The organism is Duganella sp. BJB1802 (assembly GCF_013369445.1).
Lineage (GTDB): Bacteria > Pseudomonadota > Gammaproteobacteria > Burkholderiales > Burkholderiaceae_D > Rugamonas > Rugamonas vulcania_A.
The window spans coordinates 113299-224388 of record NZ_JABWEF010000012.1; the positions used below are offsets into that span (position 1 = coordinate 113299).

Sequence of the window (111090 nt, forward strand, 5' to 3'; positions counted from 1 at the left end):
GCGGCCCACAGCTGCTGGCACGCCTGGCCGACCGCCTTCCAATAGCCGTCCGCGTCATGCTCCGCCCACCCGGGATGCTCGGAGAAGTAGGCCTCCAGATGCACCTGCGCCTTGGCGGCCAGGTTGCCGTTCAAATCGAACAGCAAGGCGCGCACGCTCTGGGTGCCGTTGTCGATGGAAAGTAGGTATTGGTCGGCCATGTCGCTCTAGTCTCGTGATGTCTGCCCGTACTTATGCGGGCAAACTGTAATGGGTATTCCATAATGCCAGATACGCGGCCTGCTCGGCATCCCAGCGTTCGTCGCTCCAGCCCAGCTCCGGCTGGCAGATGGCGCGCAGGCGGCCGAGTATCTCCACGCCGCCGCCGCGCAGCTGGATGCCGATGCGGCTGCGGCGCAGCAGCAGGTCCTCCAGCTTCTGCACCGACTCGCAGCGCGCCGCCCAGCGCAGCTGCGCCCAGATGGTTTCCGTACCCGCGATCAGCGCCAGCTCGCCCGGCTGCGCGGCGGCCACCAATTGCTGCGCCAGCGCGCCATACCGCCCTTGCAGGCGCCGCGCCTGGCCCGCAGGCAGCAGCCGCTGATAGCGCAGGACGGGCGTCGCGGCCGTGCCGAACACCGGCTGCGGTTCCAGCTTGTCGCGCCAGTCCGGCAGCAACGTGGCCGCCAGCTTGAGCGCGTCGAGCGCGATCACGCGGAAGGTGGTCAGCTTGCCGCCGGTGACGGTCAACAAGCCGTCCTCCAGCCACAGCGCATGGTCGCGGCCCTCCTTCGACGGATCGGCCTTGCCGCTGTCGATCACCGGCCGCACACCCGCATAACTGGCGATCACGTCGCGCTCCTGTAAGCCTAGCTGCGGGAACTGGTCGTGCAAAGCCGACATCAGGTAATCGACTTCGGCGCGCGTGATGGCCGCCTCGCTCGACAAATCGCCCTTGTGATCGACGTCCGTCGTGCCGACCAGCGTCACGCCCTCCCACGGGAAGGCGAACACCGGACGGCCATCCTGCGGGTGCATCAAACTGATCGCCTGCGCCAGCGGCAAGCGCCAGGCCGACAGCACCAGATGGCTGCCGCGCAAAGGCCGCAGCCGTGGCTTGGCGCCGCGCGCCGCCGCACCGCCCTGCGTACGCAGACCATCCGCCCAGGCGCCGGTGGCGCTGATCACCAGCCGCGCGCGCACCTCATGCTGCGCGCCGCTCAGGCCATCGCGCACCCGCACACCGCGCACGCCGCTGTCAGTTCGCAGCAGCGACTCCACCGCCATGTAATTGACGGCCACGCCGCCATGCTGCTGCGCCTCCTGCAGCACGCGCATGACCAGCCGCGCATCGTCCGTCTTGGCGTCGGTATAGACCATGCCGCCTTTCAGTCCATCGGTCGAAACGTTCGGCGCCAGCGCCTTGAACTCATTCAGGCCGTAGTAATGGCGAGCCTTCTGCCCCGCCATCCGGTCGTAAATCGCCAGCCCAAGCAGGAACATGCGCTTGCCGGGCTTGCGTCCCTCGAATTCGCCGAACGCAAAACTCTGCGGCTCCACCAGCCCCGCCGCCTGCTGCAGCAAGTGCTGCCGCTCATGCACCGACTCGCGCGTCAACGCGAACTGGCCTTCCTTCAGATACCGCAAGCCGCCATGCACCAGCTTGGACGACCGGCTCGACGTACCCCAGGCAAAGTCCCGCTGCTCCACCAGCAGCGCCTTCAAGCCGCGCCGCGACGCCTCCAGCAGGATGCCCGCCCCGGTGATGCCACCGCCGATCACGATCAGATCCCACTCGCACGCCAGCACCTCCTGCAAGCCGGCGCGCCCGCCGCTGCGCCACAGCGCCATCATGGCAGCAGCTTCCCGGGATTCATGATCTGCTGCGGATCGAAATGCGCAAACAGCGCCTGCATCGCCGACAGTCCCAGCTCGCCCTTCTCCGCCACCAGATACGGCGCATGGTCGCTGCCCACGCCGTGCTGATGGCTGATGGTGCCGCCATTCTCGACGATCGCCATGCTGACCGCATGCTTGAGCGTGCGCCAGCGCGCCAGGTCGTGTTCATAATTGCCGGCCAGCCGGTACACAAACGTCGTATAAACACTGGCGCCCTGCGCGTACAGGTGCGACAGGTGCGTATAGGCGTGTACCTGCTCGCCATGCTGCGCCAGCGCGTCGGCCGCAGCCGCCTCCACCGCGCCCATCATGGCGCCGACGCGCGGCCAGTCCACCGCCGTCTCCACCGTATCGATCGCATAGCCGTGCTGCCACGCCGTGTTGCGCAGGTAGACATTGCGGAAGCGGTTCTGCTTCCACTTGTCGCCCATCTTGCGGCCGATATGCACGCCGCCGTGCGGCGCGGCCAGCACGAGCGCATCGGCCAGCGCCGCCTTGGCTGCCGCCTTGCGGCCGCTCACGCCTATCATCAGCATGCACTTGCCGTCCTTGCAGCCGCGCCAGGACAGATAACGCTCCAGCGCCGAGATCAGCTTCTTGTGGCCGGCCAGCGCCAGCATGGTGGTCGTCTCCAGCGGATTGGACAAGCGCAGCATCGACAGCGACAAGCCGCCCTGCACCACCTGCCGCACCGCAGCTTCCGCCGCGTCCCAGCTCGGGAAGAACACCGCATGAAACGCCTCGTACTCCGGCAACGGCGTCACGCGCACCGTGGCCTCGGTCAGTATGCCGAGGCGCCCCTCCGAACCCAGCACCATCTCGCGCAGGTCCGTGCCTGCCGCCGACGCCGGGAAGGTCGGAATATCCAGCGTGCCGGCCGGCGTCTCCACCTTGCCGCCCCTGAACATCTGCTCGATGCGCCCGTAGCGCAGCGATTGCTGGCCGGACGACCGCGTCACCACCCAGCCGCCCAGCGTCGAATACTCGAACGACTGCGGGAAGTGGCCCAGCGTGTAGCCGCGCGCGCGCAGTTGCGCCTCCAGGTCCGGCCCGAACACGCCGGCGCCGAACGTCGCCAACTGCGATTCGGTATCCAGGAAATACAGCTGGCGCATGCGCGTCAGGTTCACCGCCAGCACCGGCTGCGCGCCGGCGGGCGCCGTCAAATGCCCGGCCACGCTGGTGCCGCCGCCCTGCGGAATCAGCGCCACGCTGAACTGCTGCGCATAATCGATCAGCGCCCGCACCTGCTCCGGACTCTCCGGATAGGCCACACCATCCGGCGCCGTCTCGATCACGCCATAGCGCAGGCGCAGCCAATCCGGCAGGCTCTGGCCCAGCGCATTGCGCAACCGGACCTCGGCCGAGGTATCGATCAGGTCATGCGGCGGCAGCCGCGATGGCGCGATCCGCGCGCAAGCCTGCTCGAACGCCGCATCCACCACCGGCGAGCCGGCGCCGATGCGCTGCGCCAGAAAGCCCAGCGCATTCTCGTTCAGCGCAAACTCTATCGTATCGTCACCCCAACCGTTCCAGCGTCTCATTGTTTTCCTGTCTGCGTAGCGGGGCGCTTGCTATACTGGCGCGCACCGAGTTTGAATGACAACAGAATAAGATAAGGAACCGACCTGGTATTGCGCTTTCATGACACACGCCTTGTTCGATCATGCCAAGCCCGCACGCTGACCTGTCGCGCCGCGTAGCCGGCTCCTATTTGCAGCCCCTGCTCGAAGCGGCGGCCGCGCGCGGCGTCACGGCCGCGGCGCTGGAACGCGCCGCCGGCATGGCCGCCGGCGCCCTGCAACCGCTGCCCGACTCCCTGCCCGCCGACGACTACGTGCGCCTGCTCGACATCGGCGCCGAACTGGCGGCCGATCCGCACTTCGGCCTGCACGTGGGCGAACGGGTCAAGCTGGGCACCTACAGTGTGTATGGCTTGATACTTCTGAGCTGCCGCGACTTCGGCCAGGCCTTCGACCAAACCATGCGCTACGAGCAGCTGGCGCACGACCTTGGCCGCTCCACGCTGACGGTGGCCGACGGCGTGGCGCACTACACCTGGCACAGCAACTACGGCCCGGCCCAGCGCCACTTGGCCGACAGCGTCTTCGCCGGCATCCGCGTGTTCGGCAACTGGCTGGCCGGCACCACGCTGCCCGCCGCGCGGCTGACGCTCATGCACGACGGCGGCGCGCCCGAGGCCCGCGACGAATATGTGCGCGTGCTGGGCGCCATGCCCGTCTTCGGTGCGCCGGCCAACGTCGCCAGCTTCGACGCCGCGCTGCTGGCCTACCCGGTGCCGAACGCCGACGTCAGCCTCTACCCGGTGCTGCAGCAGCACGCCGAACAACTGCTGCGCCAGCGCGCGCAGCACGACAACTCGATCAGCCAGCAGGTACACGCGGCCATCGTCCGCAACCTCGCGCATGGGCAGGTGCGGCTGGCCTCCATCGCCGAAGAATTGAAACTGTCGCCGCGCACGCTGCAACGCAAGTTGAGCGAGGCCGGCGCGACCTTCCAGCAGATACTGGACCAGGCCCGCTTCGCGCTGGCCAAGGACTACCTGCGCCAGCCGGAACTGAGCCTGGTGGATATCGCCTTCCTGCTGGGCTACCAGGAACAGAGCGCGTTCAATCACGCGTTCAAGGAATGGGCGGGCGTCAATCCCGGCGCCTACCGGGGTTAGATGGATTCGCCCTTGATGCGGATGAAGGGGCCGATGCACTTGTCGGTACGGCGCTCCACGCACATCAGGAACATGTCGCCGCTGGGATGGAACAGCAGATAGCTGGTGACGGCGCGCCCCACCTTCGTCACCTCGCCAAGGCAATCGCGCTTGCCGTTGTCCTTGACGATGGTATCGACCTCCTTGTAGAAGCCCTCCTTGTCCGGCCGGTCGCTGATGGCGAAGGTGGACTCGGCCACCTCCTCATTGCTGAACACCAGCGTGGTGCCGTCGGCGCGGATGCGATACGTCTCGCTGCAGGAGCCATCGGGTATGGTGATCTGCCACGTGCCGATCACAGGATGGCTTTGCCGCAGCGGCGCCTTCCCCGCAGCGCCGGCCTGCGCCATCGACGCCATCGCCAACACCGCCGCCACCCGCCTCAGACGCTTGTTCATGGCCCACCTCCGCTCACGCTATTTTTCCGCCACCGCCTTCATGTTGGCCAGGCCGGCCTCGAAGTCCTTGCCTATCATTTTGTCCATGCTGACCATCAGTCCCATCAACTTGGTGAGGAAGGCGCTTGGGCCGGACATGGTCCAGCTCACGGTGGTCAATTCACCCTTGCTCTCCAGCGCGAACTCGGTCAGGCAGTGCGACTCGAACGGCCGCAGGAAATCGAGCTTGATGTCCACCTTGGCCGGCGTCAGGCCGGTGATCTCCATGCGCCCGGCGCCCACCTTGTCGTCGCCCTCCCACGCGTAGACGGCGCCCAGGTCCTTCGGCGAGCCGCTGAAGGTGCGCTTCATGGCCGGATCCAGCTTCTCCCACGGCGACCACGCGGTCCAGTTGTGGAAATCGCTGATCAGCGGAAGTATCTTCTCCGGCGGCGCCTTGATGGCGATGGTGCGCTGCACGCGGTAGCTGTCCGGCTGCATCGCCGCCAGGCCCAGCACAATCAATACCAGAACGACGACACCGATGGCGATCTTCTTCAGCATGATTTCTCCTTGTTTTGGGATGCGCAGTCAGGCTGCGCGTCTAGCCTATCATGTTTTTTTGATCAGTCGCACCGGTAACGAACTTGGCGTCATCGTGAAGGTGAAACGCTCCTCGACCGGCGCCGCGCCCGGCACCCGCTCGATGGCGAAATTCTTGACCAGCATGGACATCGCCATCTTGATCTCGGCCATCGCCAGATATCGGCCGGGACAGAAACGCGGCCCGCCGCCAAAGGGGAACAGCTTGCGCGCGGGATCGTCGCCGCTGCCGTTGGCGCCCTCCAGCCAGCGCTCCGGCTGGAAGCTCTCCGGCTGCGCCAGCTCGCAGTCGCGCTCCGACGACTGGCGCAGCAGCAGGAAAATCACCGTACCGGCCGGCACCCACAGATCGCCGACCACCGTATCCTCGGTCGGCTGCGCCGCCATGACGGGCGCCACCGGCTTCAGGCGCATCGCCTCGCGCGTGGCGGCGTCGATGTACTTCAGGCGGTCCAGCAGATGGTAGTCGTCCAGCACGGCCTTCCCACCCAGGACCTGTTCGGTCTCCGCCGCCATGCGCTGCGCGGCCTGCGGATGGGTGGACAGGAAGTCGATCAGCCAGGCCGTGGTGTTCGACGTGGTGTCCTCGCCGGCGAACACCATGGTGATCGCGTTGCCGACCACCGCCTCGTCGGTCAGGCCGGAATCAGGCTCGTCGCGCGCCACGATCAGCGCCTCCAGCATATTGGAGGGCTTCTGCCGCAGCGCCGGATTGAGCGCGATGCGCTTGCGCACCTCGGCGATGAAGCCGAAGATGGCGGTCTGGATGCGCGCGGCGGCGGCGATGGCCTCATGGTCGTCGGCGCGCTTGAGCATCGACACGCGCCAGTAGGCGAACGGCGATGTCAGGCGCTTGGCCACCATGTGGAACAGGAACTCGATATCGCGCTGCAGCGGATGCTCCTCCAGCTCCAGCGTGTTGATATCCTGGCCCATCGCCAGGCCGATGGTCACGTCCAGCGTGTAGGCCTTCAGGTCGCGCAGCACGTCGACCGGCTTGCCGGCGGCGATGGCCGCCTCCCATCGCTTGTGCAGGCGTTCGGTCAGCGCGGTCAGCGTCGGGAAAAAGTTATGGATCACCTCCGGCGTCAGCGCCCGCATCACCAGCTTGCGCTGGCGCCGCCAGTCCTCGCCCTCCGCCGTGAACAGGCCGCGCGTGCCGACCTCGTTGAGCATGTCGGCAGTGCGGCTGGAGCGGCGCACCGCGTCGGGCCGGTCGCGCAGCAGGCTGGCGATCAGGTCGCGGTCCGACGTCGCAAGGATGGTCTTGCGCATGACGCGGAAGCGGTACATGGTGCCGAACTGACGGCTCCAGTCTTCAAGCGCCTGGTGCAGCGGCCGGCGATTGATGTCGCGGACATTCCCCATCAATGGCCGCCCTTTCGGGCCTGGCAGATCGGCGATGCTGCGCAGCTCGGGCGGCGCGACGGACGTCAGTTCCATGGTGTTCCCCCATTTGAATTCATCTCCGCGTACACTATACCCTGAAATGTTGACGATATACTCACCTATTCGGGGAAACAGATGCTATCGCATGTTTATGTGGGGATTAACGATTTCGAACCGGCGTTCGTCTTTTACAGCGCTGTGATGGCGGACCTGGGTGTGCGCCTGCGCTTCAGCGACGCTGCCAAGCCGTGGGCGGCCTGGCAGCCGGCCGAGGGTGGGCGGCCCTTGTTCATCATCGGGAAGCCGTACGACGGCGAGGCCGCCAGCTGCGGCAACGGCCAGATGATGGCCCTGATGGCGCCGACGCGCGCGGCGGTCGACTCCGCACATGCCTCCGCCATGGCGCACGGCGGCCGATGCGAAGGCCCGCCGGCGCTGCGGCCGCACTACCACGCCAACTACTACGGCGCCTACTTCCGCGACCCGGAGGGGAACAAGCTATGCGTGGTCTGTCACGATGCCGAATGAGGCTCGCTGATCACCGTCCCTTGGTGGAAGACGATTTGCCACGCTTCGTTTGTTTTGCGCCAGAGCGTCGTTCTGCGCGTGCGCCGGCCCGGCTGCTGCAGGACGTAGTTGAGCTGATAGAGGCCGCGGGCAAGCTGGCGGATCGTGAAGTCCGAGCAAACCAAATCGTCCGGCTCCGGCGATTGGTAGCGTTCCAGAAGGGTTTCGATCACAAACTCGCGATCATAAACCGCACCGCTTGCGCCAATCTCCCAGAAGTCATCCGCCGTCATGTTGAGAAGGTCTTCGCGGCTGGTGCCGAATTCCCGTCGATGGAAGATCGGCTCGCGGGCACTGAGTTCGCAGAGTATCGCATCGATCAGCATAAGTTAATCCTGCCGTCCATGTAATTTGGCTTCGACATATTGCAGCCACTTGTCGTTGAAATTGAGTTGGCCGGACGAGCTCTCGATGCGTTCGAAGCTGCGCCTGGTGATGGGCTGCCCGACGAACGCGAGGTAGCTGTGGCCGACGACAAACGTCGGGGCGATGACGCAGGCCGTGTCGTTAAATAACCGCCCACCACCACGCTGCCAAAACCGTTCGGCCTGATGGTTGTCGAAACTCCGCTCGTCCTGGTGCTGCGGAGCGTTGGGGAATTTCAAAGTGAACGAACCCCTTGCCGCTCCGAGAACGCGTTTCTGAACCAGGAACTCATACTCCATTTGTCCATCCATCGGAGTCTCCCGGACCACCGTGGCGACGGACACATCGAACGCCTTTTCCAATTGCTCATCAACGCCAATCAACTGCTCCTGCGGCGGCGCACGGCATGCCCAGCAGTGCTGGAAAGACAGCGAGAAAAAGAGCGCAAGGCCAGCCTGACATTTGAACCGATCCATTTGAGTTATCTCTTGATTATAAGTCTGTCCCGAAGAAAACGCTGCCCATCATACCTGCGCGGTGAGTCCGCGAGAACGAATTTCCGAGATCAGCCTGTCAAAAAACTCTCCCATCGCGCCCTTGAGCATTCGGCCTTTGCGCCACCGGAAGGCTGCCGACCTGACCAATCCCCTATCGTTAATATGCGCGATACTCACGCCAGACGCCGTTCTCGCAGCCAGTTCGCCAACGATGGTGGAGACAGGACCGATGGCCGCCAGGCGCAACAGCGCATCGACATCATCGACCTCGATTCGCAAATCGGGCACCACGCCATGGCTCGCCAACGAAAGATCTATCTGGCGACGCATGGCGAACTGCGAGTTGAGCAATGCAAGAGGATAGGAGGAAAGCTCCCGCAAATCCATCTCGTCGTGCGACAAGGCGGCGCTGGCTAAAACCAGTCGTTCCTCGAACAATAAACGCTGGTCTATCCCTGCGGCCGACGTCTTGGAGAATGAAATCCCGACGTCGATATCGCCCTCCAATAGCGCGCGGTCGATCTCCGCCCCGGTTAGTTCAACCGCCGTGACAAACAGCTCTGGAAAAACAGAGAGCATCTTCGCGACTGTGGGCATGACCAGCGTCCTCGAATAGCTGGCGATCGCTCCAATTCGTAGTGTGCCCCGCACCTGCTCGCCCCGCGCTTGTATCGTTTGCAAACTCAAATCCAGCTGCTCCAGCAACGGCCCGACCTCCTCAAGCAGCAGGCTTCCGGCCGAGGTCAAGATAATTCCCCTCCCGTGCTTCTCGAACAACGCGGTGCCGGTTATCTGGTTGAGCTCCCGCAGGTGCTGCGACAGGGCCGGCTGCGTCAAATTGAGCGCGGTCGCGGCTTTGGTTACCGCGCCTAGACGCGCCACCATGACAAAGCTGCGCAACAACCTCAGGTCCGCCAGCTGAGTTCTCATAAATTCTCCTTATGTATCGCGCCTCGAAATATCATTTTACGCGAGCCCAGGCATTCACGATAATTCGCACACTTTCCAGCCACCAAAGGAGCAAACCGATGCCGCACCTGGTCATCGAAGTTACCCGCGAACTTCTGCCTCAGCCAAGCGGGGCGAAAAGTCTACTGCCCGTGCTCGCGGATATTCACAATGAGTTTTCCTGTTTGGGATTTGCCAGGCTGGAGGACATGAAAAGTCGTGTCGTCGTCCAGGACGCCGCCCTGGCCGGCGACGATGAGGAAGCCCAATTTATCGTGGCGACGCTGACCATGACTCAAGACAGGCCGCACACCATGCAGCGCGCAATGGCCGACTTAATCCGGTCGCGCCTGCATCAATTTATCGAAAGCCAGCAGCTGGCCTGCTCCTGGCAATGCTGCGTTTTCTTCCGCCACGTGGGCACGGAAGGCTATATCAAATCCCAGTCACGATAAAAACAAACAATTTGGAGACGCCATGAACAACACTATCCGCGTCCCATCCACGATCCAAACTCAAATAGTGGATGAGACAGCTCAAAATACGATTTACAAGAAGGTCGCCTGGCGCATCATGCCGCTGCTGCTCGTTTGCCAACTGCTCGCCTATCTCGATCGAATCAACGTCGGCCTGGCCAAGCTACAGATGGGCCAGGATCTGGGCTTCAGCGAGTCCGCCTATGGCCTGGGAGCAGGCATATTCTTCCTCGGCTATTTCTTGTTCGAAGTACCCAGCAACATCATGCTTCACCGGATCGGCGCCCGGCGCTGGATCGCGCGGATAATGATCAGCTGGGGCCTGGTATCGGCGGCGACCATGCTGGTCACCGGCACGACCAGCTTCTACATCATGCGGTTCCTGCTCGGCGTGGCGGAAGCGGGCTTCTTCCCTGGGATTATTCTGTATCTCACCCTCTGGTTCCCATCAGCCCGGCGCGGCCGCATGACGACCTTGTTCATGACCGCGACGGCTGCTTCGGGCGTGGTCGGCGGACCGATCTCGGGATGGATCATGACCGCCTTCGGCGGCATCCACGGCTTGGCTGGCTGGCAATGGCTATTCCTGTTGGAAGGACTCCCCTCCGCCTTGATGGGCTTGGTTGTGCTGCGCTATCTGGATGACGGCATCGAAAGCGCGCAGTGGCTGCTGGCCAGCGAAAAGAAGGTGTTGCGCGAGGCGCTCAACCGGGACGAGCAGGCGCGCGCCGCCGTCACGCCGCGCTCGTCGGTCAACGTGATCGTATTATCTTCCCTGGTGTATTTCCTGCTGTTGGCAGGCCTATACGGCATCGGCTTTTGGTTGCCCACCATTATCCGAGAGTCCGGCGTGAGCTCGGCGGAAGAAATCGGCATGCTCAGCGCAATCCCGTATATCTGCGCAGGCGTCGTGATGAATGTCGTTGCCTACAGCGCCGACCGGAAGCGCGCCTGGAAATCGCACGTTGCGCTGGCCGCGTTTGCCGCCGCCGCAGGTCTGCTGGCTAGCACCTACTGGGCCGGAACACTGGCGCTGTCGTTGGCCGCGCTCTCGGTCGCGACCGTCGGCATCCTCTCCGCGCTGCCGCTGTTCTGGAACTTGCCAACGATGATGCTGCGCGGCGTCGCGGCGGCCTCCGGAATCGCGGTCATCAACTCCATGGGGAATCTGTCGGGGTTTGTCAGTCCCCTGATCGTTGGATGGCTGACGCAGCGCAGTCACTCGGCAGCGGATGGGGTGCAGTTCCTGGCGGCGTGCGTCCTGGTCTCCGGCCTGTTGACGCTGCTAATGCGCAGGTGCTCAGCCGAGAATTAGCGAGAACGACCACGCATCCCGTAAAATTCAGCGTTGCCATAACCTCGATCTCTATACCGACTGATGAAAAAACTGATTCCGCTTCTCCTGCCGTTGCTGTTTGCGGCTTGCGCTCCCATGTCTCCCAAACTCCCATCTGACAATCAGGTAGCGCCAGCGTTTCGTCATCCAGAAGCAGGCACGTTGATTTTGATGCTGCCGCCTGAAACGGAGACGGAGGACATGCAAGCCGGCGTCGGTATATTGAAGGAAGAACTTCATCGACAGCTTAGCGCCGCAGGGTATAGGGTCGCGATCCTGGACAAAGCCAGTTACGACACCATTTGGGCTCAAGAGATTGCGGAAGTTGGCGGGATTTACGATGGCGCGACGGGAGAGCTGCGGCGTCCCCAGTTCGTGCAGGCGCTCGGCCATCTGGTACAACGGGTAAGCAGCGAGACCAAGGCCACGCTGGTCATGCGGCCACATTTGGTGCTTCGGACGGCCGAATTATCCGGCGTCTCAGCGGTATGGGATGGCCAGCAACGCCGCAGCAATATCAGCGGAGCCGGCGACAGCTCGTTCCACCACGACGGCACGACATTGGGTCTGTCCGTCGGCCTGCGCATGTTCGCCAGCAGCGGCGAATTCGTCATGAGCACCCATGGCGGCGTGTCGCTGCCATACAAACTCAATCTCCACACCAACCGCAACGAAGTACGAACCGATCTTTTCACCGAGAGCCGGGAGATGGCCGACGGTGTATCGTTGGCGCTCTCCCCTCTCCTGCAAAAATGAATCAGGCCAGCGCTTCCTTCGCCGCTTCCTCTGGCGTCAGGCCGTCGTAGAACTGGTCGGTGAACCACTCGACCTGCTCTTCGATATGCTCCTGCGCCTCCTCCTGCGTGGCGCCGCCCTTCACCAGGAAGCCCTCCACTTCGATACACCAGTTGATCAGCTCCAGGGTTTCCGGGTCCAGCTCTTCTTTTTTCTTTGCCATGATAGTTCTCTACATCGTGATGAATACAAGCCGCCAGTGTAACAGGCGGCCCGCTTACTTCGCCGGATACAGCACCACCTGCACATAATTGTTCATGTCGAAGTAGCGCCGCGCGGTGTCCTTCAACTCCGCCGCCGTCAGCGCGCCCACGCGCGCTTCGTAGGTCAGCACTTCCTCCGGATCGGTCTTGTTGAAGAAGGCGTTCATCAACACCCCCAGCCAATAGCCGTTCTCGCGCATGCCCCGGCGATAGTTGGTGACCCACGAAGCCTTCACCTTGGCCAGGTCCGCATCCTCCGCGCCGTTCTCCTTGATCTTGTCGATCTCCGCGAAGGTCGCCGCCAGCACCTTGTCCACATTCTCCGGCGCGCAAGGCAGGTTGGCCGTGATCGAATAATTCTGATAAGGGATGCGCTCCATGTTGCCGCGCACGCCGCCGCTGTATATCGCGCCCATCTTCTCGCGCAGCACCTCGATCAGTTTGATGTTCAGCACCTCGATCAGCGCCTGCATACGCATGCGCTCCTGCGCCGAGTACTGCGCCTCGCCGGTGAAGGACAGCGAGATCGTGCTCTTGGGTTCAGTCCCGGCATGAACCTCCTTCTTCACCACGCCGCGCACCGGCCGCACACCTTCGTCCTTGAACGCCACAGGAATCTCACCCACCGGCAGGCTGGCCAGATACGTGGCGATCAGCGGCTTGATCTTCTCCACGTCGAAACTGCCCGTCACGAAGAAGGTAAAGTCCTTGGCGCTGGCCATGCGGCTGTTATACAGATCCACCACCCGGTCCAGCCCCAGTTGATCGAAGTCCGCCGGCTTGGGCGCACGCTGCACGCGCGGGTTGTTGTTGTACAGCGTCGCCGTGATCGTATCGTTGAAGACCGATTCCGGCCGTGCCAGATTGTTCTTCGCCAGTTCGCGCTGGCTGTCGACGTAGGCGCTGTAGATGGCGGGGTCCTTGCGCGGCTGCGTCATGTTCAGGTACACCAGCTGCAGCATGGTCTCCACGTCGCCGCTGCCCGAGCCACCGCCGACCGTCTCGTTGATCGAACTGACGCTGGCGTTGGCGCCCGCCGACTTACCGGCCAATACCTTCACCAGATCGCTCGGCGTGTAATCGCGCACGCCCATCTGGTGGACGATATTGCTGGCATAGCGCGCATTGAACAGGTCCTGGTCGGCGAACAGCGACCAGCCGCCGTACCGCAGGCCAGTCAGTATCACCTGGTCGTTGTTGAAGTCAGTCGGCTTCAACACCACCTTGACGCCGTTGCTCAACACAAGCTCCGTCAATCCCAGCTTGGCGTTGAAGGTCTCGCCGACGATGCTGCCGGCCTTGGGCGGCACCGCCATCAACTGGCTGGCGTAGACCTTCTCTTCCTGAGCCTTGACGCCGATCTTCTCGGCCGCGCTGGCGGTGGCCAGCAACTCGTCCGCCTTCGGCGCCGGCACGCCGGCCACCTCGGTGCCGGTGTAGATCACCAGCTTGTTCTGGTTGTCCGGGATGGCCGCGCGCACGGCGGCGTTCACCTCCGACAGCGCGATGCCCGGTATCAGCTCGTTGGCATAGCGGTACTCCATCGCCACGCCGGGGATCGACTCCTTGTCGAGGAAGTTGCGGATGTACTCCGCCGCATAGCCGGCCGAATCGGATTTATCGCGCTCGTTGTACATGCGCTCATAACTGCGCAACATGCCCTTCTTGGCGCGCTCCACTTCCGAAGCGGTGAAGCCGTACTGGCGCGCGCGCTGGTCTTCCTGCACCAGGGCGTTGATGGCAGGCGTCGCTCCACCCTTGCCGAGCACCGCGCCGGCGCCGAACGAGCGGTAGCCCCGCATCACAGCGTTCATGCCGCTGCCGCCTTGCAGGAACGGCGGGTTGGCTTGCTGCGTCAGCTCGTGCATGCGCTGGCTGAGAATAAAGCTGTACATGTTCTCGATCAGCTTCTGGCGATAGTCGGCGATGGTGGAACCGGGCGCCCACGCCTGGACCGGGTAGCGGATATAGACCGAGTTCGCGCCGATCTCCTTGTCCGTGAACACCACGCCTTCGGATTCCGCGCGCTCCGGAATCTTGGCGTACTCGCGCGGACGCTCGTTCCGCGGATTTTTCAGGCCGCTGAAATGCTGCGTCACCAGCTTCTCGGCTTCCGCCGGCTCGATATCGCCGACCACCACCACCGCCATCAGGTCCGGACGATACCAGTCGCGGTAGAAGCGCTTGACGGCGTCGTACTTGAAGGTCTTGAGGATGTCCTCTTTACCGATCGGCATGCGCTGCGCATAGCGCGACCCGTTCAGCACCTTGGGCAGCAGCACCTTGTTCATGCGGTCGTCCACGCCTTTGCCCATGCGCAGCTCCTCCAGCACGATACCGCGCTCGCTGTCGATGTCGGCGTCGTTGAACGACAGGCCGTGCGCCCAATCCTCCAGCACCTGGAAGCCCTGCTTCACCACCTCCGGCTTATCGGTCGGCAGCGGCAGGATGTAGACGGTCTCGTTGAAGCTGGTGTAGGCATTCAGGTCGGCGCCGAACTTCACGCCTATCGACTGCAGATAGGACACCAGCTCGTTGCGCTTGAAATGCGTGGAACCGTTGAAGGCCATATGCTCGGTGAAGTGCGCCAGGCCTTGCTGGTCCTCGTCCTCCAGTATCGAGCCGGCCTTCACCACCAGCCGCAGCTCCAGCTTCTTCTCGGGACGGGTATTTTTCTGCACATAATAGGTCAAGCCGTTGGCCAGATGGCCCACCTTGACCTGCGGCCCGACCGGTATCGGGTCGCTCAATTTCAGCGGCGGCTGATTGTCGGCTTGCGCCATGAAGGAACACGCCAGAAGAACGGCGGCGGAGGCGCTACGCATTGTCATCAGCTTCATACCCGTTGCATAAAAAAGAAGAAGAAAGCCACCATACACTGAAATTCTTAATTTGGGCTAGAATCCTTGCTCGCCTGCCAGCCGGCAGGCGATTAACGACGTCTTCGGGGCGGGGTGCGATTCCCCACCGGCGGTAAGGCCAGCGATGGCCAAGCCCGCGAGCGCTCTCGCAAGAGGGGTCAGCAGATCTGGTGCGATTCCAGAGCCGACGGTATAGTCCGGATGAAAGAAGATGTGCGGTGACGCGGCCATCCGCCCGAGCGATCGGTGCGGCCGGCCGCGCGTATTCGCTTGCCCTGTCGCGTTTTTCGCCTATTTGCGAGGAGCGTTCCACATGTTAGACCAACAATCCGCAGTATCCCCCTACTCCCTGGTTTCGGACGATCTGGAAGGCCGCATCAACGCGGCGCTGGAAGCCATGCGTGCCGGCGTGCCGGTGATCCTGCTCGACGATTTCGACCGCGAGAATGAAGCGGACCTGATCGTCGCCGCCGAAAAAATCACCGTGCAGTCGATGGCCATGATGATCCGCGAATGCAGCGGCATCGTCTGCCTCTGTCTGAGCGCCGACAAGGTGCGCGCACTGGAACTGCCGATGATGGCCGCCGATAACGGCAGCCGTTACGGTACGCCGTTCACGGTGTCGATCGAAGCGCGCGACGGCGTGACCACCGGCGTTTCGGCGGCGGACCGCGTCACCACCATCCGCACCGCCATCGCGGCCGATGCGCAGCCGCGCGACCTGGTCCACCCGGGCCACGTGTTCCCGCTGCGCGCCACGCCGGGCGGCGTGCTGGCCCGCAAAGGCCACACCGAAGGCTCGGTGGACCTGGCGACCATGGCCGGCCTTAATCCGGCCGCAGTGCTGTGCGAGTTGATGAACCCGGACGGCACCATGATGCGCGGCGCCGACATCGAGCGCTTCGCCGAACTGCACGGGATGCCCATCCTGACCATCGCCGAGATGATCGAATGGCGCACCACGCGCGGCGTTTAAGCCGGCCTGCCCAATTTGACGTAGCGCCACACCAGCACTAGCGCGCCCGCATAGGCAGCCGAGATCAGGCCGAAGGCCAGCGGCAGGCGCCACGTCCAATCGGGCACCGCATGCATCACGGTGCCCATCATCGCCACGCCGACCAGGGCGCCGATCTGACGGTTGGCGTTCAGCGCGGCGGCGGCGCTGTTGGCGTGGGCCTTGCCGGCCACCAGCATCACCGTCGCCGTCATGCCCGGAATCGCGATGCCGATGGCGACATTCATCACCACCGCGCCCAGCACCAGCAGCCAGTAAGGCGTTTGCGGCGTCAGGCCGATGAGCATCAGCACCGCCACGCCCAGCCCCACCATCAGGCCATACATCATCGGCGGCCGCGTGCCGACCCGCGCGGCGATGCGGCCCGAGGTCAGGTTGCCGATGGCGAAAGCGGCCATCATCGGTATCAGCTTCAAGCCGGTGTGCAGCGCATCCGCGCCGGACTGCTGGATGTAAAGGCTGAGCAGGAACAACTGCCCGAACACCGCGAAATTGATCAGGAAGCCGACGCCGTTGGCCGCCGCGAAAGCCGGCGTATCGAACAAGGCGCGCGGCAGCAAGGGATGCGCGCCGGTGCGTTCGCGCCGCACCAGCAGGAACGCCGCCGCCACCGTCGCCGCCAAGGCGCCGAGCACCGGCACCGAAGCCCAGCCCAGCGACGGCCCTTCGATCAGCACGAAACTCAGCGCCGCCAGCGCGATCACGCCCAGCGCATGGCTCAACATCGACAGCGCGCGCCGCGAGCGTGGCGTGGCCGGCGCCACCAACTGCGTCAGCACGATGCCGAGCAGGCCGATAGGCACGTTCACCCAGAACACGCTGCGCCAGCCGAATTCGTGGACCAGCAGTCCGCCCACCAGCGGGCCGGCCGCCGACGAGCAGCCGACGATCGCCGACCAGGTGCCCAGCATGCGTGCGCGGGTAGCCTGATCGTCGTAGGCGTGCGTCAGCAGGCTCAATGAACTGGGCATGAACAGCGCCGCGCCCGCGCCCTGCAGCAGGCGCGCGGCGATCAGCGCGTTGCCGCTGGGGGCCACGGCGCACAGCACCGAACCGAGTATGAACACGCTCAAGCCGCCCTGGTAGACGTTCTTCGGGCCGTAGCGGTCGGCCAGCGCGCCGCCGGCCATCAGCAGCGCGGCAAAGGTCAGCGTGTAGCCGTCCACCACCCAAACCAGGCCGGTGAGCGGCACGCCAAGGTTCACCGAAATATCGGACAAGGCGGTATTGACGGCGGTGACGTCGATCATCGCCATCACGAAGCCGATGGCCAGTGTCATCAACACCAGCAAGGCAGGGATTGGGCGCGGCTGGATCGCCGGCGCCACGGTGCTAGGGGTAGTCATGATGCTTCCTTACGTGAGATGCCGCCGATGTTAGCCTTCTTGCATGATGCAGTAAATACGCATAATATCGGCACTCCGATGCAAAAATGCATCACCACCGGATAAGCCGCATGGATTGGGACAACGCCAGGATCTTCCTCGCCATCTACCGCAAAGGCACGCTGCGCGCCGCAGCCGCCGCCCTCGATATCGACCAGGCCACCGTCGGCCGGCGCCTCAACGCGCTGGAGAAATCGCTGGGCGCACGGCTGTTCCTGCGCACGCCGTCCGGCTACCTGGCCACGCCCGCCGGCGAGCTGGCCGTCACCGCCGCCGAGTTGATGGAGCACGCGGCCCTGCAGTTCCAGCGCGAGATGCAGGGCATCGACAACCGCCTGTCCGGCATCGTGCGCGTGGCCACCTCGGACACCATCGCCAGCCACTCGGTGCTCGGCGCCATGCAGCGGCTGCACGTCATGCATCCCGAGATCCGCGTGGTGCTGAGCACCAGCACCGAGATCAGCAACCTGACCCGGCGCGAGGCCGACCTGGCCGTGCGCTCGCTCAAGCCCACCAGTCCCGACCTGATCTCGCGCCACCTGACCCGGCGCAGCATGGGCCTGTACGCCACGCCGGCCTACCTGGCCGAACGCGGCGTGCCGGTGCAGGGCAACGGCATGCAGGGCCACGACATCATCGTCTACCAGGGCACGGTGGCGCCGCGCCACATGGAAAAGCTGTGTCTTGAATCGATCGCCAATGCGCGGGTGGCGCTCGAGGTCAATAGCGGCATGGTCATGCTCGACGCGGCGCGGCGTGGCATGGGCGTGGCCGAACTGCCCTGCCACATGGCCGACGGCGATCCCGGGCTGACCCGCGTCTGGCCCGAGCGCGTGGACCACTACGACATCTGGCTGGTGATGCACAGCGACCTGAGTCGCAGCGCCCGCGTGCGCGCCGCCGCCGACGCCATCATCGCCACCTTCGCGGAGGAATAAGCACCGCGATGGCGGACGCCCACCGGCTCCCTCGCGGTGCTAAACTGTCAAGATGAGCATAGAAGCAGCAATCCCCTCCGCGCTGCGGCGCCTGATGCAAGCAACCGTCGCCTGGCTGAACAGCTGGTGGCGGCTGCTGCAGTTCGCCGCGCGGATGCTGTCGCTGGCGTTCGCCCCCGCCAGCTATCGCGGCGCCAACCTCAATCTGCTGGCACGCCGCATCGTGCGCGACACCGCGCCCAACCTGGCCTGGTACGGCGTGCTGTCGGCGCTGGTCAGCCTGGTGCTGATCCGCATCGTGGTCGTCACCTCGCAGAGCTACGGCCTGTCGCGCTTCGCGCTGGAGATGGTGGTGCGCGTGCTGGTGCTGGAACTGATCCCGCTGACCGCCGCCGCCTTCGTCGCCCTGCGCACCACGCTGCCCGAGGCGCTGGAATACTCGCAAAGCCGCAGCAACGCCGCCAACACCAGCGACGCCGAACTGCACCAGGAATTCTTCCCACGCGTGGCGTCCGGCGTGTTCGCGGTCTGGATGCTGGCCGCCGTCAGCTGCGTGACGACGCTGATCCTCGCCTACCTGTCGCTGTACGGCTTCACGCCGTGGGCGCTGCCGGGCTACACGCGCGTGGTCGGCCAGGTGTTCAACCCGGCGGTGGCGCTGATCCTGGTGCTGAAGATCGTCTTCTTCAGCTTTGCCGTCGGGTTGATACCGATGGCCTCCTCGTACTACTTCGGCGCCAGCTACCGCGCCAAGGTCACGCACGGCCTGTACGACATGGTGCGGCTGTTCGCGGTGATGCTGTTGATCGAAATCGCCTCGTTGATGGGCAACTACTACTAAGCGGAAGAGACAATGACCGAACAAACAAACGAAGCGGCGCCGGTGCGCAACGCGGAATTCAAGGCGCTGCTGCTGTTGGTGCTGATGGTGGTGCTGGTGGCCGGATCGGCGCTCTACCTGCTGTATGCGCGCGGCGCCTTCGAAGCGACGCAGACGCTGGTGCTGCAGACGGATAACTCGGAGGGCGTCACCGTCGGCATGGACGTCACCTTCGCCGGCTTCCCGATCGGCCGTGTACGGCGCATAGAACTGGGCAAGGACGGCAACGCACGCGTGATCGTCGACGTGCCGCGCAGCGACGCGCACTGGCTGCGCAGCACCAGCATCTTCACGCTGGAGCGCGGCCTGGTGGGCGGCGCCAAGCTGCGCGCCTTCAGCGGCATTCCGACCGATCCACCGTTGGAGGACGGCGCCACGCGCACGCTGCTGGTCGGCGACGCCGGCGCCGAGATTCCACGCCTGCTGGCCGCCGCCAAGGATCTGCTGGAAAACCTGAACGCGCTGACGGCGGAGAATTCAGCATTGGCCGCGAGCCTGGCCAATGTGCAGGGCGTGACCGGCAAGCTGAATGGCCCCGGCGGCGCCATGGGCCTGATCGCCGGCGACGACAAGAACGCCCAGCAGCTGGCGGAACGCGCCAACAAACTGCTGATCACCGTGAACGCGCTGGCCACCAAGGCCGATAGCCTGATCGGCCACGCCGACACGCAGGTCTTCGGCAAGCAAGGCGTGATGACGGACGCGCAGGCGACCATCGTGCAGCTCAACGGCCTGCTGGCCGACGCCCGCAACAGTTTGAAGAAAATGGACGCGGTGCTGGTAGAGGCGCAGGCCGTCGGCGCCAACGCCAAGGAGGCCACGGCCGATCTGGGCACGCTGCGCGGCGAGGTGGAAAGCAGCTTGCGCCGCGTCGAACAGCTGGTCAATGAAATCAACCGCAAATGGCCGTTCAAGCGCGACACGGAGATCAAACTGCCATGAAAACCAACGCCTCACTGATCGCGACGCTGTTCGCCACCGTGCTGCTGGCCGCCTGCGGCAACAATCCGCCGGTGCCGGACTGGCAAATGAACGCGCAGAGCTCCATCGAACGCTCAACCGCCGCCTACATGTCCGGCAACGCGCGCGTGGAAGCGGCCGAGTACAAGCGCGCCCGCGAGGCGCTGGCCAGCACCGGCAAGGTCGATCTGATGATACGCGCCGAATTGATACGCTGCGCCGCGCGGGTCGCCTCGCTGGTGTTCGAGGACTGCGCCGACTACGACAAACTATCGCAAGACGCCAGCCCGGCCGACCGCGCCTACGCCGCCTACCTGTCCGGCCGCGCCACCGCCGCCGACGCCGCGCTGCTGCCCGCTCAGCACCAGCCGGTGGCCTCCGCGTCCAGCGATGCGGCGGCCACCGGCGCGGCGCAAGCCATCGCCGATCCACTTTCCAAGCTGGTGGCCAGCGGCGTGCTTCTGCGCGCAGGCAAAGCCACGCCGCAAATCCTCAGCGACGCCGTGGACACCGCCTCCGCCCAGGGTTGGCGCCGGCCGCTGCTGGCATGGCTGGGCGTGCAGGCCATGCGCGCCACGCAAGCAGGCGACACCGCCGAAGCCCAGCGCATCCAGCGGCGCATCAACCTGATCACCGAAAAACCAATATGAACACCCGTCTCGTCTACTCCACCGAAACCGGCCGCATCTGCCCCGACTGCGGCAAGCCTGTCGCCGATTGCAGCTGCAAGGCCGCCGCCAAATCCAAACCCGCCGGCGACGGCGTCGTGCGCGTATCGCGCGAATCGAAGGGGCGCGGCGGCAAGACCGTCACGCTGGTCAAAGGCCTCGCGCTGGACGCCATCGCCCTGGCCCTGCTGGGCAAGCAGCTGCGCAGCGCCTGCGGTTCCGGCGGCACAGTCAAGGACGGCGTCATCGAAATCCAGGGCGACCACTGCGACCTGGTGATGGAAGCCCTGAAAAAACAGGGCCACCAGCCCAAGCGCACCGGCGGTTAGCGCGTGCGCTGGTTCGACAGGTAGATATTGTCGCGTTCCAGCTTGCGGCCATCGCGCACGGCGGCCTGCCACGCCTCTGTGCTCACGACCGCGCCGAAGTTCGAATGGAACACCGTGTTGAACACGCGATGGATCTCCTCCGCGCTGGCCTTGCCGGCGGCATTCTCATAAGGCAGCGCGCCGGTGGCATCGTCCAGCACCTCAACCTGCAAGCCGCGATGCATCGCCTCGTAGATGGTGGAGGCGTTGCAGTTGTGCGTCATGTAGCCGACGATGGTCAGCGTGTCGATGGCGTTCGCCTTCAGCCACTCCGCCAGGTCCGTCCCGGCAAACACACTGGCCATTTTCTTGTTGATGAAATGGTCGTGCGCGCGCTGCGCCACCGAGGGATGCACCTTCCAGCCGTCCGAACCCAGGCCGAAGATCGGGGAGGTTTCCGGCGCGTCGTGCTGCACCACCACCACGGGGATGCCCGCTTCGCGCGCGGCGTCCATGGCACGGCCGATATTCGGCAGCGAGGTCTCGACCGGCGGATATTCGATCTTCATCTTGCCGGTGAAGTATTCGTTTTGTACATCGATGACGATCAAGGCACGGCGTGGGGTTGCGGTCATTTTGTTCTCCTGTGGGATAAGGCGGAAGCGCCCGGTGAGTGACATTCTGCGCCACCGCGCCGTTGTCCAAAAGTGGCCCGAAGGCCACCATGCGATATAATCAGGCCATGTCAACGCGCACCCCGCCCAGCCGGAAATTCCGCATCGCCGTCATCGCCTTCGACGGCATCAACCCTTTTCACCTGTCGGTGCCCTGCCAGGTGTTCGGCGCCCAGCGCGCCGATTGCGACAGCGCCACCTTCGACGTCAAGGTCTGCGCGGAGGATCCCGGCACGCCGCTGGGCACCACCGCCGGCTTCGACATCACAGCCACCCACGGCCTGGTCACACTGGCCCGCGCCGACATCGTCATCCTGCCGTCCTGGCATTCGGACTGCCGCCCGGCGCCAGCCAGCCTGCTGCAAGCCCTGCGCCGCGCCCACCAGCGCGGCGCGCAGGTGGTGGGCCTGTGCGTAGGCTCCTTCCCGCTGGCCGAAGCGGGCCTGCTGGACGGTCGCACCGCCACCACCCACTGGGCCTGCGCGGACACGATGTCCGAGCGCTATCCCAAGGTCAGGGTCGACCGCGAAGTCCTGTATGTCGATGAAGGGAAGGTGGTGACGTCGGCCGGCGTGGCGGCGGGACTGGATTGCTGCCTGCACCTGCTGCGCCAGTTGTGCGGCGCGGAGATCGCCAACCGCGTGGCGCGGCAGCTGGTGGTGGCGCCGCACCGGCAAGGCGGACAGGCGCAGTTCATCGAACGTCCGCTGCCCGTCACCGGCAGCGACGACCGCTTCGCTCAGGTGCTGGCATGGGTGGGCGAAGACCTGACGCAGGACCACAGCATCGACGTGCTGGCCGAACGCGCGCTGATGAGCCGCCGTAACTTCACCCGCCACTTCCGCCAGGCCACCGGCACCTCGGTCAAGCAATGGCTGCTCAACCAGCGGCTGGCGCACGCCCGGCATCTGCTGGAGAGCAGCGAAGTGTCGGTCGAGATGGTGGCGCAGCAGGCGGGATTCGGATCGGCGCTGTCGCTGCGCCAGCACTTCCGGGCGACGTTGCGCACGTCGCCGTCGGAGTATCGCAAGTTGTACCGCTCCGCCGCGCCGGATTGACGGCGCCCCGCGCTTACTCCCCGGCCGCCGCCGCGGCTTCGCGCAGCTTGTCCTTCTTGCTCTTGCGCTTGCCCTTGATGCCGCCGTTGACGGTGTCCGTCACCGAGTTGGCGGGGGCCGGCGGCAGCGTCTCCACCGGCTCGAAGCCGGCGATCTGCTCGCGCGGCAGCAGGATATCCTGGCGCTTTTCGATCAGGCGGAAATGCTGCTCCGTCTCCGCGCTGACGAAGCTGATCGCCACGCCGCTCTCACCGGCGCGGCCGGTGCGGCCGATGCGGTGCGTGTAGTCCACCGCCGAGCGAGGCAGATCGTAATTGACCACGGCCGGCAGGCGGGCGATGTCGATGCCGCGCGCCGCCACATCGGTCGCCACCAGCACCTGCAGCCGGCTGGCCTTGAAGTCGCCCAGCACCTCGGTGCGCGCGCCCTGGCTGAACTCACCGTGGAAGGCGCCGGCGCGGATGCCGTTGCGGTTCAGCTTATCGGCCACGTGTTCGGCCGCGTACTTGGTCGCGACGAACACCAGCACCCTGCTCCACTTGTGCTCCTGAATCAGGTGCTTGAGCAGCATGGTCCGGCGCGGCACGTCGACCATGATCGCGCGCTGAGCGATATCGGGTTTGCTCAAGGGTTCGGACAGCACCTCGATGCGCGTGGGCTGATGCAGCATGCCGTCCGCCAGCGCTTGCACCGCCGGCGGGAAGGTCGCCGAGAAAAACAGGTTCTGGCGCTGCTTCGGCAGCAGCTCAAGGATGCGGTTCAGTTCTTCGCTGAAGCCCAGGTCCAGCAGGCGGTCCGCCTCGTCCAGCACCAGCATCGACGTGCGCGAGATCTTCAGCGCATTGTGGTCGATCAGGTCCAGCAGGCGGCCCGGCGTGGCGACGACGATATCGGCGCCGCCGCGCAAGGCCATCATCTGCGGATTGATCGACACGCCGCCGAACACGATGGCTACCTTGACCTGCATCGGCAAATGCGCCACCAGCTTGCGGATCGACTCGCCCACCTGCGCGGCCAGCTCGCGCGTCGGCACCAGGATCAGGCCATGCAGCTGGCGCGGGCCGTTGCGGTTGTCCAGCAGCGATTGCAGCAGCGGCAGCGCGAAGGCGGCGGTTTTGCCGGACCCGGTCTGCGCCGCGCCCAGCACGTCCTCGCCGCGCAGGATGGCGGGAATGGCGGCGCTCTGGATGGCGGTCGGCTCCTGGTAACCGATTTCGGTAACGGCGTTAATCAGTGAGGGAGCAAGGCCCAGCGAAGAAAAAGACATGTCGGCCTTAATAGTGTGAATTTAGCGGACAGTATACATGCTAGATGCATTTCCCCCGCAGCTTGGCGATCGGGATGAACGGCAGCGCGAGATAGCCGCCCAGGAGAAATGTCGACTGCCGCTTCAGTCCTTCCGAATGCAGGCAGTCCGGCACTTTCGCCTCGTTGAAGGCGGCGGTCATGATATCGCTGCTGGCGGAGCCGAACACCGGCGCCGCGCGTGGCAGGGACTGCGCCGGAACCTCGGCCGCCAGGGCCTCGGCGATCGCCTTGCGCATCGCGGGATCGACGCGCGCCTCCATCGCCTTAGCATCCACCGGCGCGGCCGCCGCGTCGAGATAGGCATCCTTCTTCCCATCGGCGGCCCAGGCGCCGGGCACGGCCAACAACGATATCAGCAAAACATATCCGCGCATAAGAATTTCATCCCGTGATTAGCCATATGCGCCATTATCATGCAAAAATAGCTAATCTTTTTAAGAAAAAAATTATGATCAACTGGGACGCCCACGCTTGCCTGCCGCAACACCCGCAGGCCGACTTCACGCCGGTTCAACGGCTGCACGCCGCCGGCGTCAATTATGTCTCGCTCAACGTCGGCGGCGACATGAACCCGGTCTCGCAAGTGATGTCCGTGATCGCAGGCTACCGCGCCACCATCGCTTCCGACCCCGACCGCTACGTGCTCGTCTCCAGCGTGGACGACATCATCCAGGCCGCCGCCGACGGCCGCATCGCCATCGGCTTCGACCTGGAAGGCGCCATGCCGCTGCTCGACCAGCCGGAGATGGTGGCCCTGTATGCCCAGCTGGGCGTGCGCCAGATGCACTTCGCCTACAACCGCAACAACAGCGTCGCCGACGGCTGCCACGACCAGCCGCGCGGCCTGACATCGCTCGGCTACAGCATGGTGGGCGCCGTGAACGACGCCGGCATCCTGATGGACTGTTCGCACACGGGGCGCCTGTGCAGCCTCGATATCATGTCCGCATCGTCGCAGCCGGTGATCTTCAGCCACGCCAATCCATACACGCTGGTGCAGCACGGCCGCAACGTCACCGATGAACAGATCCGCGCCTGCGCCGCCACCGGTGGCGTGGTGTGCGTGTCCGGCCTGTCGTGGTTCCTCGGTAAAGAGCATCCCGACGTCGACGACGTCGCGCGCCACGCCGCCTATGTGGCCGATCTGGTGGGCGTGACGCATGCCGGCATCGGCCTCGATATCTGCTTCCAGCAGCCCGGCCTGGACGACACGCCGCCCGGCGCTTTCGACCCAAGTCACTGGTGGCCCGCCTCCGCCGGCTACAGCGCCGGGCACCCGCCGACCTTCACGCCGCCCGAAATCTGGCGCCAGCTGGCCGCCGCGCTGCGCAAGGCCGGCATGACCGACAGCGAGACCGAGCTTGTCATGGGCCGCAACATGATGCGCGTGGCCCAGCAGGTATGGAACAAGCCACAAGCGTTGTTGAAGGCCGCCTGACTATTTGCGCAAACGCGCTTTCAGGTAGCTGACCAGCACCAGCTTGAACTCCGCCACCAGTTCCTTCCGCTCGGCGGCCGCTGCCTCGGCGTACAGGGGATTGAGTCCCTTCACGATTTGTAGCGACACAGTGGCCAGCCGCAGCGCCTCGCCCTCTTCCAATTCCGGCTGTTTCTCCCTCAGCGCGGCGCCTATCCGCGACCGCAGCCGCTGGCGCGCGACCGCGTCGCGCTGATACCCAAGTGTTGCATTGAGCAGCGTGAAGTAGGCCGGGTGCTCATCGAAAAAACCGATCATCAGATCGAAGATCCGGTCCACCAGCGCGGCGATGCTCAGTTGCGACGCATCGGCAATCAGCGTCGTCCAGCGACGCGCCATCTCCTCGCCATAATGCTCGCGCAGCGCCTTCGCCAAAGCCAGCTTGTTGGGAAAATACTGGTATAGCGCGCCAATGGACGAACCGGATTGCTCGGCGATGGCGGTCATGGTGGCGGCATCGTAGCCGGCTTGCGCGAACACGGCGGCGGCGGCATCCAGCATCGCCGCCATACGCTGCTCCCCGCGCAGTTGCTGTGGCTTGCGCCTGTTGGCTTGTTTAATATCTGAGGACATCCTCACATTATAAACGAATCCGACTTATAATTATATGAGGATACCCTCACATTAAAGGAATCAGCAATGAATCTCGAACCATCCAGCACCGCCCTGGTATTGATCGATCTACAGCACAGCAACGTGGCACGGGAGCTGGCGCCGCATACGGCCCAACAAGTGGTGGAAAATGGCGCCCGCCTGGCCGACGCCCTACGCCGCAGCGGCGGCACGGTGGTCTACGTCCGCGTACTGGTCAACGAGCTCCTGCGCCTGCCGGCGGATGTCTCGCTGGCGCGCGATCCGTCCGCGCCGCCACCACCGCCGCAGGCGTCCGAACTGGTCGAGCAGGCCGGCTGCCAGGCGGGCGACATTGTGATCGCCAAACGCCAGTGGGGGGCGTTCCATGGCACGGAGCTGGACCTGCAACTGCGCCGGCGCGGCATCCGCACGCTCATCATGGGCGGCATCGCCACCAACTTCGGCGTCGAATCCACCGCCCGCGCGGCCTTCGACCAGGGCTATGCGATGGTGTTCGCCCATGACGCGATGTCCAGCCTGAAGGCGGAGATGCACCAGTTCGCGGTGCGGAATATTTTCCCTTTCATCGGCCATGTGCGCAGCACCGATGAACTGGAAACGGCACTCCTTAAGCGCTGATCGCCTTGGTGGTGCCGGCAGCAGCGGCCGGCCCGCGTGCGCTCCGTCATCGACTTTCTGATGGAGAGCGTACCGGCAGCCACTGCGCCACGCAAAAGGCCAGCTCCGGCACAATGAACAGCCAAAGCAGCGGCGCGCCCGTGACGGACAGCGCCCAGGTTGGACGAGGATATGCAAGCCTGTCCTTTACAGTCCCGCAACTTTGAATGACCATTGATTACAAAAAATCAATATTACCAATTTGTAATGATGCACTGCGGCAAGCTATATACAATACGATACAGGGAGTTACATAACAGCAATTCTCGGCGTTTAAATATAGCTATCGTTGGACTCCATGATCAACTATCACATTTGTTATAAATTGTTTGAAATCCGTTCGTTCAGCACGAAAAACGAACGGAATAAATGGCAGGGGCGATGGGAGATTTACAGGGACATCAGCAGGATCGATTCAAGCACCGTGGTGACAGAGTTTGAAACATCGACCGAAGCCGGTCAAAACGCCCTGGCGATTTGCTGCCAGCTGATCGACGAGGGGCGCATACGCAACCCGGCACTGCTGGCCACCGGATACTAGCCACGGCCCCCCTATTTGGCAGCCTTGATTGGTTTGCAGTCGCCGGTATCGAACTCCGACTGAAACTGCAAGACCTGGCCGCCCACCTGCAACGCCTTCATGCGCGGCGCGACCAGCGTGTATTGGCCTGTCATCAGCTTCTCCATCAAGGGTTCGCATTTGCTGACGTTCATATCGAGATGGCCTGCGACTACCCACCTGCCATCGGCGCGTTCCTTGATGAGCGCAGGCTCTGAATAGCTGTCGACGTTAACCAGCAGGATTTCCGGCCTGCCGTCTCCGTCGATATCCACCATCATGGCATCGCAGTAGGAGCCGACGCTTGACAGGCATGACGGAATCGCCCGCGCGTCCTCCGGACTCCACTTCTGTGCCACAAAGCTGGCCGGCAGCTTTGCGGAGGCGGGCCACACCTTGACGTTGGCGGCCACCGATATCTGCACAACCTGGCGCTCATTGTGCCAGCGGTCCGTGTCCTTCAGCGCCTTGGCGGCCAGTTCGCGGATCAATGCCGCCTCCGGCCCCGAGGCCTGTTGCGACAAGCGCGCCAGGGCTGCCTGTCCATAACGCTCCCCCTCGAAACGCAGGTAGTGGAAATCGAATTTCGCGGCCTCGGTGCGGCCCTTCTCCAGCCGCGCCACCTGGTTGTTCACCGACAGGCGTGCCGGATCGGCGATCGGCGTGAACAACGCCAGCAGCAGCGCCAGAAAAACGAAGGCCGACGCCACATTCACGTTGGCGATGGCGCACAGCCAGGTCTCGTAGCGATGCGCCGCCCACGCGTAGCCCAACGCATAGCAACCGGCGAGAACCAGGCAGGCGGCGGCGACCACGCGGTCGGCGGTCCAGCCGTAGTCGTACACCCGCAAACCCAGCGCGTAGACGGCGATGGCCGTCAGCGGCAATATGAGCAGCGCGGCCATGCGCGCGCTCACGCGCACCACCAGCGCCGCCTTGGCGCGGCCGTTCTGGAAGGCCGCATTGATCAGGACAATCAGCGCCGCGTCCGCGGCCAGCAGCAGCGACGTCGCATGCCGCGTGGCCCACAGCACATCCAGTCCCGTGAACGGCAGCGCGCACAGGAAACCGCTGACGATCAGCGCCGCCACCGGCAGTATCCACGACAGCAGCACCAGCAGCAGGCTGCGGATGCCGCGCACGATGGCCGGACGCACGTCCGTGACGTGCATCGCGCACGACCAGGCGAAGCACACCACCGGCACCACGAACCACGACTTCTCCATCGCATGCTTGAGGAAGTTCAGCCTCACCATCGAGAACAGGCCGCTGCCCATCAGCAGCACCAGCCACAGCGTGCCGACAAAGAACACCGAGAACATCAGCTGCACCGTCAGCTTCCAGGCTAGCTCGAAATAGCTATCGTAGCTGGCGAAGAAGCGCCTGTCCGCGGCCCCCGCCATCACCATCACGTGGGCGATGTACATGAACACTCCGCCGAAGACCATCACCGGAGCGGAGTGCGGCGCCAAAACGCTCTTCCCAACCTCGCCGGCGCCGCGCCACAAGCCGGCATCCCGGCTGACCGCGTGCAGCGCCAGCACCAGCAGCACGACGGCGGCGGCCAGCATCCACTGCGCCACCTTCTTCGGCGCCATATGGCCCATAGCCGATATCAGCATCGCCGGCAGCAGCACGCCGGCCATCATCAGGGGCGTCATCACATACGGCAGCCCGCCCGGCCACCATGCGCCCTGGTCGGCCCGGTACAGCCAATACAGCAGCGCGCCCTGCATAAGGCCCGTCGCCAGCCGCAGCGCCATCACGCGCCGGCTGACCTGCGCTTCCAACGTCGTCTCGTCTTGTTCCATGCTTTGTCTCTTTGTGAACCGTGGGCCGCAGTATCTCACATGTTTATTATTTGGCATTGGTGGCGAGCCTCCAAAGCGCCACACTACGACGCCCGCGCGGAGGCGCTATAATGGCTGTCTACGCTGTTCTTTTTTCAACGTTCCGCACCCGGTCCGCCAAGTGAATCCACATCTCGACAAGCTGCAACCCTATCCGTTCGAAAAACTGCGCCAGCTGTTCGCGCAGGTGACCGCCAGTCCACAGCACAAGGCCATCAGCCTGGGCATGGGCGAACCCAAACACCCGACGCCGCGTTTCATCCAGCAGGCGCTGATCGACAATGTGGACGGCCTGGCCACCTACCCGACCACCATCGGTTCGGACGCGCTGCGCGGCGCCATCGCCGGCTGGCTGGAACGCCGCTACGGCATCCCCAAGCTCAATCCGGCCACCCAGGTGCTGCCGGTGAACGGCTCGCGCGAGGCGCTGTTCTCGCTGGCGCAGACCGTGATCGACCCGGCCGCCAAGTCGCTGGTCATCAGCCCGAATCCGTTCTACCAGATCTATGAAGGCGCGGCCTACCTGGCCGGCGCCGAGCCGTACTTCGTCAACTCCGACCCGGCCCGCAACTTCGGCTGCGACTACGACAGCATCCCCGCCTCGGTGTGGGAGCGCGTGTCGCTGCTGTTCCTGTGCTCCCCCGGCAATCCGACCGGCGCCGTGCTGACGCTGACCGACTGGGAGAACCTGTTCGCCCTGTCCGAGCGCTACAACTTCATCATCGCCGCCGACGAGTGCTACTCCGAGATCTACCACGGCGACAAGGCGCCGCTAGGCGCGCTGGAAGCGGCCCACACGCTGGGCCTGTCCACCGTCGAGAAGCCCTACGCGCGGCTGGTGGTGTTCAGCAGCCTGTCGAAGCGCTCCAACGTGCCGGGCATGCGCTCGGGCTTCGTGGCCGGCGATGCCGACGTGCTGAAAAAATTCCTGTTGTACCGCACCTATCACGGCGGAGCCATGAGCCCTTCCGTGCAAGCTGCGTCGATCGCGGCCTGGAACGACGAGACCCACGTCGAACAGAACCGCGAAAAATACCGCGCCAAATTCGCCGCCATCACCCCGCTGCTGCAGGAAGTGCTGCAGGTCGAACTGCCGGACGCCGGCTTCTACCTGTGGGCCGACGTCAGCCGGACCGGCCTGTCGGACACCGAATTCGCCCAGCGCCTGTACGCCGAATATAATGTCACGGTACTGCCGGGCAGCTACCTGGCGCGCGACGCCCACGGCGCCAATCCGGGCCGCAACCGCATCCGCATGGCGCTGGTCGCCGAGACGGAGGAAGGCCTGGAAGCGGCGCAGCGCATCGTCCAATTTTGCAAGTCCCTTAACAAATAAGATCGCACATCATGAGCCAACAACTCCAGCAAATCATCGACCAGGCATGGGAAGACCGCGCCAACATCAATCCAGCCAACGGCACCGCCGAACTGCGTGACGCGGTTTCGCACGTGATCGCGGGCCTGGACGCCGGCACCATCCGCGTGGCCGAAAAAACCACCGGCGACTGGGTGGTGAACCAGTGGGTCAAGAAAGCCGTGCTGCTGTCCTTCCGCCTGGAGAACAACGTGCAGATGCCGTCCGACGGCACCATGCAGTTCTACGACAAGGTACCGACCAAGTTCGCCAACTACACCGCCGAGGATTTCGCCAAGGGCGGCTTCCGCGTGGTGCCGCCGGCTGTTGCGCGCCGTGGCTCCTTCATCGCCAAGAACGTGGTGCTGATGCCTTCCTACGTCAACATCGGCGCCTACGTCGATGAAGGCGCGATGGTCGACACCTGGGCCACCGTCGGTTCGTGCGCGCAGATCGGCAAGAACGTCCACCTGTCCGGCGGCGTCGGCATCGGCGGCGTGCTGGAACCGATGCAGGCCAATCCGACCATCATCGAAGACAACTGCTTCATCGGCGCCCGTTCGGAAATCGTCGAAGGCGTGATCGTCGAAGAGAACTCGGTGATCTCGATGGGCGTGTACATCGGCCAGTCGACCAAGATCTACGACCGCGCCACCGGCGAGGTCACCTACGGCCGCGTGCCTGCGGGCTCGGTGGTCGTCTCGGGCAACCTGCCTTCGGACGACGGCAAGTACTCGCTGTACTGCGCGGTCATCGTCAAGCGCGTGGACGCCAAAACCCGCGCCAAGACCGGCATCAACGAACTGCTGCGCGGTATCTAAGCAGGCGACAAGAACCGGGGACTCCACGCAGTCCCCGTTTTTTTTGATACTGAGGAGAGTGCCATGGCCATGGAACGCCTGTTCCAGCTGATGAAGGAGAAGAACGCGTCGGACATGTTCTTCGCGGTGAATTCGCCGGTGCACATCAAGATCAACGGCAACCTGATCCCCATCAACCAGCAAAAGCTCGAGCCGGACAACATCCATTCGCTGCTGTCGGAGATCGCCTCCCCCGCGCAGATGGAGGAACTGGCGGCGACCAATGAGCTGAACATGGGCGTGTCGGTGCCGAACATGGGCCGCTTCCGCCTGTCCGCGTTCAAGCAGCGCGGCACCATCTCCGCCGTATTCCGCTTCGTGCCCGCCACCATACCGGTGCTGGCCGACCTCCAGCTGCCGCCGGTGCTGGCGGACCTGATCATGGAAAAGCGCGGCCTGCTGCTGCTGGTCGGCTCGACCGGCTCCGGCAAGTCCACCACCATCGCCTCGATGCTGGACCACCGCAACGAACTGCGCTCCGGCCATATCCTGACGCTGGAAGACCCGATCGAGTACCTGTTCAAGAATAAGAAATCCATCGTCAGCCAGCGCGAGATCGGCAGCGACGCCAAGGACTTCCACACCGCGCTGCGCAACTCCATGCGCCAGGCGCCGGACTGCATCCTGATCGGCGAGATCCGCGACAAAGAGACCATGGCCGCCGCGCTGGCGTACGCGCAGTCGGGCCACCTGGTGCTGGCGACCCTGCACGCCAACAACAGCTATAACGCGCTAAATCGTATTATCAGTTTCTACCCGATCGAGAACCGCGCCGCGCTGCTGCAGGACTTGTCGTCGACGGTGAAGGCCATCGTCTCGCAGCGGCTGGTCCGCTCGATCAACGGCGGCACGCGCACGGCGGCGGTGGAGGTGATGGTCAACACCCGCTACATCTCGGACCTGATCGAAAAAGGCGAGATCGGCCAGATCAAGGAGGCGATGGAGAAGAGCATGTCGCCCGGTTCGCAGTCGTTCGAACTGGCCTTGCTCAAGCTGGTGCAGGATGGCTTGATCAGCCAGGACGAGGCGCTGGCCAACGCCGATTCGGCCACCAACCTGCTGTGGCTACTGAACAATGGCCCGGACAGCAAGAACGCCCAGGCCGAGCCGGAACCCAAGTCGCCGCCGGACGAGGCCTCGTTCACCGAGTTCACGCTCAACACCTGAGGCGCCCTACTTCACCTCGCGCGCCAGCTTCAACATCTGATAGCTGATCGCCAATCCCCGCCGCCTGGCTTCCGTTTGATTGATGCGGAAGGCCAGGCCGTTCGGTTCGATCACCAGCCCGATGATGGCGCCGCTGCGGAACGACTCCGCGCTGTCGCCCACCACCAGCACCGGATCGTCCGCCAGCACTTCATGCCAGCGCCGCAGGTCGCCGCGCACACCCGCCCCCAACACCAGCAGCTGGCATTGCGGCACGCGCTGCGGCTCGTTCAGCTGCAGCGTGTGGACCGGCACGCCGCCCGGGGTGGCCTGCATCAGCAGGCGCAGGGCGTCCTGCAAGGGCGCGTCGCCCGCCACGCAGTAGGTGAACTCGCGCAGCGGCGGCGGAGGCCATTGCGTCAGCTGGGCGAAGCGGTAGATGAAGGCCGCCTTCAGTTGCAGCTGGTCCTGCCCCGCGCGCGCGGGCGCCGCCAGCGCGGCCAGCACCGGCAGCAGCAGCCAGGCAAGGCGCAAGGGCCTCATAGGCCGAACTGCCTGGTCACCGAGAAGCGCAGCACCCGCCCCTCCTGCCTGAATTGCGGATCGATGCCGGACGGCGCGTCGTAATAGCGCACATTGGCGATGTTGTACAACGAGACCGCGATATCGGTCCCCTGGCCGGGGCGCCACAGCAGGGTGCTGTTGAGCAGCGCATATCCCGGCAGGGCCACGGGTCCGATGGAGCGGCGGCTCTGGCCCAGCACCTGCCACGACAGCCGCAGGCGGTCGCCTTGCAGCGGTTGGCTGTACAGCAGCTTGGCCAGCGCGCGCGGCGAATTGTCCAGGCGACGGCCCGCCGCATCGGTGGTGCGCTGCAGGGACACCGCCGCCTGCAATTGCTGGCCGCCGGTCCAGCGCCGCTCCAGCCCCAGCTCCGCGCCGACGTTGTGTATGGCGCCGCTGTTTTCGAACACCCCGGACTCCTGGTCGATGCTGATCAGGTCACGCAGGCGCGACGCGTACACCGAGGTCCGGTACTGGAAATTGTGATTCAGCGCGTGCTCCCACGCCAGCTCCAGCGTGCGTATCCGCTCCGGCGACGGCAGCGGCGCCCCCTGCGGCGCGTTGACCTGGAACTCGAACAGGTTGGCCTCGCGGTAGGCGCTGCCGTACATCAGCTTGAGCGACGCGTCGGGCACGCCGCTCCAGATCCAGGCCAGGCGCGGATTGGTGTTGGTGCCGCCCACCATGGTGCTGTCGCGGCGCAGGCCCAGCGTCACGCGGTGGGCATCGTTCAGCCGCCAGGAGTCCTGCACGAACAGGCCGCGCCGCCGATTGCGGCCGAAGAAGGCGGCGTCGGGCTCCTCGCCCACCGGGCCGGCGAGGATAGCCTGCGTGCGATCGTACTGGTATTCGAAGCCCGCCATCAATTCGTGGTCGCGCCAGCGCTGGGTGCTGACGCGCAGGTCCAGGTTGTACCAGCGCCCCAGGCCGAGATTGTCGAATTCGAACGTCGTCGCGTCCGGGCGCACGAAGGGGTACACGCTCAGGTAATCGCTGCGCTTGGACGACACGGCGCCGTACAGGCTCCAGTCGTTCCCCAGGTCCCGCTGGTATTCGGCCGACACGAAGTTGTTGTTGTAGATGTTACGGTTCTGGACCATGTGCACCGGCGCCTCCGGCGGCAGGATGGCCGGGCTGCCAAGCTCGCGATGGCTCAGGCCCGCGCGCAGCGTCCAGCCGCCGTAGCGGGCCATCGTCAGCAGGCGCTGGCCCCGGTCCCAGTTCAGATCCTTGTAGGGCGCCTCGTCCTCCGGCTGCACGGAGAACGGCGCGGCGATGCCGTCCTGCCTGAAGGCGCTCAGCGCCAGCCATGCCTCCCAGCCCTGCTCCGAACGGTGGCCGACGCTGGCGCGCACTTCGCGCTTGCGGTCCGAGTCCACGTTGGCCCGCACCTGCAGGCCACCCAGCTTGTCGGTGCCCTTGGTGATGATGTTGACCACGCCGAAGAAGGCGTTGTTGCCATACAGCGCGGAGCCCGGCCCCGGCGCGTATTCGACGCGGTCGATCAGGTCGACGTCGACGAAGAACTCGGAACCCAGCAGGCCGGCGTCGTAGATGTTTTCGTTGACGCGCATGCCGTCGACCAGGAACAGCAGGCGCGCGTTGAAATCGCCCGGCCGCCCCAGGCCGCGCGCGCCGACGTAGCTGAAGTTGCCGTCCCCGGTCACGTACAGGCCCGGCATGCTGCGCAGGATGTCGGCCATGTCGCGCATGCCGTGGCGGGCGATGTCGGTGTCCGTGACCACGTAGGTGACGGACGGCGCCTGCGATGCGCTCTGCGCGAACCGCGACGAGGTGGATTCCTCGATGTCGCGCGTGACGTCGGTGGGCGTCTGCCGCAGCAGCTCCTCCAGGCTGGCCGGCGCCGGCTGCTGCGCCAGCGCGGCCGGGGCGGCCGATGCGCAGCAGAGCGCCGACAGCAGCATGGCGGCCCTACGCATCCGCACGCCGCGCCCTCCTGAAGGTGTTCTTGCCGGCGCGCTTGGCTTCGTACATCGCCTGGTCCGAGGCGTTGAGCAAGTCGGTGGCGTCGCTGGCGTCCACCGGCGCGAACGCCAGGCCGACGGTGGCGCCGATCGGCATCACTTCGCCGCGTATCGTCAGCGTGACGCGCACCGCGTCGATCAGGCGCTGGGCCAGTTGCTCGGCCGCCGCCTGGTCGGGCAGCGCCGGCAGGATCAGCGCGAATTCGTCGCCGCCCAGGCGGCACAGCACATCGCGCGACCGCACCACGCCGGCCATCCGGCGCGACACTTCGCACAGCACTTCGTCGCCGGCGTCGTGGCCATGCTTGTCGTTGACCGTCTTGAAGTTATCCAGGTCGATGAACATCAGCGCCATCAACTCGCCGTGCTCCACGCTCGCCGACAGGTAGCGCTGCAACTCGCCCTGGAAGAACAGGCGGTTGGGCAGGCCGGTCAGGCTGTCCTTGAGCGCCAGGCGCTGGAACTGCTGGCCGGCCTCCTGTTCCTGCTCCAGCTGAAGGTGCAGGTCGGCCTGCCACACTTCGATCCGTTTCAACATGTCGTTGAAGCGTTCGGTCAGGCGGCCCACCTCGTCGCGGCGATGGACGGTCGCGCGCTTGCCGTAATCGCGTTCGCGGGCGATATGCTCGGCCAGGCGCGACAACTCCACCAACGGCGCCAACGCGCGCCGCTGCACCAGCAGCAGGCCGCGCCACGCCACCAGGATCGCCAGCGCGATCAGCGCCGCCGCCACCGCGCTGATGGTCAGCACCGCCATCCGCAGGCCGGCCAGGCTTTCGCGCAGCACCAGCACGCCCACCACCTCCTCCTTCAGGCGGATCGGCTCCCACACTTCCAGCTCCTGCATCGTGACCCTGGTCGCATCAGCCAGCCTGTCCAGCGCGGCCGGCGGCGCGACGCGGGGCGCGGCCGCGCCGCCGGCCTGCCACTGCGCGAACACCGCGCCGGCCGGCGTTTGCACCTGCACCAGCAGCAGGTCGCTGCGGCGGGAAAAGGCTTCGAGTTCGGTCTGCGCGGCGGGACGGTCGGCAAACACCATCATCGGCGAGACGCTGTTGGCCAGCAGTTGCGCGCTCAGTTGCGCCGCATGCACCTGGCGGCCGCGCGCGACGTACCAGGTGGCCGTCGCCAGCAGCACAAAGGTCAGCAGCATGGTCACGCTGAGCAGCTGCAAATTGAGCCGGGTCAGGCGTCGCACCAGCGAATCGGACGGTGGCGCCGGCAGGACTTCGGATTCGGTCATGGGTGCGCGGGGATGCCCAAAATGATATTTCCGTGAAGAATGATATTTATGGAATTGTAATCGTAAAGGACGCGGGAGTGGGGCCGAAGCAGAGGGGGGCGTGGCGGCGCAGCCACCAAAAAAAACCGGCCGCATGAACATCATGCGGCCGGCCTTTGCGCGGCAAGCGTTGTGGGGGTCGCCGTCAGGCGGCGCCCCCGGCTTTCCGGCGGCGGCGCTGCAGGCCGGCCAGCACGCCCACGCCCGCCAGCAGCATCGTGACGCTGCCCGGCTCCGGCACCGCCGAAACATAGCTGAAGTCGTCCACGCCGATGATGTTGGAGTTATCGCCGCTGGGGCCGCCATTCGGCACAAAGTAGCGGAACGCGACACGCCCGTCGATCGGGGCGCTCAGGCCGCTCAGGGTCACCGTGTATTTGGTCCAGTCTTCCGGATAGCCACCGACGCCGACCGTTGGATTGACGGAAAGCAGCATGGTGGTGAAGCTGCCCACGCTGGTGGTGGAACTGCCGACGCCGGTGCCGCTGCCCGTGCTCATGCGGAATTCCAAGCGGTCGGGGTACTCCGAGTTCGGCGTGGTGGTGGTGTAGAAGCTGAATGTGTCGCCGTTGCGCAGACCGGTGATCAGCGGCGAGATCAGCCAGTTGTTGATGGTGCCGACACCACTGCCGACGGAGGTGTAGTTGACCACGGCCATGCCGTCGCCGGCATGAGGCGACACCACGACATCACCGAACTCATCAAGGATGCCCTCCCCCACCGACCACGGATTGCCGGTGGCATTGCGCGTGCTCAGATTTTGGGTGACCCAGCCGGCGGGCAACACGCCGGGTGTGTCGAAACCCTCGACAAACGATGCGTGGGACGAAGTGCTGATGCACAGGAAAGCTGCACTGATCGCAGCCTTGGAAGCGATAGCGGATAGTTTCATAGGTTTGGAAGTTGAAAGAGTCGTCATTTAATTCCAGGAGGAATCCAGCACCTGGGCCAGCTGGCCATGCAGGCCAGTAATACAATCCACAACGTTTCCAATGTAACACTTAAGATTGTATTAAATGACAGGAATGTGACAAAAATTTTAACTTCTTTCAAAAAGTGACCTTTCAACAACGGTCGCGCCGTCGAGCCGGCCATCCGCCTGGCGGTCGCGCCCGTGGTATTCTATTGCTCCTCCGCGCAAAGCACTTCTTCTTCATCCTATGAAAATTACCCTCTACGGCATCCCGAACTGCGATACCGTCAAAAAGGCCCGCGTCTGGCTGGCCGGCCGGCAGCAGGACTTCGTCTTCCACGATTTTAAAAAACAGGGCCTGAGCCGCGAGATCGTCGCCGGCTGGCTCCAGCACCTGCCGCGCGATGTGCTGATCAACAAAAAAGGCACGACCTGGCGCGGCCTGCCGGACGAGCGCAAGGCCGCCATCGTCGACGACGACAGCGCCATCGCGCTGATGCTCGAATTCCCCTCTGTAATCAAGCGCCCGGTGCTGGACAAGGACGGCGACTTCGCCGTCTCCTTCTCCGACGCCCAGTACAAACAAATTTTCGACCTCTGAACATGACTCCATCCAAGACCCTGGCGCTGACCGAAAAGCTGATCGCCCTCTCCTCTGTCACCCCCGACGACAAGGGCTGCCAGCAGCACCTGATCGACCTGCTGTCGCCGCTGGGCTTCGCCTGCGAGGTGATCGAATCGAACGGCGTGACCAATCTGTGGGCGCGCCGCGGCACCACCTCGCCGGTGCTGGTGTTCGCCGGCCACACCGACGTGGTGCCCACCGGCCCGGTCGAGCAATGGCGCTCGGAGCCCTTCAACCCGACCCACCGCGACGGCAAGTTGTATGGCCGTGGCGCGGCCGACATGAAGACCTCGATCGCCGCCTTCGTGGTGGCCTGCGAGGAGTTCGTCGCCGCCCACGCCGACCACAAAGGCTCGATCGCCTTCCTGATCACCAGCGACGAGGAAGGCCCGGCCATCGACGGCACCGTGGTGGTCTGCAATCTCCTCAAGGAGCGCGGCGAGACGCTGGACTACTGCATCGTCGGCGAGCCGACCTCCGACGAGACCCTGGGCGACATGATCAAGAACGGCCGCCGTGGCTCGCTGTCGGGCAAGCTGACAATCAAGGGCGTGCAGGGTCACATCGCCTACCCGCAGCTGGCGCGCAACCCGATCCACCTGGCCGCGCCCGCGCTGGCCGAGCTGGTGGCCGAACGCTGGGACGAGGGCAACGAGTACTACCTGCCGACCTCCTGGCAGATGTCCAACATTAACGCCGGCACGGGCGCCAACAACGTCATCCCCGGCGAGATGGTCATTGACTTCAACTTCCGCTTCTCCACCGCCAGCACCCACGAGGAACTCAAGCGCCGCGTGCACGCCATCCTGGACAAGCACAATCTGCACTACGACCTGAAATGGGCGCTGAGCGGCCTGCCGTTCCTGACGCCGCGCGGCGTGTTGAGCGATGCGCTGTCGGCCGCGATCAAGTCGGAAACCGGCGTCGACACCGAACTGTCGACCACCGGCGGCACCTCGGACGGACGCTTTATCGCTCAGATCTGCCCTCAGGTGATAGAATTCGGGCCTCCCAACGCAAGTATCCACAAGATCGACGAGCATATCGAGCTGCGTTTTGTCGATCCGCTGAAGAATATCTATCGCCGTACGCTGGAAAACCTGCTGGCCTGATGCCTGGCTGGCGGCGCGGCGTGCGCAAACCGATTACTGTTTTACCGAGATAGCCATGAACACGACTCCTTTCACCACGCCGCGCGACCTGTTGCGCTACGCCGTCACCCGCTTCAACACCGCCAAGCTGTTCTTCGGCCATGGCAGCGTCGAGGCCTTCGACGAAGCGGCCTACCTGATCCTGCACACGCTCAAGCTGCCGCTGGACCGCCTGGACCCGTTCCTGGACGCCAGGCTGCTGCCGGAGGAGATCGACGCGGTCATGGCCGTCATCGACCGCCGCACCAACGAGCGCGTGCCGGCCGCCTACATCACCAACGAGGCGTGGCTGGGCACCTACAACTTCTACGTGGACGAGCGCACCATCGTGCCGCGCTCCTTCATCGCGGAACTGATCCCGCAATACTTCGCGCCGTGGGTCAACGAGCCTGAGAACGTGGCCAATGTGCTGGAGCTGTGCACGGGCTCCGGCTGCCTGGCCATCATGCTGGCCGACGCCTTCCCGGACGCGCATGTGGACGCGGTCGACATCTCGGCCGACGCGCTGGAAGTGGCGAAGAAAAACGTCGCCACCTACAAGCTGGAAGACCGCCTGACGCTGATCCAGTCCGACCTGTACGCCAATGTGCCGGACAAGAAGTATGACCTGATCATCACCAACCCGCCGTATGTGAACTCGTCGTCGATGAGCAAGCTGCCGATGGAGTACCGCGCCGAGCCTGAACTGGCGCTCGACGGCGGCAAGGACGGCATGGACCTGGTGCGCAAGATCGTCGCCGGTGCAGCAGAGCGACTGACCGACGACGGCATCCTGATCGTCGAAATCGGCAACGAGCGCGAGTTCGCCGAAGCGGCCTTCGGTGAACTGGGCCTGACCTGGCTCACCACCAGCAACGGCGACGACATGGTCTTCCTGCTGACGGCAGACCAGCTGAAGTTGTAATCCCTCTTTAAGAAGAACAAGAACCAATGATTCGCTTTATTCAAGTAAGCCTGATGCGCGGTATTAAGCCGCTGCTGGAACAGGTCGATGTCACCCTCAACCCCGGCGACAAGATTGGCCTGATCGGCGCCAACGGCGCCGGCAAATCCAGCCTGTTCGCGATGATGCGCGGCGAGCTGCACCCGGACCAGGGCGAGATCGACTTCCCGGCCAAATGGCGCGTCGCTTACGTGGCGCAGGAAACCCCGCCGCTGGAACGCGCGGCGCTCGATTACGCCATCGATGGCGACGTCACCCTGCGCAAGCTGGAGGCGGAACTGGCGCGCCTGGAATCGGAGCCTGAATCGTCCGAGAACGGCATCGCCATCGGCGAGATCTACAGCGCGCTGGCCGACGCCGACGCCTACACCGTGCAGTCGCGCGGCGAACAGCTGCTGCTGGGCCTTGGCTTCTCGATCGACCAGATGCAGCAGCCGGTGGCCAGCTTCTCCGGCGGCTGGCGCATGCGCCTGAACCTGGCGCAGGCGCTGATGTGCCCTTCCGACCTGCTGCTGCTCGATGAACCGACCAACCACCTGGACCTGGACGCGATCATCTGGCTGGAGGACTGGCTCAAACGCTACACCGGCACCCTGCTGATCATCTCCCACGACCGCGACTTCCTCGATGAAGTGGTCAACGTGGTGGTGCACATCGACGAGCGCAAACTGAAGCGCTACTCGGGCAACTACTCGTCCTTCGAACGCCAGCGCGCGGCGCAGATGATCCTGGCCGCCGGCGCGCTGGAAAAGCAGCAGCGCAAGCGCGCCCACCTGGAGTCGTTCGTCAACCGCTTCAAGGCGCAGGCCTCCAAGGCCCGCCAGGCGCAGAGCCGCATGAAGGCGCTGGCCAAGATGGAGGAGCTGGCGCCGCTGCGCGCCGCCGCCGAATTCTCGTTCGAGTTCCGCGAGCCGCTCAGCGCCCCGAATCCGCTGCTGGTGATGGAGGACGTCGACGCGGGCTACAAGATCGAGAACGAGGCAACCGGCGAGATCACCCACAAGACCATCGTCAACAACATCAAGTTCTCGCTGCAGATCGGCCAGCGTATCGGCCTGCTGGGCGTGAACGGCGCCGGCAAGTCGACGCTGATCAAGACCATCGCCGGCGAGCTGTCGCCGCTGACCGGCGACGCCACCATGGGCAAGGGCCTGAACATCGGCTACTTCGCCCAGCACCAGGTGGAGATGCTGCGCCACGACGAATCGCCGCTGTGGCACCTGGCGAAGATCGCGCCGACCGTGCGCGAACAGGAGCTGCGCAACTTCCTGGGCGGCTTCAACTTCCCCGGCACCATGGTCACCAGCTCGATCGCTCCGTTCTCCGGCGGCGAGAAGGCCCGCCTGGCGCTGGCGCTGATCGTCTGGCAGCGCCCCAACCTGCTGCTGCTCGATGAACCGACCAACCACCTGGACCTGGAAACCCGCGAGGCGCTGACCGAAGCGCTGGCGCAGTTCGAAGGCACGCTGGTCGTGGTCTCGCACGATCGCCACCTGCTGCGCGCCACCACCGACCAGTTCATCATCGTCGCCGACGGCAAGCTGCAACCGTTCGACGGCGACCTGGATGACTACAAGGACTGGCTGTTGCAAACCAAGATGGGCAAGGGCACCGACGTGCTGCCCGCCGCCGGCAACGCCAACAAGACCGAGTTCCCGGTGGCCTCGCCGGTCGCGCCGCCGTCGGCCGCGCCGGTGGTCAACACCAAGGAACAGAAGCGCAAGGAGGCGGAAGACCGCCAGCGCCTGGCCACGCTGCGCAAACCGCTGGAGCAGAAGATCAAGCGCCTGGACGAGCAGATCGCCAAGCGCAGCGCGCAGAAAGCCGATGTGGATGCCGCCCTGGGCGAGTCGTCGATCTACGACGCCGCCAACAAGGCCAAGCTGAAACAGCTGCTGGCCGATCAATCCTTCTTCACCAAGGACCTCGGCCAGCTGGAAGCTGAATGGCTGGAACTGCAGGAACAGCTGGAAGCGCTGGCCTAAAAAGCCTACGCGGCCTGGCGGGCGCCCATTGGTACCTTCTGGATCGACATCAGCTTATCGATGTCGACCACGATCAGGCGGCGCCCGTCGGCCTCCCCGATGCCGACCAGGTACTCCACCGCGCTGGCGCCGGGGATGGGCTGGATCTGCCCCAGCGTCAGCTGGACGATATCGGTCACCCCGTCCACCACCATCCCCATCACGCAGGTCGAGAGCTTGAGGATGATCACGTCCGTCAGCGGATCGTGCTCCTGCGGGCGCGGGCCGAAGGCGACGCGCATGTCGACGATCGGCATGATCACGCCGCGCGACACCGCCACCCCGGCCACGATTTCCCCCTCCGATGAAAAGCGCTCCAGCGCCTTCAAGGGCCGCAGCTCCTGGACCTTGCTGAAGTCCAGCGCGTAGTCCAGTCCACCCAGCCGGAAAACCAGATACTGGCCCGGCGCGACGGCGGTATCGGCGCTGGTGGACTGCATTGTCAATGAAGGCATGATGATCCTTTCGTCCGGGACGTGCGGTTACAGGCATGTGCCATCCTACCTTCGGCCCCCGCCGTAGTCGTTGAGCGGCGTCAATATTCGCCGGGTCTGCGGTTGTTCGTTTGCTACAATGAACCCATGACGACAGAACTCCCCCTCAGCGGCATCCGCGTGCTGGACCTCACCCGCCTGCTGCCCGGCCCCGTGGCCACCATGCACCTGGCGGACATGGGCGCGGAAGTGATCAAGATCGAAGACCCCGGTCCCGGCGACTACGCGCGCGCCATGGGACCGGTGCGCAACGAGGTGTCGCAGTTCTTCGTCGCCGTCAACCGCGGCAAGCGGATGATGCGGCTGGACCTGAAGGACGCCGCCCACCGCGAGCAGCTGCTGGCGATGGTGGAGACGGCCGACGTGCTGGTCGAAAGCTTCCGCCCCGGCGTGATGGACAAGCTGGGACTGGGCTGGCAGGTGCTCCGCCAGCGCAATCCCAAGCTGGTGATGTGCGCGATCTCCGGCTACGGCCAGCACGGCCCCTTTGCGCAGCTGGCGGGACACGACATCAACTACATCGGCTACGCCGGCATGCTGGAGCAGAACGCCGGCGCCGACGGCGTGCCCGCCCTGCCCAACCTGCAGGTGGGCGACCTGCTGGGCGGCGCGCAATCGGCGCTGCAGGGCATCCTGGCGGCGCTGGTGGCGGTCAAGATGGGCGGCGCCGGGCGCTTCGTCGATGTCTCGATGACGGCCGCCGTCATGGCCCACAACATCATGCCGCTGGTGGCGGTCAACAACGGCGCGCCCGCCGCGCCGGGGCGCGATCTGCTGACCGGCGGCGTCCCCTGCTACAACGTCTACCGCACCGCCGACGGCCGCCACATGGCGGTCGGCGCGCTGGAGCTCAAGTTCTGGCAGGCCTGCTGCGACGTGCTGCAACGGCCGGACCTGAAGCCGCGCCACTGGCAGCTGGGCCAAGAGGTCGGCGGCGCGGATGCGATGGCGCTCAAGGCCGAACTGGATGCGCTGTTCGCCGCCCGCACGCTGGCGCAATGGACCGAGGCCTTCGCCGCCGCCGACTGCTGCGTCTCGCCGGTGCTGCGCACCGAGGAGGCCTTGCGGCATCCGCTGTTCCGCGACCTGGTCGGCCGCCGCACGCATCCCACCGAGGGCGAATCGTGGTCGGTGGCGCAGCCGGTGAGGTTCGCGCCGTGATCGATCCGAATGAAGTGGAGTTCACCGCCATCCGCGCCCAGGGGCCGGGCGGGCAGAATGTGAACAAGGTGTCGAGCGCGGTGCACCTGCGCTTCGACATCGCCAACTCGTCGCTGCCGGAGCACATCAAGGAGCGCCTGCTGGCCATGCGCGACCAGCGCATCACCAAGGACGGCGTGATCGTGCTGAAGGCGCAGCAGTCGCGCAGCCAGGAGGCCAACAAGGAGGAGGCCTTGCGCCGCCTGCAGGAGCTGGTCGACAGCGTGGCCGTGCTGCCCGCCGTGCGCCGCCCCACCCGGCCCACCCGCAGCTCGCAGCGCAAGCGGCTCGACGGAAAAACCAGGGACGGCGAGCGCAAACAGCTGCGCGGCAAAGTCAGCCTGTAGAAGTCAGCCCGCGGGCCAGTCGGTCTCCGGTGCCCAGGCGATCGGCCCGGCGCTGCCGGCGTAGATGGTGCCCATGCCGGCGGCCGTGGTGCGCACCTTGGCCTTGACCTCCTTGGCCGGCCGGTCGTACGCCGGCGGGCCGTCCGGCACGAAGGTCATGGTCCGCAGCAGCACGTCGCCGGTCAGCTTCTCGACCATGCAGCGCGAGCCGCTCATCACGGCGCGCTTCTGCCGCTGCACCTGGTTCACCTCTTCCTGCGCCTGTTCCTGCTGCACCTGCGCCGCCTTCATCGCCAGCGAAATCTTGGCCACCGCCCGCAGCGACGGCCCCACCGATTCCGCCATCTTGTGGAACAGCGGCTCCTGCTCGGCCGTCAGCACCAGCTCGCGCTTGCGCAGGCGGGTCGCCAGCGTCAGGTAGTTGCGCACCTCGGCCTGGCCGGTGATGGCGTCGATCTCCGCCTTGCGCAGGCTGGCCTCGTGCGCCGCGTGCTGCACCCGTGGCTGCAGCTCGGCGATCTTCTTGTCGAACTTGGAGATGTCCGGCACCAGCGTGTAGAGCAGCATCTCGTTCTGCTTGCGCGGCCCGGCGTTGGCGATCTCGATCCTGCGCGCCGCGATGGCGCAGCCCTCGGCCACCTTGATCACCACTTCGTCCGCCATGATCTCGCAGTTGCTCGCCTCGCCGATCACCACCCGCGTGCCGGAGATGATGCAGCTCTCCGCGCGCGCCAGCGTCACCTCGCCGCGCTTCGTCTGCAGCACCGCGCCGGAGGCGACGCCCTGCACCCGTATGCCGCCGTCGGCGTTGGTGACGGTGCCGCCCATCAGGTTGCGGCTCAGGACAACGTCGCCGCCGCGCGATGTGATGATGCCGAACACGTCGCCGTGGATGGTGATGTTGCCGCCTTCGACCGAGCGCTGCTCCTGCACGTCGCCGAATTCCTCGTACTCGCCGGTCAGCTGCAGGTTGCCGGTGGTGCGCGCGCTGACGCCCTCGCGGCTGATGATCTTCGGCCCGATCGACAGGCGCTTGCTGGACGGGTCCACGCTGAGGAAGCCCTGCACCGCCGACACCAGGAACTCGCCGCCGCGCAGGTTCTCGATCACCGTGCCCTCGCCGGCCACGCTGCTCAATTCGATATCGCGCGGCACCGGCGGCTCCAGCACGATGCCAGACAATTCGTAGCCCCGCACGCCCGGCGTGCGCGGCACCTTGCGCAGCAGCTTGACGTTGGGCTGGACCTGCGGGAAGCGGTTCTGGAAGGCCTGCAGATCGAGCTTGCCGTCCGACTTCTCGCGCGGCGCGTTGCTGCGGTGGAGGTCGCGCGAGACTTCCTCGATGCTGGCGTCGCGGCCCGGCGTGGGGTTGAGCCGGCGCGCGACGATGATGCGCGCCACCCGGCCGCTGGCGATGACCTCGCGCACGGCTGGCGCGTCGATGCCGAAGCGGATGCCCTTGACCCACATGTCGGAGACGAATTCGTCGAAGTTGAGCCGCGCCGGTTGCGCCGGCATGTCCGGGATCTCGAAGAACACCGGCTCGAAATAGTATTCGGCCTCGCCGTTGATGATCTTGACGGACTTGTACAGCGCCCGGCGCGGCGGATGGAACGGCTCGATGCTGTCGGCGATGCGTATCAGCGGCTTGTTGGTCACGTTGGCCGGCAGCTCCGGCCCGCAGTTGTAGAGCAGCTTGACGAACAGCGCGTAGTCGAGGTTGGCGAGGTAGGCGCTGCCGAGGAACACCTGGCTGACCGCCGCCAGGCAGGACACGGTCGTGGCGTCGCCGGCCAAATAGACGCCGTCGGCGCGCTTGACGATCGCTGCCGGCAGCTCGCTCTCCGCGTTTAAATCCAGCGCCGTTGCGTCATCGGACACGGTAATCCCCAGGAAGATGTTCGTCGAAACGCCGCCTGTCCGGACGGCGCTTCTTCACTTTTTAATGTTGAATCCAGCTTAGCATGAACCACGCGCATTGTGCACACGCCATGGCTAGGCGTCCACCGGGCGGTGCCGCGCATTGAGGTGCCAGTCCAGCGAACCGGCGCTGTCGCAGAACAGCACCTCGCCGCTGGGCGAACCGCGCAGGCGTTGCTTGATATCCTTGGCCGGCAGATGCGTCAGCGCGGCGACATCGGCCTGGAACGGCATGGTACGCACCATGGTCTCGCCGCTGACCATGCGCAGGCCGCAGCGCGCGATGCCGGCCGCCTCCACCTTCTGCTCGATCACGCGGGCCAGTTTGTCCTGCAACAGCTTCTGCTGCGTCTGACCGGCCTGCAGGTCGGTGCGCAGCTTGGCGATGGCTTGCAATTCGGTCGCCACCGCGGCGGCGATCTTGCGCAGCAGCAGACCCTGCTCGGCGTTGAGCTGCAGCTCCTGGGCGCGCAGCTTGGCCGCCAGCGCCAGGTAGCGCCGCACGTCCGGCATCGCCGCGATGCGCTCGGCCTCCTGCTGCGCCGCCACGTTGGCCGCCTCGAACCCGGCCACCCGCTGTTCCAGGTCGGCGATCTCCTGGTCGAACTGGCTCACGTCCTTGACCAGCACATACACCACCATCTCGGTGCGGCGGCGCGGCCCGGCGCTGTCGATTTCCACGTTGCGGCCCGCCACCGCGCAGCCCTCGGCCACCTCGATGCGGATCTCGTCGGCGATGATCTCGCAGTTGGAGGCCTCGCCCAAGGTCACGATGGTGCCGGAGATGACGCAGTTCTCGGCCCGGCCGACATGCACCGTGCCTTTGGCGGTATGGATCACCGAGCCGGAGGCGACGCCGGTCACGGTGATGTTCCCGGCCGCGTTGGCAATGCTGCCGCTGACCAGGTTCTGGTCCAGCACCACGGTGCCGCCGCGCGAATGGATGTTGCCGTAGACGTTGCCGTGCACCGTGATGTCGCCGCCGGTGACGTCGCGCTGCTCCTGCACGTCGCCGAACTCCTCGTAGGCGCCGGCCAGCTGCAGGTTGCCGGTGGTGCGCCCGCTGACGCCGTCCGTGCTGACGATTTTATCGGTGATGGAGATGCGGTTGGACTTGGCGTCCACGTTGAGGAAGCCTTCGCGCGTCGACACCAGGTACTCGCCGTCCTCCATCTCCCGGGCCTCGGTGCCGTCGCCGGCGAAGAAGCGCAGCGTCAGGTCCTTGGGCGCGGCGGCCGGCGTCATGCGGCCGCCCAGGTCGAAGCCGGGATGGCCCGGCACCGGCGGCAGCTTCTTGAGCAGCCGCACGTTGGCCTTGATCTGCGGGAAGCGGTTCTGGAAGCTGCCCAGGTCGACGCGGCCGTCGGCCCGAGTCTTGGGCGCGTCGCTGCGGTGCAGGTCGGACGACACCTCAACCACGGTCGCGTCCTGGCCCGGCTCGGGCTCCAGCTCGGTGGCCACGGTGATGCGGTCGGCCTTGGTGGAGGCGATCGCCGCCGCCACGGCCGCCACCTCGATGCCGAACAGGATGCCCTTGTTCCACATCTCGGCCACGAACTCGTCGACGTCCAGGCGGGTCGGGCGCTCCGGGATCACGGTGCCGTCGGGCAGCGTCATCTCGTCCAGGTACAGGGTCTCGAAATAGTATTCGGCGTAGCCGCGCCCCAGCTTGGGGTTCTTGTACAGCGCGATGCGCTCGGGCGCCAGCACGCGCAGCTCGTCGGCGATCCGCGCCCAGCCCGGCTTGCCCGGCGTGCCCACCTCGGGGCCGATGCCGTACAGCGCCTTGTTCAGCACGGGGTAGTTCAGGCCGGCGAAATAGCAGTGGGAATGGAAGACTTCGTTGATGGCGGCGGTCAGCGTCAGCGGCGACAGCGACAGGTCGATATAAATGCCGTCCGGCCGCTTGGCCAACCCGACGGGCAAGCCGGCCCCCGGAGCGTGCAGCTCCTCGCCTGGCGCGACAGGGGCAACCTCTTGAACCACCATCTTCCTCCCAACGGCACGCGGCCGGAAGGCATTGCGTGTAATTAACGAATCTTACACTCAGATCAAGGAAAAGAAAGTGATTTCAGTGGCAAGCGGACTATAACTGTGAACTTATTGCTACAGATCAATGTTAGTTCATTAACATCCGAATCAGTGGCGCGGCGGATTGGCGTAGATGTCCTGTCCGACCTCGTTGATCTGGCGGCGCAGGTCGCGCCGTTCGTCCGGCGTGAGGCGGCCGGCGCGGCGGCTCATTTCCGCGTTGCGGCCGGCATCCTGCATGGCGCGGCGCTGCTCCTCTGCGCGCGCCTCGTAGCTGCGCGGATCGATCTGGCGGGGTTCGGCCTGCTGGCGCACTTCCTGGCGCACCTGCTGGGCTTCGCGGGCCGGCAGGCCGCGCGGATCCTCGCGCCGTGGACCGTCGCGCTCGCCGGAACCGTCGTGCGCCATGGCGGCCGCGCCGCTCAGCAGCAGAACACCCAGGAGGGATCGAACGCAAAAAGTTGCGCTTGCTGCCGCGTAGTTTTTTTTGTGATCGATGCCCATTGGCGTTCCTAAAAAGCTGAATCCATGCCCAGAGTGTATGATGCTTTACCTGAGGGGGTAAGACGAATTGGGTAAAGTTTGTAACACTTTGTAATGGGTTGTCACAGACGTTTTCGCAATGCGATTATGACGTTACCATAGCAACATGAATATGACAAATTTGGCAGGCCCCATGACTAGCACAACGACTGAATCCGGCAACACCTCCGCCAACCAGCATGGCCACCAGGCCAAGATCATGGTGGTGGACGACGACGTGCGTCTGCGCGACCTGCTGCGGCGCTACCTGACCGAGCAGGGCTTCAACGTCTTCACCGCCGAGAGCGCGACCGCCATGAACAAGCTGTGGCTGCGCGAGCGCTACGACCTGCTGGTGCTGGACCTGATGCTGCCCGGCGAGGACGGCCTGTCGATCTGCCGCCGCCTGCGCGGCGCCGGCGACCAGACGCCGATCATCATGCTCACCGCGAAAGGCGAGGACGTCGACCGCATCGTCGGCCTGGAAATGGGCGCCGACGACTACCTGCCCAAGCCCTTCAACCCGCGCGAGCTGGTGGCCCGCATCGGCGCCGTGCTGCGCCGCCGCGGCCCGGACGAGATCCCCGGCGCGCCGTCGGAAACCCCGCAATCGTTCGAGTTCGGCCAGTTCATCCTGGACCTGGGCACCCGCACGCTGAAGAAAAACGGCGATACCGTGCCGCTGACCACCGGCGAATTTTCGGTACTGAAAGTATTCGCTCGCCACGCGCGCCAGCCGCTGTCGCGCGAGAAGCTGATGGAGCTGGCGCGCGGCCGCGAATACGAGGTGTTCGACCGCAGCCTGGACGTGCAGATCTCGCGCCTGCGCAAGCTGATCGAGCCCGATCCATCGAGCCCGCTGTACATCCAGACCGTCTGGGGCCTGGGCTATGTGTTCATACCGGAGGGGCAGCCGCGCTAAGGCGCGGACGCGCGCATGAAGTTGAAGTTTCCGTTCGCATTCCGCATCGCCAGCCTCAAGAGCGGCCTGTTCTGGCGCACCTTCTTCCTGCTGGGCGCGCTCACCACGACCAGCATGACGGCCTGGGTCGGCATGATCAGCGTGGTGCAGCACGAGCCGCAGGTGCAGCAGATTTCGTCGCAGGTGATCTCGGTGGTCACCATCACCCACGCCGCCCTGACCCACTCAGCGCCCGAGCTGCGGCGCGAGCTGCTGTTCGACCTGGTGTCCAACGAGGGCATCCGCGTGTTCACGCTGGAGGACGACGACAAGGTCGATCCGCCGCCCGACAACGCCCTCATGCCCGACATCCAGAAACTGGTCAAGGCCAAGCTGGGCGAGGACACCCGCTTCTCGGCGCGCGTGAACGGCGTGGCCGGCTTCTGGGTCAGCTTCAAGATCGACGACGACGCCTACTGGCTGATGCTCGAGCGCGAACGCATCCGCGGCCTGACCGGCATCCAGTGGCTGGGCTGGGCCAGCGTGGTGTCGGTGGTGTCGCTGCTGGGCGCGGCCTTCATCTCCAGCCTGATCAACCTGCCGCTGCGCCGCCTGACGCAGGCCACCCGCGCCTTCGCCCAGGGCAAGCGCCCGGACCCACTGCCGGAAAAGGGGCCGATGGAGATCATGGTGGCCAACCGCAGCTTCAACCAGATGGTCGACCAGCTGCAGCAGGTGGAGTCCGACCGCGCCGTGATCCTGGCCGGCATCTCGCACGACCTGCGCACGCCGCTGGCGCGCATGCAGCTGGAGGTGGAGATGGCCAACCTGTCGAACGAGGCGCGCGAGGGCATCCAGTCCGACATCGCGCAGATGGACGACATCATCGGCCAGTTCCTCGACTACGCCAAGCCGACCGAGGTGTCGAGCTTCATCAACGTCGACGTCAGCGAACTGCTGAGCGAGACCGCGCACGAGGCCGAGCGCCTGCCGGACGTACGCATCCACACCGACATCGCGCCCAACGCGCACGTGATGGGCAACGCCACCGACATCAAGCGCGTCATCAACAACCTGATCGAGAACGCCCGCCGCTACGGCAAGACGCCCGGCGGCGAGCTGACCGAGATCGACATCAAGTGCAGCATCAAGGGCATGCACACCTCGCGCCGCGTGCTGATCGAGGTGCAGGACCACGGCAGCGGCGTGCCGCCCGAACAGATCGAGCAACTGCTCAAGCCCTTCACCCGGCTCGACGCCGCGCGCGGCCAGGCCAACGGCGCCGGCCTGGGCCTGGCCATCGTCGACCGCGTGATGCAGCGCCACGGCGCCGAACTGCAGGTGCGCAACCGCGAAGGCGGCGGCCTGCAGATCCAGATCGTGATGAAGGCGGCTTGATGCGGGCGCTGTCGATTGCATTGCTGCTGATGGCGGCAGGCCAGGCCACGGCCGCCAAGCCGCGCGTTGCGCCGCCGCCCGCGCCGCCGCGCATCGAACAGCGCCAACCCACCGGCGAGGAGCGCGCCAGCTTCGACGACTACTACCGCCAAAAGATGCTGGCCGAATCCAAGGGCGCGCCCGTGGTGCAGCCGCTGTTCGCGCCCGAGTTCGACATCGAGCGCCAGCACGGCAAGCCGTGGCAGGTGATCGCCCGCGTCGATTCGGCGCCGCGCCATTCGGCGGTCGACCTGTGCCGGCAGATACGCTCCAGTTTCATCTACGACGCCAGGGCGCCCAGGGATGCGCGCTGGAGCGAATCGGCGCAGCCGCCCAGCTGGCATGTGTGGCTGGCGCAGCCCAAAACCGTCTGCACCGCCGCCCCGCACACGGTGCTGATGGACCAGGCGCTGCCGCCGGAGGACGTGGTGGCGCTGCTGCGCCAGTATCCCGAACTGCTAAGCCGCGCGCGCCTGCTCCTGGCCGGCAACTCGCGCTGCATCCGCCAGCGCGCCCTGCCCTTCACGCTGCGCGCGATCGAACCGGCGCCGCCGGCGGCCGGCGCGCCCGTGATGTTCAACCTGGTGTTTGAGAGCGACCGCGACACCACCGCCCGCGTCGCCGTGCGCAAGCACCGGGGCGAGTACGCGGCCTGGAACGTCAACTGCGACTAGCGCTACTGCCGCTGCCGCGGTTGATCGGGTGGTCGGCCGGCTCCAGCAGGCGGGTCAGCAACAGCTCGGTGGAGCCGTAGCCGTACAGCGAATCGGCCTCCAGCCCCTCGGTATCGTAGGGGACGGATTCCTCGCGCTCCGAACGGCTCGGGTCCGCGTCCGAATACGTGACGCGCCAGGCGCGCTTGAGCGAATCGGCGCGGCGCAAAAACTGCGGCATCGGCCACAGCGCCGGGTTCCAGTCGGCCACCTCGCCCAGCACGCGCCAGTGGCCGCTGGCCAGCGCCATGTCGCCCACCCGCAGCACCTTGACCGCGTCCTGCGGCTGCAAGGTGTTGAGCTCCTCCTGCGACGGCAGGCGCGTGAGCTTGGGGCCGAACAGATACGCCAGCATGATCTTGCTGCCCGGCGACAGGCGCGCCACCAGCCCCCAGCCGTAGCCACCGTCCAGCAACGGAATCGCAAACCAGCTCCCCTCTTGATACGACTGCCTCATCCCTACCCTTTCGCTTGCACGATGCAGCACGGTGTCGCCAAAATGCACGGACATCATGGCGCCTCCGTAAAAGCTGTGACTGCTTCGTTGGCGCCCTGCGGCGCAAACCGCCAGTGTAAAGGCGCGGCGCGGAACACGGCGCACGGCACCGCGTCCCGCGCCTGTGCTACACTACCGCCTCGCTAGGGGTCCTGGAGCTTTGCTGCCGGGTGAGAGATACCCTTCGTACCTGATCTGGATAATGCCAGCGAAGGAAAGCGCAAAGCAGTTTCCCCTCCTTTGATGGCTCTCCCCGCGGCTCCCAGCCGAGAACAAGAGAGAGCACACCATGTACAAACCAAGTTTCGCAGTGTCGGCCATCGCGCTGGCGCTGCTCCAGGCCTTCCCGGCCGCCGCCGCCGACACCTCCGCCGACGAACAGGCCCTGCCCGAAGTGGTGATCACCGGCGCCAGGGCGCAGGCCAGCCGCGCCTCCGTGGCCGGCTTCGCCAACACGCCGCTGCTGGAGACCCCGGCCTCGGTCAGCGTGATGACGTCGCTGCAGATGCTGGACCGCCAGGTCCGCTCCACCACCGACGCCGCCAAATTCGACGCCAGCCTGAGCGACGCCTACAACGCGGTCGGCTACTCGGAGCAGTTCTCCATCCGCGGCTTCAAGCTGGACAACGCCTCCAGCTACCGCAAGGACGGCATGTCCGTCTCGGCCGACGCCCAGATCCCGCTGGAGAACAAGGAGCGCCTGGAAGTGCTGAAGGGCCTGTCCGGCCTGCAGGCGGGCGTGTCGGCGCCGGGCGGCGTGGTCAACTACGTCACCAAGCGCCCGACCGAAACCGCGCTGCGCACCGTGGTGCTGGAAGAGCGCGAACGCGGCACGCTGTACGGCGCCGCCGACCTGGGCGGACGCTTTGAAGACCCGCGCTTCGGCTACCGCGTCAACGTCGCCGCCGAGCGCCTGCGCTCCTACATCAAGGGCGCCGACGGCAACCGCAAGTTCGTCTCGGCCGCCTTCGACTGGAAGATCTCGCCGCAGGCGCTGCTGCAGGTGGACGCCGACTACCAGAAGAAGTCGCAGGTGACCGCGCCCGGCTTCCAGCTGCTGAACAACGCGACGCTGCCGAGCGTCCCGGCCGACACCATGTTGAACAACCAGCCGTGGAGCCGTCCGGTGGAAACCACCAGCAGCAATCTCGGCGCGCGCTTCGAGTACCTGTTCACGCCCGACTGGAGCGCCACCGTCAGCGCCAACCAGCACCAGTTCAAGCGCGACGACTACACCGCCTTCCCTTACGGCTGCACCGCGCAGCTGCTGTACCCTGGCTTCTGCGGCAACGGCGACTACGATGTCTACGACTACATCAGCCTGGGCGAGAAGAAATCGCCGCTGACGGTGCAGGCGCTGGTGCAGGGCAAGTTCAGCACCGGCGCGATCAAGCACGACTTCACCGGCGGCGCCTCGCTGTTCCGCAACAGCGAGAAATGGGGCGACTACCTGTACGTGCAGGCCGGCGCCGACGGCACCGCGTTCAGCAACATCTACCACCCGATCATGGTGGCGCCGGCAGCCGGCACCAGCGGCCCGGTCTCCGAACGCCGCCGCGACAACGAACGCGCCCTGTTCGCGCAGGACATCCTGAGCCTCACCGAGCAGCTCAAGCTGCACGCCGGCGCGCGCTACGTGCAGGTCAAGCGCGACGAAATCAGCGACGCCACGCTGCCGGCCGCCCACACCGACGTCGGCTTCTGGCTGCCGAACGTGGCGCTGGTGTACAGCCTGCGTTCCAATGTGTCGGTGTACAGCTCCTACGCGCAGGGCCTGGAGCACGGCGGCATCGCGCCTATCCAGACCACCAACCAGGGACTGGCACTGGCGCCGGGCAAATCGAAGCAGGTCGAAGTGGGCGTCAAGGCCGACATCCATCCCGACCTGAGCGCCAGCGTCGCGCTGTTCGAGATCCGCAAGGGCCTGGAATACACCGACGCGCACAACACCTACGTGCGCAACGGCCGCGCGCAGAACCGCGGCCTGGAGATGTCCCTGAACGGCCGCGCATCGCGCGACCTGATGGTGGGCGTCTCGGCCACCGCGCTCAACACGCGCCAGCGCGACACCGGCCTGGCGGACATGGACGGCAAGCGCGTCACCGACGTCGCCGCCTTCAAGTCGACCGTGTACGCCGACTACGCCGTGCCGCAGGTGGCAGGCTTGTCGGTCAACGCCAACTGGATCTACTCGGGCAAGAAGGCGTTCGACAAGGAGAACCAGGTGTTCGTGCCGAGCTACCATGTGCTCAACCTGGGCGGCGCCTATGACACCCGCATCGGCGGCGTCCACACCACGCTGCGCGCCGGCATCGACAACGCCTTCGACAAGTTCTACTGGCGCGACGTCACGCCGGAGCTGGGCGGCTACCTGATGCCGGGCGCCACCCGCACCTTGCGCGTGTCGGCCCAGTTCGACCTTTAAAAGACCAGCTGCACGCGCATCGAAAAACTCTTCGCCGCGCGTGCCGAATTCCTGCCGATCAGGTAAGCGAATTCGTACTTGATCTCCTGCCGGCCGATATCGCGGTGTCCGAACACCGCCGGCCCGGCGCGGTGCGACTGCTGCTTGTACGGCAGCCAGTCGTTCCACTTCCCCACCTCGCCAAACGCCTGCACACCCGGTTGCAGCCACGGCTTCCAGTGATGCTTCACTTGCAGCTGGTAAGTCAGCTCCATCGGATGCTCACCGCCGCCCGGCGCCACGCGGTAGTCGCGCTGGAAGAACAGATTGGCGTTGAACTGCGTGCGGCCGACTTCCGTCTGCAGCACAGGCCCCCATTCCAGCGCGTAGCCGCCGGCGTTGTCGCGCGCCTTCTCCACCTTGGTGTGCAGCGCCAGGTCGAAGTCGTACTGGCCTTGCGTCAGCAGGTAATCGTTCTGCCACGCCGTCTCCTGCCAGTGGCCGGCGCCGCCGTTCAGCTTGACCCACTTGGCGTACACCTCGGTGTACCAGCGCGACGTGACGCAGTAGCCGATGCCGATTTCCGGCGCCGCCACGGTGCGGCCGTTGTAATGGGCGTTCCAGTATTTGTAGTCGAGGGATGCCTGGCCCTCCACATCGTAGGTGGAGACCAGGTAGTAGCCGGTGTCGGCCAGCGCCAGCGGGGACACGCACATCAGGATCGCCGCCAGCCGCTGCTTCATGATAGATGCCGCTCCACTTGGGATAATCGTTCGCCGGGATCGCCCGACACCAGCAGATAGGGTATCCCACGCGCCGCCAGCTCGTCCAGCAGCAAGCGGTTGACGATCACGCTGACCTCCTCGGACTCGCGCTGCAAGCCGTCGGCGATCCACGGAATATCCAGCGCCGTCACCAGCGTGATCGCGTAATCCCGCTGGTGGCTGGCCGCCAGCGCGGCCAGCGGGTCGTCGATGCCGCCGAAATAATGGCGGCCGTAGACCACCGTCATCAGCGGCGCCGTGTCGCAAAAAAGATACCGATTGGCGCGCGGCGCGGCCGCGTCCTCGCGGTCGCGCTGCGTTTCGGCGATGTGGAACTGGTCGGCCGCCACCGGTATCCTGGCCTCGGTGTCGACGAATTCGCGCAGGTACTCGGGCACCCACAGCGTCTGATAGCGCTCGGCCAGCGCCGCCGCCAGCGTCGATTTGCCGGACGACGCGGCGCCCAGTATCGCCACCCGCAGCGGCGCGGCCGTGTTCATTCCAGCGCCATGCGGCCGCTGGCGCCGTCGCTGCTCCAGGCGCGCAGGCCGATCACCGCCATGCCGACGAACACCGCGTACAGCACGGCCGTCAGCACCAGGTGCTTGTGCAGGTACAGCGCCACGTACAGCACGTCGACGATGATCCACACATGCCAGTTCTCGACCTTCTTACGCGACAGCAGCAGCTGCCCGACCAGGCTGCCGGCGGTCAGGAAGCCGTCGGAGTTGGGCACGTCGGTATCGGTATAGGACTTGAGGAACCACGCCAGCAGCGCGAAGCCGGCCAGCCACGCGGCGGCGGCCAGCCAGCGGGCGCGCGCGTCCAGCGTGGACACGGGCAGCCGCTCGTGGCTGTCGTCGCCGTGCAGCCACTGGTGCCAGCCGAAGAACGACACGGCGATGAACACCAGTTGCAGCGCCATGTCGCCATACAGCCGCGAACCGAAGAACACCAGCCCGTAGGTGGCCGACGAGATGATGGCGAACAGCCAGCCCCAATGGCTCTGGCGGATGTTCAGCCACACCGTCGCCACCGACAAAATGAACGACACCAGTTCCAGCGGGGACGTGGCCACGCCTGCCAGATGCCACGGCATGTTCAGGTACCCCAACAGAACCGACAGCTCGTTCATTATTTTTTCTTGGCCGGATACTTGATGGTCAGCTCCTTGAGCACGTTATCGGCGTGGTCCACTTCGGCCATCACCCACAGCATGTAGCGGATATCCATGTGGATCGCGCGGGTGATCGCAGTATCGAAGTACCAGTCCTTGGTGATGGACTCGTAGGTCGAATCGAAGTTCAAGCCGATCAACTCGCCGTTCTTGTTCATCACCGCCGAGCCGGAATTGCCGCCGGTGGTGTCGGCGCTGGTCAGGAAGTCGACCGGCACCGTGCCCAGGATCGGATCCATGAACTGGCCGTAGCGCTTGGCCTTGATCGCATCAAGCAGCTTTTGCGGCGCGTTGAACGGATCCTTGCCGGTGTTCTTCTCGACGATGCCCTCGATCGTGGTGAACGGGCCCTTGGTGATGCCGTCCTTCGGCGAGTATGGCGACACGGTGCCGTAGGTCACGCGCAGCGTCGAATTGGCGTCCGGGTAGACCGGCTTGCCCTGCGACTTCTTCCACGCGATCACGGTCTGCATGTATTGCGGGATCACGCGTTCCAGGTTGCCGTCCAGTTCCTTGCGGCGCTCCTTCAGCGACTGCGTCACGTCGTCCAGCTTGACCGCCAGTTGCAGGAAGGCGTCGTTCGACGCGGCGATGGCGGCGGCGTCCTTGTCCAGCCACGCCAGGCGCTTGGCCGTGTCGCCCAGCTCCGACTTGGTGTACAACGCCGGCACGGCGCCGACGGCCGGCAGCAGCGCGTCCATGCCGTTGACGTGCATGGACTTCGGCAGCTTGGCGTAGCGCTGCAGGGCGGCGACAAAGCGCGCCTGGTCCACGCTGCCCACATACGATTGCTCCAGGCGGTTCAGGCGGGCCTTGATGAAGGTCAGGTCGCGCTGCTGGTAGCCCGATTCACGCTCCGCGTCCGGCTTGGCGCCTTCGCGCGCCAGGCGGTACAGGGTGCCCGCGCTCTTCAGCAGGTCGCTGGTGGTGGCGACGCCGTAGCCGAACTCCTCGTCGCTCAGCGCCAGGTCGGCGGCGATCACCGCATCCAGTTCGCCCAGCAGGGTTTTCGACATGCCAGGCTGCCTGGCGTACCAGGCGCGGAACTCCGCATCCTGCACGTCCTTGATGGCCGCGATGTCCTTGCGCGCAAAGCCGTCCAGCAGGCCCTGGGTTTTCTTCATCACGTTGTTCATGCTCTTGTCGACGCTGGCGTAACGCACGGCGGCGGCGGGATTGCCCTTGGTGGCGGCGGCGATCACGTCCAGGTCGGCCTGGAGCTCGGCCACCTTGGCCGGATATACCGAGTCGCGCGCGGCGCGGATTTCCGACGGCAGCTTGTAGCGGCTGGTGCGGCCGGGGTAGCCGGCCAACAGCACCGGATCGCCGTTTTTCAGGCCGGCGGCGGAGACCACCAGGAAGTCCTTCGAGTGGTAAGGCACGTTGTCCGGCGACGGATCGGCCGGACGGCCGTCCTTGCCCACGTAGGCGCGCAGGAAGGAATAGTCGCCGCCCTGGCGTGGCCATTCGTAGTTGTCGATATCGCCGCCGAAGTTACCGATCATGTCGGCCGGCGCGTACACCAGGCGCACGTCGCGTATCATCATCTGGCGGATGCGGTAGTACTCAAGGCCGCGATGGAAGGCCGGCACCGAGCAGCGGTAGATCTTGTCGCTCTCGCATTCGGCGATCAGCGCCTTGATCGATTTTTCCACGGCGTCGTGACGCTGCTTGCCGCTCATGGTGTCGCTCACGCCCTTAAGCACGCGGTCGGTGACGTTTTCCACCTTGTCGGTCACGTAGACCAGCGTGTTCGGGCCGCCCGGCAGCTCTTCGGCGCGGGTCTTGGCCAAGTAGCCGTCGACGATGTAGTTATGCTCTGGCGTGGCGTTGCGCTGGATCGCGCCGTAGGCGCAGTGGTGATTGGTCACCACCAGGCCGGCGTCCGAAACGAACGACGCCGAGCAGCCGCCCAGCGACACGATGGCGCTCATCGGATGCTTGGACAGGTCGGACAGTTTTTCGGCGGGGATGGTGATGCCGATGCGCTTCAATTCGGATTTCAGCTGCGGCAGCTGATACGGCTGCCATTGACCTTCGTCGGCCTGCGCCGCTGCGGCGCCGATCAGGGCCACCGGAAGTACTAGATATTTTAACAAGATATACACCCCAGTTTGAGTTCTGGCGGCAGTATATTCCTTCTGCGGATAGCTGAAAATGCTTTTGTAGTGGCCGGGCCTTGCCCCGAGGGCGCATCGAATCAGCGCGTCGTCCTCGCGGAAGCGGGACCACATAGGCCGAAACTTGCCCGGCGCCGCGTGGGTAGCACGTATTTCGCACGCATTTGTTAATCGATAGTTCAGATTCAATATTGAAGACGAAGCGGCAAACTGGCGTCCGCGCGTATAGCATTTTCGGTAATTGATTTAAACGAAAATTGACCTAGTCCGACTGTCTCCAATTCTTCCACCTCGACCATTTTGTTCTGGTATGCCATCGTTTTGTCTTTCGGCTTACGGGTGCCATGAAAGCGATGAACGGCATGAATCAGCTCATGAGCCAAAACGATCCAGGATGGCGAGCCGTCTTTGTAACGTCTAATCGTGGGATCGTAATCAACCCTGACTTTGGTACTGCGGTCCGAATACAGGCCCATCCCAATAGTTACGTCTTCTGCATCAGCATAACAATGCCCTTCACTATAAATCGGTTCCAAAGCGGCCGTTTCCCGCGCTTTTTGCGTTACCGCGCTGAGCATCTTCAATCTTTCTTCTGAAAGGACGATGCTCGCGCCGCTGGCCTCCGCTTTCGAATCCGAAATGTTGGAACCAAGTGGGGCGGTACTGGATGTGCCAATACTGGCTACAGTAGAAGAAGACGACGAAGATGAAGAAGAAGTCGTGGAGGTGGGCTGCGGTGGTCTAACACATATCGCGGCTCTATTTATTCTTGCGATTTTATTTCCCGCATTTCTCTGTTCACCGATCGTAATTTCCCTTCCTAGCTTTACCTGTGCAGCTATCATTTCAAGAAGTAATTTTCCGGTCCGATTCCGCTCTATCTCCTTTAAATCCACCAATACGAGCGCATAAAATCCACTGAGAACAGGAACATCATTCATGCCTTCATCGTATTCCGTACCGACCTCTATTCCAATGCCGTAATCCGCCAGAATCCGCATAGTCAAGCCCCAATATATCGAAGATGTTAGTGTTTTCGATTGAAAAATAAGTTTTGAGATCGAACCTCCGAATGACTAAATCCATGGGCTGATGCACAGCGGTTGCTGGCCGAACCGAACCAGGGAAAATTCAGCATAACAGCTTGTATGAGTACAAAATCCTCACATTGTCACGGCATCCACGTCCGCCATCTGGTGCGGCGCCCGCAACGGCACTCAGGCCGGGAACGCGAAGTCCATCGTCAGCATGCAGCCGCGCCCCGGCGCATATTGGCCGATATCGAAGCGCCCGCCCAGCGATTCCACGCGCTGCGCCATGCCGATCAAGCCGAAGGATTCGCTCTTGGCCCGGTGCTGCGGCGGGATGCCGACGCCGTTGTCGCCGACGCTGAAGCGCAGCCGCCCGTCGCGCCGCTCCAGCCGCACGTCGACGCGGGTGGCGCTGGCGTGGCGCCGCACATTGCTCAGCGCCTCCTGCAGGCTGCGGAACAACACGATCTGCATGGCCGGCGCGATCGCGGCGCACACCGCGTCGTCCGGCAGCGCCAGCGTGCAATCGAGACCGCTGCGTTTGCGGAACTCGCCCACCTGCCACTCCAGCGCCGCCTGCAGGCCCAGGTCCAGCACCGCCGGCCGCAGCTCGTTCATGATGCCGCGCACGCTGCTGATGGTGGTGTCCACATTCTCCAGCACCGCGTCCACGCGCCGGTGCAGGCGCGCATGGCGCTCGCTGGTGCGCGCCGCCAGCATGGAGATGTCGATGCGCAGCGCCATCAGGTTCTGTCCCAGCTCGTCGTGGATGTCGCGGGCGATGCGGGTGCGTTCGCTCTCCTTGACCGTCTCCAGGTGTTCCGCCAGCTTGCGCAGCTGCTCGCGCGATTCGTGCAGCGCGGCCTCGGTGCGCTTGCGCTCCACCACTTCCAGCATCAGCAAGCGATTGGCCTCGGTCAGTTCGGCGGTGCGCTCGGCCACCCGCGCATCGAGCTCGCGCGACAGTTTGAGCAGCGCGGCCTCGGCCTGCTGGCGCGCCGTGACATCGGAGAACACGCCGATGTAATGGCTGATGGTGCCATCGTCGTCGCGCACCACCGTCAGCGACATCGAGGCCACGAAAGGCGTTCCTTCGCGCCGCCGGTTGTACACCTCGCCCTGCCAGCGGCCGTAGCTGCGCAGGCAGCGCATCGCCTCGGCGTGGTAGCCGGCCGGATGGGCGCCGGGGCGACCCAGGAAGCGCGGATTGCGGCCCAGCGCCTCCTCCACCGCGTAGCCGGTCAGCTTGGTGAAGGCGGGATTGACGAAGACGATGTTCTGCGCGGCGTCGCACACCAGCACCGCCTCGTCGATGCTGTCGAGGACCTGGAAGGCGCGCCGGCGCGCATCCTCGCGCACGTCCTCGGTGCCGATATCGGTCAGGATCATGCGGCAGGTGCGGGCCACCGGGTCCATATTGGCCTCGATCCGCACCTGGCGCAGCCCCGGCGACGCCGGGCGCGTGCGCCGGTCGAACAGCGGCACCTCCAGCACCGCGCGCCCGCCGCTGGCGAGCAGCTCGTGCAGGAAGGCGCGCAGCGTGGCCTGCGCCTGCGGCGCCACGAACTGCTCGAAGCCGCGCCCCGGCAAGTCGTCCAGCGCGCGCGCCAGCAGCACGGCGGCGGCCTGGTTGGCGCGGGTGATGCGGCCGTCCGCGTCCAGCGACAGGTAGCCGGCCGGCGCCTGGTCGTACAACTCGGCGTAGCTGTCGCGCCCCGCCTCGGCCTGGTCGCGCTCCACCTGCAGCTCGGCCAGCGCCATGTTCTGCATATCGAGCTCGATCTGGCTGACCTGCAGCTCGTGCCACTGCTTGAGCTCATCGATGCCCGCGCCGGCCGCCGGTGGCCGCACATTGGGCAGCGCCCGCACCGTCAACTCCGCTATCTGGCGCAACTGCACTGGATCGAGTTCGGGACGCTGGCGCTTTTTCATGCTAGTCGGAGCCTTTTTGCATGGACCTCAGTTGCTGCTCAAGGAGTTTGGACTCGGTGATGTTGATGAAAGTGACCACCACGCCGTCGATCACGTTGTCCACCGTCCGGTAGGGCATGATGCGGACCGTGTACCAGCCGCCGCCCCGGGTCGGGATCTGCCGTTCGCAGAACACCAGCGTGCGCAACACCTCCCGCGCGTCGGCCTCCAGGTCCGGGTATTCCAGGTCGTTGACGATGTCGCTCAGCGGGCGGCGCACGTCGCTCGGTATCAGCTTGAAGATCTGCGTGGTGCGGTCGGTGAAGCGACGGATGCACAGCGCGCCGTCGAGGAAGATGGTGGCGACGTCGGTGCTGTTGAGCAGGTTCTTCATGTCGCCGTTGACCATCGACAGGTCGTCGACCTTCGATTGCAGCTCGGCGTTGACGGTGTACAGTTCCTCGTTGAGCGACTGCATCTCCTCCTTCGAGGTGGTCAGCTCCTCGTTGGCCGACTGCAGCTCCTCGTTGGTGGACTGGAGTTCCTCGTTGGCCGACTTGAGTTCCTCGCGCGACGCCTGCATCTCGTCGCGCACCGCCTGGATCTCCAGGCGCGCCTGCGCCAGCTGCTGCTCCAGTTCCAGCACATAGGGATTGCTGGAACGCGAGCGGCGCTTTTCCGGCGGCAGCGGCGCCGTGGCGAAAGTCAGCATCAGGGTGCCCGACAGCGGCCCGGATTCGGGCATCGCCTCGGCGGTCAGGTCGAGCGCCTCGGACGGCTTGCCGGCGCCGTCGCGCTGGATCAGGCCTCGCACGGCGATCATGCCGTCGTTGTGGCCGGCGCGCTTGAGCAGGTCGGCCAGCTCGTGCCGCAGGCCGTCGCGCGCCATCGCATGGATATTCCAGTTGGCCTTGCCGGCGGCCGGCTCCAGATAGGCGCCGGTGCGGCCATGGATGTACAGGATGTCGCCATGAGCGTTGAGCAGCACGGCCGCCGGCGTGTGCTTCTTGAGCAGCTGCTGCTCGACCTGGGTTTGTAGGTTACCGTTCATGGATGGATGATTGGGTTCGCTGGCTTGAGGAATCGACACGCTGCTGACGCGGGTCGGGAAATAATTGGCGACGCGATGAATGGACGCGTCCAGCCGGCGATATATGCGGCCGGCGCCGGTCACCGGCACGAACAATTCGTTGAAATGGCCCGGCGTATCGGCGCTGCCCAGCATCAGCAAGCCGCCGGTCTTGAGCGCATAGTGGAACAGCGGGATCAACTGCTCCTGCAACTTGGTAGTGAAGTAAATGAGCAGGTTACGGCAGCACAGTATATCAAGCTTGGTGAACGGCGGATCGGAAATGACGTTCTGGCGGGCGAAGATGATGGTGTTGCGCACATCCTTGCGGATGCGGTAGCCGCCCTTCTCGTCCGGCAGGAAGTAACGCTCCAGCTGTTCGGCGGAGACATCGGCCGCGATGCCGGGACCGAACACACCCTGGCGCGCGCGGTCGATGGCATCCTCGTCAAGGTCGGTGGCGAAGATCTGCAGCGTGTATTGCGCCGTCGGCCGCTGCCTTTCCAGCACCTCGTTGAAGGCGATCGCCAGCGAGTAGGCTTCCTCGCCGGTCGAGCAGGCCGGCACCCAGGCCTTGAACGCGGCGCCCTCCGGGTGCGCCTCCAGCAGCTGCGGCAGCGCCGTCTCCATCAGGAAGTCCCACACCTTGGCGTCGCGGAAGAAGTTGGTCACGCCGATCAGCAGCTCCTTGAACAGCAGCTCGATCTCGGCCGGATTCTCGCGCAGGTAGGCGACGTATTCGGCCAGCGTGTCGCACTGCCGCAGCTTCAGCCTGCGGTCGGTGCGGCGCAATACGGTGCTGAGCTTATAGTCCGAAAAATTGGCGCCGGTATGCTTGAGCAGCAGCTGGAACAGCTGTTGCAACGCATCGCGCTGGACGCTGGCCCGCACCGGCAGGCCGGATTCCTGCCTGTTCCACCATTCGGCCACGTGCGCCGCCATCTCGCCCGGCAGCGCCACGATGTCGACCACGCCGGCCGCGATGGCGCTGATGGGCATCGGATCGAAGCGCGCGGAGGACGGCAGCTGCGCCATCGTCAGGCCTCCCGCCTCGCGCACCGCGGCCAGGCCCGCCGTGCCGTCGCTCCCCATGCCCGAGAACACGATGGCCACCGCCTGCTCGCGGCAACGCGCGGCCAGCGCCTTGAAGAAACTATCGATCGGAAAGCGGTGGCCGCGCACGCCGGACGCCGGCAGCACCGCGAAGTTCTCGCCGTCGAAACTCAGGTCGCGGTTGGGCGGGATCACGTACACATGGTCGGCTTCGACCGGCATGCCATCCTCGGCCTCCTGCACCGGCATGCGGGTCACACGCTGCAGCAGCTCGGACAGCATGGCCTTGTGCAGCGGGTCGAGATGCTGGACGATGGCATAGGCGAAGCCGCTGGCCGGCGGCACGCCGACCAGGAACTCGCAGATCGGATCGAGCCCGCCCGCCGACGCGCCGATGCCCACCACCGGCACGGCGGCAGGCTTCATCGAGGACGCTTCGATGGCGGGGGCTGGTGTGGCATGGGCGGTTCGTTTGGTCATCGTGGCATGGTCACCGCCGGAAGAACCCTGCACCGGCGATCAGGTGTCTCGGGAAAGTGGTATTTGTTTACATCTTGCCAGATGATTATACAAACACGCCACCCAAAAACCAAGCGCACGCGCCCCGCCTTACAACAGTCTAATCGCTAGCGGCATGCCAGCCGCCGCCCAGCGACTGGATCAGCGCCACCGCCGTGGTCTGGCGGTCGGCCTGCGACTGCACCAGCGCGCGGCGCGCGGCCAGCGCGGTGTTCTGCGCCGTCACCACGTCGCTGTAGCCGACCTGGCCGGCGCGGTAGCGGTTGAGCATCTGCGCCTCGACCTGGTCCGCCGCCTCGGAGGCGATCTTGCGCAGATCCTGCTGCTGGGCCAGCGCGCGGGTCGCGGCCAGCTGGTTCTCCACGTCCGCGAACGCGGCCAGCACCGTCTGGCGGTACTGGGCGATGGCCGCATCGCGCTGCGCCTCGGCGCCGCTCACGCGCGCCCGGGTGGCGCCGGCGTCGAACAAGGTCTGCGCCGCCGACAGGCCCAGCGACCACAGGTTGTTGGAGGCGTTGAACAAGCCGCCGGTCGAGCTGGAGCCGTAGCCGAAGGAGCCGGTCAGGTTCAGGCTCGGGAAGTAGGCGCTGCGCGCCACGCCGATCTGCTCATTGGCGGCGGCCACGCGGCGCTCGGCGGCGGCGATGTCCGGGCGCCGCTGCAACAGCGTCGACGGCACGCCGGTAGGCACATCGGGCACCACCACCTTCCACGGCGCCGACGGCAGGCTGAAATCGCTGGCGGCCTTGCCCAACAGGACCGCGATCGCATGTTCCAGCGTGGCGCGCTGGCGCTCAGCGTGACCTGGTCGATGCGGGCGTTGGCCAATTGGGTCTGCGCCTGCAGCAGGTCCGACTTGGCGGCGATGCCGGCGTCGAAGCGGTTCTGCGTGATCTGCAGCACGCGCTCGTAGCCTTCGGTGGTGGCATCCAGCAGCGCCTTCTGCGCGTCGGTCTGGCGCAGCGAGAAGTAGTTGGTGGCCAGCTCGCCCTGCGCCGACAAGCGCGCGGCGGCCAGTTCGGCGGCGCTGGCCTGCATGCTCGCGTTGGCGTTGTTGGCGCCGGCGCGCAGCTTGCCCCACACGTCCGGCTCCCAGCTGGCGCCGATGTTGGCGCGGTACTGGTTGGCGGTCGGCGTGTTGCCGCCACCGCCGGAGCGGTTGGCGCTGCCGTTGAGCGTCGCGGACGGGAACAGCGAGGCGCGCTGCTGCTCCACCAGCGCCCGCGCCTGCGCGTAGTTGGCGACGGCGGCGGCGACGTTCTGGTTCGAGACCTCGATGCTGTCGGCCATCTGGTTCAGCAGCGGATCGGCGAACAGCTGCCACCACGGGCCGCGTTCCAGCGCGTCGGCCGGCGCGGCGGCGGTCCAGCCGGCGGCGACCTTCTCGGCCTCGCTGGCGGTTTCCTTGTAGGCCGACGGCTGCGGCGTGGAAGGCAACTGGTAGGCCGGGCCGACCGCGCAGCCGCTGGCCAGCAAGGCGGCCAGCGCGATCAGGGGATAACGGAGGGATGGTGCGGTTTTGTTCATGGTGTACCCGGCGCTTCGCTGTGGATGCGGCTTAAATGTTGTTCGGACGCGCTGCGGCGGCGCAGCTTGTCCATCAGGATGTAGACCACCGGTGTGGTCAGCAACGTCAATACCTGGCTGGCGATCAAGCCGCCGATGATGGCCACGCCCAGCGGCTGGCGCAGCTCGGAGCCTTCGCCGAAGCCGATCGCCAGCGGCAGCGCGCCCAGCGCGGCGGCCAGTGTGGTCATCAGGATCGGGCGGAAGCGCAGCAGGCAGGCTTCGCGCACCGCCTGCACCGGCGTCAGGCCGCGCGAGCGTTCCGCCTCCAGCGCGAAGTCGATGATCAGGATGGCGTTCTTCTTGACGATACCGATCAGCAGGAAGATGCCGATCAGCGAAATCGTCGAGAACTCCATCTTGAAGATCAACAGCGCCAGCACCGCGCCTACGCCCGCCGACGGCAGCGTGGTGAGCACGGTGATTGGGTGCACCAGGCTTTCGTACAGGATGCCCAGCACGATGTAGATCACCACGATGGCGGCCAGGATCAGCAGCGGCAGCGACTTGTTGCTGTCCTGCGCGGCTTTGGCCGAACCCTGGAAGCTGCCGCGCACATTGTTCGGCATGCCGATTTCCGCTTCGGCCGCCTTGATCTGCTCCGCCGCGTCGGACAGGCTGGTGCCCGGCTGCAGGTTGAAGGCGATGGTGGTCGCCAGTTCGCCGTCCTGGTGGTTGATCGACGTCGGCGCCGAGCTCTCGGCGAAGCTGGCCAGCGCCGACAGCGGCACCATGGTGGTGGCCTTGGTGCTCAACGCGGAACCGGACGACGCATCCTTGACCGCCGGCGCGGCGACATTGGCCGGCGTGGCGCTGGCCGTGCTGGTGCTCGTGCCGCTCGTGCCGGTACCGCTGCCCGTCGCGGCCACCGTCAGCGCCACCGGCGCGCCATTCGGATTGCTGGCGCTCGGCGCGGGCAGGCCTTTCGACGGCACATGCACATCGTTCAGCGCCGCCGGACTCTTGGCGAACTCGCGCGGCACTTCCATGATCACGTGATACTGGTTCAACTCACCGTAGATGGTCGCCACCTGGCGCTGGCCGAAGCTGTCGTACAAGGCGTTATCCACATCGCGCGCCGACAGGCCGAGGCGCGAGGCGCTGTTCTTGTCGATGGTGACGAAGGTCTCGACGCCATTGTCCGCCTGGTCGGTATCGACGTCGGTCAATGCCTTCTGTCCCTTCATCGCATCGGCGAGACGGCTGGCCCACTTCTTCAAATCGGCCTGGTTGTCGCTCTTGAGCGTGTATTGGTAGTTGGAGTTGGCCTGCCGCCCGCCGGCCCGCAGATCCTGCACGGGGCTCAGGAACAGGCTCACGCCCGTCACCCTGGCCAGCTTGGGACGCAGCCGCGCGATCACCGCCTGCCCCGCCACCGTGCGCTGGTTGGCCGGCTTCAGGTTGATGAACATGAAGCCACCGCCGGCGCGACGGCCGCCGGTGAAGCCCACCACCGTGGCGACATCGGGATCGTCCTTGATGATGTTGACGAGCTGGCGCAGCTTGCCCTGCATGGCCTGGAACGAGATGCTCTGGTCGGCGCGGATGCCGCCGTTGATCTGGCCCGTGTCCTGCTGCGGGAAGCCGCCCTTTGGAATCGCCGCGAACAGGTAGAAATTCAGCCCGATCACGAACACAAGGCTCAGCATCACCAGCCACACGCTGGACAACGCCCAGTCCAGGCTATGCTCGTAGCCCTTGAGGATGAAATCGAAACCGCGCTCGAAAAACCGGGCGATGCGGCCCGGCGGCTTGGCGTGCGTGTGGCCGGGCTTGAGCAGCCAGGCGCACATCATCGGCGTAGTGGTCAGCGAGACCACCAGCGAAATCATCACCGCCGCCGACAGCGTCACGGCAAACTCCTTGAACAACGCGCCGAACTGGCCGCCCATGAACAGCAGCGGAATGAACACCGCGATCAGCGAAAGGCTGATCGACAGCACGGTGAAGCCCACCTCGCGCGCGCCCAGCAGCGCCGCCTCGAAGCGGTCCATGCCGGCCTCGATGTGGCGGGTGGTGTTTTCCAGGACCACGATGGCGTCGTCGACCACGAAACCGGTGGCCACCGTCAGCGCCATCAACGACAGGTTGTTCAGGCTGAAGCCCAGCAGGTACATTGCGCCAAAGGTGCCCAACAGCGAGACGATGGTCGCCACCGCCGGCACGATGGTGGCGCGCACGCTGCGCAGGAAGGCGCTCACCACCAGCACCACCAGCAGGATCGAAATAATCAGCGTGATCTCGATCTCGTGCAGCGACGAGCGGATCGAATTGGTGCTGTCGCTGGCGACGTCGATCTTGACGTCGGACGGCAACTGCGCCTGCAACTGCGGCAGCTGCGCGCGCACGCTGTTGACGGTTTCGATGACGTTGGCGCCGGCCTGCGAACGCAGGATGACAATGATCGCCGGCTTGCCGTTGAACAGGCCAAGGTTGTTGTTGTCCTCGACGCCGTCGATCACCTGCGCCACGTCCTGCAACCGGATCGCGCTGTCGTTGCGCCAGCCGACCACCAGGTTGCGGTAGTCGGCGGCGGAGCGCCCGCCGCTGGCGTGGGCCGACTCGGTATAGATCTGCAGGCGGCGGCCATTGCCCTGCAAGGCGCCGCGCGGACGATTGGCGTTGGTGGCCTGGATGGCCGCGCGCACGTCCTCCGCCGACACGCCGTAGCGGTTCAGCGCATACGGATTGAGTTCGACGCGCACCGCCGGCAGCGAGCTGCCGCCCAGTTCCACGTCGCCCACGCCGGTCACCTGCGACAGGCGTTGCAGCACGGTGTTGGAGACGGCGTCGAAGATCTGGCCCGGTGTGCGGGTTTCCGACGTCAGCGCCAGGATCATCACCGGGATGCCGGAGGTGTTGGCCTTGCGGTAGGTCGGGTTGCTGCGCAGCGAGGCAGGCAGGTCGACGCGGCTGGCGTTGATGGCCGCCTGCACCTCGCGCGCGACCGAGTCCACGTTGCGGTTCAAGTCGAACTGCAAGGTCACGCTGGAGGAGCCGGTGTTCGATTGCGACGTCATCTCGTTGACGCCGGCGATCACGCCCAAATGGCGCTCCAGCGGCGTGGAGACGCTGGTGGCCATGGTGGCGGGGCTGGCGCCCGGCAGGTTGGCGTTGACCGAGATGACCGGAAAATCCACTTGCGGCAGCGGCGCCACCGGCAGCACGAAGAACGCGCCGATGCCGGCCAGCGCCAGGCCACACGTCAGCAGGACGGTGGCGATCGGGCGCTTGACGAAGGGCGACGACAGGTTCACAGCGCACCACCTTCAACGGAAGCCGGCGGCTGCGCGGGCTTGCCGCCGCCGAAGCGGCGTGCCAGGCTGTCGAAGCCGAGGTAGATCACCGGCGTGGTGAACAGCGTCAGCATCTGGCTGACGATCAAGCCGCCGAAGATGGCCAGGCCCAGTGGACGACGCAGCTCGGCGCCCTCGCCCCAGCCCAGCATCAGCGGCACGGCGGCGAACAGCGCGGCCAGGGTCGTCATCAGGATGGGGCGGAAGCGCAGCAGCGCGGCCTGGTGGATCGCCTCGCGCGGCGGCTTGCCCTCTTCCCGCTCAGCCTCGATGGCGAAGTCGATCATCATGATGGCGTTCTTCTTGACGATACCGATCAACAGGATGATGCCGATGATGCCGATCACGCCCAGGTCCTGGCCGCTGACCAGCAGCGCCAGCAAGGCGCCCACGCCGGCCGACGGCAGCGTCGACAAAATCGTCAGCGGATGGATATAGCTTTCATACAGCACGCCCAGCACGATGTAGACGCAGATCACGGCGGCCAGGATCAGCCACAGTTGGTTCGACAGCGAGTTCTGATAGGCGCCGGACGCGCCGAGGAAGGTCAGCGTGACCGAGGCCGGGAACTTGATCTCGGCGGCGGCCTGCTTGATGGAGTCCACCGCCGTGCCGAGCGAAACGCCGGGCGCCGTGTCGAAGCCCAGCGTGGTGGCCGGGTACTGCGCCACGTGCGTCACCTGCAGCGGCGCGGCGCGTTCGCTGATGGAGGCCACCGCCGACAGCGGCGTGGCCTTGCCGGAGCCGGTGCGGATCTGCAGGTTGCCCAGGTCGGCCGGCGTGGTGATGTCGTCGCGGCGCGCCTCCAGGATCACGCGATACTGGTTGGTCTCGGTGAAGATGGTCGACACGATGCGCTGGCCGAAGGCGCTGTACAACGCGTCGTCGATGGAGGCGGCGGTGATCGACATGCGCGAGGCGCTGTCACGGTCCACGGTGACGTAGGCCGCGTTGGCGCTAGCGCCGACGTCCGATACCACGTTGCGCAATTCGTGCTTGGTACGCATCTGCTCCGCCAGTTTGGTGGCCCACTGGTTGACGGTGGCGTTGTCCGCGCCTTCGATCGACACGCGGAACTGGGTCGGGCCGGATTCGGCGTCGATGGTCAGGTCCTGGGTCGGCTGCAGGTACAGCGTCAGGCCGGGGATCTGCGACACGCGCTGGCGCAGGCGGTCCATGGTCTGCTGCTGGCTGCCGGTGCGCTGGTGCTTCAGGTTGATCAGCATGCTGCCGGTATGGAGCATGGTGTTGTTGGCGGCGTCCACGCCGACCACGGAACTGAGCGTTGCGACGTCCGGATCTTCCAGGACCAGGCGCGCGGCCTGCTGCTGCAGGTCCGCCATCCTGGCGTAGGAGACGGCCTTGCCGGTCTCCAGGCGCGCCTGCAGCTGGCCGGTGTCCTGGGTCGGGAACAGGCCTTTCGGGATCACCACGTACAGCAGCACCGTCAGCGCCATCGTGCCCAGGGCCACCAGCAACGTCAGGCCGGCGTGGTTCAGCACCCAGGTCAGCGAACGGTCGTAGTGGTTGATCACCCAGTCGAAGAACTGCTGGAAGCGGCGGGCGAAGCGGCCCGGCTTCTCTTCGGCGTGGCTCTTGAGCCAGCGCGCCGACATCATCGGCACCAGCGTCAGCGACACCACGGCGGAAATCAAAATGGTGATCGCCAGCGAGATCGCGAACTCGCGGAACAGGCGGCCCACCACGTCGCCCATGAACAACAGCGGAATCAACACGGCGATCAGCGACACCGTCAGCGAGATGATGGTGAAGCCGATCTGCTTGGCGCCCTTCAGCGCGGCGGCCATCGGCGTTTCGCCTTCCTCGATGTAGCGGGCGATGTTCTCGATCATGACGATCGCGTCGTCGACCACGAAGCCGGTGGCGATGGTCAGCGCCATCAGCGACAGGTTGTTCAGGCTATAGCCGAGCAAATACATCACGCCGCACGTGCCGATCAGCGAAATCGGCACCGACAGGCTGGCGATCACGGTGGCGCGCAGGCTATGCAGGAAGGCGAAGATCACCAGCACCACCAGCACCACGGCCAGCAGCAGTTCGGTCTCCACGTGTTCGACCGAGGCGCGGATGCCTGTGGTGCGGTCGCTCAGCACTTCGACCTTCATCGCGCCCGGCAGGCCGGCCTGCAGCTCCGGCAGGCGCGCCTTGATGGCGTCGACGGTGGCGATGACGTTGGCGCCGGGCTGGCGCTGCACGTTGAGGATAATGGCTTTCTTGTTGCCGGACCAGGCGCCCAGTTCGACGTTCTCGGCGCTGTCCTTGACGGTGGCCACGTCGGCCAGGCGCACCGGGGCGCCGTTCTTGTAGGCCAGGATCAGGTCCTTGTAGTCCTTGGCCGTCACCAGCTGGTCGTTGGCGTTGATGCTGTAGGCGCGGGTCGGGCCGTCGAAGCTGCCCTTGGCGCCGTTGGCGTTGGCGGCGGTGATCGCGGTGCGCAGCGTGTCCAGCCCCAGGCCGTAGGACGCCAGCGCGTTGGTGTCCGCCTGGATCCGCACGGCCGGACGCTGGCCACCGCTCAGCGTGACCAGGCCGACGCCGGACACCTGGCTGATCTTCAGCGCCAGGCGGGTGTTGACCACGTTCTGCACCTCGGTCAGCGGCATCGTGTCCGAGGTGATGGCAAGCGTCAGCACCGGCGCGTCGGCCGGGTTGACCTTGGCGTAGACCGGCGGCGCCGGCAGGTCGGTCGGCAGCAGCGAGGCGCCGGCGTTGATCGCGGCCTGCACTTCCTGCTCGGCCACGTCCAGCGTCTGGCCCAGGCCGAACTGCAGCGTGATGATGGAGACGCCGGCGGCGCTGGTGGAGCTCATGCGCTGCAGGCCGGCCATCTGGCCGAACTGGCGCTCCAGCGGCGCGGTCACGGTCTGGCCCATCACTTCGGGACTGCCGCCGGGGTACAGCGTTTGCACCTGGATGGTGGGGAAGTCCACCTGCGGCAACGCAGACAGCGGCAGGAACTTGAAGCCGACGATGCCCGCCAGGACGATCGCCAGCATCAGCAGCGATGTCGCTACCGGCCGCTGGATGAATGGTGCTGATGGACTCATTGTTGTGCCGCGCCCTGTTCTTTACGATGATGACGGCGCTCGCCTTCCGCCGGAGCGGAGGCCGCACCGGCCGCCGATGCCGGCGCCGAAGCCGCCGGTGAAGCCGGTGCCGATGCCGCAGGCGCCGCCTCGCCGGCCGAGCCATCGCGCTTGCCCTTCCAGCCTCCCGCGTGTTCGCCGCCAGCACCGCCGGCCGCACCGTCACGACGGCCCTTGCCCTCGCCCGGCAGCGTGACCTTGGCGCCCTCCTTCAGTCGATCGCCGCCCTCGGTGATCACCTGCTCGCCCAGTTGCAAGCCGCTGGCGATCTGCACCTTGTCGACCGTCGCCTGCCCGCGTGTGACCGGGCGGATGGTGACGGTCTTGTCGGCCTTGAGCACATAAACGAAATCGCCATTGGCGCCATGGCGCACCGCCGTCACCGGCACCATCACCGCATCCTTGATCGTGCGCAGCTCCAGCCGCACATTGACGAACTGGCTCGGGAACAGCGCCGATTTGACGTTGGCGAAGCGCGCCTTGGCCTTAACGGTGCCGGTCTGCACATCGACCTGGTTGTCCATGGCCGAGAATTTGCCGTTGTCCAGCGCATTGGTGCGCGTGCGGTCCAGCGCGATGGCAGGCATCTGCGCGCCGTCGTTCGCCTGCTGCATCACCATCGGCACGCTGTCCTGCGGGATCGAGAACTCGACATCGATAGGCGACAGCTGGGTGATCACAGCAAGGCCATTGGCATCGCCGGAGCCCACCAGGTTGCCGATATCGACCACGCGCAGGCCCACGCGGCCGGTGATCGGCGCGATCACTTTGGTGTAGCCCAGATTCAGCTTGGCCGTGCCCTCCTGCGCGCGGTCGGTCATCACCGTGCCTTCGAGCTGCTTGACCAATGCGGCCTGCGTATCCACATCCTGGCGCGCGATCGAGTCCTGGCCCAGCAGCGTGCGATAGCGGTTCAAGGTGAGCTTGGCGTTTTCCAGCTGCGCCTCGTCGCGCTGGCGTTGGCCGGAAGCCTGCAGCAGCGCCATTTCGAACTGGCGTGGATCGATCTGCGCCAGCACCTGCCCTGCCTTGACCATCTGGCCTTCCTTGAACAGCACCTGCTGCAATATGCCCGACACTTGCGGACGCACCGTGGTGGTGGCGGCGGCGGTGACCGTGCCCAGCGCCTCCAGCGTGACCGGGATATCGGCCTTCTCGGCGGTCGCGACGCCCACCGTGGTGGCCGGGCCGCCGCGACGGCCGCCGCCTGGACCACCGGGACCTCCAGGGCCGCCGGGACCGGGACCGCCCGCGCCCGGCGCACCAGGCGCGCCGGCGCTTGGCGGCTGATGCGTCAGGTACCACGCCAGTCCGCCCAGCCCCGCCATGGCGGCGACGGCGATCACGCTGCCGACCACCTTGGAACGGCGGCTGCGCTGCGGTGGAACGGCGGTCTGATTCGGCTTGGTCGGTGTATCCATCTTTGTCCTTTTTAGGCGTGCGTGTCCATGGCAAACCCACCATGGCGATCAATGCGTGGACTCTAGCACAGGCACCCCGCCGCCGTAAGTCACTCGCCCCCACGGTTACAAAGTCGCTACAAATCAAGGACTTTGCGCACTTTGCGTTAATCCCGCTTTACATATCTTTACGAACGCGACATCGCCGCTTCACGCAGGCCGTGCACACTGGCCTCGTTGTCTCCCACATCAACCAAACGAGGATAGAACATGAGTATCTTTAACCGCCAAACCATCGCCGCATTCCTGCTGGGTTCCACACTGGTCGTCGGCGTCGGCGCCTTCGCCGTCGAGCGCCACATGGGCGGGCCGCACGCCGCCATCGACGCCAGCGCCCATATGGACCGCATGCTCAAGCACCTGTACGTCGAAGTCGACGCCACCGATGCGCAGAAGGCCAGGATCGAGCCGCTGGTGAAGGCCGCCATGGCCGACATCAAGCCGATGCACGAGCAGCTGCACCAGATCCACCAGCAGGTGATGCAGCAGATGTCCGCCGCCACCATCGACCGCGCGGCGCTCGAAACCACCCGCGCACAAGGCGTGGCGCTGGCCGACCAGGCCTCCAAGCGCCTGGTGCAGCTGCTGGCAGACGTAGGTGATACCCTTACGCCGGCGCAGCGCCAGAAGCTGGCGGACCACCTGGGCCAGATGCACGAACGCCACGGTCATCACGGCTAAGCCGCCTTGTGAAGCCGGTCGCCTGTCCGTAGAATGGTCCGCGTGAACCTCAACCATGAATCCCATGCCTGACCATATCCTGCTGGTCGAAGACGACCCCCGCCTGGCCGAGATGCTCACCGAGTATCTGAGCCAGGCGGCTTTTCGCGTCACACACGCGCCCAACGGCCGCGCGGCGCTGGAGCACATCGCGGCCGGCGACATCGACGCCGTGATTCTTGACCTGATGCTGCCCGACATGGACGGCCTCGATGTCTGCCGCCAGTTGCGCGCCGTGTCCGACATTCCCGTGCTGATGCTGACCGCGCGCGGCGACGCCATCGACCGCATCATCGGCCTGGAAATCGGCGCCGACGATTACCTGCCCAAGCCATTCGAACCGCGCGAACTGCTGGCCCGCGTGCGCGCCATCCTGCGCCGCCGCGTCGAGCATCGCCACCAGCCGGACAATACCCCGCAACACGCCGCCGAGTTCCTGCGCTTCGGCCGGCTGGAGATCGACCCGGCCGCCCACGCCGCGCGGTTGGACGGCGCGCCCTGCGAGCTGACCTCCTACCAGTTCGACCTGCTGCTGGTGCTGGCCCGCCACGCCGGCCGCGTGCTGTCGCGGGACAGCCTGATGGAGCTGCTCAAGGGCGAAGCGATGGAAGCCTTCGACCGCTCGATCGACGTCCACATGTCGCGCATCCGCGCCGCCGTCGAGGACGATCCCAAGAAGCCGCGCCGCATCATCACCGTGCGCGGCGCCGGCTACCTGTTCGCCAAGGTGCAGGACTGATGGCCGCCCCGCGCTTCAGCTGGGGCCTGCCGCGCCTTTACTTCCGCTTCTACGTGGCCTTGCTGGTCAGCCTTCTGCTGTTCGCGCTGGCCGTGGTGATGGTGTGGAACCGCAGCGGCGGACCGCTGGAGCGCTCCAACGCCACGCTGGCGATGGTGATCCAGAACGCGCTGGCGCCGGCCGACGCCCCACCGGCCGCGCAGCAGGCCGCGCTGGAGCACATGGCCGCCGGCCTCGATGCGCGCATGACGCTCTACAGCCGCAACTGGGAACAGCTGGCCGTGATCGGCGCGCCCATCCCCGGCCACCGCTGGCGGCAGCACGAGATGGGCGGCCCGCCGCCGGAATCGTACGTGCGGCTGCCGGACGGCCGCCGCCTGCTGTCCAGCGAGCCGCTGGGCTTCACGCGGCCCAAGGCCATGCTGCACAACGCCCTGCTGCTGCTCGCGCTAGCCATCGGCATCGCCGCATTCCCGCTGGTGCGGCGTCTGACCAAGCGCCTGGAACGCCTGCAGCAAGGCGTGGAGTCGCTGGGCGCCGGCGACCTGACGGCGCGCGTGCCGGTCGAGGGCAAGGACGAAATCGCGAGGCTGGCGCAGAGCTTCAACCGCGCCGCCGACCAGATCGAACAACTGGTGGGCGCGCACAAGACGCTGCTGGCCAACGCCTCGCACGAACTGCGCACGCCGCTGGCGCGCATCCGCCTGGCGCTGGAGCTGATCAAGGACGGCGTCGATCCGAAGCGCCGCGCCGGGCTGGAACAGGACATCGCCGAATTGAACGACCTGCTGGACGAGATCCTGCTGGCCAGCCGCTTGGGCGCCACGCACGACAACGCGCAGCTGGAGGAACTGGATCTGCTGGCGCTGGCGGCGGAAGAATGCGCGCGCTACGACGACGCGGTGCTCAACGGCGCCTCCGCCGTGATGCTGGGCGATCCGCGCCTGCTGCGCCGGCTGCTGCGCAACCTGCTGGAGAACGCGCGCCGCCACGGCGTGGCGCCGGCGCACGTCACCATCACCTGCGACGAACGCAAGGCCACGTTGGCGGTCTGGGATAGTGGTCCGGGGATACCGGAAGAGGAATTCGAGCGGGTGTTCGAGCCGTTCTACCGCCGTCGCGGCACGCGCGACAACAGCGGCGCAGGCCTCGGTCTGGCGCTGGTGCGCCAGATCGCCCGCCGTCACGGCGGCGAGGCCCGCTGCGTGCCGATGCCCGATGGCCGCGGCAGCTTCGAGATTACGCTACTGCTGGCGGCAGCGCCGAAATGACGGCGCCATAGCCAGCGACCGCATTCACGTCACGGCGATTCGCACAGGCAGTGGGTGATGGCGGTGAACGGTTTGTGCGCCGTCGTGATCTCCGACAGCCAACCCAAATCGTTGACGATACCGGTTGCCGCGTTGGGCGGCAGGCCGGTGCTGGCGGCCACGCCCAGCTTGAGCTCCGCGCCGACGGCTTGTGCCACCGATTGTGCCACCGACTGTGCCACCGCGTGCGCCGCCGAGCCGCCCACCATTTCGATCAGGCGATCGAACTTGCTGGTCTCGCGTTCGATGTAGACCACGCGGTAGTCGGCCAGCTTGGCGCGCTTGGCGGCCGATTTCAACGCATCGCCGTAGCCGCCCAGCGTGTCGACCAGGCCGCGCTCCTTGGCTTGCGCACCGGTCCACACACGGCCCTGCGCCACGGCGTCGATCTTCTCCGGCGTGGTCTTGCGGGCCTTGGCCGCGCGGCCGGTGAACTCGGCGTAGACGTGGTTGATGCTGCCCTGGATCACTTGGCCGAAGCGCGGGTCCAGCGGACGCAGTGGATTGCCGGCGTCGCCCAGCCAGGTGGTCGGCTGACCGGCGGTGTGGATGCCCAGCTTGTCGATCACCTTGTCGGCGGTCGGCAGGATGGCGAACACGCCGATCGAGCCGGTGATGGTGGTCGGCTCGGCGATCACTTCATCGGACGACATCGAAATCCAGTAGCCGCCGGACGCTGCGACGTTACCCATCGAGACCACCACCGGCTTGCCGGCAGCGCGGGTCAGTTCCAGCTCGCGGCGGATCAGCTCCGAGGCGAAGGCGCTGCCGCCAGGCGAATCGACGCGCAGCACCACGGCCTTGATATGGTCGTCCTCGCGCGCGGCGCGTATCAGCTTGGAGGTCGAATCGCCGCCGATGGCGCCGGGACCGGTGCTGCCGTCGCTGATCTCGCCCTGCGCCACCACCACGCCGATGGCGTCGCCGGTCAGCTTGGTGTGGACGCGGGCCAGGTAGTCGTCAAAGCTGATCTGGCGGAAGCTCTTGCCTTCGGCGTCGAGCGCGCCGCGCTTGATCATCATCTCGCGGACTTCGTCCTTGGTTTTCAGGCCGTCGACCAGCTTGACCGACAGCGTCAGCTTGGCCAGGTCGCCGTTGACGGCGGCCACCTGGGCCGGCAGGTCGTTGATGGTCTTCATGACCTGGCCTTCCGGCAGCTTGCGCGCCTTCTCGACGTCGCCGGTGTAGGAAGCCCACAGCGCATTGTTCAGGTAAGCCTCCGCCTCGACCGCGGCCGGCGATGGGCCGTTGGCGATGTACGGCTCGCCGAAGCTCTTGTAGGTGCCCACGCGCAGCAGGTTGACCGTCACGCCCAGCTTGTCGAGCGCGTCGCGGTAGTAGTTGCGATAGCGGCCGAAGCCTTCCAGCAGCACCATGCCCATCGGGTGCAGGTACACCTCGCTGGCATGCGCGGCCAGCAGGTACTGGCGCTGGTCGTAGCTCGAACCCCAGGCCACCACCGGCTTGCCGGACGCCTTGAAGCGGTCGATGCCGGCCGCCACTTCACGCAGCATGGCTTGGCCGCCGCCTTCCATCTCGTCGGTCAACAGCACGGCGCCGGTGATCTCGGGATCCTTGGCGGCCGTCTCCAGCACGGACAGCACGTCGCGCAGCTGCATCATCTTGTGGTTCTCGCCGCCGCGCACGCTGGTCAGCAGCGCGTCGCGCGCGTTGGAGGCGGACTGTTCGACCAGCTGGCCCTTCAGGTTCAGCACCAGCGTGGTCTTGGGCGCCAGCGGCTTGGCGCCGCCGAAGAAGATCGCGTATCCCAGCACGATCAGCACGAACAGGAACAGCAGGTTCAGGACCGTGCGGCGGCCGGTGTCCAGCGCCCGCCAGAAGAAGGCGAATCCGCTGCGAATGTAGGAAAACGGGGATCTGCTCATTAGTACTCCAGTTGATTAGGTGTTACAAGAATGATACTGCATGCCAACGTTACTGTCTCGGTTTAGAAATCAGCAGCAGCCCGGCAAACACCAGCAATCCGTTCATGATAAGCAGCTCCAGGCCCAAACGGTAGCTGCCGAAGAGCAATTTCTGATTGGAATCAATGACGTAGCACAACACAGGACCGGCCAGCGCGACCAGCGGCACCCAGCGGTCGCGCACGGCGCGGCGGGTCAGGATGCCGAAGGCGAACAGGCCGAGCAACGGACCATAGGTATAGCCGGTCAGCTTCAGCACAAGGCCGATCATGCTGGCGTTGTCCACCCATTTGAACAGCAGCACCAGCAGCAGGAAGATCGCGCAGAAAGCCAGGTGGACGCGGTGGCGCAGGCGTACCTTGGCCGCTTCCGGCAGGTCGGTACGGCGCTGCATGCCGAGGATATCGATGCAGAAGGACGAGGTCAGCGCAGTCATGGCGCCGTCCGCGCTGGGGAACAGCGCCGACACCAGGCCGATGAAGAAGACCAGCTGCACGGCGGCCGGCATGTGCCGCATCACCACGGCCGGGAACAGCTTGTCGCCGGCCGCCGCCAGGCCCACCGTGGGCGCGTACAGGTGCAGCAGGCCGCCGAGGAACATGAACAGCAGCAGCACGCCGGTCAGCACCACGGTCAGCAGCAGCATGTTCTTCTGCGAATCGCGCAGCGTCTGGACCGAGATGTTCTTCTGCATGATCTCCTGGTCCATGCCGGTCATCGCCAGCACGATGAAGAAGCCGGCCAGCACCTGCTTCCAGAAATAGGCGGGACTGTCGATCGAGGTGGTGACCACGTGCGTCAGGCCGCGCGCGCCCATCGCGGCCAGGCTGTCGGGCAGGCTCAGGTGCATCTGGCCCAGCAGCCAGCCGGCGCAGACCGCCAGGCCCAGCAGCATGCCGGCGGTTTGCAGCATGTCGGTCCAGACGATGGTCTTGACGCCGCCCTGGTAGGTGTACATCAGGATCATGGCCAGGATGGCCAGCGTGGTCAGCCAGAACGGCACGCCCAGGCTGTCGAGGATGGCCGCCTGCAGGATGTTGACCACCAGGTACAGCCGCGCCGACGCGCTCAAGGTGCGCGACAGGATGAAGAAGGCGGCGCCGCTCCGGTAGGAGCTCGGGCCAAGGCGCTGCTCGAGGTAGGTGTAGATCGAGGTCAGCTTCAGGCGGTAGTACAGCGGCAGCAGGATGTATGCGACGGCGATGTAGCCCAGCACGTAGCCCAGTATCACCTGCACATAGCCGAAGCCGTCGCGGCCGATGGCGCCGGGCACGCTGACGAAGGTGACGCCGCTCAGCGTGGTGCCGACCATCCCGAACGCGACCAGCATCCAGTTGCTGCGCTTGTTGCCGATGAAGAAGCTGTCGTTGGTGGCGTTGCGGGAGGTGCGCCAGGCCACCAGCAGCAGCAAGGCGAAATAGGAGAAGACCAGGCAGAACAGGGAAACAGCAGACATGAGGGGCGATCCAATGATTCAATTCGCCGCCAATATACACCGGCCGCGCCCGTCGCGCGGCCGGTCCCCTGTTTTAGTGGGCGACGGCGTGGATGGATTTTTCGCCGCCCGCGCCGGCGGGACGCGGATCGAGCCGGTCCAGGCGGCCGCTGAGCGCGGTCAGGCCCAGCGCGCCCAGCACCACCAGGCCGCCGGCCCAACCCGTATGCACCAGGCCGAGATGATCGACGATCAGGCCGCCTCCCCAGGCGCCGCCGGCGATGCCGACGTTGAAGGCGGCGATGTTCAAGCCCGAGGCCACATCGACGGCGCGCGGCGTGAAGTGCTCGGCCTGCCGCACCACATACACCTGCAGGCCGGCGACGTTACCGAAGGCCACCGCGCCCCACAACAGCACGGTCGCCAGCACCAGCCATTTGTACGGCGCCGCAAAGCTCAGCACGAACAGCACGGCGGCCAGGCCGAGGAAGATGATCTTCAGCGCGCCGACCGGGCCGCGCCGGTCGGCCAGCCTGCCGCCCCAGATATTGCCCACCGCGACGGACACGCCGTACACCAGCATCACCAGGCCGACCGTGTTGGCGCCGAAGCCGGTGATGTCCTGCAGGATAGGCGCCAGGTAGGTGAAGGCAGTGAACGAACCGCCATAGCCGAGCGCGGTGATCGCATACACCAGCAGCAGGCGCGGCTCGCCCAACACCTTCACCTGTTGCAGCAGCGAGGCGGGCTTGCTGTGCTTGATGGTCGACGGCACGAACAGCAGGCTGCCGATGAACGCCAGCACGCCCAGCGCGGACACGGCCAGGAAGGTCTCGCGCCAGCCGAAGTGCTGGCCGATGAAGGTGCCCAGCGGCACGCCGGTCACCAGCGCCACGGTCAGGCCGGTGAACATGATGGCGATCGCGCTGGCGGCCTTTTCCTTGGGCACCAGCGAGGTGGCGATGGTCGAGCCGATCGAGAAGAACACGCCATGCGCCAGGCCGGTGAGGATGCGCGCGGCCACCAGCGATTCGTAGCCGGGCGCCTTCCACGCCAGCAGATTGCCGACGGTGAACAGCACCATCAGCGACACCAGCAGTATCTTGCGCGGGACCTTGCCGGTGAGCGCGGTCAGCACCGGCGCGCCGACGGCCACGCCCAAGGCGTACAGGCTGACCAGCAGGCCGGCCGATGGCAGGTTCACGCCCAGATCGGCGGCGATGGTCGGCAGCAGGCCGACAATGACAAACTCGGTGGTCCCGATGGCAAACGCGCTGATGGTCAGCGCCAGCAAGGCAATAGGCATGACATTCACTCCTGAAAAGTTAATGTCATGCAGTATCGGGATTTTCTTTACTGAGAAACAGACACGAAAGTGGCAATGATATTTGCCTCGAAAGCAAAAATAATCATTCTGCCTTGGTCAATTCGACACCGTCCACGGTCATTTTCATCTTCTTGTCCTGCAGGTGCGGCGGCTGGGTGACGACGAAGGTGCTGCGCAGGATGCCGACACCCGCGTCGAAGTTGTCGCCATTGAAATCGAGGATATCGACGTTGAGGTCGAGGTTCTTGCCCGGCTGGTTGCGCTTGTAGTGCAGCTTGCCGCTGGCTTCGATGTTGAGTTCCATGTCCTTGCCCTTCCAGTCGCCGATGTAGGCGCGCTTGGCAGCGGGGATGGGCTGCGGATCGGCTTGCGCTATCATGGGCGCGGCCAGCGCGCAAAGAAGCAAGACGGATTTGAATGACATGACAGTCCTTTTCGGCCAGAGTTAAGATAGTTAAAATAGCAACCCGATTGTACCGCCCCTCCACGATGAATTCCGAAAAACTTGCCCTGCTGCTGACGCGTGAAATGCCTTACGGTAAATACAAAGGCCGCGTCATCGCCGACCTGCCCGGCCACTACCTGGGCTGGTTCGCGCGCGAGGGCTTTCCTTCAGGCGAACTGGGCGGCCTGATCGCGCTGATGTACGAGCTCGACCACAACGACCTGCGCAGCCTGCTCGATCCGCTGCGCCAGGCCAGGCCGCGCTAAGCCGGCAGTTCGTCGCTGCAGCCGCTTTCCACCTTGTCCAACGCTTCGGACAGCGCGACGCGCAGCACGGCCAGCGAGTGCGCCTTGTTCTCCACCTCACGAATTTTTTCGCGGATCAGCAAACGCTTTTCGCTCGGCGCCAGCGCCTGCTGCTCCCAGGCGCCGATCACATCGGCGATTTCCTTCAGCGTGAAGCCCAGCGCCTTGGCGTGCGTGATGAGCTCGATGCGCCGCAAGGCCAGCGCCGAATACTCCTTGTAGTTGTTGCTCAGATGCGGCTGGGCCGCCTCGTTGAGCAGACCCATGCGTTCATAGAACCGCACCGTGTCGCGCGACACGCCGGCCCGCGACGCAATTTCTCCAATACGCATTACCGCTTCCCTTCCCATCGAAACACAGACAGCGCTTGACCGTGGACCATGGTCCACGCTTTACAGTCGGCGCTCCCTCAACAAATCCATTCACCATGCGACCACTCAACTATCGCAACACCACCATTATGGTAACAGGCGCCTCGTCCGGCATCGGCCTGGCCTATGCCCACGCACTGGCGGCGCGCGGCGCGGACCTGATCCTTGTCGCGCGCTCCGAGGACAAGCTCAACAACCTGGCGCGGGAACTGGCGCATCGCCACGACATCCGGGCTGTCGCGCTGGCGGCCGACCTGACCGTGGCCGGCGCGGCCGGCGGCGTCCTGGCGAGGGCCGGCGCGCTGGGCCTGACGCCGGACATCCTGATCAACAACGCCGGCTTCGCGACGCACGGACATTTCGAGCAGCTGCCGCTGGAACGGCAACTCGACGAAATCGCGCTCAATTGCCGGGCCGTGGTCGAGCTCAGCCACGCGGCACTGCCGGCCATGCTGGCCAAGGGAGAAGGCGCCATCATCAACGTGGCGTCGACCGCCGCCTTGCAGCCCCTGCCCTACATGGCCATCTACGGCGCCACCAAGGCTTTCGCGCTGTCGTTTTCAGAAGCCCTGTGGCAGGAGTATCGCGCGCGCGGCGTGCGCGTGCTGGCCGTGTGTCCGGGCGCGACCGATACCGCTTTCTTCGATGTGGTCGGCGCGGCCGAGGCCGGGGTCGGCACGCGGATGGCGGCGGAGACGGTGGTCGAAGTCAGCCTGCGTGCGCTGGATCGCGGACGCAGCCACGTCGTCCCCGGCGGCGCGAACCGCATGCTGGGATGGCTGCCCCGCTTGCTGCCACGGCAAACGATATTGCGGATCGTCGCAAACATGCTGCGGCCGCGCCAGCCGGCCGGAACGGCTAAAGCATCCCGATATCCTTGAGCCAGTTTTCAACCAGCGTCGGCCACGACGAAATCGGATGATCCTTGTCCCGCAGGCCGAAGGCATGGCCGCCCTTGGCGAACAGATGGACCTCCGCCGGCACGCCCGCCTGGTTCAGCGCCCGCGCATACAGCGTGCTGTTGCAGATGGGGTCGACCGGGTCGTCCCAAGCCTGCAGCAGGAAGGTCGGCGGCGTCTTCGCGCCGACGCGGATGCTGGGCTCGAGCGTGCCGCCGGCCCGGCACAGGTGGCCGGGATACAGCGCGATCGCAAAGTCCGGGCGGCTGCTCAGCTTGTCGACCGCATCGACCGGCTTGTATGCCGACGCGAGGATATTGCTGGTCTGCGCCACCAGGTAGCCGCCCGCCGAGAAGCCGATCACGCCGATCCTGTCGGGATGGATGTTCAGCTCCTTCGCCCTGGAGCGTACCAGCTTGATCGTCCTTTGCGCATCCTGCAGCGCGCGCGGCACCTTGGGCGTGATGTGGCAGTTGCACTTCTCGTCGTAGTAGTGGTTACCGCCCGGAACCCGGTACTTGAGCAGCACGCAGGTGATGCCGCGCGAGGTCAGCCAATCGCAGATTTCCGTGCCTTCCAGATCCATGGCCAGCACCTTGAAACCGCCGCCGGGAAACACCACGACGGCGGCCCCGGTGTTCCGGCCCTTGGGCGCATACACCGTCATGGTCGGCTGGCTGACGTCGCTGGCCTGGAGCCAGCCTCCGTGGCCGTCGCGCTGCGCCAGGGATTCCGGCTTCGGGGCGAATATCGCATCGGGCACCGCGCCGGGCCAGATCGGAACCTGGATCTGATCCGGCGATGGCTGCCAGGTCTCGGCATGCGCCGGAACCTGGCCGATCAACAGGGCCAGCGCAAACGGGATGATGCTGAATTTTGGCACGCAAGAACTCCTGAATCCGTATAAATAATATGGTTGATATCGCCGTTAATGGGCTCGCTGCTCGACCTGTACAGCGCTTTCATCCATCACGAGCAACTGCGGCGCGAGGCCATGCCGCATGCGCTCCTGGAAGAAGTTGGAGCCGATGCCGTCGCTCCACTGGCCGATGGTGTAGTCCTTCAGCAGCGCGATCTGGTCGGGATTCAGCGCCCGCTCAAGCTGGTATTCGGTGCGGCCGATCAGCCTGCCCGATGCGCTGTCGAAGCTGAATGCAAGGCTGCCGCCACTGATGCCCGCGTCCTCCAGCTCGCCGGCGTTTTCTCCGTCCAGCAAGTAGTCTGAAAAGACTTCCTCGTCATAGGCAAGCCCGTCCAATGTTTTGAGGATGGCCGCGTCCTCAACGAACACGCCCTCCTCGCCCGTCTCCGGATCCACCCGCTTGAAGTCGAACACGCCTGCGTAAGCTGAAAAGGAAATGGATGCCAAAATAGTCTCCCGAGCGCCAGTAGAGATGCAAGCATATCATTTCTACAACTCCATAGCTGGTTGCAGAAGCAATCGTGACGTCCCGAAATTGCGAATCCGTGTATAAAGAGGACACTATTGCATCAGTGAAGGAGAACGTCATGGCAACCCAGGCCCACAGCTGCACTTGCTTCATCATCCCGACCACCATGCTGCGCAAGCTGGCCGACGCCGCCACCTCGCAGGCGGACCGCTGCCTGCTGCTGGACCAGTGCGAAACGTCCGCCTACCTGCGCGGCCAGCGTTCGATCTCGCCGGTCGCGACGGGCGTGGCGGCCGTCGGCGAAAAACGCCGCACGGTCTACGACGCCAACCACAAGACCACCCTGCCCGGCAAGCTGATGCGTACCGAGGGCGGCGTCGCGGTGGCCGACGCCGCCGTCAACCAGGCCTATGACGGCGCCGGCATCACCTACGACTTCTACCGCGAAGTCCTCAAGCGCAACTCCATCGACAACAAGGGCTTGCGCATCGACTCGACCGTCCACTACCAGAACAAGTTCAACAACGCGTTCTGGAACGGCCAGCAGATGGTCTACGGCGACGGCGACGGCAAACTGTTCCTCGGCTTTACCAGCGCGCTCGACGTCATCGCCCACGAGCTGACCCACGGCGTCACCCAGCACGCCGTGCCAGGCGGCCTGATCTATGAGAACCAAAGCGGCGCGCTCAACGAGTCGATCTCCGATGTGTTCGGCAGCATCATCAAGCAGTGGAAGCTCAAGCAGAATGTCGAGCAGGCCGACTGGCTGATCGGCGCGGGCATCCTGGCGCCCGGCGTCGGCAAGGCGCTGCGCTCGATGGCCGATCCGGGCAATAAAGAAATTACCTGGTCGGGCGACGATCAACCGAAAACCATGGCAGGATACGTGGAGGGCGGCGATGTCCACACCAATTCGGGCATCCCCAACCATGCCTTTTATGCGGCGGCCATCGCGCTCAAGGGCAATTCGTGGGACAAGGCCGGACCGGTCTGGTACAAGGCGCTGGGTCTGCTGACGCCGAACGCCAGCTTTGCCGACATGGCCAAGGCCACCTCGCAGGCGGCGGTGCTGCTGTACGGCGCGGATTCGCCCGAGCAGCACGCGGTGCAGGCGGCATGGAAAGTGGTCGGCGTCGTTTAGGAGAAATGGTATGACACGTTTAACGTTGCGATGCACCGGCGGCTTCACCGGCCCGGCCGGCGCGCAGACGCGCACGGTCGATCTGTCGCAGTTGCCGCCGGAGCGGGCGAACGAGCTCGAGCAGCTGCTGTCGGCCTGCGACTTCTTCGCGCTGCCGGACAAGCTGGTCAAGGACGCGCCGCGCTCGTCGGATTTCCAGTACGACCTCAAGGTGGACCAGGGCCAGCAGGAGCACCAGGTCCACTACCACCTGGACGCGGTGCCCGCGCCGCTCAAGGAGCTCACCGACAAGCTCCACGAAGTCGATCCCGACTAGCTTATCTTCAACTCGGGATAGCCGGTGCGCGGGTCCAGCTCGCGCGTGAAGCGCTGGCCGGGCAGCAGCGCCAGCAGCAGTTCGGCCGTCGTTCGCACCACGCAGCCCGCGCACACGTGGCCGCCCAGCACCCGTCCCTGCGCGTCCGACACCGACATGTGCAGATGCGCGCCATCGGCCGACAGCGATCCTGCCAGGGTCAGGATCTCCAGGTCGCCGCGCAAGGTGTCCGGCTGCGGCTGGCCGGCGTAGCGCAGCTGCGCCACGCTCAGGCTGCCGATGCCCTGCAACACGAAGCCGGCCGCGTGGCCGCTGGCCCGCAGCGCCGCCGCCAGCGCCGCGCGCAAGTCGTCGCCGGGGTCGAGGCGCAGCGCCAGCGTTTGCATCAGGCCACCATGCGCGCGAATTCGCCCTGCTCGACCAGCTTTTGCAGATCGTTGGCGCCGCCGATCAGCGTGCCTTTCACGAAGATCATCGGGAAGGTCGGCCAGCCGGTCCACATCTTCAACGCCGTGCGCGGACGCCAGCCGCCCAGGTAGCTGCCATAGCTCAGGTATTGGTAGGGCGTGCCCAGGCCGTCGAGGATCTTGCGGGCCTTGCGCGGGAAGGGATTGAGGCCCATGCCGACCACCACCACCGTGTTGGCGGCCACGGCGGCCTGCACTTCGGCCACCAGCTCGCGGTGGTAACTGCTGACCTGCTCGCGCACGGCCGGGTGGATGTGGGTTTCGTCCAGGATGTTACGGCTCATCGATATTCCTCGTTGTTGACAGATGAGCGTAAGAGTAGCCGCAACCGGCGCGGCGGCAAAGCCTTTTCCGCGCCGGCCGCCGGCCGATCACAAGTTGAGCTTGGTGATCTTGGTGCCTTCGAGGTTCAGGTTGGCCATCAGGCCGGCGTTGGTCAGCACCAGCGCCTGCACCGGATTGTTGGCGGTGGTGGTGTCGATCTCGCCGTTGGCGCCCACCTTCAGCAACGCCACCGAGCCGTCGACGCCGGCGGTCCAGCCTTTGCTGTTGCGGAATTTATCGAGCGCCTCGCGGGTCATGAACAGCAGCACCACGGCCTTCGATTGCGCGCCGGCCTGGAAGCCGACCGACACCGAGGCCACGCTGTAATAATCAACCGACTGGCCGCCGGTGCGCAGCACGCCCTTGCCGTACTCGCCGCCCACCACCAAGCCGGCCGCCAGCACGCGCGGGAACACCAGCACGCCGGCCGATTTGCGCACCAGCTCGCGCGAGCCCTTCACTTCGGCATATAGGCGCTCCAGCGTCGAGTAGGCGCCCTGCTCGATCTCGGTGCGGACGGCGGACGAATCGGCCTTGCCGGCCGTGGTGGTGGTGGTGCAACCGCCCAGCGCCAGGCCGGCCAACATCAGCGCTGCGGTGCCACGAAGCAGAAAAGTACGTTTTTGCATGGAAGTCTCCGTAAATGATCAACGAACGGCGGGGTGCCATGTGCTATGGCGCCCCCCATTCTGTCACCTTCCGGCGATTCGTGCTTTGTCCCATCCGTATCAAACGGCGCGGCCCTGCCCGAACAGGATGGCGCGCTCCTCGTCCGACATGGCGCGGTCCTTGCGGGCGTAGACGTTTTCCACGCCGACGTAGGCCTTGACGGTGGCCGGCCGCGCGCGGATCGCCTCGAACCAGCGTTGCAGGTCGGGGAAGTCGGACAGCGTCTGCCCGTGTCCCTCGTGCGGCACGATCCACGGGTAGCAGGCGATGTCGGCGATCGAGAACTCGCCGGCGATGAACTCGCGGCCTTGCAGCTGCTTGTCCAGCACGCCGTACAGGCGGCGCGTCTCGCGGGTGTAGCGGTCGATCGCGTACGGCACCGTCTCCGGCGCGTAGATGTTGAAGTGGCCGATCTGCCCCGCCATCGGCCCCAGCCCGGCCACCTGCCAGGTCAGCCATTGCAGGGCCACCAGCCGCGCGCGCGGATCGCGCGGCAGGCCGAAGCCGCTCTTGTCGGCCAGGTATTGCAGCATGGCGCCCGACTCGAACATGCTCAGCGGCGGCCCGCCGTCGGCCGGCGCGTGGTCGACCAGCGCCGGGATCTTGTTGTTCGGCGAAATGCGCAGGTACTCCGGCGCAAACTGTTCACCCTTGCCGATGTTCACGCGGATCAGCCGGTAGTCGATACCGGCCTCTTCCAGGTACATGGTCATTTTTAAGCCGTTGGGGGTGGCGGCGTAGTAGAGATCTATCATGGGGTCATTGTGCCTGCGGACGGCGCGTTGGCGGGATGCCAATCGCGGGATTTTTCAGGAGGCCAATCGGGCCGCGTCAGCGTCCGCCGAAGGCCAGGCGCTTGCCTTCGCGCAGCATGCTGGCGAACTCGGCCGCCGGAATCGGCTGGCTGAACAGATAGCCCTGCAGCTGGTCGCAACCCAGCTCGCGCAGGAAGCTCATCTGCTCGGCGGTCTCCACGCCTTCGGCCACGATCTCCTGGCGCAGCTGCTGCGCCATGGTGACGATGGCGCGCGCGATGGCGCAATCGTTCTCCTCGTACGGCAGGCCGACGACGAAGGAGCGGTCGATCTTCAGGGTGCTGATCGGGAATTTCTTCAGGTAGGCCAGGCTGGAGTAGCCGGTGCCGAAGTCGTCCAGCGCCAGCGCCATGCCCATCGCCACCAGCTCGTTCATGATGGCGATCACGTTGTCGGTGCCGCGCATCAGCAGGCTCTCGGTGATCTCCAGGTTGATCTGGTCGGGCTGCACGCCGTGCCGCTCCAGCACCGCCGCCATGCGCCGGGGCAGCTGGCTGTCGAACTGCCGCGCCGACAGGTTGACCGCGATCGGCGGCATGATCAGGTTGGCGTCCTTCCATTCGCGCACCTGGCGGCAGGCTTCCTCCAGCACCCAGCTGCCGAGCTCAAGGATCAGGCCGGTCTCCTCCGCCACCGGGATGAACACGCCCGGCGACACCAGCCCGCGCACCGGATGGCGCCAGCGCAGCAGCGCCTCGGCGCCGACGATGCGGCCGCTGCGCAGGCTGACCTTGGGCTGGTAGTACAACAGCAGCTCGTTGTTGCCGAGCGCCTGGCGCAGCTCGCTCTCGATGCGCAGGTGCTCCTTGGCGCGCTGGTTCATTTCCTCGCTGTAGAACAGGAAGGCCGATTCGATGCTCTGCGCCGCCTTGTTCATCGCCACGTCGGCGTAGCGGATCAAGGTCGGGACGTCGGTGCCGTCCTCGGTGTAGACGGTGATGCCGATGTGGCCGCCCACCTGCAGGCTGTGGCCGGCGATCACGATGGGCGCGGCCAGTGTGGCCAGCAGCTTTTGCGCGACGATGGCGGCATGTTCGCGCTTTTCCACGTGCAGCAGCGCCACCGCGAACTTGTGGCCGTCCAGCCGCGCCAGCACGTCGGCCTCGCGCAGCGCCAGCCGGAACAGTCGGCCGATCTCGCACAGCAGGCCGTTGCCGATGTCGTGGCCCAGCGTGTCGCTGATGGCGCCGATGCGGGCGATCTCGATCACCAGCAAGGCGCCATGCTCCTGCGAGCGCTTGGTCTCGGTCAGCGCTTGGCTGACCAGCTGGTTGAGCAGGCACAGGTTGGGCAGGCCGGTCAGCGGGTCGTAGTTGGCCATGCGCTGCATGCGCGCCTCGGCGTCCTTGTGCACGCTGATGTCGGAGAACAGCGAGAAGGTGTGGCTGATCTTGCCCTGCTCGTCGCGCACCACGCTGATCGTCACCGATTGCGGGAACAGCTCGCCGTTCTTGCGCTTGCCGATGATCTCGCCGCGCCACGGGCCCTGCCCCTGCATGGCCGAGCGCACCTTGGCGCGGAACTCGGCGTCGTGCACGCCGGAGCGCAGCAGGTCCGGCGTCTTGCCGATCGATTCCTCCGGCGTGTAGCCGGTGATGCGGGTGAACGAGGAGTTGATCGAGACGATGCGCTCGTGGGCGTCGGTGATCAGCACGCCCTGGTCGCTGTCCTCGATGATGCGCGCGTGCAGGTTGACCTTGTCCGCCGCCGACAGCGTCTGGTCCACATTGGACAACTTGACCAGCATGCCGACCGGGTCGCCGGCCTCGTCGTGACGCAGCAGCAGGTGCAGGTTCACCCAGATCAGTTCGCCGTTCTTCCGGCGCCGCCGCACTTCGGTGTGGGCGCCGCCGGCAGGACTGCCGTCGTGCTCGAAGAACAGCTCGGCGATGTTGCCGTCGTCGTCGCCCTCGGCGTACAGGAACAGCACGTGCTGCCCGACCGCCTCGCCGGTGGCGTAGCCGAACATCTGCCGCGCGCCCTCGCTCCAGCCGGTCACGTAGCCGGCCAGGTCCAGTTCCAGCACCGCGTCAGCCGTGGCCGCCGCCGGCTCGGGCAGGCCGGCGTGCGCCTCGGCCAGCGCCGCGTCCAGCCGCGACAGCGTGGCCGCCAGCGCCTCGCCCGACTCGCCGCGGGCCTGACGGCTCAGCGCAAGGCAGAGCTCGATCGCGTCACGCATGGGGACTGCCCGCCTTGCCCGCCGCCACGCCCTGCATCCACAAATACGCCTCGGCCTGGATCTGGTTGAAGCTGGCGCCGTCGATCTGCAGCGCCTGCAGGCCCTGGGTCAGCGCCGCGAGATCGTCGTGCTCGGCGGCCTCGACCACGTCGAGCAACTGCCCCAGCTCGCCCTCGCGCGCCAGCAGCGCCTGCTGCACGGCTTCGCTGATGGTCAGCGGCTTCAGCACCTCGGCCAGCGGCATGCCGAACAGAACGCCAAGCAGCGAGAACATGCCGGCCATGAAGGCCTGCTCCTGGTGCGGCTTGTCGTGGCCGGCGGCCTTGGCCAGCAGCTCCATCTGCCGCGCCCGCACCGACACCCGCGCCAGCAGCATGGCCGAGCGCTGGTCGGCCTCGCGCGACGAGAACAGCATCAGGTTGAGCCAGCGCCGCAGCTGCGAGCGGCCCAGGATCAGGATGGCCTGCGAAAAACTGGTGACGCGGCGGCCGGTGCCCATGCCCAGCGAGTTCACCAGCCGCAGCAGGTGGTAGGACAAGGTCGGGTCCTGGCGCAACAGCGCTTCGATTTCGTGGGTGTCGGCGTCGGCCGAGACCAGTTGCACCAGCTTGAGCGCCAGCGCGCGCGAGGCGGCCTGGCTGCCCACCGGCTTGGGCGGCGGCGCCAGGAACCAGTCGCCCTCGATCCAGTTGGCGCCGGCGGGCAGCTCGGCGGCCAGCGCGCCGTCGCTGTGGTGGACCTTGTCGGCGGGCAGCGGCTGCCAGCCCGCCTCGTCCAGCATATGGTTGACGGCCTCGGCCTGGCCGGCGCGGTAATAGCAACTCATGCTGCCGGAAGCGAGCTCCTGCAGCGCGCCGGCCGGCACCGCGTCGGCCTGCAAGCCGCCGGCGTCGAGCAGCAACGCCGAGGGCACGCCGTTGCGATCGGCCAGGGGATGCAAAAACACGGGCGGCATGGCGGTCGAGGCGGTCATGAGGTGTCCAGCAAGAGCAATCGATGATCCCGCTATGGTACTCCGAAATTATTGGCCTCGGCCAACATTATGGAAGCGAACCGGGCAATATCAAACGATGGGGCAAATGGCCCAGCAGCCGCTCGAACAACCCCGGCTGCTTCATGCGGTCCAGCCACCATTGCAGCGCCGCGCCGCGCTCGCCGCTGCGCCAGGCCAGGTGGAAGGTCTCGGCCGGCTTGGGTTCCTCGACCTGTTTTTCCACCAGCAGGCCGGCGGCGATGGCGGCGCGCGCGCACGGCTCGGGCAGGAAGCCGAAGCCCACGCCGTCGAGCTGGTACTGGAACTTGGTGTGCATGTCGGGCACGGTCAGCGTGTCCTGGCCCAGCACCAGGCCGACGGTGCGCGGCGCCATCTGCCGGGCCGAGTCGGCCACGCTGACGGCGCGGTGCCGCTGCAGTTGAACGCGGTCCAGCCTGCCTTCAACCGACGCCAGCGGATGCGACGGCGCCACCGCGAACACGAAGCCGATCTTGCCGATCGGCTGGGACACGTAGCCGCCGCCGGCCGGACCGTCGCCGGCCACGCCCACCAGCAGGTCGGCGCGGCGGTCCAGCAGCGCCTCCCAGGCGCCGGACAGCGCTTCGCGCACCAGGCGCAGCCGGGTTTGCTGGGCGACCTGGTAGAAGGCGTGAATGTCGTCGCGCAGCACGCCGGCCGAGAACATCGAATCCATGCCGACGGCCAGTTCGGTCTCCCAACCGGACGCCACGCGGCGCACGCGGTGCTCCAGGTCCTGCGCGGCCTTGAGCAGGTAGCGCCCTTCCTTGAGCAACTCGGCGCCGGCCGCCGTCAGCTCGACGCGCGGGCCGATGCGCTCGAACACTTGCACGCCGAGGTCGTCCTCCAGCTTGCCGACGGTGTAGGAAATGGTCGAGGGCACGCGGTGCAGTTCCTTGCCGGCGGCCGAGAACGATCCACGGCGGTCGATGGCGTCGACGATTTGCAGGGCTTCCAGGCTGAGTCTAAGCATTCGATTTTTTCGATAGTAAAGAGGTAAATTTTCCGTTTTTTTATTCAGAACCGGAGGAATATACTGTGATTCATGGATGCAGCGATAGCGAAACACCTTTCAAAATTATCGCACATTAACCAAAAAGAAACGGAGCCTACCATGTTACAAATTCGCAGAAGTGAAGAACGCGGCGTCGCCAACCACGGCTGGCTGCAATCCCGCCATACCTTCTCGTTCGGCAGCTATCACGATCCGAAACACACCGGTTTCGGTCCCCTGCTGGTCATCAATGAGGACCAGGTGCTGGGCGGCCAGGGTTTCGGCACCCACGGCCACCGCGACATGGAGATCATCTCCTACGTGCTGAGCGGCGCGCTGGAGCACAAGGACAGCATGGGCACCGGCTCGGTGCTGCACTACGGCGACGTCCAGCGCATGAGCGCCGGCAACGGCGTGCGCCACAGCGAGTTTAACCATTCGCCAAGCGAACAGGTGCACTTCCTGCAGATCTGGATCCAGCCCAACCAGACCGGCATCCCGCCCAGCTACGAGGAAAAGCACTTCACGCCGGAAAGCAAACAGGGCCGGCTGCGCCTGATCGCCTCCAACGACGGCCGCGACGGCTCGGTGCTGATCCACCAGGACGCGGCGCTGTACGCCACCATCATGGCGGCCGGCGACCACCTGAAGCATGAGCTGGCCGAGGGACGCATCGCCTACGTCCACGTTATCCGGGGCGATGTGACGGTCAACGGCACCCCGCTCAAGGACGGCGACGCGCTGAAGATCACGGCCGAAACGCTGCTCACGCTGCAGGACGCCTACGAGGCGGAAGTGCTGGTGTTCGACCTGCCCGCATAGGCTAGAGGCCGGCCTAAAAAAACTTTCCGCCAGTTTTGGTATCATGAAGGGCGCGCCGGGTCTGTTCGAACAGCCCGGCGCGCCTTTTTTACCTGAATATCAATCAATTGAAGAGCATAGCTATGTCGCAGAGCGCAGCAACCCCGGCAACCGACGAACTGGATTACATGACTTCCTGCGCCCTGCCGACCCCCTGGGCCCAGTTCACGCTGCACGCCTTTGTCGAAAAGGCCACGGGCAAGGAACACCTGGCGATGGTGCTGGGCGATATCGGCAACGGCGAGCCGGTGCTGGCGCGCGTGCACTCCGAGTGCCTGACCGGCGACGTGCTGTTCTCGCAGCGCTGCGATTGCGGCGCCCAGCTCGAAGGCGCGCTCAAGCGCATCGCCACCGAGGGACGCGGCGTGTTGCTGTACCTGCGCCAGGAGGGCCGGGGCATCGGCCTGATCAACAAGATCCGCGCCTACCGCCTGCAGGAAGCCGGCGCCGACACGGTGCAGGCCAACGAACAGCTGGGCTTCAAGCCCGACCAGCGCACCTACGGCCTGGTGCAGCCGATGCTGGCGCAGTTCGGCGTCAAAAGCTTACGCCTGATGACCAATAATCCGCGTAAGATCGATGCCATGACCAAACTGGGCATCGAGGTGGCCGAGCGCGTTCCGCTGCTGGTCAACCGCAACGCCTTCAACCAGCACTACCTGAATACCAAGGCCGCCAAGCTGGGCCACATGATGACGCCGCTGACCCCGGCCCCGGTGGAGGATGGCGCGCTGTAAGGTTGATTTTTAAGGATTGCATGAAATTTAACAAGCTTGCTGTCTCCATCGCCCTGAGCTGGGCCGGCGCCACCGCGCTGGCCGCTCCGGCCGCCACCACGCCGGCCACGCCGCCGCAGCTGGCCGCCGCGCAGTCCTCGTCCAAGGCCTCGGCGCCCGCCGCCGACAACGCCGACGCCACCCCGCTGCCGCAGCCCTCAAGCTCGGCCCAGCATCTGTACGCTTCCGCCAAAAACGATATCCTGCAGGTGCGCTCGCTGCTCAAGAGCGGCCGCACGCAATCGTCGGTCGGCTCCGGCTTTTTGATCGGCACCAGCAACCTGGTGGTGACCAACTACCACGTGGTGTCGCAGTTCGCGCTCGATCCCGACACCTACGTCGGCGAATGGGTGGACACCAGCGGCCAGCGCGGCAACGTCGAGCTGCTGGCGGTGGACGTGCTGCACGACCTGGCCGTGCTGCGCGTGAGCCGCAACGGCACCGGCTTCTTCAAGATCCCCGAACAATTGGCCAAGCTGACGCAGGGCCAGTACCTGTACTCGCTGGGCAATCCGCTCGACCTGGGCTTCGCCATTTCCGAAGGCGCCTACAACGGCGTGATCGCGCGCAGCTTCTACGACCAGCTGATGTTCACCGGTCCGATCAACTCCGGCATGAGCGGCGGCCCCAGCGTGACGGTGGACGGCGCGGTGGCCGGCGTCAACGTCTCCAAGCGCCTCGACGGCGAACTGGTCAGCTTCCTGGTGCCGGCCCGCTACGCGCAGGACCTGCTCAAGCGCGTGGAGCAGCAGAAAAAGGCGCCGGCCGATTTCACCGCCGTGGTCGCCGCGCAGCTGCTGACCCACCAGCGCGCCATGGTCGACCAGCTGCTGGCCAGCCCGCTGAGCCTCAAGCCGATGGGCCCGTATCAAGTGCCGGTGCGCGAGTCCGAGCAGATGCGCTGCTGGGGCCGCTCCAACGTCAAGGCCGACAAGCCGTTCACGGTGGACGACGCCAGTTGCGCGATGGAGTCGGCCATCTTCGTCAGCGGCTCGCTGCAGACGGGCCAGCTGAGCATCCGCCACCAGTACCTGCGCAGCACCGGCCTGGGCCAGCTGCGCTTCGCGCAACTGGCCAGCGCCTCGTTCAAGAACGAGCACTTCGGCACCAACAAGGACACCCGCCTGACCGGCCCGCAATGCACCGAGGACTTCGTCAAGAACAAGGACGTGCCGCTGCGCGCCGTGCTGTGCGTGCGCGCCTACCGCAAGTTCGCCGGCCTGTACGACTTCGCGCTGCTGACCGCGAGCACCGACCAGGGCTTGATGAGTTTGCAGAGCCGGCTCGACGCGCGCGGCGTCTCGTATGAAAACGGCTTGCGCCTGTCGCGCGTGTTCATCGATTCGATCGGCCTGGCGCCGGTGGTGGTTAAGAAGCCCGCCCCGGCGGCCAAGGGAGGCGCGCGATGAAAGCCCCCTACTTCATCGAGATCCTGGCCCGCAACGGCGACGTGCTGCACCGTCACAAGGTGGACGCGCTGCCGATCCGCCTGGGCCGCAGCTACGATAACGACGTCATCCTCGACGACGCTCACAGCGCCGCCGCCCACGCGGTGGTCGACGCCGACGAGCAAGGCCGGCTGGTGTTGCGCGACCTCGGCAGCAAGAACGGCAGCTACCTGAACGGCAAGCGCCAGACCAGCATGGTGCTGGACGGCGACACCATGGTGCGCCTGGGCCACACGCGCCTGCGCGTGCGCGCGGCCGACTTCCCGGTCGCCGACGAACGCGCCGACACCACCATGCACGGCTGGGAAGGCGCGGCGCCGGCCACCATCGGCCTGGCGCTGATCGCCGTCTTCACCTGCCTGGAAACCTGGCTGTCCGACGTCGAACCGTTCGCGCTGATACGCTACCTGCAGGTGCTGGCCACCAGCCTGGCCGCCGGCCTGGTGTGGAGCGGCTTGTGGGCGCTGGCCAACCGCCTGTTCGGCGTCCATGCGCGGCTGGGGCGGCACTTGTTCATCCTCGGCAGCGCGCTGGCCGTGGTCGGCGTGTGGAAGGTCATCAGCTCGGTGCTGGCGTACGCGTGGTCGGCCGAGGCCTTCACCCGCTACGGCAACCTGGTCACGCTGGCAATCGCCTGCGGCATGCTGTTCTTCCACCTGGTCACCATCAAGCCCCACCATCCACGGCGTTTCGCCATCAGCAGCTGGGTGATGCTGATGGGCGGCGCCGCGCTGATGCTGATGACCAATCTGCAGGGAACGGGCCGCGCCGCCGACGAGCTGTACATGTCGGTGCTGCTGCCGCCGGAAGTGCGGCACAGCCCGGACCGGAGCGTCGATCAATTCATGGCCGACGCGGCCGGACTGAAAACCGCCGCCGACGCCGCCCGCGTCCGCGCGGTCAAGGACGGCACGCCGGAAACCGAGGACGACGACGACGGCGCCGAATGAACGCCGGCATCCTGCGGGACATTAGTCCTGCGGGATGTTGTGGATGTGGGCCAACAGGGTTTTGATATCGGCCTCCGCCTCCGGCGGGAGATTAACGAACATGGCGCCGATATGGAGTTGCTCGCCCAACAGGAAGGATTTGTAGGAGCGCGTGACGCGCACTTCCATTTCAGGGACGATGACGGATTCCGATTCCAGTTCCAGCTGCACGTTCAGCAGCTTGCGGCCCTTGAGCAAACCCTTGACGGCATTCTTCGTGCAGCGCAGGCCGATCCCGCCCAGGGAGAAATCGTAGATGGGCAACTCATAGAACTTACCGTTTAACTCGAAGGACGCACTGAACGTGACCGCCAGCGGCGTTTCCACCCGCTCCGAGGCGCGCCGGTTCAGCACGGCGCAGGTCTCAGGGAAGACCATGGGTATCAGGTGCGGGCTGCCGGGAACCGAGGTCCACTCCTCGCTGGACAGGCGGAACTGCAGCTTCGCGGAGGTCAGCCAGGTGACGAAGGTGACTTTGCCGGGCGGCAGGACTTCGCCTTCATTCAACTCCATCACGAAATGAGGCTGCTCGGGATCGACCGACAGGATGCGGCCAAGCACCGGCTCGCGGTTGCCGGCGACATACATTGAGATCGCGTCGCCGGTTTCAGCCAGGAGGGTCAGCGTATCGCCGATATCGTCCTCGCTCGTCATTTCAAAGGAATTGGCGGAGGCCGGGATGGGACTCATCGCATCCTGCGGGCGCGGCGGTCCTCGCCGGATCGAGTGGGCAGTAGGTTCACTGAGTGACATGGCGCTCACCTCTGATGATGACATGATTAGACATTATTTAGGTCTGTGTATAACTTCATCATAGTCTTGGTTTTTCCCTTAAGCAACCTTTTTATAATTTTGGAAAATGGCCCGATACGGGGCGAGAATGCGCGAACATTGCAGTTAAGCAAGATGATATGCTGTGCATGCCCAAGCCGCACAGAATTTATCAATGAGGATGTACCTTGAGTCAAAAAAATTTCCGCCAGTTGCACGATGCACTGTTGAGCTACGAAGGCGGGTCGGCGTATGCGGATGTGCTTTTGCCTTGGCTTCATGAAAGCCAGGAAGAACAAACGTGGTTACGCTCTTTTGGACAACGGGAGGGTGAGCCCATCCCTGCAGCGACTGTTGAAGAGTTATGGTCGCTTTACGCGCTGAGCCGCGTCTGCGAGGTCTTGATTTTAACCTTCCAAGACGGCGGCTTCGATTCAAGCTGGAAAGGACCAGCCATATCGATCAGCGAGTTCACTGCGTTTATCGAAGCGCTGGGCTTAACAGTATTAAAGCCCGCCGCCTACTGCGAGTTTTATCATGAGGTCCTAAGCGTCGAACCCCATGAGTCTCCTGACGCCCACATCCTCGCTTACAAGTGGCCCTGTGTAATGCTGGGCAATTTGCTTGTTTTGCGTGGCGGCGTCGCGGTCGCCGCGAACCCCGCGCTTCTTCGGCCAGGCATCGCTGACAACTCCACCCTTTATTGGTCCAGTCGCCGAAAAGCGCGGCCACATCAGGATCTTTCGAACGGCTGGGGGCACAACTCACAATGGCGCACGGCATTCCGGCGCGACTATGTCATCGGGGCCAACCAGTATTTCAACGTCGACGGCAAATGTGATTTGGCGTCGCCGGAATGGCAGCAAACCGATTGCTGCGAAATGGAAGTCAGCCTGACACGGGAGGAGAGAATCGAGCTTCTGACGAATCGTTGTTTCGTCAGGTCTGCAAAGCCGCACGCCGACTTGTGGCCATACCATGATCGTATTCGGATTGCCGACGGCACAGGCCAAAAAAAACCCGCCAGCCCGAACGCGCTCAAGATCGCGCTCGGTGCCAGCGGGCTTTGGGGCGTGCTGTCTCTTACCTGGCTGCTTTGCGGCGGCGCGCGATGACGCCTACCAGGCCCAGGCCTGCCAGCAACATGGCGTAGGTTTCCGGCTCAGGTACGGCGGCGGTGACGGACACGTTGTCCAGCACGGCGCCCGAGTAGCCGTCGCCACCGACGCTGCTGAACACCAGCGCCTGCGAACCACCGGTGGTGATGAAGTTGAAGCTGTAGTTGGTGACGGGGGTGCTGCCATCGAACGCGTAGTGGTTGCCACCAACGAACACGTCCAGGCCAGCGCCATGCGAGTACGGGTTGTGGGTCAGGTCGAACGACAGCGTGTAGGTGGCGCCGGCGACCGCGTTGAACGATTGCGACAGCACGCCCGGACCTGGCGTGCCCAGCATGTCGATGCTGTTGCCCGATATCGAGTTGTAGCTGTTGTTGATGACGTCGACGGAGACGCCGCCGACAGTCCAGTTGGCGATCGCGCCCGAACCCGCGCCCACCCTGACGTAGTCGTTCAGATTGACGCCGGCGACATTTTCAAAGTCGCCGTTCTGGATCAGGTTGGCGGCCGAGGCGGCGCCCGAAACGCTTGCTGCGGCGATGGCTGCTGCCAACATCAGTTTGCAAATTTTCATGGCTGACTTTCAAAAAAGGTGGGACGGCGACGTAATGTAGCCATTTTACCGACTAATTTCAAAAGCACAACTAAAATTTCATTTTGTTACTGAATATATTTTTATAGCAATATTTCTACCGGATTAAGAAGGCCAGCCGCGCAGCACCTGGTCCACCACCTCCTGCAGTTGTTTGCGGGTGGCGCCGGCAGCCGCCTGCACCGCCATTCCATTCGAGACCGTCATCACATAGCGCGCCAATTGACCCGAGCAGCTGTCGACCGGCAGGTCGCCATCCACCTTGGCGCGCTCCAGCCGCGCGCGCAGCTTGGCTTCGCTGGCGGCGCGGCGCTCGATCAGCGAGTGGCGAATTGGCAACGCATCGTCGCTGCAGGCCAGCGCGCCGTTGATCACCAGGCAGCCGTGCGGGTTCTCGGCTTCGGTCTGGGCGTCGGCATTGCCGCGCAAAAAATGCTCGACCACGGCGCGCGCGGTCGGCTGCTCCAGCGCCGCGTTGAACAGCGGATCGTGGGTGGCGCCGTAGCGCTCCAGCGCCATGCGGAACAGGTTTTCCTTGTTGCCGAACACGGCGTACAGGCTCGGCCGGTTCATGCCCATCGCCTCGGTCAGCTCCGGCAGCGAGCTGCCTTCGTAGCCCTTTTCCCAGAACACTTTCATGGCCTTGTCGAGCGCCGTCTCCGCGTCAAACGTACGCGGGCGGCCGCTCTTGCGTGCGGATGCGGAAGTATCTTTCATACTGATCGGTTAAAAATTCATTGACAAAGTTCTTTGCGGTGTTCATTATGAACCGATCAGTAAAAAACTCAAGTATTTTTACCGCTCATAGGAAAAATCTCACATGCAAAACAACACCACCCAGGCCGTCGTGCGCGACGACGCGCCCTTGCCCATCCCCAAATCCACCCGGTCCGCATGGCTGGCCGTGCTGTCGGTCGCCGTCGGTTCGTTCGCGCTGGTCACGACGGAATTCCTGCCGGTCGGCCTGCTGCCCTCCATCGCCGCCGAGCTGGGCGTGACCGAGGGCGTGGCCGGCATGCTGGTGACGGTTCCCGGGCTGGTCGCCGCGTTCGCCGCCATCCTGGTCACCATCGGCGTCGGCAAGACCGACCGCCGCTACGTCATCTGGGGCCTGACCGCCACGCTGATCCTCTCCAACCTGATCGTCTTCCTGTCGCCGACCTTCCCGCTGGTGTTGGCCGGACGGGCGCTGCTGGGCATAGGCGTGGGCGGCTTCTGGGCCATCGGCGGCGCGCTGGGCAACCGGCTGGTGCCGCCGGCCAAGGCCGCGCGCGCCACGGCGATCATCTTCGCCGGCATCTCGCTGGGCACGGTGGCCGGCGTGCCGGCCGGCGCCATGATCGGCGAACTGGCGGGCTGGCGCACGGCCTTCTTCGCGGCGGGTTCGTTGTCGGTGCTGGTGCTGGCGGCGCAGGTGTGGCTGATGCCGAGCCTGCCGACCACGCAAGCCCTGACCTTCGCCCAGCTGCCGGCGCTGCTGCGCGTGCAGAAGGCGCGGCTCGGCATGCTGGCGACGCTGCTGGTCTTCATCGGCCAGTTCGCCGCCTACACCTATGTCACGCCCTTCCTGAGCCAGACCGCCGGACTGAGCGCGAAGGCCATCAGCGCCCTGCTGCTCATTTATGGCGCGGCTGGTTTTGTCGGCAATCTGATCGGCGGCTGGGCGGTGGCGAAGAGCGTCAAGAATTCGCTGATCGCCACAGGCGTGATCATGGGGCTGTCGGCGGCGGCGATGCCGCTGCTCGGCACCGGCGCGGTTGGCGCGACGGTGTTGATCGTGATCTGGGGCCTGGCGTTCGGCATGATGCCGATCTCGGTGCAGACATGGATGTTCAAGGCCGCGCCGGATGCGATGGAGAGCGGCGGTGCGGTGTTCGTGTCCACCGCGCAGATTTCATTGGCCAGCGGTGCGCTGGTGGGCGGCGTGTCGGTCGACCATCTGGGCGTGTCGAGCGCGATGGTGGTGGGCGGCTTGTTCGGGCTGGCGATGGCGGCCGTCATCGCGGCGTGGGCGCGGGACGATGGCAAGCCCGTGGGCAAGCTGCACGCCGTGCACTGATCAGATCCGGCCGCGTTTGAACTCAGCCAGGAAGGCCTTGGTCTCGCTGGCTGACAGCACTTTGATGTCGTCGCCGTGCCAGGCGTACAGGTAGGGCGTGCCGCCCAGGCGGTCGGTCAGTTTGGCGTCCAGCAGGAAGCAGGTGCCGGGCGGGTAATCGTCGCACATGCGGCGCGAGCATTGCACGTGCAGCTCGGGCGAGAAAGCCTGTCCCGGCACCGGATGGATCGCCACCCTGCCCGCGCGTTCCACCGAATGCACCGCCACCTGCCGATAAGCGTAAATATCGCGCGCCATCGTCCATCCTTCACCGTCAAAAAGCGCCATGGTAGCAGATCGGCTTTTTGCCGCCTTGATCGCAATGCACTATTGATCCAATCGAAGGACGATTAAGAATACCAGGCACAGGATGTCGAAACGATGTCCTGGCAGCCTGACATTTTTCAGTGCCGCTTGAAGGATGTCTTCAAGCCACTACACTGAGATAACTAGGTACATCTGGAGCGACGCCAAGCGGCAGAGCAATCTGCGCAAGCACGGCCTCGATTTCGCGGACGCAGTGGATGTGATTGAGCGCGACTCGTTCACAACCGAAGACATTCGATTCCAGTATGCCGAGCGGCGCTTCAACACGCTTGGCTACTTCCAAGGTGAGCCTGTTTCTGTGACTTATACGGAGGAAAATGATGTTATACGAATCATCTCATTCAGAAAGGCCAGCAGACGAGAAGAAGTTGTCCTACTTAGAGAGTCCCGATAGCTGGATCAATGTCATGCCCAATCATGACAACGAGATCGAATTCGACGAGGATTGCCCAGAATACGACCCGCGATACTTTACAGAGCCTGTCCATAAATTTAATGGAAGGATTATTCTGCCACGAAAGTCGGCAACAGATCCGATCGACCCGGAAGTGCTGGCGTCTATGAAGTCCATCACACCACTCGTGCAGATGGAGCCAGATATCCTGGGTGGAATGCCGGTGTTCAAAGGAACGCTGGTGCCGATCAAGCGCATGTTCGACTATCTGCTGGCGGGGAAACCGTTGGACGACTTTTTGGCAGACTATCCTTCAATTACCCGCGACATGGCCATCGGCGTGCGGGATAGCGCGACGACCTTGTTTTACGAGGAAATAAGCAAGGCAATCGATTCCGCCGCGATGCCCTCTTCCCTGCCCAGGTAACCCAGCTTCTCGTTGGTCTTGGCCTTGATGTTGACCTGGCCGACCGCCACGCCCAGATCCTCCGCGATATTGGCGCACATGCTGGCGATGTGCGGCGCCATCTTCGGCCGCTGGGCGATGATGGTGGCGTCGATATTGCCGATGCTGTAGCCGGTGGCGACCACGCGCCGCGCCGCCTCCTTCAACAAGGTGCGCGAATCGGCGCCCTTGAACTGCGGATCGGTATCCGGGAAGTGCTTGCCGATGTCGCCCAGCGCCGCCGCGCCCAGGATAGCATCGGTGATCGCGTGCAGCAGCACGTCGGCGTCCGAGTGCCCCAACAGGCCGACGTGATGCGGGATGTCGACGCCGCCGATGATCAGCTTGCGGCCTTCCACCAGTGCGTGGCAATCGTAACCCTGGCCGATGCGGAATGGGAGTTTGGTCATTTTTTTATCCTGTGTTATTCGCCTGCGGCCAGGTACATTTCCGCGATGCGGATGTCGGCCGGCAGCGTGACTTTCAAATTTCGGGGATGGCCTTCGATCAGGCGCGGCGACAGGCCGAGCATCTCGACCGCGCTGGCGTCGTCGGTGATGGCGTTGGCGTCCGGCGCGCTACCCAGGGCGCGCAGCAGCAGCTCGTAGCTGAACATCTGCGGCGTCTGAGCCAGCCACAGGCCGTTGCGCGATACCGTCGTCGCCGCCACCGGCACCGCGCCCGTCGCGCGCTTGACCGTGTCCACCACCGGCAGCGCGAGCAGGCCGCCGGCCGCGTCGTCGCCCACGCCGTCTATCAGCTTGGCGATCAAGGCCGGCGTCAGCCCGGGACGCGCGGCGTCGTGCACCATGATCATGTCGCCGCCAGCGACCACGCCTTGCAGCTCGCGCAGCGCGTTGAGCACCGTGTCCATGCGCGTGGCACCGCCGCAGCGCAGCACCGTCACGCCGTCCAGGTCCGCCGGCAGCACGCCGTCGATCTGGCCGTCGGCCGCGCTGACCACCACGTAGGTGTGCGACACCAGCTCGCTGGCGCGAAACGCGTCCACCGCATGGCGCAGCATCGGCTTGCCGCCGACCGTCAGGTATTGTTTGGGTCCGTCGGCCGCCATGCGCGCGCCTACGCCGGCGGCGGGCAGCAATGCAAAATAGCGCGGTGTATGTTTGGATGCAGTCATAGTTCTCAGTTGTTTTTCCGGCGGCGCAGCAGGATCGCTTCGATCTCGCCATCGCAAGCCTTGCTCAAGCGGGCGTATTCCGCAGGCGTATCGATCGCCGCCTGCTTCGCCTTGCCCTTCTCGAATTCATCCCGGATGAACGGGAACCAGGTGCCGTTGATCTCGTGCTCCAGCGCCGACATCGCGGTGCCGGACGGCGCGTACAACGGCTTGGCCTCGAAGCGTTTGTTCAGGGCCGCGCGCACCACCTGTTCCACGCGCGCCAGGTTTTCCATATACGCCTGCAGGTGCCGCTGCTCGTGTTCCAGGATCGTCTTGTACGCGCAGGTGCCCGGCGCGAACTCGTTGCCGACATAGATCAGCACCGGCGAATAATTCAGCTTCAACTCCACCTTCGGCGCGATGCATTCGTAGCCGCTGGCCGCGTCCTGCAAAATCTGGCCGCCAAGTTCGGCCGAGTACTGGCCGTTGGTCACGGTCAGGCCCAGCGTCACCATCTTGCCGTCGATGCTGCCGAACTTCGCGGTCAGTGCGCGGTACGGCAGCTGGTTGTTGATGGTGTAGCCGTTCTGCTTTGCCGACAGCACCGAGACCGTCTTCGCTATCGTATCCTCGCAGCGGATCTGGAACGGCGTGCGCTGCGCGGCGGCGCTTGCCGTGCCGCAGGCCAGCAGGCCCAGACCAACGAGGACAACGAACTTCATAGTTTCCAGTCACCCGCGCGCAGCTTGTCCAGCCAGAAGATGCCGATGACCGTTTTCACGTCGGTGATTTTCCCTTCGCGCACCCACTGCAGCAGCTCGTCGATGGTGGCGGTGAAGGTTTCGAGGAACTCGCCGTCGTCCAGCTTCTGCGGGCCGGCCTTGAGGCCGCGCGCCAGGTACAGGTCCAGATGCTCGTCCGAATAAGCGATGGCGTTGTGGATGGTGCTGACGAACTGCCATTCGCTGGCGGTGTAGCCCGTTTCCTCTTCCAGTTCGCGCTTGGCGCTGGCCAGCGGGTCTTCATTGTGGTCGATTTTCCCGGCCGGGAATTCGATGAACACCTGATGCAGCGGATAACGGTATTGGCGCTCCATCAGCACCGTGCCGTCGTCCAGCAGCGGCAGGATGACGACGGCGCCCGGATGCAGCACGTATTCACGTGCCGTGTGTTTGCCGTCGGGGAGTTCGATTGTGTCGCGTTGGACTTTGAGGAAGTGGCCGTCGTAGACCAATTCACCGTCGATACGGGTTTCTGTCAGATGCTTGTCCATGCCTGCTCCATCGTTGAAGAACGATAGTGTATCAGCCGTGGCGCTTGCGCAGGTAGCAGACGATGAATCCGGGGAAGCCCAGCACGATGAAGATGCAGGCGGCGATGGCGTAGAACTCCCACGTCTGCGGGAAGCGGTTGCCGATCTGCGCTTCGAGGGCGAAGCCGATCGCGCCGACGACAAAGTACAGCACCGTCATTTCCGCCAGCCGCACCAGCAGCGGCTTGCGGGGCCACTTGGCGGCCACCAGCGCGAATACTTTGTCGTTGAAAAATGGCAGGTTGGCGGCCACCAGTGCAGCGGCGATCACCAACCAGCTAGCGACGGAAACATCCATCAGTATTTCAGCGTCAGGGTCATGGCTTTCAGGCAGGCAGCCAGCAGCGGGCCTGGCAGAATACCCAGAGCGATGATGGCGATGCCGTTCAGGCTCAGTGCGACGCTCATGTCGGCCTTGACCACGATCGGCGAGTTGTCGGTCGGCTCATCGAACCACATCATCTTGACGACGCGCAGGTAGTAGAACGCGCCGATCAGCGAGAACATCACCGCCAGCACGGTCAGCCAGATCTGGCCGGTGCCCAGCACCGCGGTCAGTACCGAGAATTTGGCGGCAAAGCCCATCATCGGTGGCACGCCAGCCAGCGAGAACAGCAGGATCGACATGACGGCGGCGAACCAGCCGCTACGCTTGCTCAGGCCCTTGAAGTCGTTCAGGGTCTCGGCTTCGAAGCCGGCGCGCGACAACAGCATCAGCACGCCGAAGCTGCCGATGGTGGTCAGCACGTAGGTGATGGTGTAGTACATCGCGGCGCTATAAGCGGCGTCGCGGCCACTGGCGTCGGTGGTGCCCGCAACGCCGGCCAGCAGGCCAAGCAGCACGAAGCCCATCTGCGCGATGGTGGAGTAAGCCAGCATGCGTTTCAGGTTGGTCTGCGCGATTGCGGTCAAGTTACCGATGGCCAGGGACAGCACCGCCAGCACCATCAGCATCTGCTGCCAATCGACCGCGCGCGGGAACAGGCCTTCCACCAGCAAACGAATGCAGATGGCGAAGGTGGCGATCTTCGGCGCACCGCCCAACAGCAGGGTCACTGCGGTTGGCGAACCTTCGTAGACGTCAGGTACCCACATATGGAACGGTACAGCACCCAGCTTGAACGCCAGGCCGGCGACCAGGAACACCAGGCCGAAGACCAAAATGGTCGGCTGGATGGTGCCGCGACCGACGGCGCTCGATACGGTGGCGATGTCCAGCGAGCCGGTGGCGCCGTACAGCATCGAGATACCGTACAGCAGGAAACCGGATGCCAGCGCGCCCAGGATGAAGTACTTCATCGCGGCTTCGGTGGCCTTGTGGTTGTCGCGGCGGATCGCCACCAGCGCGTACAGCGACAGCGACATCAGTTCCACGCCCAGGTACACGGACAGGAAGTTGGAACCGGAGATCATCACCATCTGGCCCAGCGTGGCGAACAGCGCCAGCACGTAGAACTCGCCGCCCAGGTTACCGCTCAACATGCCGCGGTCGTCCGCGTATTGGCGCGAGTAGACCAGCGTCAGGCCGACGGCCAGGTAGGTGAACAGCTTGAGCAGGTTCGACATCGGATCCGAGAGGAACATGCCGTTGAAGGTGTAGACCGTGGTGCCGGCCGCGTAGTCGTGGTAGCTGAACGCGGCGCAAACCAGCAGCGTCACCAGCGACAGCACGTAGGTCACCGAGCGCTTACCCTGCGACAGGAACATATCGATCAACAGGATCGCGCAGGTGCCGACCAGCAGGGCGACTTCTGCGGACAGCGGTACCATGTCGATTACTGCTTGTGGAAGTGGAGTAGTCATTTATGTGTTTCCGTTTTCAGTAAGGCAGCTTGCTGTGCGCAACGTGAGCCAGCAGGTCTGCAACCGAGGTTTGCATCGTGTCGGTGAATGGCGCTGGGTACAGGCCCATGTACAGCACGGCGACAGCCAGAATGCCCAGCATCAGGAATTCGCGGCCGTTGATGTCGACCAGTTCGGCCACATGGTGGTTGGCGACCTTGCCGAAGATGACGCGCTTGGCCATCCACAGCGAGTATGCTGCGCCGAAGATCAGCGCGGTCGCGGCCAGCAGGCCGATCCAGAAGTTGAACTGGGTGGCGCCCAGGATCACCATGAACTCGCCGACGAAGCCGGAAGTCGCAGGCAGACCGCAGTTGGCCATCGAGAAGAAGATGAACAGCGCGGCGAACTTCGGCATCTTGTTGACCACACCACCGTAGTCGGCGATCTGGCGCGAGTGCGCCTGGTCGTACAGTACGCCGATGCACAGGAACATCGCGCCGGAGATGAAGCCGTGCGAGATCATTTGCGCGATCGCGCCCTGGATGCCCATGTTATTGAAGATGAAGAAGCCCAGGGTGACGAAGCCCATGTGCGCGATCGACGAGTAGGCGACCAGCTTTTTCATGTCCTTCTGCACCAGCGCGACCAGGCCGATGTAGATCACGGCGATCAGCGACAGGGTGATGACGAACGGCGCCATGTAGTGCGAGGCATCCGGCACGATAGGCAGCGAGAAACGCAGGAAACCGTAAGCGCCCAGCTTCAGCATGATCGCGGCCAGCACGGCGGAACCGCCGGTCGGCGCTTCCACGTGGACGTCCGGCAGCCAGGTGTGGACCGGGAACATCGGCACCTTGACGGCGAAGGCCATGAAGAAGGCGATGAAGATGAAGATCTGCTCTTTCATCGTCAGGGCGATCTTGTGCCACATCAGGATGTCGAAGCTGCCGCCCGATGCCTTGTACAGGTAGATGATGGCGACCAGCGTCAGCAGCGAGCCGAAGAAGGTGTACAGGAAGAACTTGAACGACGCGTACACGCGGTTCTCGCCGCCCCAGATACCGATGATGATGTACATCGGGATCAGCGTGGCTTCGAAGAAGAAGTAGAACAGCAGGCCGTCCATGGCGCAGAACACGCCGATCATCAGGCCGGACAGGATCAGGAAGGCGCCCATGTACTGGGCCACGCGCTTCTGGATCACCTGCCAGGCCGAGATCACGACGATCACGGTGATGAAGGCGGTCAGCGGCACGAACCACAGCGACAGGCCGTCGATGCCCAGCGAGTAGTAGATGTTGAAGCGCTCGATCCACGGCGACTTCTCGACGAACTGCATGCCATGCGCGGCGTTGCTGAAGTTGGTGATCAGCGGGATGGTCGCGACGAAGCTGACGATCGCGCCGATCAACGACCCAACGCGCACCAGCGCGGCGTTGGTGTCACGGCCCACGGCCAGCACGATCAGGCCGAAGATAATCGGGAGCCAGATCGCGAGGCTCAGGTACGGAGGTAGTGTAGATATGGTTGACTGCATCATGGTTATCGTTATCTCTTTGCGTATCAGCTAATTAAGCGTGCCAAAACGGCAGGAAGTAGACCAGGAACCCCAGAATGCCGAGGATCATGACGAACGCATAGTGGTAGATGTAACCAGTCTGCGCCAGGCGGGTCAGCGAGGAGAACCAACCCACCACTTTGGCGCTGCCGTTGACCAGCAGGCCGTCGATCAGGGTCTTGTCGCCCACGTTCCAGAGGCCATTGCCCAGCAGGCGCGCGCCGCCGGCGAATACGACCTCGTTGAACTTGTCCATGTAGTACTTGTTCTCCAGCAGCGTGTGCAGGAACTTGAACTTGGCGTAGAACCAGGCCGGTACGCGTGGATTGATCATGTAGCAGTAGTACGCGGCAGCGACGCCGGAGATGGCCAGCCACAGTGGCAGCGACGTCAGCGAATGCATCGCCATCGCCATCGGACCGTGGTATTCCTCTTTCAGCAGTTCCATCGCCTTGTGGCTTTCGCCGAAAGCGATCACGCCATTGAAGAAGTCGCCGAACAGCATAGGACCGATGGTCAGGTAGCCGATGATGACCGAAGGGATGGCCAGCATCGCCAGCGGGAACCAGACCACGAACGGCGATTCATGCGGCTTCTGACCTGGCTCCAGGCCATGGTGTGCGTGGTCGTCTTCCTCGTCGTGACCGTGGTCGTCGTGACCGTGGCCGTCGTCATGCGCGGCAGCAGCCGGAGCATGATGGTGATCGTGAGCGTGGGCCTTGCCGAAACGCTCTTCGCCATGGAACACCAGGAAGTACATGCGGAACGAGTAGAACGCGGTCACGAACACGCCAGCCAGCACGGCGAAGTTGGCGAAGCCTGCGCCCCAGATGTGGGTCGCGGCGACGGCTTCGATGATCGAATCCTTCGAGTAAAAGCCCGAGAAGAACGGAGTGCCGATCAGCGCCAGGGAGCCCAGCAAGGAAGTGATCCAGGTGATAGGCATGTACTTGCGCAGGCCGCCCATGTTGCGGATATCCTGGTCGTGGTGCATGCCGATGATGACCGAACCGGCGCCAAGGAACAGCAGCGCCTTGAAGAACGCGTGGGTCATCAAGTGGAACACAGCCACCGAGTAAGCGGAGGAACCCAGCGCCACGGTCATGTAGCCCAGCTGCGACAAGGTCGAGTAAGCGACCACGCGCTTGATGTCGTTCTGGATGATGCCCAGGAAGCCCATGAACAGCGCGGTGATCGAGCCGATGACCAGGATGAAGGACAGCGCGGTGTCCGACAGTTCGAACAGCGGCGACATGCGGGTCACCATGAAGATACCGGCGGTAACCATGGTCGCGGCGTGGATCAGTGCCGAGATCGGGGTTGGGCCTTCCATCGAGTCAGGCAGCCAGACGTGCAGCGGGAACTGCGCCGACTTGCCCATCGCGCCGATGAACAGGCAGATGCAGGCCACGGTCAGCAGCGCCCAATCGGTGCCCGGCAGGGTCAGCGCCATCAGCTGTTGCTTCTTGTCGAAGACTTCCTTGTAGTCCATCGAACCGGCGTAGGCCAGCAGCAGGCCGATACCCAGAATGAAGCCGAAGTCGCCGACGCGGTTGACCAGGAAGGCCTTCATGTTGGCCACGATCGCCGTTGGGCGGGTGTACCAGAAGCCGATCAGCAGGTAGGAAACCAGGCCCACCGCTTCCCAGCCGAAGAACAGCTGCAGGAAGTTGTTCGCCATGACCAGCATCAGCATCGAGAACGTGAACAGCGAGATGTAGGCGAAGAAGCGGTTGCAGCCTTCATCCTCGGCCATGTAGCCGATGGTGTAGATGTGCACCATCAGCGACACGAAGGTCACCACGCACATCATCATCGCCGACAGCGCGTCGATCTGGAAGCCGACCACCAGCTTCATGCCGGCCACGGTCATCCAGTTGTAGACGGTGCCGTTGTAGCTGGAGCCGTTGACGACGTCGTTCAACGTCATCGCCGACAAGATAAAGGCAACCAGCACGCCCAGGATGGTCGCGGTGTGCGAGGTCTTGCGACCTACGACGTTGCCGAAGAATTTAGTTCCTAACAAGCCCGCAATCGCGGCGCCGGCCAGCGGCGCCAAGGGTATGGCTAGCAGGAGATTAGGGTTAAGAGTAACCGCCATGATGAACCTTAATCGTTATTTTTCGAGGTTTGAACTTTAGCCACGGGATCAACCCTTCAGGCTATCCAGGTCTTCAACGTTGATGGTGTCCAGGTTACGGAACATCACCACCAGGATCGCGAGGCCGATTGCCGATTCGGCGGCCGCCACGGTCAGGATGAAGAACACAAAGATCTGCCCGGCCGCATCGCCCAGGTAGTGCGAGAACGCGATGAAGTTCATGTTCACGGCCAGCAGCATCAATTCGATGGCCATCAGCAGAACGATGATGTTCTTGCGGTTCAGGAAAATACCGACGATCGAGATCGCGAACAATATCGCGCCTAGAACGAGGTAGTGAGCGAGCGATAAAGTCATGGTGCCTCCTTAACTTCTGCTTCGGCCTGGCCACGCGTGGTGACCGGCGCGATCTTGACGATCTTCAGGCGGTCATTGCGCTTGACGCGTACAGCGTCGGCAGGGTCGAAATGTTTGGTGTCCTTGCGCTTGCGCAGGGTCAGCGCCACGGCGGCGATGATCGCGACCAGCAGGATGACGCCGGCGATCTCAAAGCCGTAGATGTATTTGGTGTAGATCAGCAGGCCCAGTTCCTTGGTGCCGCCGATGTTGCCGGCGTTGACCGCCTGCTGGTCGAACGACAGGAAGGAGCGCCACAGCACGGCGGCCATTTCCAGCACGATGATGACGCCGACGAAGGACGCCAGCGGCAGGTAGCCCCAGAAGCCTTCGCGCATCTTGTCGGTGTCGATGTCGAGCATCATGACCACGAACAGGAACAGCACCATGACGGCGCCCACGTAGACCAGCACCAGCACGATGGCGAGGAACTCAGCCTCCAGCAGCATCCAGATGCCGGCGGCCGAGAAGAACGCCA

Annotated in this window: 107 protein-coding genes, 1 pseudogene and 2 riboswitches (2 of these 110 cut by a window edge); of the genes and pseudogenes, 43 read left to right on the forward strand and 65 right to left on the reverse strand. The window is 65.0% G+C overall.

What is annotated here, in order from left to right; translation table 11 throughout:
• The 3 genes in view from HUX88_RS19250 to HUX88_RS19260 are tightly spaced (at most 31 nt apart) and all read right to left on the reverse strand, a layout consistent with a single transcriptional unit that may run on beyond the window.
• Positions 1-200, reverse strand: the 5' portion of a protein-coding gene (locus tag HUX88_RS19250; protein WP_117013600.1) for an FGGY-family carbohydrate kinase. The gene continues 1363 nt to the left of window position 1, outside the view; 200 of the gene's 1563 nt are visible here — the first part of the coding sequence; it begins with the start codon at positions 198-200; the stop codon falls past the left edge of the window.
• Positions 201-231: 31 nt separating this feature from the next.
• The gene (locus tag HUX88_RS19255; RefSeq protein WP_176362805.1) at positions 232-1833 is read right to left on the reverse strand and encodes a glycerol-3-phosphate dehydrogenase/oxidase; all 1602 of its coding nucleotides are present in this window, start codon (positions 1831-1833) and stop codon (positions 232-234) included.
• Complete coding sequence (locus tag HUX88_RS19260) at positions 1830-3422, reverse strand: FAD-binding oxidoreductase (protein ID WP_176362806.1); 1593 nt, start codon at positions 3420-3422, stop codon at positions 1830-1832. The genes HUX88_RS19255 and HUX88_RS19260 overlap by 4 nt, the downstream gene beginning before the upstream one ends.
• A gap of 122 nt (positions 3423-3544) precedes the next feature.
• Between HUX88_RS19260 and HUX88_RS19265 the strand changes: the two genes are divergently transcribed.
• Positions 3545-4564, forward strand: coding sequence for an AraC family transcriptional regulator (locus HUX88_RS19265; RefSeq protein WP_117013597.1), 1020 nt, complete (start codon positions 3545-3547; stop codon positions 4562-4564).
• Here HUX88_RS19265 and HUX88_RS19270 read toward each other — a convergent pair.
• Genes HUX88_RS19270 through HUX88_RS19280 form a run of 3 tightly spaced genes read right to left on the reverse strand, consistent with a single transcriptional unit; the run spans position 4561 to position 7026 of the window.
• Positions 4561-5001 (reverse strand): hypothetical protein, encoded by a 441-nt coding sequence (locus HUX88_RS19270; protein ID WP_176362807.1) that lies wholly within the window; start codon positions 4999-5001, stop codon positions 4561-4563. The genes HUX88_RS19265 and HUX88_RS19270 overlap by 4 nt on opposite strands.
• Before the next feature lie 18 nt (positions 5002-5019).
• Positions 5020-5544: an SRPBCC family protein gene (locus HUX88_RS19275; RefSeq protein WP_117013595.1), complete on the reverse strand. Its 525-nt coding sequence runs from the start codon at positions 5542-5544 to the stop codon at positions 5020-5022.
• 48 nt (positions 5545-5592) lie between these two features.
• A complete protein-coding gene (locus HUX88_RS19280) occupies positions 5593-7026 on the reverse strand; it encodes a cytochrome P450 (protein ID WP_176362808.1) in 1434 nt (477 codons plus the stop codon).
• A gap of 81 nt (positions 7027-7107) precedes the next feature.
• Here HUX88_RS19280 and HUX88_RS19285 point away from each other — a divergent pair, with 81 nt between their 5' ends.
• Positions 7108-7500 carry a VOC family protein gene (locus tag HUX88_RS19285; protein ID WP_176362809.1) on the forward strand — a complete coding sequence of 131 codons (393 nt, stop codon included), beginning with the start codon at positions 7108-7110 and terminating at the stop codon, positions 7498-7500.
• On the opposite strand, the gene HUX88_RS19290 is transcribed toward HUX88_RS19285, so the two are convergent.
• The 3 genes from HUX88_RS19290 to HUX88_RS19300 are packed head-to-tail and all read right to left on the reverse strand — an operon-like array spanning position 7485 to position 9332.
• Complete coding sequence (locus HUX88_RS19290) at positions 7485-7865, reverse strand: DUF4440 domain-containing protein (protein ID WP_117013592.1); 381 nt, start codon at positions 7863-7865, stop codon at positions 7485-7487. The two genes, HUX88_RS19285 and HUX88_RS19290, sit on opposite strands and share 16 nt — an antisense overlap.
• Before the next feature lie 3 nt (positions 7866-7868).
• Positions 7869-8381 (reverse strand): hypothetical protein, encoded by a 513-nt coding sequence (locus HUX88_RS19295; protein ID WP_117013591.1) that lies wholly within the window; start codon positions 8379-8381, stop codon positions 7869-7871.
• Positions 8382-8429: 48 nt separating this feature from the next.
• Complete coding sequence (locus tag HUX88_RS19300) at positions 8430-9332, reverse strand: LysR family transcriptional regulator (RefSeq protein ID WP_176362810.1); 903 nt, start codon at positions 9330-9332, stop codon at positions 8430-8432.
• A gap of 98 nt (positions 9333-9430) precedes the next feature.
• On the opposite strand from HUX88_RS19300, the gene HUX88_RS19305 reads away from it, so the two are divergent.
• From HUX88_RS19305 to HUX88_RS19315, 3 genes are all read left to right on the forward strand, one after another.
• Positions 9431-9805: a hypothetical protein gene (locus HUX88_RS19305; RefSeq protein WP_176362811.1), complete on the forward strand. Its 375-nt coding sequence runs from the start codon at positions 9431-9433 to the stop codon at positions 9803-9805.
• A 22-nt stretch (positions 9806-9827) separates the two neighbouring features.
• Positions 9828-11141: an MFS transporter gene (locus HUX88_RS19310; protein WP_176362812.1), complete on the forward strand. Its 1314-nt coding sequence runs from the start codon at positions 9828-9830 to the stop codon at positions 11139-11141.
• Between the two features lie 63 nt (positions 11142-11204).
• The gene (locus HUX88_RS19315; RefSeq protein WP_176362813.1) at positions 11205-11918 is read left to right on the forward strand and encodes a hypothetical protein; all 714 of its coding nucleotides are present in this window, start codon (positions 11205-11207) and stop codon (positions 11916-11918) included.
• Between the two features lies 1 nt (position 11919).
• Here HUX88_RS19315 and HUX88_RS19320 read toward each other — a convergent pair whose 3' ends face one another.
• Together HUX88_RS19320 and HUX88_RS19325 are read right to left on the reverse strand one after the other, a co-directional pair.
• Positions 11920-12120: a hypothetical protein gene (locus tag HUX88_RS19320; protein WP_117013587.1), complete on the reverse strand. Its 201-nt coding sequence runs from the start codon at positions 12118-12120 to the stop codon at positions 11920-11922.
• Positions 12121-12174: 54 nt separating this feature from the next.
• Complete coding sequence (locus HUX88_RS19325) at positions 12175-15000, reverse strand: pitrilysin family protein (RefSeq protein ID WP_176362814.1); 2826 nt, start codon at positions 14998-15000, stop codon at positions 12175-12177.
• A gap of 96 nt (positions 15001-15096) precedes the next feature.
• A riboswitch (FMN riboswitch) is annotated at positions 15097-15238 on the forward strand.
• A gap of 96 nt (positions 15239-15334) precedes the next feature.
• On the opposite strand from HUX88_RS19325, the gene ribB reads away from it, so the two are divergent.
• Positions 15335-15997, forward strand: a complete 663-nt coding sequence (gene ribB, locus HUX88_RS19330) for a 3,4-dihydroxy-2-butanone-4-phosphate synthase (RefSeq protein WP_176362815.1) — start codon at positions 15335-15337, stop codon at positions 15995-15997.
• Here the strand turns inward: ribB and HUX88_RS19335 are convergent.
• A complete protein-coding gene (locus HUX88_RS19335; protein ID WP_176362816.1) occupies positions 15994-17382 on the reverse strand; it encodes an MFS transporter in 1389 nt (462 codons plus the stop codon). The two genes, ribB and HUX88_RS19335, sit on opposite strands and share 4 nt — an antisense overlap.
• Before the next feature lie 110 nt (positions 17383-17492).
• On the opposite strand from HUX88_RS19335, the gene HUX88_RS19340 reads away from it, so the two are divergent.
• From HUX88_RS19340 to HUX88_RS19360, 5 genes are read left to right on the forward strand one after another with little or no spacing between them, the layout of a single operon-like run.
• On the forward strand, positions 17493-18359 hold the full coding sequence (locus HUX88_RS19340) for a LysR family transcriptional regulator (protein ID WP_176362817.1): 867 nt from the start codon (positions 17493-17495) through the stop codon (positions 18357-18359).
• A gap of 52 nt (positions 18360-18411) precedes the next feature.
• Complete coding sequence (locus HUX88_RS19345) at positions 18412-19200, forward strand: ABC transporter permease (RefSeq protein WP_117013582.1); 789 nt, start codon at positions 18412-18414, stop codon at positions 19198-19200.
• A gap of 12 nt (positions 19201-19212) precedes the next feature.
• Positions 19213-20181 (forward strand): MlaD family protein, encoded by a 969-nt coding sequence (locus HUX88_RS19350; protein ID WP_117013581.1) that lies wholly within the window; start codon positions 19213-19215, stop codon positions 20179-20181.
• Complete coding sequence (locus HUX88_RS19355; protein ID WP_176362818.1) at positions 20178-20849, forward strand: hypothetical protein; 672 nt, start codon at positions 20178-20180, stop codon at positions 20847-20849. Before HUX88_RS19350 ends, HUX88_RS19355 begins: the two co-directional genes overlap by 4 nt.
• The gene (locus HUX88_RS19360; protein WP_176362819.1) at positions 20846-21196 is read left to right on the forward strand and encodes a translation initiation factor Sui1; all 351 of its coding nucleotides are present in this window, start codon (positions 20846-20848) and stop codon (positions 21194-21196) included. The genes HUX88_RS19355 and HUX88_RS19360 overlap by 4 nt, the downstream gene beginning before the upstream one ends.
• Here HUX88_RS19360 and HUX88_RS19365 read toward each other — a convergent pair.
• Positions 21193-21810 (reverse strand): cysteine hydrolase family protein, encoded by a 618-nt coding sequence (locus tag HUX88_RS19365; RefSeq protein WP_176362820.1) that lies wholly within the window; start codon positions 21808-21810, stop codon positions 21193-21195. The genes HUX88_RS19360 and HUX88_RS19365 overlap by 4 nt on opposite strands.
• Positions 21811-21917: 107 nt before the next feature.
• Between HUX88_RS19365 and HUX88_RS19370 the strand changes: the two genes are divergently transcribed.
• Complete coding sequence (locus HUX88_RS19370; RefSeq protein WP_176362821.1) at positions 21918-22907, forward strand: GlxA family transcriptional regulator; 990 nt, start codon at positions 21918-21920, stop codon at positions 22905-22907.
• A 13-nt stretch (positions 22908-22920) separates the two neighbouring features.
• Here HUX88_RS19370 and HUX88_RS19375 read toward each other — a convergent pair whose 3' ends face one another.
• Complete coding sequence (locus HUX88_RS19375; RefSeq protein WP_176362822.1) at positions 22921-24174, reverse strand: DEAD/DEAH box helicase; 1254 nt, start codon at positions 24172-24174, stop codon at positions 22921-22923.
• A gap of 40 nt (positions 24175-24214) precedes the next feature.
• Entirely contained in the window at positions 24215-24589 is a 375-nt protein-coding gene (locus HUX88_RS19380) for a hypothetical protein (RefSeq protein WP_117013575.1), read from the reverse strand.
• Between the two features lie 74 nt (positions 24590-24663).
• On the opposite strand from HUX88_RS19380, the gene HUX88_RS19385 reads away from it, so the two are divergent.
• Positions 24664-25653, forward strand: coding sequence for a dipeptidase (locus tag HUX88_RS19385; RefSeq protein ID WP_117013574.1), 990 nt, complete (start codon positions 24664-24666; stop codon positions 25651-25653).
• Here HUX88_RS19385 and HUX88_RS19390 read toward each other — a convergent pair whose 3' ends face one another.
• Entirely contained in the window at positions 25654-26202 is a 549-nt protein-coding gene (locus HUX88_RS19390) for a TetR/AcrR family transcriptional regulator (RefSeq protein WP_229213218.1), read from the reverse strand.
• 129 nt (positions 26203-26331) lie between these two features.
• On the opposite strand from HUX88_RS19390, the gene HUX88_RS19395 reads away from it, so the two are divergent.
• Entirely contained in the window at positions 26332-26904 is a 573-nt protein-coding gene (locus HUX88_RS19395) for an isochorismatase family protein (protein ID WP_176362824.1), read from the forward strand.
• A gap of 337 nt (positions 26905-27241) precedes the next feature.
• A complete protein-coding gene (locus tag HUX88_RS19400) occupies positions 27242-27484 on the forward strand; it encodes a hypothetical protein (RefSeq protein WP_147330416.1) in 243 nt (80 codons plus the stop codon).
• Positions 27485-27495: 11 nt separating this feature from the next.
• On the opposite strand, the gene HUX88_RS19405 is transcribed toward HUX88_RS19400, so the two are convergent.
• Positions 27496-29313: a DUF4153 domain-containing protein gene (locus tag HUX88_RS19405; RefSeq protein WP_176362825.1), complete on the reverse strand. Its 1818-nt coding sequence runs from the start codon at positions 29311-29313 to the stop codon at positions 27496-27498.
• Between the two features lie 160 nt (positions 29314-29473).
• Here HUX88_RS19405 and dapC point away from each other — a divergent pair, with 160 nt between their 5' ends.
• The 3 genes from dapC to HUX88_RS19420 all read left to right on the forward strand — a co-directional run bounded on the left by dapC (position 29474) and on the right by HUX88_RS19420 (position 32733).
• Positions 29474-30688 carry a succinyldiaminopimelate transaminase gene (gene dapC / locus HUX88_RS19410; protein WP_176362826.1) on the forward strand — a complete coding sequence of 405 codons (1215 nt, stop codon included), beginning with the start codon at positions 29474-29476 and terminating at the stop codon, positions 30686-30688.
• Positions 30689-30699: 11 nt separating this feature from the next.
• Positions 30700-31527 (forward strand): 2,3,4,5-tetrahydropyridine-2,6-dicarboxylate N-succinyltransferase, encoded by an 828-nt coding sequence (gene dapD / locus HUX88_RS19415; RefSeq protein ID WP_117013568.1) that lies wholly within the window; start codon positions 30700-30702, stop codon positions 31525-31527.
• Positions 31528-31590: 63 nt separating this feature from the next.
• A complete protein-coding gene (locus tag HUX88_RS19420) occupies positions 31591-32733 on the forward strand; it encodes a PilT/PilU family type 4a pilus ATPase (RefSeq protein WP_117013567.1) in 1143 nt (380 codons plus the stop codon).
• A gap of 6 nt (positions 32734-32739) precedes the next feature.
• Here HUX88_RS19420 and HUX88_RS19425 read toward each other — a convergent pair whose 3' ends face one another.
• From HUX88_RS19425 to HUX88_RS19440, 4 genes are all read right to left on the reverse strand, one after another.
• Complete coding sequence (locus HUX88_RS19425) at positions 32740-33255, reverse strand: YfiR family protein (protein ID WP_176362827.1); 516 nt, start codon at positions 33253-33255, stop codon at positions 32740-32742.
• A complete protein-coding gene (locus HUX88_RS19430) occupies positions 33252-35216 on the reverse strand; it encodes a TonB-dependent siderophore receptor (RefSeq protein ID WP_229219421.1) in 1965 nt (654 codons plus the stop codon). Before HUX88_RS19430 ends, HUX88_RS19425 begins: the two co-directional genes overlap by 4 nt.
• Entirely contained in the window at positions 35209-36504 is a 1296-nt protein-coding gene (locus HUX88_RS19435) for a sensor domain-containing diguanylate cyclase (RefSeq protein ID WP_229219422.1), read from the reverse strand. The genes HUX88_RS19430 and HUX88_RS19435 overlap by 8 nt, the downstream gene beginning before the upstream one ends.
• A gap of 184 nt (positions 36505-36688) precedes the next feature.
• The gene (locus HUX88_RS19440; RefSeq protein WP_229219423.1) at positions 36689-37435 is read right to left on the reverse strand and encodes a choice-of-anchor J family PEP-CTERM protein; all 747 of its coding nucleotides are present in this window, start codon (positions 37433-37435) and stop codon (positions 36689-36691) included.
• Between the two features lie 268 nt (positions 37436-37703).
• Here HUX88_RS19440 and HUX88_RS19445 point away from each other — a divergent pair, with 268 nt between their 5' ends.
• Genes HUX88_RS19445 through HUX88_RS19460 form a run of 4 tightly spaced genes read left to right on the forward strand, consistent with a single transcriptional unit; the run spans position 37704 to position 42160 of the window.
• On the forward strand, positions 37704-38057 hold the full coding sequence (locus HUX88_RS19445; RefSeq protein ID WP_176362828.1) for an arsenate reductase: 354 nt from the start codon (positions 37704-37706) through the stop codon (positions 38055-38057).
• Positions 38058-38059: 2 nt separating this feature from the next.
• Complete coding sequence (gene dapE / locus HUX88_RS19450; RefSeq protein WP_117013564.1) at positions 38060-39193, forward strand: succinyl-diaminopimelate desuccinylase; 1134 nt, start codon at positions 38060-38062, stop codon at positions 39191-39193.
• 55 nt (positions 39194-39248) lie between these two features.
• On the forward strand, positions 39249-40136 hold the full coding sequence (gene prmB / locus HUX88_RS19455; protein ID WP_117013563.1) for a 50S ribosomal protein L3 N(5)-glutamine methyltransferase: 888 nt from the start codon (positions 39249-39251) through the stop codon (positions 40134-40136).
• Between the two features lie 53 nt (positions 40137-40189).
• Complete coding sequence (locus HUX88_RS19460; RefSeq protein ID WP_117013562.1) at positions 40190-42160, forward strand: ATP-binding cassette domain-containing protein; 1971 nt, start codon at positions 40190-40192, stop codon at positions 42158-42160.
• A 5-nt stretch (positions 42161-42165) separates the two neighbouring features.
• On the opposite strand, the gene HUX88_RS19465 is transcribed toward HUX88_RS19460, so the two are convergent.
• A complete protein-coding gene (locus HUX88_RS19465; protein WP_176362829.1) occupies positions 42166-42654 on the reverse strand; it encodes a chemotaxis protein CheW in 489 nt (162 codons plus the stop codon).
• A gap of 126 nt (positions 42655-42780) precedes the next feature.
• Here HUX88_RS19465 and HUX88_RS19470 point away from each other — a divergent pair, with 126 nt between their 5' ends.
• Entirely contained in the window at positions 42781-43854 is a 1074-nt protein-coding gene (locus HUX88_RS19470; RefSeq protein ID WP_117013560.1) for a CaiB/BaiF CoA-transferase family protein, read from the forward strand.
• Complete coding sequence (gene arfB, locus HUX88_RS19475; RefSeq protein ID WP_161090742.1) at positions 43851-44240, forward strand: alternative ribosome rescue aminoacyl-tRNA hydrolase ArfB; 390 nt, start codon at positions 43851-43853, stop codon at positions 44238-44240. Before HUX88_RS19470 ends, arfB begins: the two co-directional genes overlap by 4 nt.
• Positions 44241-44243: 3 nt before the next feature.
• Here the strand turns inward: arfB and HUX88_RS19480 are convergent, their stop codons facing one another.
• The 3 genes from HUX88_RS19480 to HUX88_RS19490 form a co-directional block, all read right to left on the reverse strand.
• The gene (locus HUX88_RS19480) at positions 44244-46121 is read right to left on the reverse strand and encodes a flagellar assembly protein A (protein WP_373886816.1); all 1878 of its coding nucleotides are present in this window, start codon (positions 46119-46121) and stop codon (positions 44244-44246) included.
• Positions 46122-46235: 114 nt separating this feature from the next.
• Entirely contained in the window at positions 46236-48149 is a 1914-nt protein-coding gene (locus HUX88_RS19485; protein ID WP_229219424.1) for a flagellar assembly protein A, read from the reverse strand.
• 150 nt (positions 48150-48299) lie between these two features.
• Entirely contained in the window at positions 48300-48695 is a 396-nt protein-coding gene (locus HUX88_RS19490; RefSeq protein ID WP_229213224.1) for a hypothetical protein, read from the reverse strand.
• A gap of 172 nt (positions 48696-48867) precedes the next feature.
• Between HUX88_RS19490 and ompR the strand changes: the two genes are divergently transcribed.
• From ompR to HUX88_RS19505, 3 genes are read left to right on the forward strand one after another with little or no spacing between them, the layout of a single operon-like run.
• Complete coding sequence (ompR, locus tag HUX88_RS19495; RefSeq protein WP_117013557.1) at positions 48868-49635, forward strand: two-component system response regulator OmpR; 768 nt, start codon at positions 48868-48870, stop codon at positions 49633-49635.
• A gap of 15 nt (positions 49636-49650) precedes the next feature.
• Positions 49651-51012, forward strand: a complete 1362-nt coding sequence (locus HUX88_RS19500) for an ATP-binding protein (protein ID WP_117013556.1) — start codon at positions 49651-49653, stop codon at positions 51010-51012.
• On the forward strand, positions 51012-51725 hold the full coding sequence (locus HUX88_RS19505) for a hypothetical protein (RefSeq protein ID WP_176362830.1): 714 nt from the start codon (positions 51012-51014) through the stop codon (positions 51723-51725). The genes HUX88_RS19500 and HUX88_RS19505 overlap by 1 nt, the downstream gene beginning before the upstream one ends.
• Here the strand turns inward: HUX88_RS19505 and HUX88_RS19510 are convergent.
• Complete coding sequence (locus HUX88_RS19510) at positions 51712-52221, reverse strand: Imm26 family immunity protein (protein WP_176362831.1); 510 nt, start codon at positions 52219-52221, stop codon at positions 51712-51714. The two genes, HUX88_RS19505 and HUX88_RS19510, sit on opposite strands and share 14 nt — an antisense overlap.
• Positions 52222-52395: 174 nt before the next feature.
• A riboswitch (TPP riboswitch) is annotated at positions 52396-52494 on the forward strand.
• Between the two features lie 55 nt (positions 52495-52549).
• Between HUX88_RS19510 and HUX88_RS19515 the strand changes: the two genes are divergently transcribed.
• A complete protein-coding gene (locus tag HUX88_RS19515; protein ID WP_176362832.1) occupies positions 52550-54685 on the forward strand; it encodes a TonB-dependent siderophore receptor in 2136 nt (711 codons plus the stop codon).
• Here HUX88_RS19515 and HUX88_RS19520 read toward each other — a convergent pair.
• The 11 genes and pseudogenes from HUX88_RS19520 to HUX88_RS19570 form a co-directional block, all read right to left on the reverse strand.
• Entirely contained in the window at positions 54682-55407 is a 726-nt protein-coding gene (locus HUX88_RS19520) for a hypothetical protein (RefSeq protein WP_176362833.1), read from the reverse strand. The two genes, HUX88_RS19515 and HUX88_RS19520, sit on opposite strands and share 4 nt — an antisense overlap.
• Entirely contained in the window at positions 55404-55928 is a 525-nt protein-coding gene (locus tag HUX88_RS19525; protein WP_176362834.1) for an AAA family ATPase, read from the reverse strand. The genes HUX88_RS19520 and HUX88_RS19525 overlap by 4 nt, the downstream gene beginning before the upstream one ends.
• Positions 55925-56563, reverse strand: a complete 639-nt coding sequence (gene pnuC, locus HUX88_RS19530) for a nicotinamide riboside transporter PnuC (RefSeq protein WP_373886631.1) — start codon at positions 56561-56563, stop codon at positions 55925-55927. Before pnuC ends, HUX88_RS19525 begins: the two co-directional genes overlap by 4 nt.
• The gene (locus HUX88_RS19535; protein ID WP_176362835.1) at positions 56563-58704 is read right to left on the reverse strand and encodes a S46 family peptidase; all 2142 of its coding nucleotides are present in this window, start codon (positions 58702-58704) and stop codon (positions 56563-56565) included. The genes pnuC and HUX88_RS19535 overlap by 1 nt, the downstream gene beginning before the upstream one ends.
• Before the next feature lie 206 nt (positions 58705-58910).
• Positions 58911-59726, reverse strand: a complete 816-nt coding sequence (locus HUX88_RS19540; protein WP_147330417.1) for a M91 family zinc metallopeptidase — start codon at positions 59724-59726, stop codon at positions 58911-58913.
• 216 nt (positions 59727-59942) lie between these two features.
• Positions 59943-61688 (reverse strand): PAS domain S-box protein, encoded by a 1746-nt coding sequence (locus tag HUX88_RS19545; protein ID WP_117013548.1) that lies wholly within the window; start codon positions 61686-61688, stop codon positions 59943-59945.
• Position 61689: 1 nt separating this feature from the next.
• The gene (locus HUX88_RS19550; RefSeq protein WP_229219425.1) at positions 61690-64269 is read right to left on the reverse strand and encodes a chemotaxis protein CheB; all 2580 of its coding nucleotides are present in this window, start codon (positions 64267-64269) and stop codon (positions 61690-61692) included.
• A 139-nt stretch (positions 64270-64408) separates the two neighbouring features.
• Positions 64409-65835 (reverse strand): annotated as a pseudogene (locus HUX88_RS19555) (efflux transporter outer membrane subunit).
• On the reverse strand, positions 65832-69131 hold the full coding sequence (locus HUX88_RS19560; RefSeq protein ID WP_176362836.1) for an efflux RND transporter permease subunit: 3300 nt from the start codon (positions 69129-69131) through the stop codon (positions 65832-65834). The pseudogene HUX88_RS19555 and the gene HUX88_RS19560 overlap by 4 nt, the downstream one beginning before the upstream one ends.
• Positions 69128-72238, reverse strand: a complete 3111-nt coding sequence (locus HUX88_RS19565; protein ID WP_117013544.1) for an efflux RND transporter permease subunit — start codon at positions 72236-72238, stop codon at positions 69128-69130. Before HUX88_RS19565 ends, HUX88_RS19560 begins: the two co-directional genes overlap by 4 nt.
• Complete coding sequence (locus HUX88_RS19570; RefSeq protein WP_176362837.1) at positions 72235-73698, reverse strand: efflux RND transporter periplasmic adaptor subunit; 1464 nt, start codon at positions 73696-73698, stop codon at positions 72235-72237. The genes HUX88_RS19565 and HUX88_RS19570 overlap by 4 nt, the downstream gene beginning before the upstream one ends.
• Positions 73699-73947: 249 nt before the next feature.
• On the opposite strand from HUX88_RS19570, the gene HUX88_RS19575 reads away from it, so the two are divergent.
• From HUX88_RS19575 to HUX88_RS19585, 3 genes are all read left to right on the forward strand, one after another.
• Positions 73948-74418, forward strand: a complete 471-nt coding sequence (locus HUX88_RS19575; RefSeq protein WP_176362838.1) for a Spy/CpxP family protein refolding chaperone — start codon at positions 73948-73950, stop codon at positions 74416-74418.
• 64 nt (positions 74419-74482) lie between these two features.
• Entirely contained in the window at positions 74483-75196 is a 714-nt protein-coding gene (locus tag HUX88_RS19580; RefSeq protein WP_176362839.1) for a response regulator transcription factor, read from the forward strand.
• On the forward strand, positions 75196-76467 hold the full coding sequence (locus HUX88_RS19585; RefSeq protein ID WP_176362840.1) for an ATP-binding protein: 1272 nt from the start codon (positions 75196-75198) through the stop codon (positions 76465-76467). Before HUX88_RS19580 ends, HUX88_RS19585 begins: the two co-directional genes overlap by 1 nt.
• Before the next feature lie 29 nt (positions 76468-76496).
• Here the strand turns inward: HUX88_RS19585 and sppA are convergent, their stop codons facing one another.
• From sppA to HUX88_RS19605, 4 genes are all read right to left on the reverse strand, one after another.
• A complete protein-coding gene (gene sppA, locus HUX88_RS19590) occupies positions 76497-78392 on the reverse strand; it encodes a signal peptide peptidase SppA (RefSeq protein WP_176362841.1) in 1896 nt (631 codons plus the stop codon).
• A 49-nt stretch (positions 78393-78441) separates the two neighbouring features.
• A complete protein-coding gene (locus HUX88_RS19595) occupies positions 78442-79887 on the reverse strand; it encodes a sodium:solute symporter (protein ID WP_176362842.1) in 1446 nt (481 codons plus the stop codon).
• Between the two features lie 73 nt (positions 79888-79960).
• Entirely contained in the window at positions 79961-81172 is a 1212-nt protein-coding gene (locus HUX88_RS19600) for an MFS transporter (RefSeq protein WP_176362843.1), read from the reverse strand.
• A 103-nt stretch (positions 81173-81275) separates the two neighbouring features.
• Positions 81276-81617 (reverse strand): hypothetical protein, encoded by a 342-nt coding sequence (locus tag HUX88_RS19605; protein WP_176362844.1) that lies wholly within the window; start codon positions 81615-81617, stop codon positions 81276-81278.
• Between the two features lie 65 nt (positions 81618-81682).
• On the opposite strand from HUX88_RS19605, the gene HUX88_RS19610 reads away from it, so the two are divergent.
• The gene (locus tag HUX88_RS19610) at positions 81683-81904 is read left to right on the forward strand and encodes a DUF3820 family protein (RefSeq protein WP_117013535.1); all 222 of its coding nucleotides are present in this window, start codon (positions 81683-81685) and stop codon (positions 81902-81904) included.
• Here HUX88_RS19610 and HUX88_RS19615 read toward each other — a convergent pair.
• Complete coding sequence (locus HUX88_RS19615; RefSeq protein WP_117013534.1) at positions 81901-82275, reverse strand: MerR family transcriptional regulator; 375 nt, start codon at positions 82273-82275, stop codon at positions 81901-81903. The genes HUX88_RS19610 and HUX88_RS19615 overlap by 4 nt on opposite strands.
• A gap of 95 nt (positions 82276-82370) precedes the next feature.
• On the opposite strand from HUX88_RS19615, the gene HUX88_RS19620 reads away from it, so the two are divergent.
• Positions 82371-83195: an SDR family oxidoreductase gene (locus tag HUX88_RS19620; RefSeq protein ID WP_176362845.1), complete on the forward strand. Its 825-nt coding sequence runs from the start codon at positions 82371-82373 to the stop codon at positions 83193-83195.
• On the opposite strand, the gene HUX88_RS19625 is transcribed toward HUX88_RS19620, so the two are convergent.
• On the reverse strand, positions 83173-84096 hold the full coding sequence (locus HUX88_RS19625) for an alpha/beta hydrolase (RefSeq protein WP_373886817.1): 924 nt from the start codon (positions 84094-84096) through the stop codon (positions 83173-83175). The two genes, HUX88_RS19620 and HUX88_RS19625, sit on opposite strands and share 23 nt — an antisense overlap.
• Before the next feature lie 45 nt (positions 84097-84141).
• On the reverse strand, positions 84142-84582 hold the full coding sequence (locus tag HUX88_RS19630) for a hypothetical protein (protein ID WP_176362846.1): 441 nt from the start codon (positions 84580-84582) through the stop codon (positions 84142-84144).
• Between the two features lie 140 nt (positions 84583-84722).
• Between HUX88_RS19630 and HUX88_RS19635 the strand changes: the two genes are divergently transcribed.
• Both HUX88_RS19635 and HUX88_RS19640 read left to right on the forward strand, forming a co-directional pair.
• Complete coding sequence (locus HUX88_RS19635) at positions 84723-85745, forward strand: M4 family metallopeptidase (protein ID WP_117013531.1); 1023 nt, start codon at positions 84723-84725, stop codon at positions 85743-85745.
• 10 nt (positions 85746-85755) lie between these two features.
• Positions 85756-86061, forward strand: a complete 306-nt coding sequence (locus HUX88_RS19640) for a protealysin inhibitor emfourin (RefSeq protein WP_176362847.1) — start codon at positions 85756-85758, stop codon at positions 86059-86061.
• Here the strand turns inward: HUX88_RS19640 and HUX88_RS19645 are convergent.
• The 7 genes from HUX88_RS19645 to HUX88_RS19675 all read right to left on the reverse strand — a co-directional run bounded on the left by HUX88_RS19645 (position 86058) and on the right by HUX88_RS19675 (position 92500).
• Complete coding sequence (locus HUX88_RS19645; RefSeq protein WP_176362848.1) at positions 86058-86447, reverse strand: PPC domain-containing DNA-binding protein; 390 nt, start codon at positions 86445-86447, stop codon at positions 86058-86060. The two genes, HUX88_RS19640 and HUX88_RS19645, sit on opposite strands and share 4 nt — an antisense overlap.
• On the reverse strand, positions 86447-86812 hold the full coding sequence (locus HUX88_RS19650; RefSeq protein WP_117013528.1) for a glutaredoxin: 366 nt from the start codon (positions 86810-86812) through the stop codon (positions 86447-86449). The genes HUX88_RS19645 and HUX88_RS19650 overlap by 1 nt, the downstream gene beginning before the upstream one ends.
• A gap of 87 nt (positions 86813-86899) precedes the next feature.
• A complete protein-coding gene (locus HUX88_RS19655; RefSeq protein WP_117013527.1) occupies positions 86900-87481 on the reverse strand; it encodes a YSC84-related protein in 582 nt (193 codons plus the stop codon).
• A gap of 99 nt (positions 87482-87580) precedes the next feature.
• Positions 87581-88276 (reverse strand): glutathione S-transferase N-terminal domain-containing protein, encoded by a 696-nt coding sequence (locus HUX88_RS19660; protein WP_176362849.1) that lies wholly within the window; start codon positions 88274-88276, stop codon positions 87581-87583.
• Positions 88277-88352: 76 nt separating this feature from the next.
• Positions 88353-90515: a bifunctional diguanylate cyclase/phosphodiesterase gene (locus tag HUX88_RS19665; RefSeq protein WP_176362850.1), complete on the reverse strand. Its 2163-nt coding sequence runs from the start codon at positions 90513-90515 to the stop codon at positions 88353-88355.
• On the reverse strand, positions 90508-91488 hold the full coding sequence (locus HUX88_RS19670) for an EAL and HDOD domain-containing protein (protein WP_176362851.1): 981 nt from the start codon (positions 91486-91488) through the stop codon (positions 90508-90510). The genes HUX88_RS19665 and HUX88_RS19670 overlap by 8 nt, the downstream gene beginning before the upstream one ends.
• A gap of 67 nt (positions 91489-91555) precedes the next feature.
• A complete protein-coding gene (locus HUX88_RS19675; protein ID WP_117013523.1) occupies positions 91556-92500 on the reverse strand; it encodes a LysR substrate-binding domain-containing protein in 945 nt (314 codons plus the stop codon).
• Positions 92501-92641: 141 nt separating this feature from the next.
• Between HUX88_RS19675 and HUX88_RS19680 the strand changes: the two genes are divergently transcribed.
• From HUX88_RS19680 to HUX88_RS19695, 4 genes are all read left to right on the forward strand, one after another.
• Positions 92642-93343, forward strand: coding sequence for a pirin family protein (locus tag HUX88_RS19680; RefSeq protein ID WP_176362852.1), 702 nt, complete (start codon positions 92642-92644; stop codon positions 93341-93343).
• 122 nt (positions 93344-93465) lie between these two features.
• Positions 93466-94119 (forward strand): GTP cyclohydrolase II, encoded by a 654-nt coding sequence (gene ribA / locus HUX88_RS19685; protein WP_117013521.1) that lies wholly within the window; start codon positions 93466-93468, stop codon positions 94117-94119.
• 20 nt (positions 94120-94139) lie between these two features.
• Positions 94140-95567: a serine protease gene (locus HUX88_RS19690; RefSeq protein WP_176362853.1), complete on the forward strand. Its 1428-nt coding sequence runs from the start codon at positions 94140-94142 to the stop codon at positions 95565-95567.
• Complete coding sequence (locus HUX88_RS19695) at positions 95564-96556, forward strand: FHA domain-containing protein (RefSeq protein WP_176362854.1); 993 nt, start codon at positions 95564-95566, stop codon at positions 96554-96556. The genes HUX88_RS19690 and HUX88_RS19695 overlap by 4 nt, the downstream gene beginning before the upstream one ends.
• Before the next feature lie 21 nt (positions 96557-96577).
• On the opposite strand, the gene HUX88_RS19700 is transcribed toward HUX88_RS19695, so the two are convergent.
• Entirely contained in the window at positions 96578-97285 is a 708-nt protein-coding gene (locus HUX88_RS19700) for a flagellar brake protein (protein ID WP_229213227.1), read from the reverse strand.
• A gap of 269 nt (positions 97286-97554) precedes the next feature.
• On the opposite strand from HUX88_RS19700, the gene HUX88_RS19705 reads away from it, so the two are divergent.
• Positions 97555-98481, forward strand: a complete 927-nt coding sequence (locus HUX88_RS19705; RefSeq protein ID WP_176362855.1) for a hypothetical protein — start codon at positions 97555-97557, stop codon at positions 98479-98481.
• On the opposite strand, the gene HUX88_RS19710 is transcribed toward HUX88_RS19705, so the two are convergent.
• Both HUX88_RS19710 and HUX88_RS19715 read right to left on the reverse strand, forming a co-directional pair.
• The gene (locus tag HUX88_RS19710; RefSeq protein ID WP_176362856.1) at positions 98450-99058 is read right to left on the reverse strand and encodes a choice-of-anchor C family PEP-CTERM protein; all 609 of its coding nucleotides are present in this window, start codon (positions 99056-99058) and stop codon (positions 98450-98452) included. The two genes, HUX88_RS19705 and HUX88_RS19710, sit on opposite strands and share 32 nt — an antisense overlap.
• A gap of 123 nt (positions 99059-99181) precedes the next feature.
• The gene (locus tag HUX88_RS19715; protein WP_176362857.1) at positions 99182-99793 is read right to left on the reverse strand and encodes a TetR/AcrR family transcriptional regulator; all 612 of its coding nucleotides are present in this window, start codon (positions 99791-99793) and stop codon (positions 99182-99184) included.
• 103 nt (positions 99794-99896) lie between these two features.
• Between HUX88_RS19715 and HUX88_RS19720 the strand changes: the two genes are divergently transcribed.
• On the forward strand, positions 99897-101135 hold the full coding sequence (locus tag HUX88_RS19720) for an MFS transporter (protein ID WP_117013515.1): 1239 nt from the start codon (positions 99897-99899) through the stop codon (positions 101133-101135).
• Here the strand turns inward: HUX88_RS19720 and HUX88_RS19725 are convergent, their stop codons facing one another.
• Complete coding sequence (locus tag HUX88_RS19725; RefSeq protein ID WP_176362858.1) at positions 101136-101432, reverse strand: hypothetical protein; 297 nt, start codon at positions 101430-101432, stop codon at positions 101136-101138. It lies immediately after the preceding gene.
• 163 nt (positions 101433-101595) lie between these two features.
• Here HUX88_RS19725 and HUX88_RS33290 point away from each other — a divergent pair, with 163 nt between their 5' ends.
• Together HUX88_RS33290 and HUX88_RS31870 are read left to right on the forward strand one after the other, a co-directional pair.
• A complete protein-coding gene (locus HUX88_RS33290; RefSeq protein ID WP_176362859.1) occupies positions 101596-101895 on the forward strand; it encodes a BrnT family toxin in 300 nt (99 codons plus the stop codon).
• A complete protein-coding gene (locus HUX88_RS31870) occupies positions 101819-102322 on the forward strand; it encodes a DUF433 domain-containing protein (RefSeq protein ID WP_229219427.1) in 504 nt (167 codons plus the stop codon). Before HUX88_RS33290 ends, HUX88_RS31870 begins: the two co-directional genes overlap by 77 nt.
• Here HUX88_RS31870 and ispF read toward each other — a convergent pair.
• The 10 genes in view from ispF to HUX88_RS19785 are tightly spaced (at most 48 nt apart) and all read right to left on the reverse strand, a layout consistent with a single transcriptional unit that may run on beyond the window.
• Positions 102262-102750 carry a 2-C-methyl-D-erythritol 2,4-cyclodiphosphate synthase gene (gene ispF, locus HUX88_RS19740; RefSeq protein WP_117013512.1) on the reverse strand — a complete coding sequence of 163 codons (489 nt, stop codon included), beginning with the start codon at positions 102748-102750 and terminating at the stop codon, positions 102262-102264. The two genes, HUX88_RS31870 and ispF, sit on opposite strands and share 61 nt — an antisense overlap.
• Before the next feature lie 14 nt (positions 102751-102764).
• Entirely contained in the window at positions 102765-103478 is a 714-nt protein-coding gene (ispD, locus tag HUX88_RS19745; RefSeq protein WP_117013511.1) for a 2-C-methyl-D-erythritol 4-phosphate cytidylyltransferase, read from the reverse strand.
• Between the two features lie 5 nt (positions 103479-103483).
• Positions 103484-104182, reverse strand: coding sequence for a hypothetical protein (locus HUX88_RS19750; protein ID WP_176362860.1), 699 nt, complete (start codon positions 104180-104182; stop codon positions 103484-103486).
• Complete coding sequence (locus tag HUX88_RS19755; protein ID WP_176362861.1) at positions 104179-104733, reverse strand: NUDIX domain-containing protein; 555 nt, start codon at positions 104731-104733, stop codon at positions 104179-104181. Before HUX88_RS19755 ends, HUX88_RS19750 begins: the two co-directional genes overlap by 4 nt.
• A gap of 31 nt (positions 104734-104764) precedes the next feature.
• Positions 104765-105070 carry a DUF2818 family protein gene (locus tag HUX88_RS19760; RefSeq protein ID WP_117013508.1) on the reverse strand — a complete coding sequence of 102 codons (306 nt, stop codon included), beginning with the start codon at positions 105068-105070 and terminating at the stop codon, positions 104765-104767.
• Positions 105070-106575, reverse strand: a complete 1506-nt coding sequence (nuoN, locus tag HUX88_RS19765) for an NADH-quinone oxidoreductase subunit NuoN (RefSeq protein WP_176362862.1) — start codon at positions 106573-106575, stop codon at positions 105070-105072. The genes HUX88_RS19760 and nuoN overlap by 1 nt, the downstream gene beginning before the upstream one ends.
• 16 nt (positions 106576-106591) lie before the next feature.
• Positions 106592-108097 carry an NADH-quinone oxidoreductase subunit M gene (locus tag HUX88_RS19770; protein WP_028819526.1) on the reverse strand — a complete coding sequence of 502 codons (1506 nt, stop codon included), beginning with the start codon at positions 108095-108097 and terminating at the stop codon, positions 106592-106594.
• A 31-nt stretch (positions 108098-108128) separates the two neighbouring features.
• On the reverse strand, positions 108129-110216 hold the full coding sequence (nuoL, locus tag HUX88_RS19775; protein WP_176362863.1) for an NADH-quinone oxidoreductase subunit L: 2088 nt from the start codon (positions 110214-110216) through the stop codon (positions 108129-108131).
• Positions 110217-110264: 48 nt separating this feature from the next.
• Positions 110265-110573 (reverse strand): NADH-quinone oxidoreductase subunit NuoK, encoded by a 309-nt coding sequence (nuoK, locus tag HUX88_RS19780; RefSeq protein WP_008450334.1) that lies wholly within the window; start codon positions 110571-110573, stop codon positions 110265-110267.
• Positions 110570-111090 carry the 3' portion of an NADH-quinone oxidoreductase subunit J gene (locus HUX88_RS19785; protein ID WP_176362864.1) on the reverse strand. The gene runs 109 nt beyond the window's last position, so the window shows 521 of its 630 coding nt (coding positions 110-630); its start codon lies off the right edge, out of view — the gene reads right to left on this strand; the stop codon is at positions 110570-110572. The genes nuoK and HUX88_RS19785 overlap by 4 nt, the downstream gene beginning before the upstream one ends.

Coding starts and splice junctions, on each gene's coding strand:
- HUX88_RS19255 (WP_176362805.1), bottom strand. CDS start 1,833: ATGATGGCGCTGTGGCGCAGCGGCGGGCGCGCCGGCTTGCAGGAGGTG.
- HUX88_RS19260 (WP_176362806.1), bottom strand. CDS start 3,422: ATGAGACGCTGGAACGGTTGGGGTGACGATACGATAGAGTTTGCGCTG.
- HUX88_RS19265 (WP_117013597.1), top strand. CDS start 3,545: ATGCCAAGCCCGCACGCTGACCTGTCGCGCCGCGTAGCCGGCTCCTAT.
- HUX88_RS19270 (WP_176362807.1), bottom strand. CDS start 5,001: ATGAACAAGCGTCTGAGGCGGGTGGCGGCGGTGTTGGCGATGGCGTCG.
- HUX88_RS19275 (WP_117013595.1), bottom strand. CDS start 5,544: ATGCTGAAGAAGATCGCCATCGGTGTCGTCGTTCTGGTATTGATTGTG.
- HUX88_RS19280 (WP_176362808.1), bottom strand. CDS start 7,026: ATGGAACTGACGTCCGTCGCGCCGCCCGAGCTGCGCAGCATCGCCGAT.
- HUX88_RS19285 (WP_176362809.1), top strand. CDS start 7,108: ATGCTATCGCATGTTTATGTGGGGATTAACGATTTCGAACCGGCGTTC.
- HUX88_RS19290 (WP_117013592.1), bottom strand. CDS start 7,865: ATGCTGATCGATGCGATACTCTGCGAACTCAGTGCCCGCGAGCCGATC.
- HUX88_RS19295 (WP_117013591.1), bottom strand. CDS start 8,381: ATGGATCGGTTCAAATGTCAGGCTGGCCTTGCGCTCTTTTTCTCGCTG.
- HUX88_RS19300 (WP_176362810.1), bottom strand. CDS start 9,332: ATGAGAACTCAGCTGGCGGACCTGAGGTTGTTGCGCAGCTTTGTCATG.
- HUX88_RS19305 (WP_176362811.1), top strand. CDS start 9,431: ATGCCGCACCTGGTCATCGAAGTTACCCGCGAACTTCTGCCTCAGCCA.
- HUX88_RS19310 (WP_176362812.1), top strand. CDS start 9,828: ATGAACAACACTATCCGCGTCCCATCCACGATCCAAACTCAAATAGTG.
- HUX88_RS19315 (WP_176362813.1), top strand. CDS start 11,205: ATGAAAAAACTGATTCCGCTTCTCCTGCCGTTGCTGTTTGCGGCTTGC.
- HUX88_RS19320 (WP_117013587.1), bottom strand. CDS start 12,120: ATGGCAAAGAAAAAAGAAGAGCTGGACCCGGAAACCCTGGAGCTGATC.
- HUX88_RS19325 (WP_176362814.1), bottom strand. CDS start 15,000: ATGAAGCTGATGACAATGCGTAGCGCCTCCGCCGCCGTTCTTCTGGCG.
- ribB (WP_176362815.1), top strand. CDS start 15,335: ATGTTAGACCAACAATCCGCAGTATCCCCCTACTCCCTGGTTTCGGAC.
- HUX88_RS19335 (WP_176362816.1), bottom strand. CDS start 17,382: ATGACTACCCCTAGCACCGTGGCGCCGGCGATCCAGCCGCGCCCAATC.
- HUX88_RS19340 (WP_176362817.1), top strand. CDS start 17,493: ATGGATTGGGACAACGCCAGGATCTTCCTCGCCATCTACCGCAAAGGC.
- HUX88_RS19345 (WP_117013582.1), top strand. CDS start 18,412: ATGAGCATAGAAGCAGCAATCCCCTCCGCGCTGCGGCGCCTGATGCAA.
- HUX88_RS19350 (WP_117013581.1), top strand. CDS start 19,213: ATGACCGAACAAACAAACGAAGCGGCGCCGGTGCGCAACGCGGAATTC.
- HUX88_RS19355 (WP_176362818.1), top strand. CDS start 20,178: ATGAAAACCAACGCCTCACTGATCGCGACGCTGTTCGCCACCGTGCTG.
- HUX88_RS19360 (WP_176362819.1), top strand. CDS start 20,846: ATGAACACCCGTCTCGTCTACTCCACCGAAACCGGCCGCATCTGCCCC.
- HUX88_RS19365 (WP_176362820.1), bottom strand. CDS start 21,810: ATGACCGCAACCCCACGCCGTGCCTTGATCGTCATCGATGTACAAAAC.
- HUX88_RS19370 (WP_176362821.1), top strand. CDS start 21,918: ATGTCAACGCGCACCCCGCCCAGCCGGAAATTCCGCATCGCCGTCATC.
- HUX88_RS19375 (WP_176362822.1), bottom strand. CDS start 24,174: ATGTCTTTTTCTTCGCTGGGCCTTGCTCCCTCACTGATTAACGCCGTT.
- HUX88_RS19380 (WP_117013575.1), bottom strand. CDS start 24,589: ATGCGCGGATATGTTTTGCTGATATCGTTGTTGGCCGTGCCCGGCGCC.
- HUX88_RS19385 (WP_117013574.1), top strand. CDS start 24,664: ATGATCAACTGGGACGCCCACGCTTGCCTGCCGCAACACCCGCAGGCC.
- HUX88_RS19390 (WP_229213218.1), bottom strand. CDS start 26,202: ATGGCGGCGATGCTGGATGCCGCCGCCGCCGTGTTCGCGCAAGCCGGC.
- HUX88_RS19395 (WP_176362824.1), top strand. CDS start 26,332: ATGAATCTCGAACCATCCAGCACCGCCCTGGTATTGATCGATCTACAG.
- HUX88_RS19400 (WP_147330416.1), top strand. CDS start 27,242: ATGATCAACTATCACATTTGTTATAAATTGTTTGAAATCCGTTCGTTC.
- HUX88_RS19405 (WP_176362825.1), bottom strand. CDS start 29,313: ATGGAACAAGACGAGACGACGTTGGAAGCGCAGGTCAGCCGGCGCGTG.
- dapD (WP_117013568.1), top strand. CDS start 30,700: ATGAGCCAACAACTCCAGCAAATCATCGACCAGGCATGGGAAGACCGC.
- HUX88_RS19420 (WP_117013567.1), top strand. CDS start 31,591: ATGGCCATGGAACGCCTGTTCCAGCTGATGAAGGAGAAGAACGCGTCG.
- HUX88_RS19425 (WP_176362827.1), bottom strand. CDS start 33,255: ATGAGGCCCTTGCGCCTTGCCTGGCTGCTGCTGCCGGTGCTGGCCGCG.
- HUX88_RS19430 (WP_229219421.1), bottom strand. CDS start 35,216: ATGCGTAGGGCCGCCATGCTGCTGTCGGCGCTCTGCTGCGCATCGGCC.
- HUX88_RS19435 (WP_229219422.1), bottom strand. CDS start 36,504: ATGACCGAATCCGAAGTCCTGCCGGCGCCACCGTCCGATTCGCTGGTG.
- HUX88_RS19440 (WP_229219423.1), bottom strand. CDS start 37,435: ATGAAACTATCCGCTATCGCTTCCAAGGCTGCGATCAGTGCAGCTTTC.
- HUX88_RS19445 (WP_176362828.1), top strand. CDS start 37,704: ATGAAAATTACCCTCTACGGCATCCCGAACTGCGATACCGTCAAAAAG.
- dapE (WP_117013564.1), top strand. CDS start 38,060: ATGACTCCATCCAAGACCCTGGCGCTGACCGAAAAGCTGATCGCCCTC.
- prmB (WP_117013563.1), top strand. CDS start 39,249: ATGAACACGACTCCTTTCACCACGCCGCGCGACCTGTTGCGCTACGCC.
- HUX88_RS19460 (WP_117013562.1), top strand. CDS start 40,190: ATGCGCGGTATTAAGCCGCTGCTGGAACAGGTCGATGTCACCCTCAAC.
- HUX88_RS19465 (WP_176362829.1), bottom strand. CDS start 42,654: ATGCCTTCATTGACAATGCAGTCCACCAGCGCCGATACCGCCGTCGCG.
- HUX88_RS19470 (WP_117013560.1), top strand. CDS start 42,781: ATGACGACAGAACTCCCCCTCAGCGGCATCCGCGTGCTGGACCTCACC.
- HUX88_RS19485 (WP_229219424.1), bottom strand. CDS start 48,149: ATGGTGGTTCAAGAGGTTGCCCCTGTCGCGCCAGGCGAGGAGCTGCAC.
- HUX88_RS19490 (WP_229213224.1), bottom strand. CDS start 48,695: ATGGGCATCGATCACAAAAAAAACTACGCGGCAGCAAGCGCAACTTTT.
- ompR (WP_117013557.1), top strand. CDS start 48,868: ATGACTAGCACAACGACTGAATCCGGCAACACCTCCGCCAACCAGCAT.
- HUX88_RS19500 (WP_117013556.1), top strand. CDS start 49,651: ATGAAGTTGAAGTTTCCGTTCGCATTCCGCATCGCCAGCCTCAAGAGC.
- HUX88_RS19505 (WP_176362830.1), top strand. CDS start 51,012: ATGCGGGCGCTGTCGATTGCATTGCTGCTGATGGCGGCAGGCCAGGCC.
- HUX88_RS19510 (WP_176362831.1), bottom strand. CDS start 52,221: ATGAGGCAGTCGTATCAAGAGGGGAGCTGGTTTGCGATTCCGTTGCTG.
- HUX88_RS19515 (WP_176362832.1), top strand. CDS start 52,550: ATGTACAAACCAAGTTTCGCAGTGTCGGCCATCGCGCTGGCGCTGCTC.
- HUX88_RS19520 (WP_176362833.1), bottom strand. CDS start 55,407: ATGAAGCAGCGGCTGGCGGCGATCCTGATGTGCGTGTCCCCGCTGGCG.
- HUX88_RS19525 (WP_176362834.1), bottom strand. CDS start 55,928: ATGAACACGGCCGCGCCGCTGCGGGTGGCGATACTGGGCGCCGCGTCG.
- pnuC (WP_373886631.1), bottom strand. CDS start 56,563: ATGAACGAGCTGTCGGTTCTGTTGGGGTACCTGAACATGCCGTGGCAT.
- HUX88_RS19540 (WP_147330417.1), bottom strand. CDS start 59,726: ATGCGGATTCTGGCGGATTACGGCATTGGAATAGAGGTCGGTACGGAA.
- HUX88_RS19545 (WP_117013548.1), bottom strand. CDS start 61,688: ATGAAAAAGCGCCAGCGTCCCGAACTCGATCCAGTGCAGTTGCGCCAG.
- HUX88_RS19550 (WP_229219425.1), bottom strand. CDS start 64,269: ATGACCAAACGAACCGCCCATGCCACACCAGCCCCCGCCATCGAAGCG.
- HUX88_RS19565 (WP_117013544.1), bottom strand. CDS start 72,238: ATGAGTCCATCAGCACCATTCATCCAGCGGCCGGTAGCGACATCGCTG.
- HUX88_RS19570 (WP_176362837.1), bottom strand. CDS start 73,698: ATGGATACACCGACCAAGCCGAATCAGACCGCCGTTCCACCGCAGCGC.
- HUX88_RS19575 (WP_176362838.1), top strand. CDS start 73,948: ATGAGTATCTTTAACCGCCAAACCATCGCCGCATTCCTGCTGGGTTCC.
- HUX88_RS19580 (WP_176362839.1), top strand. CDS start 74,483: ATGCCTGACCATATCCTGCTGGTCGAAGACGACCCCCGCCTGGCCGAG.
- HUX88_RS19585 (WP_176362840.1), top strand. CDS start 75,196: ATGGCCGCCCCGCGCTTCAGCTGGGGCCTGCCGCGCCTTTACTTCCGC.
- sppA (WP_176362841.1), bottom strand. CDS start 78,392: ATGAGCAGATCCCCGTTTTCCTACATTCGCAGCGGATTCGCCTTCTTC.
- HUX88_RS19595 (WP_176362842.1), bottom strand. CDS start 79,887: ATGTCTGCTGTTTCCCTGTTCTGCCTGGTCTTCTCCTATTTCGCCTTG.
- HUX88_RS19600 (WP_176362843.1), bottom strand. CDS start 81,172: ATGCCTATTGCCTTGCTGGCGCTGACCATCAGCGCGTTTGCCATCGGG.
- HUX88_RS19605 (WP_176362844.1), bottom strand. CDS start 81,617: ATGTCATTCAAATCCGTCTTGCTTCTTTGCGCGCTGGCCGCGCCCATG.
- HUX88_RS19610 (WP_117013535.1), top strand. CDS start 81,683: ATGAATTCCGAAAAACTTGCCCTGCTGCTGACGCGTGAAATGCCTTAC.
- HUX88_RS19615 (WP_117013534.1), bottom strand. CDS start 82,275: ATGCGTATTGGAGAAATTGCGTCGCGGGCCGGCGTGTCGCGCGACACG.
- HUX88_RS19620 (WP_176362845.1), top strand. CDS start 82,371: ATGCGACCACTCAACTATCGCAACACCACCATTATGGTAACAGGCGCC.
- HUX88_RS19635 (WP_117013531.1), top strand. CDS start 84,723: ATGGCAACCCAGGCCCACAGCTGCACTTGCTTCATCATCCCGACCACC.
- HUX88_RS19640 (WP_176362847.1), top strand. CDS start 85,756: ATGACACGTTTAACGTTGCGATGCACCGGCGGCTTCACCGGCCCGGCC.
- HUX88_RS19645 (WP_176362848.1), bottom strand. CDS start 86,447: ATGCAAACGCTGGCGCTGCGCCTCGACCCCGGCGACGACTTGCGCGCG.
- HUX88_RS19650 (WP_117013528.1), bottom strand. CDS start 86,812: ATGAGCCGTAACATCCTGGACGAAACCCACATCCACCCGGCCGTGCGC.
- HUX88_RS19655 (WP_117013527.1), bottom strand. CDS start 87,481: ATGCAAAAACGTACTTTTCTGCTTCGTGGCACCGCAGCGCTGATGTTG.
- HUX88_RS19660 (WP_176362849.1), bottom strand. CDS start 88,276: ATGATAGATCTCTACTACGCCGCCACCCCCAACGGCTTAAAAATGACC.
- HUX88_RS19665 (WP_176362850.1), bottom strand. CDS start 90,515: ATGCGTGACGCGATCGAGCTCTGCCTTGCGCTGAGCCGTCAGGCCCGC.
- HUX88_RS19670 (WP_176362851.1), bottom strand. CDS start 91,488: ATGACCGCCTCGACCGCCATGCCGCCCGTGTTTTTGCATCCCCTGGCC.
- HUX88_RS19675 (WP_117013523.1), bottom strand. CDS start 92,500: ATGCTTAGACTCAGCCTGGAAGCCCTGCAAATCGTCGACGCCATCGAC.
- HUX88_RS19680 (WP_176362852.1), top strand. CDS start 92,642: ATGTTACAAATTCGCAGAAGTGAAGAACGCGGCGTCGCCAACCACGGC.
- ribA (WP_117013521.1), top strand. CDS start 93,466: ATGTCGCAGAGCGCAGCAACCCCGGCAACCGACGAACTGGATTACATG.
- HUX88_RS19690 (WP_176362853.1), top strand. CDS start 94,140: ATGAAATTTAACAAGCTTGCTGTCTCCATCGCCCTGAGCTGGGCCGGC.
- HUX88_RS19695 (WP_176362854.1), top strand. CDS start 95,564: ATGAAAGCCCCCTACTTCATCGAGATCCTGGCCCGCAACGGCGACGTG.
- HUX88_RS19700 (WP_229213227.1), bottom strand. CDS start 97,285: ATGAGTCCCATCCCGGCCTCCGCCAATTCCTTTGAAATGACGAGCGAG.
- HUX88_RS19710 (WP_176362856.1), bottom strand. CDS start 99,058: ATGAAAATTTGCAAACTGATGTTGGCAGCAGCCATCGCCGCAGCAAGC.
- HUX88_RS19715 (WP_176362857.1), bottom strand. CDS start 99,793: ATGAAAGATACTTCCGCATCCGCACGCAAGAGCGGCCGCCCGCGTACG.
- HUX88_RS19720 (WP_117013515.1), top strand. CDS start 99,897: ATGCAAAACAACACCACCCAGGCCGTCGTGCGCGACGACGCGCCCTTG.
- HUX88_RS19725 (WP_176362858.1), bottom strand. CDS start 101,432: ATGGCGCGCGATATTTACGCTTATCGGCAGGTGGCGGTGCATTCGGTG.
- HUX88_RS33290 (WP_176362859.1), top strand. CDS start 101,596: ATGTCTTCAAGCCACTACACTGAGATAACTAGGTACATCTGGAGCGAC.
- HUX88_RS31870 (WP_229219427.1), top strand. CDS start 101,819: ATGATGTTATACGAATCATCTCATTCAGAAAGGCCAGCAGACGAGAAG.
- ispF (WP_117013512.1), bottom strand. CDS start 102,750: ATGACCAAACTCCCATTCCGCATCGGCCAGGGTTACGATTGCCACGCA.
- ispD (WP_117013511.1), bottom strand. CDS start 103,478: ATGACTGCATCCAAACATACACCGCGCTATTTTGCATTGCTGCCCGCC.
- HUX88_RS19750 (WP_176362860.1), bottom strand. CDS start 104,182: ATGAAGTTCGTTGTCCTCGTTGGTCTGGGCCTGCTGGCCTGCGGCACG.
- HUX88_RS19755 (WP_176362861.1), bottom strand. CDS start 104,733: ATGGACAAGCATCTGACAGAAACCCGTATCGACGGTGAATTGGTCTAC.
- HUX88_RS19760 (WP_117013508.1), bottom strand. CDS start 105,070: ATGGATGTTTCCGTCGCTAGCTGGTTGGTGATCGCCGCTGCACTGGTG.
- nuoN (WP_176362862.1), bottom strand. CDS start 106,575: ATGACTACTCCACTTCCACAAGCAGTAATCGACATGGTACCGCTGTCC.
- HUX88_RS19770 (WP_028819526.1), bottom strand. CDS start 108,097: ATGATGCAGTCAACCATATCTACACTACCTCCGTACCTGAGCCTCGCG.
- nuoL (WP_176362863.1), bottom strand. CDS start 110,216: ATGGCGGTTACTCTTAACCCTAATCTCCTGCTAGCCATACCCTTGGCG.
- nuoK (WP_008450334.1), bottom strand. CDS start 110,573: ATGACTTTATCGCTCGCTCACTACCTCGTTCTAGGCGCGATATTGTTC.